Here is a 112,726-nt window from a genome sequence, read left to right as displayed (position 1 = left end):
TCGTCGAGTGCGCCGAGGAGCTGGAGGCCCCGCCGGACACGGTCGCCCGGTACGCCGCGGTCGCGCGCACGGATATCGCCTCCACGCGGGCGAACGACCGCTTCCGCGACGCGTTCCGCGACCTGCTCACCGACGCCGACATCGAGGGGTCGCTCGCGAGCGACGCCCGCGAGGACGGCCTCCGCGAGGCGACCGAGGACATCGAGACCGACGTGTCGTTATAAGTAGCTCACGGTGGCTCGGCGGCGAACACCGCCGAATTTCCCGCCGCTCTTTTATAAATAGTTACTGACGGGTCCGCGACGAACACCGCCAAAGCCCCAGCCGCGACGGCTCGGTGCGCTCGCTGCGGTCCTCGTCACTCGCTTCGCTCGCTCCTGCGGTCCTTGCGTCGCGCGCCTTCGCCCTCGCGGCTGCCCCTTTGAGTCCCGCCCCACCGCACAGCGGCCGCACCCCACGCCTCCCCAGCCTCGTCGGCCGGCCTCCGCTTCGCTCCGGCCGCCCGACTCCCTCGCGCGTGCGACTCGCGGCCGCAGGCCGCTCGTCGGCACGCAGTGAGGCGCGACGCGCCTCTTACAGCCGGCGGCAGAGCCGCCGGCGACGCCACCGCAGTTCTATTTATAAATGAAGCCGCGGCCAACCCCTCGCGTGACCCTCGTCCCGTTCAGCGACCTGGCCCGCGCGGCGTACTGCCCCCGGCAGCTCTACTACGTCCGGCGCGACGACGAGCGAAGCGTCCCACCGAAGGCGCGCGAGCGGATCGACCTCGCCTTCCGGTACGACGAGCTGGTCGACGCGCCGGACCGAGCGTTGCGGCAGCTGCCCCTCCACCGGTCGCCGGCCGCCTACCGCCGAAACCTCGACCGGCTCCGCGAGCGCGACGAGTACGGCGCCTTCGTCGACCCCGCGAGCGAGCGCGGGTTCCTCTCGGGCAAGGACTGTCACGGGACCGTTCACAAGGTACTGGAACCGGACGGGGGGACCGAGGATCCGGCCGGTACCGAGCCGTCTCCCCCGCCCGTGCCGACGCTCGTCTCGTCGGGCGAGCCGCCGGAGGACGGCGTGTGGGAGCCGCAGGCGGTCCGCGCGGTCGGAATCGCGAAGGCGCTGGCGTGGGAGCGCGAGCGGGAGATCGAGCGCGCGCTCGTCGAGTACCCGGCGGTCGGAGTCGTCCGAGAGGTCCGGCTCACGCTCCGGAAGAAGGCGGCGTATCGCAAGGCGCTCCGCGCGGCGCGCTCGATCGACGGCCCGCCGTCGCGCGTCGACGACGGGCGGTGTGACGCCTGTGACTACGCCGCCGAGTGCGGCACCCGGCGGCGGTCGCTCCGGTCGCTGCTGGGGTGAGGCGGAAATTCCCGTCTTCGGGCCGTCGAAGGCGCGTCGAGGGATCGTCGCCGGATCGGCGGTCTCGGCGACGATCAGTTGGCCATACCTGACGCGACCCGACTGTTTATCCGTGTGTGCGTCGTTCGCACGGGTACGAATGACGCGAGACGAACGCGTTCGTTCGGAGGATAGAGGAAGTCGCCTCACGGCGGCTGGCCGCGAAATTCTCCGGCGATAAGGACGACGGGGCACGACCGCCCCGCGGCGGCACCGACCCCGAGACCACCGACGAGCCGACGGACCCCCTTTTGACCCGAACCACACTCACAGACCTCGACGAGGTACAGCTGTTAGACACCACGCTGCGCGACGGCGAACAGATGCCCGGCGTCTCCCTGACGCCCGGCGAGAAGGTCGACGTCGCCCGCGAACTCGACGCCGCCGGCGTCCACCTGATCGAGGCCGGCTCGGCGTGTACCTCCGAGGGCGAGCGCGAGGCGATCCGCCGCGTCGCCGGCGAGGGACTGGACGCGACCGTGACGAGCTTCGCCCGCGGGGTTAAGCGGGACGTGGACCACGCGCTCGACTGCGGCGTCGACGGCGTGAACCTCGTCGTCCCCGCCTCCGACAAGCACGTCGAGACGAAGGTGGGGTCGACCCGCGACGAGGTCGTCGAGACGACGGTCGAACTCGTCGAGTACGCGAAAGACCACGGGCTGTGGGTGGAGGTGCTCGGCGAGGACGGCTCGCGCGCCGACCTCGACTACCTCGACCGCCTGCTCGGCGCCGGCCTCGACGCCGGCGCGGACCGGATCTGCTACTGCGACACCGTCGGCGCGGCCGACCCCGAGCGCACCGCCGCCGTCGTCTCGCGGCTCGCCGCCCTCGGCCCGACGAGCCTCCACACCCACGACGACCTCGGGTTCGGGCTGGCGAACGTCCACGCGGGACTGAAGGCGGGCGCCGACACCGTCCACGGCACCGTCCTCGGCGTCGGCGAGCGCGCGGGCAACGTCGCGCTCGAAGAGGTCGCAATCGCGCTCGGCGAGTCGTACGGCGTCGACACCGTGGAGCTGGATCGGCTCTACCGGCTCTGTCGGACCGTCTCGGAGGCGACCGGCGTCGCGCTCCCCCCGAACAAGGCGGTCTGCGGCGCCAACGCCTTCGCCCACGAGTCGGGGATCCACACCGACGGCACGCTGAAGGACGGGACGATGTACGAGCCGTACCCGCCCGAGACCGTCGGCCGCGAGCGCCGGCTCGTCCTCGGCAAGCACGCGGGACGCGCCGGCGTGAAGGCCGCGCTCGCGGAACACGACGTGGCGGTCGACGACGACGAGCTGCGCGAGGTCGTCGCCCGCGTCAAGGAGCTGGGCGAGCGCGGCAAGCGCGTCACCGACGCCGACCTGCTCGCGGTCGCGGACGACGTGCGGGGCCGCGAGCGCGAGCGCCACGTCGAGCTCGTCGACCTCTCGGCGACCTCCGGGGGCAACCTCCCGACCGCCTCCGTCCGACTGCGCGTCGGCGACGAGGAGCGCGTCGCCGCCGGCACCGGCGCCGGCCCGGTCGACGCGGGACTGGAGGCGGTCCGCGCGGCGCTCGCCGGCGACGAGGGCGGACGCGGGGGCGGCGACGGCGAGCGCGGGAGCGGGAGCGCGGAGCGCGAGGCCGGGAGCGACGGCGTCGCCTTCGACCTCGACTCCTACCACGTCGACGCGATCACGGGCGGCACGGACGCGGTCGTCACCGTCGAGGTGGACCTCTCGCGGGGCGACCGCTCCGTGAGCGTCTCGGCGTCGGACGCGGACATCACCCGCGCGAGCGTCGTCGGGATGGTCGACGGGCTCGACCGCCTGCTCGCGGCGGAGGCGGACGCCGCGGACGCCGAACCCGGCGCCGTGGCCGACGACTGAGCGCCCGCGTCTGACGAGGTTTTTAACTGACGGCGCTCGATCCCCGGGTGTGAGCGTCGTCGTCGCGATCAAGCCGTCGGCGCGGAAGCGGAACGCGAAGGTGGGGCGGCTCGTCTTCGAGGACGGGACCCGGCACGCCTTCGAGAGCCGCGCGGCCGCCGAGCGGTGGGCGGACGACCTCTCGGCCGGTGACGGCCACGTCTGGGTCGCGAGCGCGCACCCGCGCGACGGCGACGACGCGGACTGTTACCTCGTCTCGCGCGCGACGAACGCGAAGCTGGAGGCCGCCTACGACAAGCGCCGGCGGCGGCTCAGGGGCGACGCCGGCGCCGAACAAGAGTCGCTCGGCGGCGAGCCGTAGCGGACCGGGAGCGGCGCGACCGAAATCGGGAGCCACGGTCGTCGGCAGCGGCTCCCCCTACGAGGAGTCCTCGTCGGGCACTGGATCGGGCGCCGAGTCCGACCCCGCGTTCGACTCGGCGCCCGGACCGGACCCGCGCGCGTCCATCATGTCGGCGGCGCGGGTCGCCCACCCGGAGTAGTGGAACCCGGCTGCGACGACGAGCGCCATCCAGACGTAGGCGGCGGACACCCCGACGTACGCGCCCGCGGGACCGAGTCCCGCGGTGCGACCGAGCAGCCAAGAGAGCCCCAAGAACAGTCCGAACATCCCCGAGACGCGCGCGACGAGCGGAACCCGGGTCTCGCTCGCGCCCTGGAGCGATCCGGACAGCGCGGAGAAGCAGGCGAGCGCGGCCCCGGCGACCCCGTACACCCGCGCGAAGTCGACGGCGTAGCCGATCGTGGCCGCGTCGTCGGTGAATATCGGAACGAGCCGGGACGCTCCGACGACCAGTCCCGCCCCGATCGCGCCGACCGTCAGCACGCCGAGGCCCGCGACCGCCCACCCGTTGAACCGCGCGGCCTCCGGGTCGCCCTCGCCGAGCGCCTGGCCGACCAACACCGACGCCGCGACGTTGTAGCCCCGCGAGAGCGGCCCGGTCACCTGCTGGTAGACGCGGCGGCCGATCTGGAAGCCGGCGTTGACGGCCTCCCCGAAGCCCAACAGGAGGGCGTTGAACGGGAACTCCGCGATCTCGGAGCCGAACCCTTCCAACACGCGGGGCGCGCTCACGACGAGGAGCTGCTTCGCGACGGTGAGGTCGCGCGGCCACGCGAACTCCGCGTCGGTCCACGACCCCCAGATCGCGGCACAGAGCAGCCCGGCCGTGAGCACGTTGGCGCCCGCGGTCGCGAGGCCGACGCCGAGGACCTCCAGTCGCGGGAGGCCGAACAGGCCCAGCCCGAGGACGACCGAGCCGACGATGTTGACGGAGTTGGCGGCGATGTTGACGTACATCGGCGTCCGGGTGTCGCCGGTCCCCTGGAGCGCGCGGGCGCCGACCAAGGCGACGTGGCGGGCCGGGGCGGTCGCGAACACGATCGCGAGGTACGTCGATCCGAGGTCGACGACCGCGGGCGAGGTCCGCTCGCCGACGAGCCGGCCGAACACGCCGATCGCGAACTCGCCGTAGAGAAAGCCGAAGAGGACGAACGGGACCCCGGCGAGCGCGCCGAGCAGGATCGCCTGCGTCACCGCCTCGTCGCGGTTCTCCGCGGCGTCCGCGCCGGTGTCCTGCGAGGAGAGCGCGATGGCGCCGCCGCCGAGGCCGAGCCCGATCCGCAGCGGAAACCGGGCGTAGAGGTCCGCGAGGCCGATGGCGACGACCGCGGCCGGCGAGAACAGCGCGGTGACGAGGATGTCCGTCGTCCGCATCGCGGTGCGGAACGTCTGCTCGGCCATGACTGGCCACGCGAGCGAGAACACGCGCTTCCAGACGCGCCGCAGCCGCGGGAAGTCCATGCGTCACACCCGACGGTCGCCCGCGGTTTCTACGTATCGAAGCCGGCCGAGTCGGCCGGTGCGTGCGGGAGCGTCACCGCGAACCGCGCGCCGCCGAGATCCGACTCGCCGGCCTCGAGGGAGCCGCCGTACGCGTCGGCGAGCGTCGCGACCAGTCCCAGGCCGCTGACCCCTCCGTCCCGCGATCCGGCGCCGTCCCGCGATCCGGCGCCGTCCCGCGATCCGGCACGCCCCTCGTCGCGCCCGTCGTCGTCGGGGAACGATCCGTTTCGAATCTCGGGCGGGAGTCCCGGGCCGTCGTCCTCGACGACCAGCGCGACCTCGTCGTCGCCCACCTCCTCGGTCGTGTCACCCTCGCCGACGCGGACCGCGACGCGGACGGTGACGTCCGGGCCGGCGTGTTCGATCGCGTTCTCGACGAGGTTGTGGACGATCGACCGCACGCCGTCGTTGGCCGCGACGGACGCCGACTCCGGGAGATCGGTCTCGACGGTCACCGAGTCGCCGTCGTCGACGCTCGACAGCACGTTCCGGGTCGTCGCCGCCAGGTCGACGCGGCTGGAGCCCGCGTCGCCGAGGATCGCGTCCGCGACCGCGCTCGTCGCCTCGATGCGTTCGAGTCCCTCGCCGGCCTTCGCGGCCACGGTCGCCGCGTGGTCGGACCCGTCCGTCTCATCGACGAGCAGGTCGGCGTAGCCGCGAATCGTCGAGAGGTCGTTGCGGAGGTCGTGGCGCAGGAGGTGGTTCACGAACGAGACGGCCCGGACCGCGTCCCGCGCGCGGCGGGCGTCGGCGGCCTGGCGGACCGCGTAGTACCCCGCGACCGCGCCGCCGAGGCTCCCGGCGCCGGCGGCGACGAGCATCGGGAACGCCGGTTCGACCAGCGGGCGCCCCTCGAAGACGCGGACCGCGAGCGTCGCGGCGAACGCGGCGAGCGCGAGGACGGCCCCGGAGGCGGTCCACCGCGCCACGCGCCACTCCTCGGCGGGAGAGAGTCCACGACGAGCGATTCGGCGGCCGGCGGCGAGGACGGCGACCGCGATGCCGCCGTCGAGCGCGAACGCCAGCAGCGGCCCCCCCACGTTCCCGACGGCCTCGACCTCGGTGCCGTGGTGGACCGCCGCGGCGACGAGGAGGCCGGCCCCGATCAGGGAGACGACGTGGTGGCCGCGAAGCGTCGGCATTACGAAACCAACCGACGATGCGAGTAAAGTCGTTGCGGTCGATCGAGAGACCGACTACCGCCCGGACGTGAATCGACTGCGCGAGGTGAAGCGACGAGAACGAGGACGCGAGGAGCGCGAAGAGTGGGAGGAGTGAGACGGGGCCACGGGAGGGAGAACCGTCCGAACGTTGAAATCCGCGAGCGACCCACGGGGGCCCATGGATGTCTTCGTGTACGGCACGCTGACCGAGCCGGACGCCGTCACCGAGGTGGTCGACTCGTTCGTCTTCGTCGGCTCTGCGACGCTCGACGGCCTCCGGCTCGTGGAGGGGCGGTACCCGACGCTCGCGCCGGGCGGCGAGACCGCGGGGCGGCTCCTCCGAACGGAAGAGATCGACGCGCTCGACGCCTACGAGGACGTCGACGGCGGGCTGTACGTCCGCGAGGCCGTCCCGCTCGACGCGCCGGGCGAGCACCCGGAGACCGCCGCGGTGTACGTCGGCGACCCCGACAGACTCGACGCGGACGCGACGTGGCCGGGGTCCGGACCGTTCGCCGCTCGGGTGCGATCGGTCCTCGACGAGCGCGACGTGCGGGTGCGGCTGACCCCCCGAGATCCCGTCTGACGGGCGGATGACGGGCGCGCAGTCGTGCGGTTTCACTTTCGCTCTGGTAGCCCCACCTTTTTGTATTCGCGTCGCTTGGTTTCACTCGCACGTCACACGCGTGCATTCCCCCCTTCACCAACGCCGAGCCGCTCGCTCGTCGATCGGACGGGCGCGGCGAACGCGACGCGGCGGACGCGGGCCGGCGACCGTGGTCGACCGGTCCGTCGGCCCCGACCGGAACCGATTAGCGGCCGGCGCGGCGACGGCGTGGCATGCTCACTCTCTCCGACATCCGCGAGGCGCGCGAGCGGGTCTCGGGCGTCGCCCGGCACACGCCCCTGGAGCGGTCGCGCTCCTTCTCCGAGATGAGCGGCGCCGACCTCCACCTCAAACTGGAGAACTTCCAGCGGACCGGCGCGTTCAAGATCCGCGGTGCGATGAATCGGATCCGGACGCTCTCGGAGGCGGAGCGCGAGGCCGGCGTCGTCACCGCGAGCGCCGGCAACCACGCGCAGGGCGTGGCGCTGGCGGCCAGTCGCGCCGGGGTCGACGCCACCGTCGTGATGCCGAAGTTCGCGCCGGTCTCGAAGGTGAAGGCCACCCGCGGGTACGGCGCGAGCGTCCGCCTGGAGGGCGTCGACTACGACGAGGCGCAGGCGTACGCGCACCGGCTGGAGCGCGAGGAGGACCGCACCTACGTCCACGCGTTCGACGACCCCGTCGTGATGGCCGGGCAGGGGACGCTCGGCTTAGAGATCGTCGACGACTGCCCCGAGCTCGACACTGTCGTCGTCCCGATCGGCGGCGGCGGGCTGATCTCGGGGGTCGCGGTCGCGATCAAGGAACAGCTGCCCGACGTGCGCGTCGTCGGCGTTCAGGCGGCGGGCGCCGCCTCGGCCGCGAAGTCGCTGGAAGCGGGCGAGGTCACGGAGATCGACAGCGTCGACACGATCGCCGACGGGATCGCGACGCGGTCGGTCGGCGATCGGACCCTAGAGGTCATGACGGAGTACGTCGACGAGGTCGTCACCGTCGACGACCGCGAGATCGCCCTGGCCCTCACGCTGCTCTTGGAGCGCGCGAAGACGCTCGTCGAGGGCGCCGGCGCGGTCGCGCTCGCCGCCGTCCTCTCGGAGGCGTTCGAGTACGACGACGGCGAGACGGTCGTCGCCGCGCTCTGCGGCGGCAACATCGACCTCAACCGCCTCGGCACCGTGATACGCCGGGGACTGGTCCAGATGGGCCGCTACCTCAAGATCACGATCGACCTGAAGGACCGCCCCGGCGAACTGGAGCGCGTCTCCAGCATCGTCGCGCGCACCGGCGCGAACGTGTACGCGGTCCACCACGACCGCACCTCCCGCGATGTGGCCGTCAACGCCGCCGAACTCGAACTCGAACTGGAGACCGACGACGCCGAACACGCCGCCGACATCGTCGACGCGCTCGAAGCCGAGGGGTACGACGTCGAGGTGCTGTCGTGAAACGGGTAGCGACCATTTATAAATAGAACCGCGGTGGCGCGCGCCTGCGAGCGGCCGCCCCCGGCGGCCGCGAGGAGCACGCGCGAGGGAGTCGGCCGCCCGGAGCAACGCGGAGGGCGGCCGACGAGGCTGGGGAGGCGTGAGGCTGCGGTGCCGTGCGGGGTGGGACTCAAAGGGGCAGCCGGGAGGCGGGCGCAGGCGATGCAAGCACCGCAGGAGCGAGTGAAACGAGCGACGAGGAGCGTGGTTCGAGAGAGCGAAGCTCTCTCGTCATCACGAAAGGCGCTCCGCGCCTTTCGAACGACAGCGAGCGTGCGCCCGCCTCCCGGCTGGGGCTTTGGAGACGCTCACCGTCGATCTACGGTCAGCGATTTATAACGGAGCGGCTGGGGCTTTGGAGACGCTCACCGTCGATCTACGGTCAGCGATTTATAAACGAGCGGCCGGGGCTTTGAACTCGTTCACCGCCGGTGGAACATCAATTTCCGGATGCGTTCGCGGAGCCGTTCGTTTGTGCCGGGGCCGAAACGCTTCCGCTCACGCTCGTCGAGCCGCCGAGGAGGGAGTGGTCCGAGTCGCCGCTGAACGTCGTGACCGTCTCGCCGTCCTGTTTCACGATCAGGGTCCAGGGGTCGTCGCCCGCGGGGATCCGCATCGTCCCGTTGTAGCGGACGACGCCCGAACACGGCCGGGAGGCGTTCCCGGCCTCCTCGATCGGAACGTCGAGGACGTAGGCGGACTCGTTCAGTCGCTCGAAGGTCGGCCCGCCGACGGCGTACGAGGGGCCCGGCAGCGAGACGTTTCGAGCGTACGTTATCTCCGTGTTTCTTGGGCCGGCGGCCACCGAGGTCGAACCGTTGGCCGCGAACTCGTCGGGACAGCGGACCCCGTCGGTGTCGAAGTGGAGCAGCGCCGGCGGATCGCTCGGTCCGCCGAAGAGGCCGCCGGGCCCTCCCGACACGGGACCGGCGAGGGCGACGGCGCTACCGGTCACGAACAACGCGAGCGCAACGGCGACGACGGCCAGACCACGTCTGCTCATCACGTTTCGGACGACGGGAGGGTCACGGATAGTACCGCGTATAACGCAAAGAGGGGTTTGCGTCACCGAGCGTATCAGGGGTGCGGACGGGAGCCGTCGGGGCGGTGACCCGGACGCACCCGAAACGACGAACCGCCTCTCAGTCGTCCGCGGCCGCGGCGTCGATCTCGGCCTCGTACAGCTCGCCGGCGCGCTCGCGCTCGGAGAGGTACTCGTCGGCGTCGAGCGCGGCCTTCACGCCCATCCCGCTCGCGGTGGCCGCCTGCTGGTAGTGGAAGTCGACCACGTCGCCCGCGCCGAACAGGCCCGCGACGCCGGTCCGGGTCTGCCCGCCGCCGCGGCCGCCCTCGGTGATCAGGTACCCGTCCTCGTCGGTCTCGATGCCGGTCCCCTCCAGGAAGTCGGTGTTCGGCGTGTGGCCGATGGCGTAGAAGACGGCGCCCACGTCGAACGCGTACTCGTCGACCTCGTCGGCGGTCGCGGGGTCGTCGAGCTTCTCCTTCGGGTGGCCGTCGGGGTGTTCGACGAGGGTCACGCGGTCGATGCCGTCCTCGGGGGTGCCGTGGATCTCGGTGAGCTCGGTGTTGAGGAGCAGCTCGATCTCCCCGTCGTCGACGGCGTCCATCGTGCGCTCGATCCACACGTCCTCGGCGCGGAACTCCTCGCGGCGGTGGGCGACGTAGACGGTGTCCGCGAACTTCGTCAGGAAGTTCGCCTCCTCCATCGCGGCGTCGCCGCCGCCGACGACGAGCATGTCCTCGTCGCGGAAGAACGCGCCGTCGCAGGTCGCACAGGTCGAGAGGCCGTACCCCATCAGCTCGTCCTCGCCGGGGACGCCCAGCGTGCGGGCGCTGGCGCCCGAGGCGGCGATGACGGCGTCGGCGGTGTAGACGTCGCCGTCGGAGAGCGCGACGCGGAAGTGGCCCGCGGGCTCCTTCGCCACGTCCTCGATGACGCCGTTGCGGGCCTCGGCGCCGAACTTCTCGGCCTGTTCCTTCATGTCGTTGATCAGGCCCGGACCGGAGATCCCCTCGGGGAAGCCGGGATAGTTCTCCACGTCGGTCGTCAGGGTGAGCTGGCCGCCGGGCTCGTCCCCTTCGATGAGCAGGGGGTCGTTGTTCGACCGCGCGGCGTAGATAGCCGCCGAGAGACCAGAAATACCGGTGCCGGCGATGATCAGTCGACGGTGTTCGACGATGTCGTCGGTCATGTGAGTGAGTTCGCCGGCGCGCCGTATGTACGTTGCGACCGGTGGCGTCGCGCTCGCACGAGCGACCGCGCTCCCGCACGAGCGACCGCGCTCGCGACCACGACGACCACAGGACGAATCCGCTACCGCACCGCGACGAACACGCTCCGCTCGTCTCCGGGGCCGTACCCCTCCGCGACGTCGACGTCGTCGAACCCCGCCGCGGCGAGCGCGTCGGCGATCCGCTCGTCCGCGAACGGCGTCATCCGGCGGCGGTCGACGAACGGGTCGCCGTCGGGCGTGAACGTCACCGCCCGCCAGTCGAGCCGGCCGTCGTCGGTCGCGACGTGGTGCGCGACGCGAACGTACCGGATTTCGCCCTCGGCGTCGCGGCCGACGTCGAGCCCCGGCCGGTTCCCCTCGGCCGGCAGCGGGGAGTTGTCGAAGACGAGGACGCCGCCCGGCCGGAGGCGGTCGCGGAGCGCGGCGAGGGCGGGGTCGAGGTCGCCCGGCGCCAGGTGGTTCACGACGCCGCGGACCGCGACGGCGGCGTCGAACGGCGCCGCGTCGTCCATATCGAGGTCCGGGAGGCCGGTTCGCCGAAACTCGACGGAAGCGTCCCCACACTTCTCGCGCGCGACGTCGAGCATCCCCTCGTGGACGTCGACCGCGGTCACGTCGATTCCGCGGGCCGCGAACCGGCGGGTGTGCTCGCCGGTCCCGCAGCCGACCTCCAGCAGCCGCTCGGGGTCGGTTCCGCGGGCGTCGAGGGCGTCGCGGACGAAGTCGCCGTCGCGGTCGTAGTTCCACTCCGACTGGATCGCGTCGTACAGCCGCGGGCGCTCGTCGTAGAGGCCGTCAGACGCGGTATCGGGACCCGTGTCGGGCATGGTGTCGGGATCGGCGGCCGGCGACGAGTGTCTTACGCCGCCGTGCGACAGATTCGCACGCCCCGGACTCAGTCCGTCGGGAACTCCGGCGGGAACCCGGTCGGCTGGGCGGGCGCGTCGTCGAGCGCCTCGAAGAACCGCCCGGCGACGAACGCCTCGACGACGTCCGACAGCGACTCCGACTCGGGGACCTCAGAGAGGATGCCGAGCGGGACCTGCGCGCCGGCCATCACGGCGTGGCCGCCGGCCGATCCCACCGGGTCGAGCGCGTCGCGGAGCAGTTCGCCGGCGTCGAGGTCGGCGCCGCGGGCGCGGGCGGAGCCGTAGATCACCCCGTCCATGTAGCCGTAGACGAACGTCGCCGTCACGCCCTCCAGGTCGAGCAGCCGGTCGGCCGCCTGCGCGAGCGCGTCGCGGTCGACGATCTCGCCGACGCAGGAGGCGGCCACCGACCCGCGGACGTCGCGGTTCTCGATGGCGGCCGCGAGGACGCGCAGCGTCTCGGGGCTCACGCTCGGGCTCTCGACGCGTTCGAGCGTCGACTCGTCGGCGTGCGCGAGCAGCGCGGCCGCCGCCTCGAAGTCGTCGGTCGCGGTCGCGCGCGTGAAGTCCTTCGTGTCGATCCGGATCCCGTACAGGAGCGCCGTCGCGAGGTCCCGTTCGGGCTCGATCCCGTACCGCGAGAGGTACTCCGCGATCAGCGTGCTCGTCGCGCCGATCCCGGGGCGGATGTCGACGAACGACCCCGCGACGGGCCCCCGCGGCGGGTGGTGGTCGACGACGACCTCAATCGGGTGGCCCTCGGGGAGGCTGTCGTTGATGCCGGCACGGGAGTGGTCGACCAAGGCGATCCCGTCGTACGCGTCGAGGTCGACCCCGTCGAACGACCGGAGGTCGATGTCGAGGAGGTTCACCATCGCGCGGTTCTCCTGGTGAGCGATCTCGCCGCCGTAGCAGGCGTCCGCGTCGACGCCGATCGATTCCGCGACCCGCGCCAGTCCGATCGCGCTGGCGATGGCGTCCGGGTCGGGATTGTCGTGCGCGACGACCAGCAGCGGCCCCGAGAGCCGTCGGAGCGCCGCGAGCAGCCGGGCCGGCCTCTCGTCCTCGCCGTCGTCGGTGCGGGCGAACTCCGCGTCGGTATCGGCCCCGCGGCCGCGGTCGAGCCCGACCGCCTCGAAGACGCGGCCGGCGACCGCCGCGACCGGGTCGACCACGCGGTCGGCGACCGCCGCGACCGCCGCCCGCTGCTCGTCCGTCGGTGCCGTTCCGAGGTGCGCGACGATCATCGCGTCCGGGTACCGTTCCCGGGCCGCGCGCGCGGCGGCGACGTTGCGGTCGGGGTCGTCGCTCGCGATCAGCACGACCGCCGCCGCGTCCGGGTACGTCCCGGGATCGGTCGGGTCGGCCTCGACGGTGGCGACGTTGCGGTCGCGCAGCGTCGACGCCCAGCCGGTGTCGTCGGTGATCGCCACCAGGTCGTCCCTCCCGCCGCGCTCCTCGCGGGTGCGCTCGACGAGCGCGTTCCCGACCGCGCTACAGCCGAGCAGCAGGCGCCGGGTCATACGGACGCGACGGGGTCGCGAGGCAAAACGCTGCCGTCGACCGCGCGGTCGCTCCGGGCCGCGGCCGTCACGCTCCGTCCTCCGACCCCTCCGCGGGGTCGCCCCCGTCGCGGAGCGCCCCGTTCACCGCGGCGGCGACGTCGACCGCGGCGCGGTTCTCGGCGACGTCGTGGACCCGAACGATGTCGGCGCCGCGGTCGGCGGCGAGCGCGGTGCCCGCGACCGTCGCGTGCTCGCGGTCGTCGGCGTCGCGCCCGACCGCGCCGTACAGCGACTTGTGCGAGTGGCCGACGAGGACCGGACAGCCGAGCGCCGCGAACTCCCCGCAGCGCGCGAGCAGTTCGAAGTCCTCCGCCGGCGACTTCCCGAAGCCGAGCCCGGGGTCGACGATGACGCGGTCGCGGTCGATGCCGGCCGTGTCCGCCAGCGCGAGGCGCTCGCGAAGCGCGTCGACCGCCTCGGCGACCACGTCGTCGTACTCGGGGTCGGCGTCCGGGTCGACCGGCGCGTCGAGGCTGTGCATCACGATCACCGGGCAGTCCGCCTCGGCGACGACCGACCGCATCTCGGGGTCCTCTAACCCAGTCACGTCGTTGATGATGTCCGCGCCCGCGTCGAGCGCCGCCTCGGCGACCGCGGGCTTGCGCGTGTCGACCGACACCAGCACCTCGCCCGACCCCACCGCCGGCACCGACTGGATCGCCTCGATCGTCGGCACGACGCGCTCGATCTCCGCCTCGACCGGGACCGGCTCCGCGCCCGGCCGGGTCGACTCCCCGCCGACGTCGACGACGTCGACCCCCGCGTCCACCATCCGCTCGACGCCGGCCACCGCGTCGTCGAGGTCGGCGTGGCGCCCGCCGTCGTGGAAGGAGTCCGGCGTGACGTTGAGCACGCCCATCACGGCGGTGCGGTCGGTCCACGGGAAGTCTCGGCCGCTGTCGTCGCTCGTGTCGTCGCCGTCCCCGCTCTCGCCGTCGCCCCCGGACTCCGGACCGCTCGCCGGGGCTTCGGTCCCGACCGCCGCGGCGAGGTCGGCCGCCACGCCGCCGAGCCCGCCGCCGTCGGCCGCGTCGAGGCGATCGACGAGCGCGCGGAGCTCCGCGACCGTCCCGGCGACGGTGACCGGGACCCGCTCGCCGCCGGCGCCGCGGTCCTCGCCCGCGCCGAGGCCGCCGAGGGCCGCGTCGCCGCCGACCGCTCGGACCTCGCTCGCGACGCGCTCGGCGCGGTCGCCGCGCAGCCGGAGCGTGAGGACGCGGTGGTCGACGCCGTCCCGGTGGGCCGCGACGCCCTCGAGCGGGACGCCCGCCGTGTCGAGCGCGTGTTCGGCGTCCTCGGCGTCCCGAACGGCCCGCTCCCGGACCGTGCGCATCTGAGCCGCCCGGGCCTCCGCGACCGCGAACAGCGAGCCGACGAGCAGCACGCAGTCGCCCTCGTCCGCGCGGTCGACCGCCGTCGCGAGCGCGTCGGTCACGTCGTCGCCCGCAGTCACGCTGTCGACGCCCGCCGACCGGAGCGCGGCCGCGAGGACCGCGGGGTCCTCGGCGCGGTCGATGGCGGGCCGGCAGGTGACCGCCGTCGCCGCGTCGGGCAGCGCCGCGGCGGTCTCGGCGTGGTCCTTGTCGTGCATCGCGGCGTACACGAGGTGGAGGTCGTCGTAGTCGTACTCGTCGAGGGTCGCCGCGAGCGTGCGGGCGGCGGCGGGGTTGTGCGCGCCGTCGAGGACGGTCAGCGGCGCCGTGTCGACCACCTCGAACCGCCCGGGCCACGTCGCTCTCGCGAGGCCGTCGCGCACGGCGCGGTCCGCGAGGTCGGTCCCCAGCGCCGCCGCGGTCCGGTCCGCGAGCGCGACGGCGACCGCCGCGTTCGCCGCCTGGTGGCGGCCGACGAGCGGGAGCCGGTACGTCCCCTCGCGCTCGCCGGCGAGCGAGACCTCGGCGTCGGTGGCGCTGACCCGACCCTCGTAGGTCGCCGCGAGCGCGGGCGGGTCCTCGGTCTCGTCGGCGTCGTCCGCCGAGTCCCGCTCGTCCGCGTCGCCGTCGCTCCGACCCGCGGCGTCGCCGTCGCCGGTCACCCGCGTCACCGGCGCGCCGGCCTCGCCCGCCACCTCGCGGACGACGTCGAGCGCCTCGCCCTCGCAGGCGGTGACGAAGGGCGCGTCGGGGCGGGCGATCCGAGCCTTCGTGCGGGCGATCTCCGCGATCGTGTCGCCGAGGACCGCGGTGTGTTCCAAGGAGACGTTCGTCACGGCGGTCGCGACGGGGTCGACCGCGCTCGTCGCGTCGTACTCGCCGCCGAGGCCGACCTCCAGCACGGCGACGTCGACCTCGCGGCGCGCGAACTCCCGGACCGCCATCGCCGTCACGACCTCGAAGAAGGTGAGCGGCTCGCCGGCGGCCGCGCGGTCGATCAGCCACGGGCGCACCTCGGCGACGAACTCCGCGATCGCGGCCTCGGTCATCTCCCGGCCGTCGACGCGGACGCGCTCCGACAGCGACGAGAGGTGCGGCGAGGTGTACAGCCCCACCGACAGCCCCGCCTCGCGGAGGACCGACTCGGTCATCCGCGCCGCGCTGCCCTTCCCGTTCGATCCGGCGATCTGGACGAACGGGACCGCCTCCTGCGGGTCCCCGAGGTGCGCGAGCAGCGCCTCCACCCGCTCGGTGCCGGGCTTGACCGAGAAGCGGCGGAGGTCGAAGAGGAACGCCGCCGCCTCGTGGTAGTACATACGCCGTAGGTCGGGAGCGGGTCGCTTAGGGGTAACGGACCCGACCGGGTCCCGGCGACCGCGTCGACCGAAAAGCAACCCTTACGCGCGCCGCGGCCGCATCCGATCGCATGGACGAGACAGCGACCGCCGACGCGGGCGACGCCCCTGCCGAAGGGGCGACTCCGGGCGGCCCCGACGGCGGCGACCCGGTCGTCGTCGGCGAGGGGGTCCGGAAGTCGTACGGCGACGTCGACGCGCTCGACGGGGTCGACCTCGACGTGGCGGCCGGCGAGGTGTTCGGGCTCATCGGCCCCAACGGCGCCGGGAAGACGACGCTGGTCCGCGCGCTCACGGGGACCACCGAGGCCGAGGGCGGCCTCCGCGTCTTCGGCGAGCCGCCCCGCGAGGTCGACCCGAGCCGGATCGGGCTGCTCCCGCAGTCGTTCGACCCGCCCGCGCGGCTCACGGCCCGCGAGCTGGTCGACTACTACGGCGGCCTCTACGACGCGGCGCGCGACACCGAGGCGGTCCTCGACGACGTGGGGATGGCCGACGACGCCGACGCCTGGTACGAGACGCTCTCGGGCGGCCAGCGGCGCCGCACCTGCGTCGCGACCGCGGTCGTCAACGACCCCGACCTCCTCTTCCTCGACGAGCCGACGACCGGGATCGACCCCGCCGGCCGGCGGGCGATCCACCGGCTTATCGAGCGGCTCGCGGCCGACGGCACGACCGTCTTCCTCACGAGCCACGCGATGGACGAGGTCGAGCGGCTCGCCGACCGCGTCGCCATGCTCCGCGACGGGCGGGTCGTCGCGAGCGGGGCGCCCGATCGGCTGGTCACCGAACACGGCGGCGCGCCGCGGCTCGACGCGGCGACCGCGGCGCCGACGACGGAGGGAGTCGTCGAGGCGGTCGCGGCCGGCGTCCGAGACCGTCTCGGGACCGACCCGACCGTCGAGGCGACCGACGACGGCCTCCGGGTTTGGGGCGTGCGACCCGAGGCCATCGGCGACGCGGTCGACGCGCTCGACGACGCCGGCGTCGCGTTCGACTCGCTCTCGTGGTCGGAGCCGTCGCTCGAGGACGTGTACCTGCGGCTCACCGGCGAGGAGTACGCGCGCCGTGGGGACGGCGGACCGCCGGACGAAGCGGCCGGCGAGGGGCGTCGCGCAGCCGACGACGCGACGCCGGGCGGGGGTCGCGCAGCCGACGACGCGACGCCGGACGGGGGCGACCGATGACCCGCCTCGGCCGGATCCGGACGGAGGCGGTCGCGGCGGCGCGCTCGTTCACCCGCCGCCGGACGGCGGTGTTCTTCACCTTCTTCTTCCCGGTCATCCTCGTGGTCATCTTCGGCGCGCTGGTGCGGACCCAGCCGACCGGCGGCGGCCTCTTCGCGGAGCCCGCGGGCTACTACATCCCGGGGTATCTCGCGGTCGTGGTCCTGTTCACGCCGCTGTCGCGGGTCGGCTCCGAGATCGCCCGCCACCGCGACGGCGGGCGGTTCGAGAAGCTGGCGACGACGCCGCTCTCCCGCGCCGAGTGGCTGCTCGCGCACACGCTCGTCAACGTCGGGATCATCGGCGCCGCGAGCCTGCTCATCCTCGGCTTAGTGCTGGCGGTGACGGACGCGACCCTGATCCTCTCGCCCGCGCTCGCCGCCCTGCCCCTGTTCGTCGCGGTCGCGGTCGCGCTGTTCTGCGGGCTCGGGGCGGTCCTCGGTTCGCTCGCGGACTCGCAGGACGGCGTGATCGCCGCGAGCAACACGGTCGCGCTCCCCCTGCTGTTCCTCTCCGAGACGTTCGTCACCCCGTCGCTCCTGCCGGAGTGGTTCCTGCCCGCGGTCGCCGCCTCGCCGCTGACGTACTTCGCGCGCGGAACTCGGGCGATCACCTTCGAGGGGGGCGCGTGGACCGGCGACCTGCTCGTTTTGACCGCGCTCGCGGCCGGTTTCCTCGCGGTCGGCGCGTACGCGGTCCCGCGGACGGAGTGAGCGGACGACGGGCGGCGTCGCCCCGGAGCGGACGGCGACCGCCGCCCCGGAACCGTCCATTTATGTTCGCAGCCCGCGTCCGGAGGAAACGAGAGGGACCCCGTTGACCACCGTTCACTTCACCTGTCCGGACTGCGAGCAGACCATCGAGGTCAACGACGCGATGCGGGAGACGATACTCGACACCGGCTGCCCGGTGTGCACCGCGGCCGCGACGGCCGAGGACTTCGCCGCGACCTGCGAGTAGCCGTCGCCGCGACCGCCGCCGGCCCACGGGGGCGTTGCGGCGCGTTCGCACACCGCATCCGGTTGCTGTGGCTTTTTGCGTCGACCGCGACAACGGTCGAGCGATGACACCCGAACTCGAGGAGATCGATCTGGGGACCGTGCCGCTCGGCCGGACCGGCCTGCGAACGAGCGAACTCCAGTTCGGCACGTGGCGGTTCGGCCGCGTGACCGAGGCGGGGAACGTGGAGATCGACGAGGACCGCGCCCACGAGCTGCTCGACGCCTACGAGACCGCCGGCGGACGCTACATCGACACCGCCGACGTGTACGGCGGCGGGGACTGCGAGCGCTGGATCGGCGACTGGCTCGCCGAGCGCGACCGCGAACGCTACACGGTCGCCTCGAAGGTGTACTGGCAGATCCGCGACGGCGACCCGAACAGCCGGGGCACGAACCGCAAGAACGTCCGCCACCGCGTCGACGCCCTGCTCGACCGGCTCGACACCGACTACATCGACGTCCTCTACATCCACCGGTGGGACGACGAGACGCCCGCCCGCGAGCTGATGAAGACCCTGAACGGGCTCGTCGAGTCCGGCAAGGTCCACTACCTCGGCGCCTCCACGCTCCGCCCGAACGCCTGGAAGGTCGCCCGCGCCAACGAGATCGCCCGGGGCGAGGGGTGGGAGCCGTTCACGGTGCTCCAGCCGCGCTACAACCTCGTCGACCGCGAGGTCGAGGGGGATTACCTCGAGTTCGCGCGCCAGCGGAACCTCGCCGTCTCCCCGTGGAGCCCGCTCGGGCAGGGCTTTTTAACCGGCAAGTACGACCGCGACGCCGACCTCCCCGACGACTCGAAGGCCGCCGAGTCGACCCGGTTCCAGGAGGCGTACCTCACCGAGGAGAACTTCGACGTCCACGACGAGCTCGACGCCGTCGCCGACGAGGTCGGCGCCTCGGCCGCGCAGACCGCGCTCGCGTGGCTCGCGCACCGCGACGGCGTCACCGCGCCGATCGTCGGCGCCCGCACCGTCGACCAGCTGCGCGAGAACCTCGCGGCCGCGACGATCGATCTGTCCGACGAGCAGGTCGACCGCCTGACCGCGGCGAAGCCGGGACCGTACGACGAGTTGTAGGATCGGCTGCCCGAACCGTCGCCGGGGAGGCCGCCCTACCGGTCGGCGCAGTAGTCGACGAAGTTCCGCAGGATCGCCAGCCCCGTCTCGCCGCTCTTCTCGGGGTGGAACTGCGTGCCGAACACGTTGCCGGCCTCGTTGGCGACGACGGCCGGGAAGTCGACCCCGTAGTCCGCGGTGGCGACGACCGCGTCCGGGTCGGCGGGCTCGGCGTAGTAGGAGTGGACGAAGTAGGCGTGCTCCCCGTCGACCCCGTCGACGATCGGGTGGTCGCGCTCGACCTCGAGCTCGTTCCAGCCCATGTGCGGCACCTTCCGGTCCACGTCGAACCGGACGTTGGTGCCGGGGACCAGATCGAGGCCCGTCACCTCGCCTTCGCCCTCGTGGTCCGCCTCCTCGCTCGTCGTGAGGAGCATCTGCATGCCGAGACAGATCCCGAAGAGGGGGCGGCCGGCGTCGGCGTGGTCGGTCAGCGCCTCGCGCAGCGGCCCGGCGTTCTCCATCCCCTCGCGGAACGCGCCGACCCCGGGGAGGACGACGCCGTCGGCGGCCGCGAACGCCTCGGGGTCGTCGGTGATCTCGACGGACGCGCCCGCCCGCTCCAGTCCGCGAGTCGCGGACCGGAGGTTTCCGAGACCGTAGTCCACGAGGGCGACGGACACCTCCCGATCCGGTGGTGATTCGTCCATGTCTCCGGTATATCACCTGCGTGGAAGTCAGTTTCCATCCGGAATCCGGTACATAGCGGTACATACCAGTCCGTATATTTAAACAGCAACACTTTTGAGACGCCAGTAGAATCCCCAAATGTACTCCTCATGGCCAGACGACGCAAATTCCTCAAGGTCGCGGGTGCGGCAAGTATCGTGGGACTCGCGGGATGTAGCGGCGGCGGCAACACGAGCGGCGACGGGTCCGGCGGCGACAACATGAGCGGCGACGGCGACGGGTCCGGCGGCGACAGCATGAGCGGCGACGGCGACGGCGACGCGGCAATGACCTTCGGCGGGGACGGAACGGTTAACTTCGGTATCTCGCCGTCCGTTCCGCAGGAGGACCTCGAGGTACAGTACGCTCCGCTCCTCGACCACGTCGGGAGCTACCTCCAGCAGAACCACAACGTTCCCGAAGGCCTCAACGTCGAGGGGAACATCGGGAGCAACTACAGCGCGGTCATCCAGTCGCTCGGTCAGGGGACGACCGACCTCGCGGAGACCGGCCCGTTCGCGGCCGCCCTCGGCGTGAAGACCGGCAACGCGGAGATCATCCTCCAGCGGTACGGCTACGGCGGCTGGACGTACAAGAGCATCATCGCGACGCCGAACGACAGCGACATCACCGAGCTGTCGGATCTCTCCGGCAAGACCGTCGCCTTCTCCGACCGGCTGTCGACCAGCGGCGCGCTGTACCCGCTGTACAGCATGTCGAACCAGGGCGGCCTCGACGTCGGGAACCTCCCCGAGGGCAACGGCTCACAGGCGGAGTTCGACGCCCGCTTCGCCGGCGGCCACGTCGGCTCGTACACCCTGCTCGAACAGGGGCAGGTCGACGCGGCGGCGATGGGCGGGTTCGTCCGGGACACCTCCACCGGCCCGACGCCGGAGGAGTGGCAGCAGGTCGCGACGACACTCCACGAGGACGAGGGCCTGCCGCGCGCCCCGATCGTGGTCTCGCCCGAGCTGAGCGACGACGTGAAGTCCGCGCTCCAGGCGTCGTTCCTCGAGGCCCCGGACAGCATCTACTACGGTGCGGACGGCGAGGGCGGCACCGGAGACGACCTCTGGTTCAGCCGCGTCCGCGAGGCGGCCCAGGAGGACTACCAGTCCGTCATCGACGTCGCCGACGAGCTCGGCGTCGGAGCGGACATCTTCGGACAGTAGGACCCCGCCCCCCAACTTCGGATCGTTTTTCACACGATCGGTCTGTTTTCCGACAAAGCAACACCTCATGCCAACGATCGAATTCGAAAACGTCAGCAAAATATACGACGAGGACACCGTCGCCCTCGACGACGTGTCGTTCACCATCGATGAGGGGGAGTTCGTCATCCTCCTCGGTCCCTCCGGCGCCGGCAAGTCGACGATGCTCCGGGTACTGAACGGACTCACGCAGCCCACCGAGGGGTCCGTCCGCATCGGCGGCAAGGAGCTTCAGGGGAACCGCAGCGAGGTCGGAATGGTGTTCCAGGAACACTACCTCATCGAGAGCAAGACCGCGTTCGGCAACGCGCTGTCGGGAGCGCTCTCCCGGAACGGGCTCGTCCGGAGCGCCCTCGGGCTACACGCCGACGCGGACAAGATGACCGCTCTCGAAGCCCTCCAGACGGTCGGCCTCCTCGACGAGGCCGGTCAGCGCGCCGAGTCGATGAGCGGGGGCCAGAAACAGCGCGTCGGGATCGCGCGGGCGCTGGTTCAGAACCCGGAGATCGTCCTCGCCGACGAGCCGGTCGCCAGCCTCGACCCGAAGGCCGCCCGCGACGTGATGCGCTACCTCAAGAAGGCCGCGACCGAGCAGGACCTGACCACGATCACCAGCCTCCACCAGGTGAACATCGCGCGCGAGTTCGGGGATCGGTTCCTCGGTATCCGCGACGGCGAGGTGATATTCGACGGCGACGCCGACGACCTCACGATGGACGAGATGGACCGGATCTACTACGGCGAAACCAAGAGCGGCGAGACGATCCCGACGGGGGCGGCGAGCGGCGAAGTCGGCGAAACCGACGCCGAGGCTGACGCCGCCACCGACGGGGGGGGTCGGGCGTGAGTTCGCCGTCCGACTCGGCGATCGACGACCAGTTCCGCGCGCTCGAACGGCTCCGGCGACTCAAGTACGTGCTGTGGGGCGTGCTGCTCGCGGCGGTCCTCGGCGTCACCTACTGGGGGCTCGGCTTCATTGGCTTCCAGCCCAGCGTCGTCGCCGGGCGGCTCCCGGGGATGTACGAGTTCATCTCGACCGGCTTCTTCCCGCCTGACTTCCAGAACTTCACGATCTACACCAAAGACCAGAACATCACCGGACTGCGAGCGATCCCCGCGAGCTTCGGCGACGGGGGGGCGCACATCGTCGAGAGCTTCAGATCGTCGCGGCAGTCGCTGGTGAAGGCGAGCCTCGTGACGCTGCTGTTAGGGTTCATGGGCACCGTGTTCGCCTTCCCGTTCGCGCTGGTCCTCGGCGTCCTCGGGAGCGAGCGCGTCACGCCGTTCCCGTTCAACTTCATCTTCCGGGGCACGCTCAGCGGCATCCGCGCCATCCCCGCCATCGTCTGGATCTTCCTGTACATCCCCATCGGCCCGCCGGGACAGGTCACGGCGGTGCTCGCGATCGCGACCGACAGCATCGGGAACCTCGGGCGCCTGTTCACCGACGACCTCGAAGAGATCGAGGAGGGACCGATCGAGGCGATCCGGTCGACGGGCGCGTCGGGCACCCAGACCGTGAGCTTCGGCATGCTGAGCCAGGTCTCGCGGTCGTTCATCGCGTGGACCCTGTACATCCTCGAGATCAACACCCGGATCGCCATCTCGCTCGGGGTCGTGGGCGCCGGCGGCCTCGGGCTGATGATCCGGAACAGTCAGGACCTGTTCGAGTTCCAGCAGACCGCCGCCGGGCTGGTGATGGTGTTCATCGTCGTCCTCGGCATCGAGCTCGTCTCCTCGCGCATTCGCGCCCGGCTCCGGCCCGGCGAGCACGAGGGGAAGGGACTCATCGAGGCGATCCGCGACCTGTTCAATCCGAACAAGTGGCTCGGCCGCGGCGACCCGAAGAACTAGAACTCGCCGAGCCGCGACTGGCCGTCCCCGCCGTCCCCGCTCCGTTCACCGACGCCGCTCAGTTCGGCCGCCCGAGCGATCGTCTCGAAGAAGCCGTCGCGCTGGCTCCGGTCGTACAGCGTCGCCGCCGGGTGGACGGAGAGCAGCACGCGCCGCGATTCGCCCGCGAGCCGCGCGTCGGCCACGTCGCCGGACTCCGCGGTGATCGCCACCGACCGGTCGAGGAGGTGTTCGCTCGGCACCTTGCCGAGCGTCACGATCAGTTCCGGGTCGAGGCGGTCGATTTCGCTCTCGAGGTGGCCGCGGCAGTTCGCCAGCTCCTCGCCGGTCGGATCGCGGTTGTCCGGCGGCCGGCACCGCACGCAGTTCGTGATCCGCACGTCCGCGCGGGCGAGCCCCGCGTCTCGCAGCGCCTCGTCGAGCACGTCGCCCGAGCGACCGACGAACGGCTCTCCCCGCTCGTCCTCGGTGGCGCCCGGTCCCTCACCGACGAACAGCAGGTCCGCGTCCGTCGGGCCGACCCCGTCGACGATCCGGCTCCGCGACTCGACCAGCGCCGGGCACCGCTCGCAGGCCGGCACGCGCAGCTCCTCGTCGAGCGCGGCGCCGTCGCCGCCGTGTTCGCTCATACGGGGGTTCCGGACGCGGTCGTCTAAGTAGCGTCGGTCGCCGCCGCCTCGCGGTGCGCGCTCGCGGCCAACGCCGCGAGCCGGAGCGGCTCACACCGCCGCTCGCCGTCGCGGGTGAGGCCCCTGATCGCCGCGGCGGCCTCCTCGGGATCGATACCGACCGCCCGGACGAAGCGGGGGTCGCTGGACTCCGGAGCATCGACCGCGACCCGGGACGGTAGCGACCGGTAGACGTCGAGGCGGGCGGCGAGCGCGTCGCCGTCGAACGCGTCGCGCAGGGCCGGTTCGAGCCCGGGGCTCGCCTCGTAGCTCACGGCGTAGACGGGGCGGTCGATCGTCTCGCGGAGCCGGTCGAGGTCGACGAGGTTGAACCAGGCCGGCGCGACGCCCGCGCAGGCGACGTGGCGCACGTCCTCGCGGTCGAGCGCGCGCCAGCAGTCGATGGCCGCGTCGGTCGCGTCCGTCCCGCCGACGGTACACCGCGCGAACGCGAAGCCGTCCGGCGTCCCGTCGGCGCGGACGACGACGCCGGCCGCGTAGCTCGCGTCGCGGGCGTCAGAGAAGGCGAGGCCGAGCGTGCGGCTCGGCGGCGTCACTCACGCGTCCTCGGATTTGATCTCCTGGAGTCGGTCGAGAAGCTCGTCGTTCGAGGCGCCGGGCTCGTAGTCGACTGACCCCTCGTGGGTCTCTTGGGCAGCCTGGACGCCGTCGTCGTCGAAGTCCGCGTCCAGGTCCTGATTCTCCTGTTCGGACTCGTCGTAGCTGCCGAATCCCATGTGTGTGTAGAATTAACAGAGGGCGATAGATAAATCCACGGCCGCCGGCGGAGAGAGCCCCGTCGGTGCGCCCGCGGCTGTACCCTTTTGTCGCTCCGCGAGCGAGGACGGGTATGGAGCCGATCACCGTCACCGCGGACGCGGAGGAGTTCACCTGTAACGCGTACCTCGTCGTCGGAGACGCGACGACGCTCGTCGACGCGGGAACGATGCCCGGCGTGGACGACGTGATCGCCGACGCGCTCGACGACGCCGGCGTCGACGACCTCGACCGCGTCGTACTGACCCACCAGCACCACGACCACGTGGGCGAACTCGACGCCGTGGTCGACCGCTTCGACCCCCGAGTGTTCGCGTACGCCGACCACCCGCGTCGCGACACCGCGCTCGAGCCTGGCGACGAGGTGCTCGTCGGCGACGAGCCGTGCGAGGTCGTCTACACGCCCGGTCACGCCGACGACCACGTCTCGCTCGTCGGCGAGGAGCGACTCTACTCCGGCGACGTGGTCGTCTACAACGACGGCGCCTTCGACGACGGGTCGTTCGGCCGCACCGACATGGCCGGCCAGTCGCGCGAGCGCCTGATCGAGAGCCTCCGCGAGATCCTCGACCGGCTGCCCGACACCGCCGAGGCGATGTACCCCGGCCACGGCGATGTCTACCGCGCCGCCGACGGGCCGGACACCGTCCGCGAGGTGATCGAGCGCGCGACGGAGCGCGCCGAGCGCCGCGAGCCGAAGTACCCCGAGGAGTGAACGCGGTCCGTATTTAAGAGTGAACGCGATCCGTATTTAAAAACGAGCGGCGAGGAGGCCGACCGCCACCCCTCGGCGCGCCCCCGAGCGGCCGCCGGCGGCGGCCGCGAGGTCCCCGTGAGCGGAGCGAACGGGGGCTCGGAAATCTTTGATTTCCGGTGGAGGCGGCGGTCCGGCGCGGCCCCGCCCGCGCCGGGCCGTCCGCCGAGGCTGGGGAGGCGTGAGGCGCACGCGCGGCTGGCCGTCGAGGCGGAGAGATCCGAGAGAAGGGACGAAGACGGACCGGAACCGAGCCGAAGACGGACCGGAACCGAGCCGAAGACGGGCCTACTACGCGGCGCGGCGCTCGGTCGCCTTCGGGCGGAGGTTGGTGTAGCCGCACTTGCGGCAGCGCTCGGCCTCGGAGGCGTTGCGGGCGTTACAGCGCATACAGATCTGTCGGTCGAGCATGCGGCGTTCGGCGGCGTCGAACTTGGCCATACGGCTACTGGGCGGGCGGTGCTGTAAAAGGTTGCGAGACGGCGCGGCGGGCTGTCACCGTCGCGAACGCGTCGGATCGACGGGACGGAGCCGCTGGAGCGCCGAGGAGTGAAAGGGGCTCGGGCCGCGAGTCAGGCGCCCGCTTCGCTGAGGGCGGCCTCGATGTCCTCGCGCTGGGTGACGCCGACGAAGCGGTCGACGACGCCGTCGTCGTTCTCGACGATGAGCGTCGGGAGCGAGCGGACCTGGTACTGGTTCGCGACGTCCTGCTCCTCGTCGACGTCGACCTTCTGGAGCTCGAACGCGTCGCCGAGGTCGTCCTGAATCTCCTCTAAGATGGGGTCTTGGGTCTTACACGGGCCGCACCACTCGGCGTGGAAGTCCAGCAGTCGAACGGTCATGGTCGGCGCAAATTATCGCCGGCCCGCGCATAAGGGTTTCCCACTCGTGTGTGCGCCGGGCCCGTGCGACTCGTCGAGGGCGACGAGACGGCGGAACCGATGAGACGGCGGGCGGAAAGCGGATGAAGGGCCCGCTGCGGCCCGAGCGACGAACGAAACGTTTAGAATGCGGCGCCGTCCAGAGGGGGATATGAGTGGTTCCAACTCCGGCGGACTGATGTCCAGCGCGGGACTGGTCCGCTACTTCGAGAACGAGGACCGGAACGCCATCACGATCAACCCCAAGACGGTCCTCGCGTTCTGCGTCCTCTTCGGCCTGTTCGTCCAGATCCTCTCGCTGACGGTCGCGTAGGCCCGCGCCGCATCAGTTCTCCCCGCCGCGTTGCCGACGGACCGACCGACGACGTAGCGCGCCCTTTTTCCACGCGCCCCTCCCACGTATCCGTATGAAAGCAGGCGTCATCGCCGTTCAAGGCGACGTGGCCGAACACGCCGCCGCCGTCCGCAACGCCGCGGCCGCCCACGACGAGTCCGCGGCGGTCGTCGAGGTGCGCGACGCGGGGGTCGTGCCCGACTGCGACGTCCTCCTGATACCGGGCGGGGAGTCGACGACGATCTCGCGGCTGATCCACCGCGAAGGGATCGCGGCCGAGATCGAGGCCCACGTCGCGGCCGGCAAACCGGTCCTCGCGACCTGCGCCGGGCTCATCGTCTGCTCGAACGACGCGAAGGACGAACGGGTCGAGGCGTTAGGGCTCGTGGACGTCTCCGTCGACCGCAACGCGTTCGGCCGACAGAAGGACTCCTTCGAGGCGGAGATCCCGGTCGCCGGGCTCGACGACCCCTTCCACGCCGTGTTCATCCGCGCGCCGCTCATCGACGACATCGGCGGGGGCGTCGAGACGCTCGCGACGGTCGGCGGCCGCGCGGTCGCGGTGCGCGACGGCCCGGTCGTGGCCACCGCGTTCCACCCGGAGCTCACCGACGATCCGCGGATCCACGACCTCGCGTTCTTCCCCGAGCGGGAGGTGGTCGCGTGAGCGGTCCGGCCGGGGACGACGGTGGTGGCGGGACGACCGACGGTCCGGCCGCCGAGGCCGGCGGGGATTCGGCGGTACCGTCCGAGGACGTCCTCGACGAGCTGTTCGCCACCATCGAGTCGCGGCGGGAGGAGCTCCCGGAGGGGTCGTACACCGCCTCCCTCTTCACCCACGAGAAAGGGGAGAACGCCGTCCTAGAGAAGATCGGCGAGGAGACGACGGAGGCGATCCTCGCGGCGAAAGACGACGACCGCGAGGAGCTTACCGCCGAGAGCGCTGACCTGGTCTACCACTTGCTCGTGTTGTTCGCGATGAAGGACCTCGCCGTCGACGACCTGCGCTCGGAGCTGCGGGACCGGTTCTGAGACGGACGAAACCGTCGCGGCACGGCGGGAGCTATCGCTCCCGTTCGAGCTCGCGGTCGATGTCGTCGCGCTCCTCCGTCTCTAACTCCTCGCCGATCCGGCGCTCGAACTCCGCCTCGCTGATCTGCCCCTCGACGTACTGCTGTCGGAGGCGGTCTTGGCGGCTACTCCCGCCGTCGACCTCGGTCGACGAGGTGGATCCCGACCCGATCGAGTCGAGCGATCCGGCGTCGTCGTCGCTCAGCAGCCACGAACCCGCCTCGTACGCGGCGTAACCGAGCCCCGCCAGCACGGCGAGCGTGACGATCCCGGAGAGGACCGCCCAGGCGAGACTCAGGAGGGCCGAGACCACGCTCACGACGACGCTGACCCCGATCAACGCCGCGATCGCGATCGCCGCGTAGTAGAGGGCCTGCTTCCCGTCCATATCCCGGATTCGGGCGGCCGGCCGCAAATACCTTCTCCCGCGGACGCGGGGGCTCGCCGGCCGGAGCGGACGCCCGCGGACTTTTGTTCGCGGGGCCGAACACCCCACGAGAACGACGCCGTGAGCGACACCGACTCGTCCGGATCCGGCGAGGGGGCCCGCCCGACCCGCAGAGCGGTGCTTCGGCGGACCGAATCGCTCGCGGTCGGCGGAGCGGCGGCGGTCGGATCGACCGCCCTCGCCGGCTGCGTCGGGCGCGGGAACGGGGAGGCGACCGAGGGCGCCGGCGACGGCGACGCCGCCGACCCGCCCCTCGTCGCCCACCGGGGCTTCGCGGCCGAGAACCCGGAGAACACGGTCGCGGCGGTCGAGGCGGCGACGGCGGTCGTCGACCGGATCGAACTCGACGTTCGCCGCTGCGGGACGGGGGAACTCGTCGCCTTCCACGACGCGACGCTCGGGCGGGTGACGGACGCCACCGGGCGCGTGGCCCGGACCCCGCGCGAGCGGCTCGCCGACCTCTCCGTGGCGGGCTCGGGCGAGCCGGTGCCGACGCTCGCGGCGGCGCTGGACGCCGTGCCGGCGGACGCGTGGGTCATGCTCGACCTGAAAGAGCGGGGGGTCGCGGGGGACGCGCTCGCGCTCGGCGCGGACGGGGACTACGACCTCGCCGTCACCGCCGACGACCCGGCGGTGATCGAGGCGGTGCGGACGGCCGATCCGACGGTATCGACCGTCTACGGCGTGCGCGAGTCGGTCCCCGCGCGGCCCCTCAGACCGCTGATTCCGGGGAGTCGCGAAGGGGTCCGTCTGCCGAGGTGGGCGTACCCGCCGCAGGACGTCGCGGCGATGGTCGAGACCGCGACCGAGTTGGGGTGTGCGGCGGTGTCGCCGCGGTACGAGCTGTGCCTCCGGACCGACATCCTCTCGCGTGCGGCGGACGCCGGACTCCGGGTGCTGCCGTGGACCGTCGCCTCGGCCCGAGAGTACGAGGCGGTCGCGGGTGCGGGCACCGGTGTCGACGCCGTCGTCTCGGACGTCTCTCGCGGAGTTCGCGAGCCCTGACGGTCGAGCGGAACGCGACTCAGGGGGCGACAGAAGGGTTATTCGTTCGGCTCTCGTGAATCGAGGAGATGACTCGGGGACCCGACGAGGTCGACGACGCGAGCGAGACCGATTCGGTCGAATCGACCGACAGGGCGCCCGCGGATCGCGTCGACCGCCGGACGGTTCTCGGCGCGCTCGCGGGCGCCGGGAGCGCCGCGGTCGCCGGCTGCTCCGGCCCGGAGCCGGACGACGCGTCGACGGCCGACTTGGAGCCGGAACGGCTCGACGAACTCGCGGCTCGGTTCGCGCCGACGCTGTACTTCGACGCCGCCGAGCCGTGGTTCCCGACCGACCCCCGACCGTACGCGAGCGAGGCGGACGGCGAGACGGTCGTCGACGGCTTCGACGCGTTCGACGGCTACCACGAGCGGTACGAGGCGTCGGGCGAGCCGCCGAATCCGACCGTCTTCTACAACGGAATGCGGTACGAGGACTCCCCGCTCGCGGTCGTCCAGTTCTGGTTCTACTCCGCGTTCGACCAGTTCACGACGAACTTCCACTGGCACGACTGGGAGGTGCTCCACGTGTTCGTCGACCTCGAGGCGGGCGACCCGCAGCTGTACGTCGCCAGCTCCCACTCCCGGAGCGTTCCGAACAACGAGTTCCTCGACCCGGATCCCGACGTGGTCCCCCGGATCCTCTCCGAGCTCGGCTCGCACTCCAGCACGCTCTCGGTCAACGAGAACCCCGATCAGTTCCAGCGGGTCGGCGACGGGGGGTTGCTCGCGGACATCACGAACACGACGATCGACACCGTCGAGGACCTCCTCGGGATCCCGATCGCGTACGGGCTCCCCCGCGACGAGCAGATGCGGCTCCCGTTCGTCGTTCCCGAGTACGAGGGCGAACCGCTCTACGAACACCCCGACCTCCCGTCGGTCACCGAGGAGTCGCTGGTCGACGGCGCGCTGACGATCCGGTCGCTCGACGCGCTGCGCTCGCCGCCGACGGACCTCCCGCTCCGGGAGACGGGGATCGCCTTCCGGTACCGCGAGCGACCGGCCGACGAGGGGACCGCCGACGGCGACGACGCCGCGCTCGCGGACGAGGTCGCCGACTCCGTCGTCGAGTACGACCTCGTCGAGACCGCCGAACTGGAGGGGATCGACGCGTTCACCGGCCCGCAGCTCAGCTTCGAGTTCGCCGTCCCCCAGATAGTCGAGGACGCCGTCGCGAGCCACATCACGACCACCGGCGTGCCGTGGGAACAGCCCCGTTACGAGAACCCCGCGCTCGACGTCACCGCCGGCAACCACCGCGCGGAGCTCGCGGCGCGGTACGACGCCGTCGCCGACGACCCGTCGTTCGGGGACGACGCGGCCGGGGCGCTCGACGCGGTCGTCGCCCGCGTCACGCAGACGACGCAGAGCGACGAGGCGCCGGCGGACGAGGGGCTGACGACGATCGAGACGAGCGTCGAGTCGTTCGTCCTGATCGAGAGCGACCCCGAGGCGGTTCCGACGTTCGCCCGCGGGGTCGCGGTCGCGAACGGGATCCCCGAAGGGGAGCACCGCCTGACGGTCAACGGCGCCGGACGGGCACCTCACAGCGAGACGCTGACCGTCTCGGCGGACGAGCCGGTGACGACCGCCGGCGCCGACGGGGAGATCCCGCTCGTCGCCCGCGAGGACGCGCGGAAGGTGGAGTTCTCGGACGCCGAAAGCGACGTGAACCTGGCTCGGTCAGCGATCGAAGACGACTTCGCGGGGCGGATCTACGACTCCGCGATCGACGGGAGCGACGCGGTGTACGTCGACGCCGGCGGCGCGTACACGACGGAGGTACGCGACGCCGACGGCGAGGTCGGCGCGTACCGGGTCAACCCCGCGACGGACGAGGCCGAGACCGAGGAGCCGATCCGGATCGAGCGCCCGGAGACCGGGGTGGCCCCGCTCGCCGGCTACGTCGCGGACGTGGCCGAGGAGACGCGCGCGGCGGTCGCCGCCGCGGCGGCCGACCGCGATAGCGACGACGGCGGCGGTTCCGGCGGCAGTGGCGGTTCCGGCGGCGGTCCGTCGAACGCGGTCAACGGGCTCGAACGCGCCCTCGCCGCCGCGGTCGACGCCGCGGAACGGGCGGCGGAGCGCGCCCGCGAGGGCGACGCCGAAGGGGTCGAGCGGCAACTGGCGAACGTGCTCGACCGGATCGCTCGGATCGAAGAGCGGCTCGCGGCCGCGAGAGCGGGGCTACCGCCGGGGCTCGCGAACGCGACCGGAAGACGGATCGAGCAGGCGATCAGGCGCGTCGAGCAGGCGCAAAACGCCGAGAAGCTGTAGGGCGCCGCGTCGGACGCCTCGACGAGCGCGTCACCGGACGTCACCGCCCACCACTGGATGGAAAGCTATACGACGCCGAACCGACCACGAGTATATAAGCAGATGTCTCAGGAGGGATACGACCACGCGAGGGTCGAGGAACGCTGGCAGGAGGCGTGGGACGACGCCTCGGTGTACCACGTGCCGGACGACGCCGAGGACCCGACGTACGTCCTCGGGATGTACCCGTACCCGTCGGGGAAGCTCCACATGGGCCACGTCCGCAACTACACGATCACGGACGCGTACGCCCGCTACCGCCGGATGCGCGGCGACGACGTGCTCCATCCGATGGGGTGGGACGCGTTCGGGCTCCCGGCCGAGAACGCCGCCAAGGAGCGGGACACCAACCCCCGCGACTGGACGTTCGACTGCATCGACACGATGAAGGGACAGATGAAGTCGATGGGGTTCGGCTACGACTGGGACCGCGAGGTCACCACCTGTACCCCCGAGTACTACCGGTGGAACCAGTGGCTGTTCCGCCGCTTCCACGAGGCCGGCCTCGTGGAGCGCCGCGACGCCGACGTGAACTGGTGTCCCTCCTGCGAGACCGTCCTCGCCGACGAGCAGGTCGAGGGCGACGACGAGCTGTGCTGGCGCTGTGACACCCCCGTCGAGACTCGCGAGCTGGACCAGTGGTTCCTGAAGATCACCGAGTACGCCGACGAGCTGCTGGAGGCCATCGACGAGCTGGAAGGGTGGCCCGACTCCGTCCGCCAGATGCAGCGCAACTGGATCGGTCGCCAGTACGGGAGCGAGGTCGACTTCGAAATCGAAGGACACGGGACCGTCACCGCGTTCACGACCCGGATCGACACGATCCACGGCGCGACGTTCTTCGCCATCGCGCCCGACCACCCGATCGCCCGGGAGCTGGCGGAAACGGACGACGCGGTCCACGAGTTCGTCCACCACGAGGCCGACCCGGACGGCGACGAGCCGAACGGCGTCGAGACCGGCCTCACCGCGACGAACCCCGTTACGGGCGAGGAGATCCCCGTCTACGTCGCGGACTTCGTCCTCTCGGACGTGGGGACGGGCGCGCTGATGGCGGTCCCCGCCCACGACGAGCGCGACCACGCGTTCGCGACGAAGAAGGGCGTCGAGATCCGGCCCGTGATCGCGCCGGAGCCGGACGACCCGGACGGCGAGACGGTCCCGGACGCCCCCGACGTCGAGGCGGAAGCGTTCACCGACGACGGGGTCGTGATCGACTCCGGCGAGTACACCGGCCTCGACAGCGAGACCGCCCGGGAACGGATTACGGAAGACACCGAGGGCGCGAGCGAGGCGACGCAGTACCGCCTGCGCGACTGGGGGATCTCCCGCCAGCGCTACTGGGGAACGCCGATCCCGATCGTGAACTGCGACGACTGCGGAGCGGTCCCGGTGCCCGACGAGGACTTGCCCGTCGAACTGCCGGAGTTCATCAACACGACCGGCAACCCGCTGGACGCCGCCGACGAGTGGCAGGCGACGACGTGTCCGGAGTGCGGCGCGCCCGCGACCCGGGAGACGGACACGATGGACACGTTCGTCGACTCCTCGTGGTACTTCCTGCGGTACGTCTCGCCGGACCTGGACGAGGCACCCTTCGACCTCGACCGCGCGAACGACTGGATGCCGGTCGACCAGTACGTCGGCGGCATCGAACACGCCGTGATGCACCTGCTGTACTCGCGCTTTTTCACCAAGGTGCTGGCCGACGAGGAGGGCCTCGACCACCGCGAGCCGTTCACGAACCTGCTGGCGCAGGGGATGGTCCAGCTGGAGGGCGAGAAGATGTCGAAGTCGAAGGGGAACGTCGTCTCGCCGCAGCGGATCGTCGACGAGTACGGCGCCGACACCGCGCGGCTGTTCATGATGGAGGCCGCCCAGCCCGAGCGCGACTTCGACTGGTCCGAAGAGGGGGTCAGGTCCACCCACCGGTTCCTGACCCGCCTCAACGACCTCGTCGAGGCGTACGCGGCGGGCGACGTGACGCTCGCCGGCGGCGGCACCGGCGCCGACCCCGTCGACCGCGGTGAGATCGACGACTACGTCGCCGACGAGACCGACGCCGCGGTCGCCATCGCCGGCGCGGAGTACGACGACCTGACGTTCAACGTCGCGCTCCGCGAGGCGCAGGACCTCGTGGGGACGCTCCGGAGCTACCGCGAGTACGCCGACCCGCACCCCGCCGTCTTCGAGCGCGGGCTCGACGTCGCGGTCCGACTGCTCGCGCCGGTCGCCCCCCACCTCGCCGAGGAGCTGTGGGAGACGCTCGGTCGGGAGGGGTTCGTCGCCGAGGCCGAGTGGCCGACCGCGAGCGTCGACCGCGACACCGTCGAGCGCCGGCGCCGGCTGGTGACCAACACCCGCGAGGACGTGCGCGACATAATCGACGTCGCCGGGATCGAGGACCCGGAGCGGATCGACGTGGTCGTCGCGCCCGACTGGAAGTACGACGCCCTGGCGATCGCGATCGACAGCGACGCCGACAACCTGATCTCGGAGCTGATGGCCGAGAGCCACATCCGCGATCAGGGGGACGCCGCCGCCTCGTACGGGCAGGACCTCCAGGCGAACCGCGAGGCGTTACGGGAGACGCTCGGCGGCGACGCCGAGTACGACGCCCTGCGCGCCGCCGCGTGGCTGATCGAGCGGGAGTTCGACGCGCCGGTCCGCGTCGAGCGCGCCGCCGACGCCGACGAGAGCGTGCTCAGCAAGGCGGAGCCGGGCCGCCCCGCCATCGACATCGTCGAGTAGCGGCCGACTCCTGCGATGAGCTCGGCGGGCTCTGCCGCCCCCGGAAACGCTTAGTCGCCGGCGCGGTCCCTTCCCGTATGGACGACCCGTACGCGCCCGCCCGCGAAGCTCTCGCCGGCGACGGGCTCGGTGACGGTTCCACGGCCGAGAGCGAGGCGGCCGACCCCGCGGTCCTCGCCGCGCGGCTCGACGACGCCGACCCGCTCTCTTCGTTCGCGGACCGATATCACGTTCCGGACGACGCCCTCTACATGGACGGCAACTCGCTCGGGCCCGCGAGCGACGCCGCGCTCGCGAGCCTCGACCGCGTGGTCGACGAGTGGCGCGACCTGCTCATCTCGGGGTGGACCGACGCCGACCCGCCGTGGTTCGATGTCGGCGAACGGCTCGGCGACGCGCTCGCGCCGCTGGTCGGCGCCGGCCCCGAGGAAGTGGTCGTCGGCAACTCGATCACGGTGAACATCCACACGCTCGTCGGCACCTTCCTCGACGAACTGCTGGCCGGGAACGGCCCCGAACACGAGGGATTCAGGGCGGCCGATGGAGACTGGAACACAGCCACGGACCCCGCCGTCCTCGTCAACGAGCTTGACTTCCCCTCCGACCACTACGCGATCCGGGCGCAGCTCCGCCACCGGGGGATCGACCCCGACGGGAAGCTTCGGGTCGTGCCGAGCCGCGACGGGCGGACGATCGACTCTCGCGACGTCGAGGCCGCGCTGGAAGAGCACGACGACGTTGGAATCGTCTTCATGCCGACCGCGCTGTACCGCTCCGGCCAGCTGTTCGACGTCGAGCGGATCGCGGCGGCCGCCCACGAAGCGGGGGCGTACGCCGGCTTCGATGCGGCGCACTCCGCGGGGGCCGTGCCCCACGAGTTCGACGACGCGGGCGTCGATTTCGCTGTCTGGTGCACGTACAAGTACCTCAACGCCGGCCCCGGGTCGATCGGCGCGCTGTTCGTCGCGGAGCGTCACCACGGGCTCACGCCCGCGCTGGCGGGGTGGTGGGGCCACGAGAAGGAGACCCAGTTCGAGATGAACATGACGTACACCCCGGCCGACTCCGCGGGCGCGTGGCAGATCGGAACCCCGCCGCTGCTCTCGGCCGCGCCGCTGGAGGGATCCGTGGAGCTCCTGCGCGAGGCCGGTATCGAGCGCCTGCGGGAGAAGTCGCTCGCGCTGACCGACTTCCTGATCGCCCTCGTCGACGACCGCCTCCCCGAGGTGTCGGTCGGGACGCCCCGCGACCACGAGGCCCGCGGCGGCCACGTCGCACTCGAACACTCCGACGCCGAGCGTCTGAGCGCGGCGCTCAAGGACCGCGGCGTCGTCGTCGACTTCCGCCCGCCGAACGTGGTGCGCGTCTGTCCCGCCGCGCCGTACACCTCGTTCGCCGACGTGCTCGAAGTCGTCGACGAGATCGAAGCGATTCTCGACAGCGGCGCGCACGAGAAGTACGCGACGAGCGAGGACAGCGTGACCTAGCGGGCGCGGAACGTGGGAGTCCGCGGCCGGGGTCGACTGACGAGAGGGTTCCGCCGTTGACATCCGCAGTATTATCAGTCGAGGTGGCGTAGATAGTATAAGAGAGCCAATGGGAGGAGAGTCACACACAGCCGACGGAGCTGGTCGGTCCGGGACGGACGGTGACCGGGTGACCAACGCCTACGAGGCGATGTTCCGAGCGGCGGACGACGCGATGTTTCTCCTTGACGTGGTGCGAAGGGACGGCGAATACGAGTTCACGTTCAAGCAGAACAACACCGCGTACCAGCAACAGACCGGGCTGACCGAGGACGCGATATTCGGGCAGACGCCGCGGGAGCTCCTCGGGGACGAACAAGGGATCGCGGTCGAAGCGAACTACCGCCGGTGCGTCGAGGAGGGGACGACGATCGAGTACGAAGAGCGGCTCGATTTCCCGGCCGGGACAACGGACTGGCAGACGAAGCTGACGCCGGTCACGGAGGACGGAACGGTGACGCAGATCATCGGCGTCGCTCGCGACATCACGGAGCAGAAGGAACGCGAGCGGGAACACCGGCGGACGTACCGTCGGTTCCAGACGGTGTTAGAGACGATGTCCGCGGCGGTGTTCCTGAAAGACACCGACGGGCGGTACCTCCTAATGAACCAGGCGTGCCGCGACGTGTTCGACATCGACGAGGACCCCGTCGGAATGACCGACGAGGACCTCTTTCCGGAGGCCGTCGCGGCGCAGGCCCGAGCGGACGACCGCAGAGTGATCGAAGGCGGTGAGCAGATCGAGATCGAGGAGACGGTCCCGACGCCCGCCGGGGAGAGCGTTCGACTGACGCGGAAGTCTCCCGTATACGATGAGGAGGGATCGATCCGGGGAGTGTGTGGGGTTTCGACCGACATCACCGAACAGAGAGAGCGGGAGCGAACCCTCCAGCAGATCAAAGACCGACTCAAACTCGCGGTCGAGGGCGCGCAGATCGGCGTCTGGGACTGGGACATGACCACCGACGAGGTCGAGTTCAACGATCAGTGGGCGGAGATGCTGGGTCACTCGTCCGACGAGATCGAGCCGCACCTCGTCGCGTGGGAACGCCGTGTCCATCCCGACGACCTCGCAGCGGTCGAAGACGCCCTGTCTGAACACATGGCGGGCGAGACGGAGTACTACGACACGGAACACCGGATGCGAACCGCGGCGGACGAGTGGAAGTGGATCCGCGACGTCGGAAGGGTCGTCGAGCGCGACGACGACGGGGAGCCAGTTCGGGCCGTCGGAATCCACCTCGACATCGACGACCAGAAGCGGCGAGAGGCGGAGCTGGAGCGCACGCAAGCCCTCATCGAGCGCACCCAAGAGAGCGCGTCGATCGGTTGGTGGGAGGTCGACCTGGTCAACGAGTCGCTCACGTGGAGCGACGAGGTGTACCGGATCCACGAGGTGCCGGCCGACGAGACGGTGGAACTAGAAGACGGAATAGAGTTCTATCACCCGGACGACCGGGACGCGATCGAACGGGCGTTCGAGCGGCTGACGGAGGAGGGCGAGTCGTACGACCTCGAACTGCGGATCGTCACGGCGACCGGACGAACCCGGTGGGTCAGGGCGGTCGGCGATCCGCAGTTCGACGACGCGGGGGAGGTCGTCGGCGCGCTCGGACTGTTTCAAGACATCACCGAGCGGAAGCGGTACGAGATGGCCCTTGAGTCGACGCGCGAGGAGCTACGGACAGTCATCGACCTCGTGCCGGACCTGGTGTTCGTGAAGAACCGCGATGGCGAGTATCTCCTGGCGAACGAGGCGACGGCCGCGGCGTACGGACTGACGCCGGACGAGGTCGAGGGGAAGTCCGAAGGCGAGATCATCCCGGACGCCGACGACTCCGCGGCGTTCCGGCAGGACGACTTGGAGGTGATCGAGTCCGGGGAACCGAAGAACGTCGGCGAGGAGACGTTGACGACGGCGGACGGCGAAACGCGCATCCTCCAGACGGTGAAGATCCCCTACAGGGTGCCGGAAACGGGTGAAGACGCCGTTCTGGGATACGCCCGCGACGTCACCGACCTCAAGCGGTACGAGCAGACGCTCGAAGAGCAGCGAGACACCCTCATGCTGCTCAACCAAGTCGTGCGCCACGACATCCGGAATCAGCTGATGGTCGTCACGTCGTACACCGAACTGCTCGAGGACTCGCTACCGGACGACCAGAGCCGGACGTACGCGCGGACGGTCATCGGGGCGGCGAAGCAGGCGGCCGACATCACGGAGACTGCCAGGGACGTCACCGACGTGTTGCTACAGGTCGGAACCGACCAAGAGCCGGTCGATCTCCGCACCGAACTCAACCAGCAGATCGAACGGATCCGATCCGAGAAAGACCGCGCGACGGTCACGGTGAACGGATCGATCCCGGACGTGACGGTGTTGGCTGACGGCCTGCTGGAGGCGGTGTTCCGGAACCTGCTGACGAACGCGGTCGTCCACAACGACAAGCAGGTGGCCGAGATCACGGTTTCGACCGGTTTGTCGGAGGACGCGGTGTGCGTCTCGGTCGCCGACAACGGGCCCGGAATCCCGGACGATCACAAAGAGCAGATCTTTCAGGAGGGCGAGAAGGGACTGGAGAGCGGCGGAACCGGGATCGGCCTGTACCTCGTCAAGACGCTCGTCAACAGGTACGACGGCGACGTGTGGATCGAGGACAACGAGCCGACGGGGAGCGTGTTCGTCGTCAAGCTGCCGCTCGCCGAGTGATCGGCGAGCGACCCCTCCGGCGACGGCAGCGCTCGGCCGCGCGGTCAACCGTCTGAATCTCGTGGAGCGACGGGCTTAATCGCCCGAGCGCCCAACAATAGACGATCACAGCATGGCGGAACCCTCGGGGATGGACGCGTTCGCGCACCTCGGGAGCGAGGTCCGCGAGGCGCTCTCGGACCGGGGGTTCACCACGCCCACCGAGCCCCAGCGCGAGGCGATCCCGCCCCTCGCCGAGGGGAAGAACGCCCTCGTCCTGGCCCCGACCGGCACCGGGAAGACGGAGACCGCGATGTTACCCGTCTTCGACGCGCTCGTCGACGCCCGGAACTCGCCGGGCGACCCGCCCCGCGAGGGGATCTCCGCGCTGTACATCACCCCCCTCCGCGCGCTCAACCGCGACATGATGGACCGGCTGGAGTGGTGGGGCGAAACGCTCGGCGTCGAGGTCGCGGTGCGCCACGGCGACACCACGCAGTACGAGCGGTCGAAGCAGGCCGACGACCCGCCCGACGTGCTCATCACGACGCCGGAAAGCCTCCAGGCGATCCTCACCGGCTCGAAGATGCGCGTCGCCCTCGAAGGCGTGGCGCACGTCGTAATCGACGAGGTCCACGAGCTGGCCGCGGCGAAGCGCGGCGCCCAGCTCACGGTCGGCATGGAGCGGCTCCGCCGCGTGGCGGGCCCGTTCCAGCGCGTCGGCCTCTCCGCGACGGTCGGCGACCCCGAGGAGGTCGGGAAGTTCCTCGTCGGAACGGGGAAACGCGACCCCGACCGCGAGGGCGACCGCGCGTTCGAGACGGTCGAGGTCGCGGCCGGGACGCGGACGGACGTGCGCGTCCGCGACCCCGAGATCACCGACCGCGACGCGACGCTCGCGGGCGAGCTCGCGGTCGACGAGACGACCGCGAGCCACGTGCGAACGATCCGGGAGATCGTCGCGGACAACGAGTCGACGCTGATCTTCGTCAACACGCGACAGACCGCGGAGGCGCTCGGCTCGCGGTTCAAAACGCTCGCGGAGAAGGAGCGAGATAAGGGCACGGAGGACCCTACCGAGATCGAGCTCCACCACGGCTCGCTCTCGAAGGAGGTCCGGATCGACGTGGAGGACCGGTTCAAGTCGGGCGAGCTCGACGGGCTCGTCTGCACCTCCTCGATGGAGCTCGGGATCGACGTGGGCCGCGTCGACCACGTGGTCCAGTACGGGAGCCCGCGCGAGGTCGCCCGCCTGCTCCAGCGCGTCGGGCGCGCGGGCCACCGCCGCGACCTCGTCTCCGAGGGGACCGTCGTGACGCAGGGGGGCGACGACACGCTCGAAGCGATGGCCATCGCGCGGCGGGCGGGCGAGGAGCTCGTCGAGCCGGCGAACATCCACCACGGCAGCCTCGACACGGTCGCGAACCAGATCGTCGGGCTGGTGATGGACGAGGGCGACGTTCACGCGCGCGAGGCGTACGAGACCGTTACGAACGCCTACCCGTTCAGGGACCTCTCGGAGCCGGAGTTCCAGGAGGTCGTCCGCGAGCTCGACGGGAACCGCCTGCTGTGGCTCGACGAGGAGACGGACACCCTCGAGAAGTCCGGCGGCACCTGGCAGTACTTCTACGCGAACCTCTCGATGATCCCCGACGAGGCCACCTACGAGGTGTACGACATGTCCTCGCGGCGGGGCATCGGCACCCTCGACGAGCAGTTCGTCGTCAACTTCGCCGGGCCGGGCGAGACGTTCGTCCAGCGCGGCGAGATGTGGAAGATTACGGAGGTCGACGAGGAGGAGGAGCGCGTGAACGTGACCCCGATCCCCGACCCGACCGGCGAGGTGCCCTCGTGGGTCGGCCGGGAGATCCCCGTCCCGAAGCCGGTCGCCGAGGAGGTCGGCCGAGTACGCGGCGAGGCCGCGGCCGCGCTCGACACCGGTTCCACCCCGGAGGCGGTCGCGGCCGACCTCGCGGAGCGATATCCGACCGACGAGGAGACGGTCGCCGCCGCGCTGAAGTCCGTCGTCGACCACGTCGAGGCCGGTCACCCGATCCCCACGGACGAGCGGATCGTGATCGAGGGCAGCGCGCGCACCGTCGCGGTCAACGCCGCGTTCGGCCACGAGGTCAACGAGACGCTCGCGCGCCTGCTCGCGGCCTTGGTCGGCCAGCGCGCCGGCTCGTCGGTGGGAATGGACGTCGACCCCTACCGGATCGAGTTCGAGGTGCCTCACGACGCCGGCGTCGGGGACTTCCGGGAGGTGTTGGAGACCACCGACCCCGAGCGGTTGGAGGCGTACCTCGAACTCGCCGTCAGGAACTCGGACGCGCTGAAGTTCACGCTCGCGCAGGTCGCCGCGAAGTTCGGCGCGGTCAAGCGGTACAAGGAGGGGCGAGGGAAGTTCGGCGGCGACCGCCTGCTCGCGGCGCTCGAGGACACCCCAGTCTACGACGAGGCGCTCCGCGAGGTGTTCCACGCCGACCTCGCGGTGCCGGAGACGGCCGACCTGCTCGCGGGGATTCAGGATGACTCGCTCGACCTCGCGATCGCCCGCGAGCGCACCCCGCTCGGCACCGCGGGCCGCTCCGCCGGCACGGAGTTCCTCGTGCCCGACAACGCCGACGCCGACGTGATCCAGACCGTCAAAGAGCGCATCCGGGACGACCGGGTGATACTCTTCTGTCTCCACTGCGCGGACTGGAAGCAGACGACGAAGGTCCGGCGCGTCCGCGACCAACCCGAGTGCCCGGAGTGCGGCTCCACCCGGATCGCGGCGCTCAACCCGTGGGACGACGAGACGGTCGCCGCGGTGCGCGCGGCCGAGAAGGACGACGAGCAGGAGCACCGCACCAAGCGGGCCCACCGCGCCGCGAGCCTCGTCCAGACGCACGGGAAGCGGGCGGTGATCGCCTTAGCCGCCCGCGGCGTCGGCCCCCACAACGCCGCCCGGATCATCAACAAGCTCCGCGAGGACGAAGACGAGTTCTACCGCGACGTGCTCCGTCAGGAGCGCGAGTACGCGCGCACGCAGTCGTTCTGGGACTAGCTCGGCTCCTCGTCGCTGTCCGGCGGCGGTCCGCCGGACTCCCGTGTTTAAGTATCGGACGACCGATCGGGGAACATGGACCTCTCCGCCGCCGTCACGGCCGCGACAGCGACCCTCCGCCGACGCCCCGCAGACGTCCTCCCCTTTTACCTCCTCGGCACCGCGGTGCCGGTGATCGCCCGGCTCGGAACGTTCGCCGCGCTCGCCGGGATCTACCTCCACCTCGAACTGACCGGTCGGCTCGCGGCGGCTCGCGACGCGCTAGGCGGGATCGAACCGCCGCCGGAGACCCAGGATCCGGCGGCGCTCCGGGCGTGGGCGGAGGGATTGACCCCCGCGTTCGAACCGCTGTTGACGCCCACCGTCGCGGTCCTGTTCGCCGCCGGCGTGCTCGTCACGGTCGTCCTCGCCGTGGTCGCGTACACCGTCATCTCGGCCGGTCAGCTCTCGGCCGTCGCCGCGAGCCTCCGCGACGAGCGCGGACTCGTCGGGGGGATCGCCGGCGCACGATCACGCTGGCTGACGTTCCTCGGGCTGTACGTCGCCGAGCTGCTCCTCTGGATCGGCGTGATCGCGCTCGGGTCGCTCGCGGTCGGCGCGGCGTTCCTCGCGAACCCGTTCCTCGGGGCCGCGGTCGCGGTCGCCGCCCTCCTCGTCGGCTTCGTCGCCCTCGCGCTCGTCCGGATCCTCTTCGCGTTCGCGCCGGTGGCCGTCGTCGTCGACGACGCCGGCGTGGTCGGGGGCGTCGAGGGGGCGGGCGGCTTCGTGCGCTCGAACCCCGTCGACGCCGCGGCCTACCTCGTGGTCGCGATCGGCGCGCTGATCGCCGTCGCGTCGGTCGCTTCCGGCGTCGCGTTCCTCGGCGGCGGCGCCGTGGTCGCGCTCGCCAGCGCGGTCGTCGTCGCGCCCGCGCTCGACCTCTTGAAGACCGCCCTGTACGGGGACTACCGCGGGACGGTCGACCCCGTCTCGGCGCCCGAGGCGGGCGTCAGAGCCCAGCTCGGCGGGGGGCTCCGGCGCGGGTGGCGCGAACTGACCGGGTTCGTGCGGTCGACGCCGGGCCACCACGCGCTCGCGATCGCGGTAGCGGTCGGATTCGGCGCGGTCGGCTGGACGGCCGCGGCCCCCTTCGCCGGGGCGGTCCCGACCTCGATCGAGGCGAGACTGGTCGGTCACGTTCCGCCCGTCGCGGCGCTGACGTTCTTCGGGAACAACTGGGGGGTCGCGATCGCGACCGCCTTCTCCGGTGTCGGACTCGCCGTCCCCGCGCTCTCGTCGCTCGCGTTCAACGGTCTCGCGCTCGGCGCCACCGCCGCCCTCGAGGAGAACCTCCTCGCGCTCGTCGCGTTCGTTGTCCCCCACGGGATCTTCGAGATCCCCGCGATCGTCGTCTCCGGCGCGCTCGGGATCCGCCTCGGCGCCGTCTCGTGGCGGGCGTTCCGCGGCCGCGCGAGCCGAGAGCGGTTCGCCGACGCCTTGGCGACAGCCTTCTGGGTGACCGTCGGGATCGGAATCGTACTCGGCGTCGCCGCCGTCATCGAGGGGTTCGTCAGCCCGTACTACTGGCGGCCGTTCCTGTGAGCGACGCCGACCGCCGACCCGCCCTCCACGGCGCCGGAGCGGGGCGCTGACGCCGCCCGCACGCTTATTACCGCGCGGTCGAAGCGACGGTATGCAGCCGCTCGTCGCCGTCATCCTCGTCGGCGTCCCGCTCGCGTGGCTCGTCGGCTTCGCCGCCTACGCGTACGTCGACGCGCCCAAGTACGGCATGAACCCGCGCAAGTGGGCCCTCATCGCGTTCGTCGTCCCGCTGTTCGGCTTCCTCGCGTACGTCTTCGAGCGCGACGAACTCGACTACGACCCCGAGGAGGACCCGTACGCCGGCGGCGACGACGGCCGCACCGGCGGCTTCGCCGTCCACGAGTCGCGCCAAGGCGAGAAACGCCTCGGCCCGGCCGGGACGGAAGCAGACGACGGCGACGACGAAGACGACGAGTGGAACGACCCGGACGGCGTCGACCTCTGACGGCGCGACCAGGACAGATCCCGGTCAGCACCGAGACAGCGGCGACCGATGTGATATTTAAATATCCGAGAGCGGGTGGCGTCGATGTTTATAAACAACAGTGCGGTCGGCGCGTGCCTCCGAGCGTCCAACGGGCGCGAGGAGCACGCGCGAGGGAGTCGGGCGGCCGGAGCGAAGCGGAGGCCGGCCGACGAGGCTGGGGAGGCGTGAGGTGCGGTTGCTGTGCGGGGCGGGACTCAAAGGGGCAGTCGCGAGGACGAAGCACGGCGACGGAAGTAGCGTGGCGCTACGCGCCACGGAAAGCCGGCGGCTCCGCCGCCGGCGACACCGCAGCGAGTGAGCGGAGCGAACGAGCGAGGAGCGCAACGAGTGTGCGCCGTCCTCGCGGCCGGGGCTTTGGAGCTGTTCGCCGCCGATCCGCTGTCGCTTATTTATAAACGACCACCGTCAACGGCGACTTTATCGAAAACCGATCCGCTCTAAATCGCGTCGCGGAGCGCCGCCCGCCGACGGTCGAGGTCGAACGCGGCCTCGGGCGCGTCGAGCCGGTCGAAGAAGGCGAACGCGTCGGCACCCGCCCCCTCAGCGTGGCCGATCAGCGCCTCGATCGACGCCCGATTCAGCGCGAACGACTCCAGCTTCCCGCAGCAGAGCGCCAGCGCGACGCCCGCCTCGCCGGACGGGAACGCGGGGTCGACCGCTGAGAAGTCGGGATCCGCGGGCACTCCGTCCGCGATCTCCGCCTCGGCCGCCGCGCCTTCGACGCCCGCCTCCGCGGCCGCGACGACCCGCAGACACCGAGTACAGATCGCGGCCGCGTCGGCCGGGGCGTGCTCACGGAGCGTCGGCGGCACGGCGAACGCGATCGCGTCGGCGTCGCAGTGTGGACAGGACACGCTCGTCGCTACAAGCGGGTCCGAGTAAAAGTCGACGGCGGAGAGAGAAGCGGCGACCGACGCGGGAGCGGTGATGGCGGTTCGGGAGCCGACGCGCGACGGGCTATCGGTCGGGGAGCCGTCAGTCGGCGGGCTCGGGCTCTTCGGTCTCCGCGGCCGCGACCGCGGCGTCCTCTTCGGCCTCTTCCTTCTCCTCCTCCTCTTTTTTCGCTTTGATCTTCTTCATGCGGAAGATCTCCTCGCGCTCCTGCTCTTCGAGCTTCTGCTCGATGTACTCCTGGTTCTCGTACAGGGTCGGGAGCAGCGTGAACTCCAGGGCGTTCACGCGGCGCTTCGTGGTCTCGATCTCCGTGAGCATCTTCTTCATCGCCGTCTCGACCTCGGCGGCGAGGATGATCGACTCGAGCAGCTGCTCGTAGGCGTCGGCGGCCTCGTCGATCCGCGCCGAGGAGCCGAGCAGCCCGTAGCCGCGCTCGTCGAGGCTCTTTTGTACCTTCGAGGACTCGATCTGCGGGACCACGACGCCCATGATGTTCTTCGACTGGGTCGTGATCTCGGGGTGTTCTTTCAGCGCCGCGGCCGCGCCGCGGACGGCGACGTCGCCCTCCATCGCCCGGGCCATGTCGATCTTGCGCTGGGCCGTCTCGTAGTTCTCGGAGACCTCGGACCGGACGTCCTGCGCCTGGTCGAGAATGTCCATGAACTCCATGATGAGCCCGTCGCGCTTCTGTTCGAGCGTGTCGTGACCGCGCTCGGAGAGCTCGATGCGGTCCTCGATCGCCATCAGGTTCTTGCGCGTCGGTTTGACATCCTTGGCCATCTTGGGGAGAGGTTCCGCTCCGAGGCGGTTAATTCTTTTCAGACGCGGCGGGTCGGCGGGCCGGCGTGCGCGTCGTCAGCGGCGACGCCGCCGCTCAGGGGTAACGTACGACTGCGCGGGGAAAAGTGAGCCGAGACGTTAGTCGGCCGCTTCGACGACTTCGCGCTCGGCGTCGTCCTCGCGGTAGTGCTCCTCGATGAACTCCTCGTCGATCCGGTTGAGGGCGTCCTTCGGCAGCATCGAGAGGAGGTCCCAGCCGATCTCCAGCGTCTCCTCGATGTCGCGGTTCGTCTCGAAGCCCTGGTCGATGAACTCCGACTCGAACGCGTCCGCGAAGTCGAGGTACTGGTTGTCGAGCTCGGAGAGCGCCTCCCGACCGACAATGTTCACGAGGTCGCGGAGGTCCTCGCCCTCCGCGTACGCCGCGAACATCTGGTCTTTCACGTCCGCGTGGTCGGCGCGGGTGAGCCCCTCGCCGATCCCGTCGTCCATCAGCCGCGACAAGCTGGGGAGGACGTTGATCGGCGGCTGGAGGCCCTGGCTGTTGAGGTCGGGGTCGACGTAGATCTGCCCCTCCGTGATGTACCCGGTCAGGTCCGGGATCGGGTGGGTGTCGTCGTCGCCCGGCATCGTGAGGATCGGGATCTGGGTGACGGAGCCGTCGCGGCCCTTGATCCGGCCGGCGCGCTCGTACAGCTGCGCCAGGTCGGTGTACATGTACCCGGGGTAGCCGCGTCGGCCCGGCACCTCCTCGCGGGCCGCGCCGATCTCGCGGAGCGCCTCGCAGTAGTTGGTCATGTCCGTCAGGATGACGAGGACGTGGTAGTCCTTCTCGAAGGCGAGGTACTCGGCCGTCGTCAGGACCATCCGCGGCGTGACCGTCCGCTCGACGGCGGGGTCGTCCGCGAGGTTCATGAAGACGACGGAGCGCTCCAGGGCACCGGTTCGCTCGAAGTCCTGCATGAACTCGTTGGCCTCCTCCTGGGTGATCCCCATCGCGCCGAAGATGACGGCGAACTCGGAGCCGTCCTCGTCGTCGCCCTCCTCCTCTTCGGGCACGCTGGCCTGTCGCGCGATCTGCATCGCCAGTTCGCTGTGCGGCTGGCCCGAACTGGAGAAGATCGGAAGCTTCTGGCCCCGGACGAGCGTGTTCATCCCGTCGATAGCGGAGACGCCCGTCTCGATGAACTCCTCGGGGTACTCCCGGGAGTACGGGTTGATCGCCGCGCCGACGATGTCCTGGCGCTCCTCGGGCACGATCTCCGGACCGTCGTCGATCGGGCGGCCGGAACCGTCGAGCACCCGCCCGAGGAGGTCCTCGGTGACGGGCATCTTCATCGTCTCGCCCAGGAAGCGGACGGACGCGTCTCTGTCGATGCCTGAGGTGCCCTCGAAGACCTGGATGGCGACCACGTCCTCCGAGGATTCGAGCACCTGTCCGCGCAGCGTCTCGCCCTGTGCCGTCTCGATCTCGACGATCTCGTCGTAGCCGATCGCCTCGTCGACCTCGGCGTACACGAGGGGACCGCTGATCTCGGTGATGGTTTGATACTCTTTCATGGTCAGTAGAGGCTCCGGAGCTCCTCGCTGATCTCGGCTTTGAGATCCTCGACGTACTCCTCGTAGTCCTCTTGCACGCCGATGCGGTTAATCCGCGGGGCCGACTCGATGTCGATGATCTCCTCGACCGGGACGCCGGCGTCGAGCGCGTCGAACGCCTCGTCGTTGAACGTCTGGATCGTCGTCAGCATGAGGTACGTCTTCTCCGGGGGACAGTACGTGTCGACCGGGTGGAACGCGTTCTGCTGGAGGTACGCCTCGCGCAGGTAGCGCGCGACCTCCAGGGTGAGCTGCTGGTCGTCGGGCAGGGCGTCCTTCCCGACGAGCTGGACGATCTCCTGCAGCTCCGTCTCCTCGTCGAGCACGTCGACCGCCCACTGGCGCCGCTCGGCCCAGTCGTCGGCGACCTCCTCTTCGAACCAGGGGTCCAGCTGATCCTTGTACAGCGAGTAGGACTCGTTCCAGTTGATCGACGGGAAGTGGCGGCGCTCCGCTAAGTCCGCGTCGAGCGCCCAGAACGTCTTCACGATCCGCAGCGTGTTCTGGGTGACCGGCTCGGAGAAGTCGCCGCCGGGCGGCGACACCGCGCCGATCGCCGAGACGGAGCCCTCCGTCCCGTTGATGTTCTCGAAGTAGCCGGCGCGCTCGTAGAACTGCGCGAGCCGGGCGGCGAGGTACGCGGGGTACCCCTCCTCGCCGGGCATCTCCTCCAGCCGGGAGGAGATCTCGCGCATCGCCTCCGCCCACCGCGAGGTGGAGTCGGCCATCAGCGCCACGTCGTACCCCATGTCGCGGTAGTACTCGGCGATCGTGATCCCGGTGTAGATACAGGACTCGCGCGCCGCGACGGGCATGTTCGAGGTGTTCGCGATGAGCGAGGTGCGGGCCATCAGCGGGTTGCCGTTGGCCGGGTCCTCCAGCTCGGGGAAGTCCTCGATGACCTCCGTCATCTCGTTGCCGCGCTCGCCGCAGCCGACGTAGACGATGATGTCCGCGTCGGCGTACTTCGCGAGCTGGTGCTGAGTGACCGTCTTCCCGGAGCCGAACGGGCCGGGAATCGCGGCCGTCCCGCCCTTCGCGATGGGGAACAGCCCGTCGAGGATGCGCTGCCCGGACACCAGCGGCGTCCGGGGCGTCTTCTTGTCCTCCGCGGGGCGGGCCTCGCGCACCGGCCACTCCTGGTGCATCGAGACCGCCTCGCCGTTGTCGAGCTCGACGACCGTCTCAGTCACGTCGAAGCTGCCGGCCTCGGCGGCGACGACCTCGCCGCCCTCGTAGTCCGGCGGCACCATGACCTTGTGGTCGATGGTGACCGTCTCCTCGACGACGCCGACGATGTCGCCGGGCTCGACGACGTCGCCTTCCTCGACCGCGGGCTCGAACTCCCACTCCTCCTCGAGGTCGATGCCGGGCGCGTCGACCCCGCGGTCGAGGTAGGGGCTCCCCATCTTGCCCTCCAGCACGTCCAGGGGGCGCTGAACGCCGTCGTAGATGGCGTCCAGCATCCCCGGGCCGAGGTCGACCGACAGCGGCTCGCCCGTGTTCTCGACGGGTTCGCCGGGGCCGACGCCGGAGGTCTCCTCGTACACCTGAACGGTCGTGAGGTCGCCCTCGATCTCGATCACTTCCCCCATGAGCCCTTCGTCGCCGACGTAGACGACGTCGTTCATGCGGGCGTTGAGATCGCGGGCGGTCACGACCGGACCGCTCACGCTCTGAATGACACCGCTGTCTGTCGCGGCGTCGGTTGTGTCTGCTTTGCTCATATTAGTCGTCTTCCTCCATCAGGTCGATGCCGATGGCGCGTTTGATCTGGTCGCGCAGCCCGCCGCTGCCGGCGCCGGAGCCGCCGAGCGTCACGAGGACCGGCTCGATGCTCCCCTCGACCGCCTCGCGGGTCCCCCGCGAGAGGTGGTCGAGGTCGTCGTCGTGCATCACGATGATGCCGACGCCCTCGTCGTCGAGCGTCCGCTCGACGGCGTCGTCGAGCTTCTCGTCCTTCTCGTCGTCCGGCACGTTCTCGAACGCCCGGACGCCGGCGAGGCGGAATCCGGTCGTGAACTCCGGGCTGCCGACGACCGCTATCTCCTGGCTCATGTTATCACCAGCTCCGATTCGATCTCGTCCGGCGAGAGGCCGGCCTCCTTTCCGCGGGCGATCGCTCGGATGTTCTCCGTCTCGCGCTCCTTCGCGAGGATGTAGGAGATCACCGGGGTGACCGACACCGGGTGGATCGTGCCGAGCCGGTCGCCGTACGCCAACAGCGCGCCGTCGATCGCGTGTTCGAACGCGATGAGGCTGTCCGCCGCCTCGAGCTCGCGCAGCGCGGGCCCGAGCTCCTCGCCGTACTGGCTGTCGCCGATGTACTCGACCAGCTCGTCGAGGTTCTGCGCCAGCCGCGCGAGCGACGAGCGAGTGAACAGGTCGCCCCCCTCGATGAAGTACGCCGCGGGGTCGATATCGGCGCCCGAGCGGGCGAGCCGGAGCGCGTTCGTCGCGTTCCGGAAGTCGACCTCTGCCCTGAGGAACGCCTCGTACTGCCGGGTCGGCTCGTCGCCGCCGAGCCCGGAGAGGAGCCGCTCGTAGAACGCGCGGTCGACCGCGTTCTCCAGCGGCACCAGCACGCCCGTCTCCTCGAACTCGGCGTACGCCTCCCGCAGCGGCTCCCCGTAGATCGTGTCTTCGAGGACCTCGATCACGCCGTCGATCGAGTCCGCCTCCAGCAGCCGCCGGATCCGGCGGTCGTCGAACTCGCCGGCGCGGATCAGGTCGGCCTCGACGGCCGACTGGTCCGCGTCGGTGTAGACGCCGCGGATGACCGTCTTCACGTTCCATGCGTCGAATTTCCGGAGGTACCGGGCGATCAGGTCGTACAGCGTCCCCTCGCTCCAGTCGAGGATGTCGTCGAACTGCTCGGCGAGGTTCCGGTTCAGCGCGTACTCGATCAGGTCGACGCCGCCGTGGCGACTCCCCAAGGCGTTGATCTCCTCGCCGTAGCTCGACTCCTCCATGAACCGGGCGATCTCCGCCGGCCCCATCCGGGTGAGCTTGCGGTACTCCTCGTCCCCGTAGAGGCTGCCGCGGCGGGCACGAACCCGCGCGACGACGTACTCGGGGTTCGAGCTGCCGGCGGCGCTCATTGGTCGAACAGCCGCTCCGAGATGTTCTTCAACTCGTCGTCCCAGACGGACTCCAGGACCGAGTCGAACGTGTTGTTCACGCGAACGCGGGAGGTGTCGCTCTCGGCGACGACGCCGCCGAGACAGTCGACTTCGCCGTCGACCTCGGCGTTGCGGTCCGCGACGAGCTCTTCGAGCAGCTCGACGTCCTCGGCGCGGGTGTAGACGGCGACGTCCTCGTCGTCGTCGAACTCCGCGAGGCTCGCGTCGAGCAGGGCCTCGGTGAGCTCGCGGCGGTCGTCGCCCTCGAGGCCGGCGATCGCCGCCTCGACCTCGTCGCGAACGTCCTCCAAGACGTCGCGGCGAGCGCCGAGCCGCTCCTGTTTGGCCTCGAGCTTCGCCGAGGAGAGCGTCTGTTCGCGCTCCTGGTCGATCTGACGCTCGACCTCGGCGAGCCGCTCCTCGCGGATGCGCTCCGCGTCGGCCTCCGCCTCGGCGACGATCTCGTCGGCCTCCGCCTCGGCCTGTTCGCGGATCTCCTCCGCACGCGCGCGGGCCTCATCTTCGACGTCCTCAACGACGGTTTCCAAACTCATTGGTTGAAAAACGCTGGAGAGTTACCCGACGATGAAGACGACGACGAGCGCGAGGATGACGATCGTCTCGGGAAGGACCGTCAGGATGAGCCCGTTCACGAAGAGGTCGTCGTCCTCCGCCATCGCGCCGACGGCGGCCGACCCGATACCGCGCTCCGCGTAGCCGGCGCCCAGCGCTGCCAGGCCGACGGCGAGCGCCGCCGCGGCACTGGGGTTAGTCAGCGTTCCACCGGTCGACAGTACGAGGTTCCCGAGTTCGTTGGTAGCTTCAAACATTGGTAGTAGTTGCTGTTGCTCGTCTCCGAACGGTTGCTATTTGCCCCTAGAGGAGTCATAAAGCTTCCCAAAACGACCGAACGGATTCGGGGAAAACGAGGCGGAAAGCGGGGGCTACTGCGGTCGAAAACCCGACGGCGGTGCCGGGTCCGAGCGCGGGGGAACGCGACGGGACCGAACGGTGGCCGGCGGTCGGTCCGGCCGTCAGTCCTCGCGGGTGTACTTCCGGTCGCGGCCGAACGGCAGGTACGCCCGCCCGCCGCCCTCGTAGAAGTTCCCGAAGAACTCCACGTACTCGAGGCGGACGGCCTGGATACCGGCGGACGTGACGCCGAGCAGCAGGACGACGAGGTGGCCGACGACCGCGACGAGAATCCCGGCCACGAGGGCGACGACCCCGACGAGGCCGATGGAGGCGGGATCGAACGCGGTGGTGATCCCCGCGAAGACCAGCTCCTCGCTCGGCGTCTCCTGAACGTGAGCGAGGTGCTCCGCGGAGAAGATGAAGTGGAAGCTCCCCTGGCCGCCGTCGTCGATGTACGCGCCGAACGCGAGCAGGTTGACCGCGAGCGCCATCCCGCCCTTCGCGAGCAGGACGGCCATGAGCCGGGCGTACGAGATGACGTTGACGACGGGCGAGAGGAACTCGGCCAGCTCCGGCGGTTCACCGATTCCCAGCAGGACGATCCCGAGGGCGGCCGCCGCGGCGCCGGCGATGCCGACGACGACCGGGAACCCGCTGAACGAGACCGCGCCGAAGGTGAGGACCGAGACCGCGTCGAACAGGAAGTCGGGCTTCGGACCGGGAACGTGCTGGCTGAAAATCCAGATCCACGCGCCGTTGAGGATCAGCAGCCACGATCCCCCCTCGTAGATCGCGTGTTTGAGGTCGTGCTGCTGGTGGGTGCGCACGAACGAGAGGACGTGTCCGATATTGAGGTGAACGATGCCGAACACGACGCTCACGACCAGGAACGAGAGGCCCCAGTCGAGGTCGGCGGGCGAGAGGCCCTTCCCCTCGACCGGCCAGTGGATCCCGAGCAGCTGGTAGGCGTGGTAGCCGAACAGGTCGATGCCGTAGTAGATCCCGAACAGTATCGTGAATCCGCCGGCCCACATCGCGACGGCGCCGAGTTCGCGGAACGAGCCGTCGTACTTGGTGTACATGAAGTAGCCGACCGCGGCGTACAGCGCGCCGTACCCGACGTCACCGATCATGAACCCGAACATCGCCGGGAACGTCAGGAAGACCAGAAGCGTCGGGTCGAACTCCGAGTACCTCGGCCGCCCGAACGCCTGAACGAGCAGTTCGAACGGTCCCGCGGCGCCGCCGTTGTCCTGAACGACCGGCGGGTCGTCGGAACCGTGCGCCGCGTGGCCGCCGTCGGTGGCCGCCTCGCGCTCCGCGGTCGCGTCCTCGGCGTCTGCGGCGGGAGAGTCGGACGCCTCCGCCCCGCCGGTCTCGTCGTCGACCGGCTCGGCGTGGTGGTCGCCGTCGGCGGTGAAGGAGGCGCGTTCGAGCTCCTCGACCTCGACGTGATCGCCCACCGCGTCGACGACGGCCGCCTCGAAGTCGGGGTACGTCTCGGTCGGCACCCACCCCTCGGCGACGAAGGCGTTCTCCGTCGTCGCGAAGGAGAGCGGCGCCTCCTTCTTTTCGGCCTCGATGGTGAGCCGCTCTTCGGCGCGCAACAGGAAGCCGGCGGCCTCCTCTTTCACCGAGTCGAGCTCGCTTTCGACGGCGTCGAGCTCGTCGCGGAGGTCGGCCTGCTCGGCCTCCAGCTCCGCGACGTACTCCTCGGGGCTCGCGTCCGCGTCCGGCACGTCGAGCAGCGCGATGTCGACGCCGACGAGCGCGTCCTGAACGACGCCCTCGGCGTCCGGGTCGGTCGGTCGCGCGACGATGGCGACCACGTCGCCGCCGGCGAAGACGTCGAAGGCGCCTATCGTTTCGGCGTCTTCGAGCGCCGCCTCGACGGCGCTGACCTTCGCCTCGCCGACGACGACCTCGACCGAGTCGTAGCCGCGCAGGTACTCCAGGTCGATCCCGAGCTCGGCGAACGGCTCCATCCGGTCGATCTCCTCCTGCCGGTCGCGGATCGCGGCCTGGAGCTCGTCGCGCTCGTCGTTGAGCTCGTTGACTCGCTCGCGGACGCGGTCGAGCTCGGCCTCGAGTTCGTCGTCGTCGAGCGACCGAGCGACGTCGGCGTCGTCGGCCTCGACGTCGAGGATGCTCTCGAGCGACCGGACCGTCACGAGCCGCTCGTTGACGGTCTCGGCGCCCTCGAGCGAGGTCCCGGGCTCGAACCCCTCGTACCGGTCGTCGTAGTCGGTGACGTGCAGGGAGTGGTGGGCGTACGCCGCCTCGATGACGTCGTCGATGACGCGCTTCGATCCCGTCACCGACACCCGGCTCATCCGCTCAGGCCTGAGCATCCACCGCCTCCTCGGCCTGTTGGTTCACCGCTTCCTCGAACCGTTCGACGGCGTAGTCGACGGCCGAGTCCACGCGCTCGCGGGCCTCGCGTTCGAGCTCGTCGCGGTCGTTACGCCCCGATTCGAGGATCTCCTCGCGCCGCTCTTCGATCTCCTCGCGGGCCGCTTCGAGCCGCTCTTGGGCCTCGGCCTCCGCCTCCTCCTCGGCCTCGGCGCGGATCTCGTCCGCGCGCTCTCGAGCCTCGGCGAGGCGCTCGTCGGCGTCCGACTCCGCCGTCGCGATGATCTCGTCCGCCTCCCGTTCGGCCTGCTTGATCGAGTTGAGCACCTCTGGTCTCGCCATGCTACTAATCGCCTGAAACTCCACAAGCGACGTATAAGGTGTTTGCGAAAGCCCGCGGGGTTTCGCGGAGATACCGGGGCGATTCCGGACGGATCTCGTCCGGAACGCGTCCGACCCGGCGGTCGGATCCGGTCGCCGCCGCCTACATTTAAGTAGCAGTCGCCGGACCCTCACCGTATGGCAACGGTGTATGCGGTCGCGTCGGCGAAAGGTGGCGTCGGGAAGACCACCACGACCGCGGCGCTGGCGACGGTTCTGGCGGAGTCGGGCGCCGACGTCGTCGCGATAGACGCCGACCTCGGCATGGCGAACCTCGCGGGCGTCGTCGGGGTGACCCCCGGCGAGACCACCCTCCACGACGTCCTCGCCGGCGAGGCAGACCCGGAGGACGCGGTCCGCGAGGGGGCGTCCGGCCTCCGGGTCGTCCCGGGGGCGGCCGACCTCGACGCGTACGCGGCCGCGGACCCGTCCGGGCTCCGCCGGGTCGTCGAGGCGTTCGGTGACGCCGACTTCGTGTTCGTCGACGCGGGCGCCGGCCTCTCCCACGACTCGACGATGCCGCTCGCGGTCGCCGACGAGACGCTGCTCGTCTCGACGCCGGAGCGGAGCGCCCTCGGCGACACCGAGAAGACCCGACAGCTGACCGAGCGCCTCGGCGGGACCGTCGCGGGCGCCGCGATCACGCGCGTGACCGACGACGCCGACGAGGTCGTCACGGCGCTGCTCGACGCCCCGATCCTCGGCCGGATCCCCGACGACGAGGCCGTGCCCCGGGCCGCGGCGGCGAACCGACCCCTGCTGGCCGTCGCGCCCGACGCGCCGGCGACGCGGGCGTATCGCGACCTCGCCCGGGCCCTGACGGGAACCGATATCGACGGCACCGGGCTCGACGAACCCGCGGCCGACGCCGCGGGCGGTGCCGGAGACGGGGGCGACGGAGACGACGACGGCGAGGCCGAACCGGAAGCGACCGACGACGAGGCGGGGGAGAGCGAACGAGCGGACGCGGACGAGCTGGAGGCCGACGACGAACGCACCACCGACGAAAGCGACGGCGAGGCCGCCTCCGAGGACGGCGAGGCCGCCTCCGAGGACGGCGAGATAATCGTCGCGGACCCCGACGCGACCGGGGTGACGGAGCCGGGCGACGGCGAGGACATCATCGTCGCGAGCGAGAGCGAACCGACCGACGATGACACGGACGAGGACGCGGACGGAGGTCCCGCCGCCGACGGCGACGAGACGGCGAGCGAATCGGCCGCGGCGACCGCCGGTGAGGGCGACGGGGACGCAGCCGAGAGCGACGCAGCGGAGGGCGACGAGGACGCAGCCGAGAGCGACGCAGCGGAGGGCGACGAGGACGCAGCCGAGAGCGACGCGGAGGAGAGCGACGCGGAACCGGCCCCGATTCCCGATGCGGACGAGACCGCGCGGACGGCGACCGGCGAGACCGGGTCCGGCGACGACGTCGAGGACGAGTTGGCCGGCAGCATCCCGTTCCGCGACGACGACACCGGGACGATGAACACCGTGCTGTCCGACGAGGACCGGGAAGACGAGGGGAACGACGGATCCGAGTCGTCCCCGGACGCCGACGACGCGGACCGAACCGATCCCGAGCCCTCCGAAGCGGCCGACCCCCGGAGCGACGAGGAGGAACAGGAGAAGAGCGGGGGATTCTTCAGCCGGCTCTTCGGTCGGTAGGGAGCGGCGAGGCCGTGACTCGTCGAGCGGGTAGCCGGCGCAGCGGGAATCGGTCGGACCGCGGCGACGCCGTCAGGCCTCCGAGGGAACGCGGGCGCGGTCGCGGATCAGCTCGCGGATCTCCTCGGGGTCGGTGACGGACGCGAGCTCCTCGCAGGAGACCAGAGCGGTGCCGTCGACGGACTCGCGCTTCTCGTCCTCCTCGGTGAAGTACACCGACCGGGTCTGTGCCACCTCGCCGATGGAGGACATGATCCGGGCGCGCTTCTCGGCCGCGGCGGTGAACGCCGAGTGGCCGGTGAGCACGCGCGTCGCGGGGCTGTCCTCGTCCTCTGAGACGGCCTTGAACGGCGCGCGGGCGGTCGGGTGGACGGTGAAGCCGGCGCTCGTGAGCACGCCCAGGACGTGTTCGTCGTCGGGGTCGGCCGCGGGCGCCGAGGGCGTCGGCTCCGCGTCCCGGACATCGTCCGCGCCCTCGAGCACGTCGACCGGGCTGGAGAACGGCTGGTCGAACAGGTCCTCCAGCTGGATCGCCACCTCGATGGAGGCGTTCATCCCGTCCTCGTACTTCGAGACGGTGCGCCTGGAGACGCCCAGCTCGTTCGCGAGGCGGCCGAGCGACCAGCCGCGCTCCTCGCGCTCGTCGGCCAGCAGGTCGCCGTCGAGGCTGACGTACAGCCCGCCGGGCGCCGCGTAGATGAGCGGGGGCATCCCCTCGACGAACAGGTCGTAGGCGGTGTCGGGGTTGATCACCGGCACGCCGTGCCTGAAGTAGACGACGCCCGGCTTCAGCTCCTCGTCGCGGGTTCGGATCCCGATCACCATCGGCGTTCCCCTGAGGTACTCGCCGAGCCGGCGCATCTCCGCGCCGGTCTCCGCGTCGAGCGCGTCGACGTTGCCGAGGATCTTCAAGAGGAGGAGGTCCTCGTCGCGGCGGGCCGCCACGTCGAAGCTCTTGGGCCGGACCGCACACCGGTCGCTAACGAGGAAGCCCGCGTCCTCCAGCATCGCGGTGACGTTCTCGATGAGCGCAGTCCGGGACATAGCCGAAACAAGCGGCTCGCCGTATATATGCGTTGTGTCGTCTCCCTCCCGACGAAACTGCCGCCCGCCTGCGATTTTCCGCGTTCGGCACGGGAAACGGTTAAATACTCGACCGGGGCCGAGAGCGGGTCGACCGACCGGAGAGCGACCGGGCCGCCCTCGAAAGGGGCTTGACGCGCCGCCACGAACCGCGTCGCATGCCGATCGTCGCCGTCGACGACACCGACTCCCGCGAGCGCGGGATGTGCACGACGTACGTCGCGACGCGGATCGCGGAGCGGCTCGCGGACGCGGGCGGCCGAGTCCGTCGGCGGCTACTCGTTCGCCTGAATCCGGCCGTGAAACACAAGACGCGCGGGAACGCCGCGGTCGCGATCCACGTCTCCGGGGTCGACGCGGAGCGGGCCGCGACCGTCGCCGTCGAGACGGTCGAGGAGCTCGCTGCGGCCGCTGACCCCCGGACCTCCCCCGGCATCGTCGTCGCCGACCGCGACGTCGACGGCGACCCCTTCGACCCGACCGGGGAGCCGATCCCGGAGGCGGTCGCCGGATTCGCGCACCGCGCGCTCCGCGAGCGGCTCTCCGTCGCCGAGGCGGTCGACCTCGCCGACGAACACGGGTTCCGACACGCCGCGGTCGGCTCGGCAGGCGGGGCCGGCATGGCGGACGGGGGCCGCGAGACAGACGAGGCGGACGAGGCCGGCGGGGCGGACGGGGTCGCGGGACGGGGGCGGATCGGCGCGCTCGCGGCGGTCGGCGCGCCGGCGGCGTTCGACGACTGGACGTTCGAGCGGATCGCCTACCGCGAGCTCGACCGCTGCGGGACGCCCCGCGAGGTCGACGTCGAGAGCGTCTTCGCCGCCGCCGAGGAGGGGTACCCGACGGTCTGGGACACCGTCGACCGCGAGACCGGCGCCGCCGTCTGCGTCCCCAACGCCCCCGGGCCGATCCTCTACGGTATCCGGGGCGACGATGCGACCGCGTGTCGCGAGGTCGCGGCCGATATCGACGGCGAAACGGTCGACCGCGCCGCGACGTTCCTGACGAACCAGGGCACCGATGCCCACCTCGCGCCCGGGCGAATCGGGGGCCTCCGCGACGGCGCCGGCTACCGCGTCGCGGGCGTGGTGGCGAGCGCGCCAGAGACGAAACAAGGGGGGCACGTCCACGTCGACGTCGCGGCCGCGACGGGCGAAGGCGGTCCGGCCGCGGACCGCGACACCCTCCGCGCCGTCGCGTTCGCGCCCACGGGGCGGTTCCGCGACCGGGTGCGCGCGCTCCGGCCGGGCGACCGCGTCACCCTCTGCGGCGAACACGAGGTGCGAGAACACGAGGTGCGAGAACACGAGGTGCGAGAACACGAGGTGCGAGAACACGAGGTGCGAGACGACGCGGACGGGCCCGAGAGCACGCTTAAGCTGGAGAAGTTCGCCGTCCGCGACCTCGTCCGAACGGCGCCAGCGGTGCCGACGTGTCCCGACTGCGGGCGGTCGATGTCCTCGGCGGGGAGCGGGCAGGGGTACCGGTGTCGCGACTGCGGCACGAGCGCGCCGGGGAAGGTCGCGGAACCGATCGAGCGCGACCTCGAGGTCGGCTGGTACGAGGTGCCGCCGAGCGCGCGCCGCCACGTCGCGAAGCCCCTCGTCCGCGGCGGGTTCGACGCGCCGACGCACCCGGAGCGGTGACGCGGACCCGCCCGGAGCGATAACGCCCGCCCGGAGCGATGAAGTGGTCGCCGCCCGAGCGGCCGGACGTGACCGGAATCGTCTTCCACGCGACGGAGCGGCGCGACGCGGTCGTCGAGTTCTACCGCGAGCGGCTGAACGCGACCGTGCGGCTCGAACAGCCCGACTGCACGATCTTAGAGTTCGACGGGTTCCTGTTCGGGTTTTGCGAGCGTGAGGAGGCCGACGACTGCGGGATACTCACCTTCGTCTACCCGGACCGAGAGGGGGTCGACGCCGCCGCCGGTCGGCTGGGCGACGCGGTCGTGACGGAGCCGCGGGAGAACGAGACGTACGACATATACCAGTGTTTCGCCGAGGATCCGGAAGGGCGGACCGTCGAGTGTCAGGTCTTCCTTAACGACGCGGTCGACATCGAGTAGCCGCGCGTGCTACTCGTCGAGGGCGCGGGCCTCGCGCCACTCGGTCGCCCGCGCCTCGGCCGCGTCTCGGTCGTCGAACCGCACGCGCTCGTAGGCCGACTCGTCGGCCGCCTGCTCCATCACGTCGAGGCGGACGACGAAGCCGCCCGCCGCGCGCTCGCGGAGCCTGACGGTCGCGTACCCGTCCGACCGCTCCCACTCGGTGACCGTGCCGTCGTCGCGCTCCAGCGACCAGCTCATACCCGGGCGGACGCGCCCCGCGGCTAAAGCGGTGCGGTTCCGAGGCCGCGGCGCGGCGCCGAGTTCGGCGAGGCGGGTCGCGGCCGAGTCAGTCGCCCGCCGGCGACCGCTCGGCGCTCGACGACCGCTCTAGGGCCGGCGTGGCGGCGTACCCGCACACCGGGCAGACGACGTAGCCGAGCGAGTCGTACGGCACCGAGGTCGAGGGGGCGCGCACGTCGCAGTCGGGGCAGTCGAACGTCGCGGCGTTCTCGGTCGACATACTGTCTCGGAGCGACCGATCCGCCCTAGTTATGCGCCGCTTGCGGCCACGTCAACGCCATCCTACTTATATATCGAGACCGAATTCCGGCGCGTGACCGACGACGCACACGCGGGAGGGCCGGCGAAGGGGGCGGCGGAGGAGAGGGAGCCGAGTCGACCGTCCGAGCGGCGACGCGAGCGGGCCGCGCAACGGCTGGACGAGGTCGACGCGGCGGGCCTGGTCGCGTTCCCGAGCCGCAACCTCCAGTACCTCACCGGCTTCGCGGAGGAGCCCGGCGAGCGGCACTTCTTCCTCGTCGTGCCGGCCGCGAGCGCGGCCGACCCCGAGCCGGCGCTGCTGGTGCCCGCGCTGTACGAGACGCAGGTCCGGGAGGCGACGGGCGTCGCGGAGGTGCGGACGTGGAGCGACGGCGACGACCCGGTCGCGGCGACGCGCGACCTGCTCGCGGACCGGGGGCTCGACGCCGGGCGGCTGCTCGTCGACGACACGATGTGGGCGCGGTTCACGCAGGACCTCCGCGCGGCGGCGCCCGACGCGACGTGGGGGCTCGCGAGCGAGGCGCTCGCCGGCCTCCGGGTCCGGAAGGACGAGGCCGAACTGGCGGCGCTGCGCGAGGCGGCCGCGGTCGCGGACGCGGTCGTCGGCGACCTCCGCGCGCTGGGCGCCGACGCCGTCGGCATGACCGAGGCCGCCCTGGCCGACCGGATCGCGGAGCGACTGACCGAGCGCGGCGGGCGCGGCGTCAGCTTCGAGACGGTCGTCGCGGCCGGCGAGAACGGCGCGAAGCCCCACCACGGGCACGGCGACCGCGAGATCCGGGCTGGCGAGCCGGTCGTCCTCGACTTCGGGACGCGCGTCGACGGCTACCCCTCCGACCAGACGCGGACGCTCGTCTTCGGCGGCGAGCCGAGCGAGGCGTACGCGGAGGTCCACGAGGTCGTGCGCGAGGCGCAGGCGGCCGGCGTGGAGGCGGTCGAGCCCGGGGTCCCCGCGTCGGCCGTCGACCGCGCCGCGCGCGACGTGATCGAGGCGGCGGGGCACGGGGACGCGTTCGTCCACCGGACCGGCCACGGCGTGGGGCTGGACGTCCACGAGGAGCCCTACCTCGTCGCCGGGAACGACCGCCCGCTGGAACCGGGAATGGTGTGTTCCGTCGAGCCCGGAATCTACCTCGACGGGCGCTTCGGCTGTCGGATCGAGGACCTCGTGGTCGTCACCGAGGACGGCTGCGAGCGGCTGAACCGGACCGACCGCGGATGGGAGTGACGGGGAGATAGGCGAAGCGGTTCGCGACGGAGTCGAGTCGGCGGAAAGCGCGGAGACCGGCGTGTCGGCGTTCGACACGCGAGTGCGGGAGTCGTGTGCCTGCGCCCCCAACCGGAGATTACGCCCGGATAATATAACAGTATTACCGGATTATTTCGGGTGTGTTCTCGGTGTCGGACCGAGCCGGCGGCGGCCTCGCGGCTGCGCCCCCGCGGACCCCCGAACGGCATCGAAACCATTAGTGTCGCCCGAGCGGAACCGCGGGGCATGAGCGACACCGATTCGGACGAGGCGGACGAGGAGGCCGAAGCGGAACCGGCCGTCGAGCTCGGGGACGGGCCGGACGTGGCCGGCGAGCCCGTCGCCCGCGTCGCGTCGCGGCTCACCTGGCCCGCGACGCGCAGCGACGTCCGCGAACAGGAGGGCGACGCCGAACTCCGGACGCCCGACGGCGCGCGCACGCTCGACGACGTGCTCGCGGAGAGCGAGGTCCCCCTCTTCGAGAGCCGGAGCGAGTTCGTTCAGGCGGTCGAGGACGTCGTCGGCCGCGGCCCGGTCGCGACCGAGTAGGCGTCGAGCGCGACGGCACTACCGATATCCAGCAGCCGAGACGACGAGAGACGGTTACGATGGCGGTCGGCGCGCGCCTGCGAGCGGTCGCCCTCCGGCGACCGCGAGCCAGCGCGTGCGAGGGAGTCGGGCGACCGTCGCTCCGCTCCGGTCGCCCGACGAGGCTGGGGAGGCGTGAGGTGCGGGGCCGTGCGGGGCGGAACTCAGAGGAGCTTTGACGGCGTTCACCGCCGATCCGTTGACCACCGTTTGTAACCGAGTGACCGGACCGCTGCCGGTGTTGGCCATCGACACGCCGACGACTGCGTATGGATAAACGACCCCGCCACCGAACTCCTACCCGCCCGCCCCGCTGCCGTCCGCTCCGCCACGATCCAGCCACGAGGTCGCGATCGACTCGAACGGCGCGGAGTAGCCCATCAGCGTCGTCCCCAGGACCGCCATCACGAGGACGTAGCCGACCGCGAACGCGTTGATCGTCCCCGCGAGCGCCGGATCGAACGAGCCCGCCTCCGCGCCGGTGACCGCGACCGTCGCGATGATCAGCGAGAACTCGCCGCGCGTGGTCATGCCGAGGCCGACCCGCGTCGACCGCCGGACGTCGAGGTCGAACGCCCGCCCCGCGAGGTAGCCGGTGACGACCTTCGTCGGCGTGGTCACGACCACGGCGAGCGCGACGAACACCGCGACGTCCGCGAACAGCGCGGGGTCCGTGACGAGCCCGATCCAGAAGAAGAACACCGCGGCGAAGAGGTCGCGGACCGGCTCCAGGATCGTCTCGATCGCGTGGGCCCGGTCCGTCGCGGAGAACGCCATTCCCACGAAGAAGGCCGCGACCGCCTCGCTGACGCCGAGCGCGAGCGCCGCGCCGGCGACGAACACGACCGCCGCCACGGCGCGCAGCGCCACGAACTCCCGGTTGTCCGTCGCGACGAGCCGGTCGAAGAGCGGGGCGCCGAACCGGACGACGCCGAGCAGGCCGACGATGAATCCGACCGCGATGCCCACGTCGGTCGCGGCCGCGGCGACGTCGCCGCCGCCGAGCACCAAGGCGGACGCGACCGCGAGGTAGACGGCGATGAACAGGTCCTCGTACACCAGGGTCCCGAGCAGCGGCTCCGCCTCGTCGTTGGCGATCCAGCCGAGGTCGATGAGGGACTTCGTGATCACCGCCGACGAGGAGATGTAGACGATCCCGGCGACCAGGAACGCCGGGAGGAACGCGTCGAAGACGAGCCAGCCGAGGACGAGTCCGACCCCGAAGTTGGCCAGGTCGATCGTTCCCGCGGTCCCGATCGGGCGCCACCGACCGAGCAGTCGGTCGAGGTTGAACTCCAGGCCGAGGAAGAAGAGGAGGAAGACGATCCCGAGCTCCGCGCCGAGCGCGATGAACTCCGTCTCGGGGACGTAGACGGTGCCGACGGCGGGAAGGGCGACCCGTCCGAGGACGAACTCCCCGACCAGCATCCCGACGAGGATGTACGCGGGGATCACGGACTGCCCGAGGCGGTTCGCGAGCCAGCCGGCGACCGCGACCGCGGCGAACATGACGCCGACGTCGAGCAGCGCCACTACCAGTCACCTCCGGGAGGGCGGACCGTAACGCCGAAACCGGCGGCGCCGTGCCGGCCTGTCATTCGGTGAGTATCGCTTCGAACGCCGCGCAGTTCTCGCGGGTGCCGACTCCGATGAGGGTGTCGCCCTCGCGGAGGGTGGTCTCGGCGCCCGGGCTGTCGAGCACCTCGTCGCCGCGCTGGATGGCGACGACGGCGAGCCCGGTCCGGTTGCCGATGTCGGCGCTCTCGAGCGTCTCGCCGACGAGCGGCGACCCGGGCGGGAGTTCGTACCACTCCAACAGGACGCCGCCCGGCAGCGTCGTCTCCTGCGTCTCCGGCTCGACCGGCTGGAAGTACGCCCCCTCGATGATCGAGCCGATGGTCCGGGCGAGGTCGTCGGAGAACTCGAACGCCCTCTCGGAGTCGGCGTCCGGGTCGGTCCGCCGGAACACCTCTCGCTTGCCGGTGTTGTGGATGACGACGATCATCTCCTCGCCGCCGCCCAGTTCGATCTCGAACTTCTTGCCGACCCCCGGGAGGTCGGACTCGGTGACCGTCATACCGAGACCAGAGAGCCCACGGTAATATGTCTACACCTCTCGCCGGCGGACCCGCGTCAGCGGTCGGCGGGTCCCGTCAGCCGAGCGTCGGCCGCGCACCAAACGCTAAGTGGGGCGAGAGAAAGGGGATCGGTATGTGGCGCTCCCGGGGGGGCCGAGACCGGCAAACGGTGGTCTGTATCGCGTGCGGCGACTCGGTGGCACGGGAAGACGCCCGCGAGTACGACAAGGAGGGCGACCGCTGGAGCCGGCGCGACAAGGAGTTCGAGTACCTCTGTACCGACTGCGACGACGAGATATCGCACCAGCCCCGCGACGGGCTCGAATCGCTGATTCGCTCCATCGAGGCGGACGGACTCACCACCGAGGAGTTCCTCGACCGCTACGCGGACGCGGTCGCGGGCGACGCGGACGACCGGACCGACGAGGCCGACACCCGAGGGCGGTCGGATCGGAAACGCTCCGACCGCGACCGCTCCGACCGCGACCGCTCCGACCGCGACCGATAATGCTACCCGTCGGGGACCGGTACCCCGGCTCGTACGCATGAACGCCCTCCACGCGGTAGCCGCGGCTTCCGGCCCCGTTTCGACCGCTATCGACGCCGCCGACCCCGTTCCGACGGCCATCGGCGTCGGCGCACTGGCCCTCGGACTCGTGTTCCTCGCGCGCGGTGCGAGCGGTACCGTCGACGCGGTCGGCGTCCTCCGAGCGACGACGACGGGTCCGGCCGGGCTCGACGGCGACGAGCGAGCGGTGCGGATCACGGGACGAGCCGCCGCGATCGACGACGAGACGCTTCCCGCACCGTTCGGCGGCGATCCCGCCCTCTGCGTCGACTACGACGTCTCGGAGTTCCGCAGCCAGGGAGAGGGGCAGTCGTGGGTCACGATCGACGGGGGTGAGGCCGGCGTCCCGTTCCGCGTCGACGACGGCGGGACCGGGATCCGAGTCGACCCCGCGGCGGCGGCGTTCTCGCTCGACGTCGACGAGAAGATCAAGGTCGACGCCGACGAGGAGCCGCCGGAGCGCGTCCGAGGGTTCGTCGACGCGGTCGACGAGGTCGACGCCACGGAGACGGGGTACGAGGTGGGACCGGTCACGATCGGCGACGACCCCCGACGCCGGTACCTCCAGCGGACGCTCCGGCCGGGCGACGAGGTGACCGTCGTCGGTGACGCCGAGGCGTTCCCGGACGCGCCCGTCGGGGAGGTGAAATCGCGGATCGCGGACGGGTCGCCGTTCGTCGTCGCGGACGCGACCCCGCGGCGGACCGCGCTCCGACTGGTCGGCGCGTCGGCGGTTCCGATCGGCGGCGGCGCGGTCATGCTCGTCGTCGCGGCGGTGGCGCTGTCGCCGGTGGTCGCGGCGCTCGTCTGAGGTTCGATACGGGGTTCGTCCCGCCCGACAGGCCTTTCTAACGGACCCGCGTTGGTGGAGGTATGTCAGACGACGAGCCGAAGCCCGGGTCCGCCGAGGACCAGGGCCCCGTGACGATCACGCCGGCGCTCGCGGACCGACTCGCCGAGAAGCGCGAGGAGCTGTTCGAGGAGTTCGAGATCCGCGACGAGTTCCCGAGCGAGGTGCTCCGCGAAGCGGAGGCCCGGACCGAGGGCGTCTACGAGGAGATCGAGGCCGAGATCGACGAGCGCGAGGACCTCCGCGACCTCACCACCTGGACCACCGACCCGGTCGACGCGCAGGACTTCGACGACGCCATCTCCATCGAGCGCGAGGAGGGCGCCTACCGGCTGTGGGTCCACATCGCCGACGTGACCCACTACGTCACCCCGGACACCGCGATGTGGGAGGAGGCCGTCGAGCGCGCCAACACCGTCTACCTGCCCGACTACACGATCCACATGCTCCCGCCGGTGCTGGCCGAGACCGTCTGCTCGCTCGTCCCGAACGAGGACCGCCTCGCACACACCGTCGAGATGGAGATCGACGAGGAGACGCTCTCCTTCGAGGACATCGACATCTACAAATCCGTGATCAACTCCGACGAACGGCTCACCTACTCCGAGTGCGAAGAGCGGCTCGAAGACCCCGATCTGCCGCTTGGCGAGGAGAATCAGTTGGCCTTCGAGCTCGCCGACCGCATGCACGAGCAGCGCAAGGCGGACGGCTCGCTCGTCTTGAACCCGCGCCGCGACCGCGCGCACACCATCATCGAGGAGTCGATGCTGAAGGCGAACAAGGCGGTGACGCACACCCTGATGTGGGACCGCGGCGTCGAGGCGATGTACCGCGTCCACCCGCAGCCCACCCCCGACCAGTGGAACGAGGCGCTCAAGGAGATCCAGGAGCTCGACGGCGTCTCGATCCCCGGCGACGCGTGGGGCGACGACCCGCGGAAGGCGGTCAACGCCGCCTTAGAGGAGTCGCCAGAGCGCCAGCTCAACAAGATCCAGCGCGCCGTGTTGAAGGTGATGCCGCGCGCGAAGTACATGAACGACCCGTTCGGCGGCCACCACGCGCTCAACTTCGACATCTACGGGCACTTCACCTCGCCCATCCGCCGGCTGTCGGACACGATCAACCACTGGATCGTCCACGAGAACGACGTGCCCGAGACCCTCGTCGAACTCTGCGACCGCGCCAGCGACAAGCAGAAGGACGGCGAGACAGCCGAGCGGCTCTACAAGCAGTTCCTCGAAGAGCAGGGGCTCGACCCGCACGCGGTCAACAACCGCGGCGTCGAGGTCGTCGAGGACTCCGAGGCGGCGAAGCACACGGCGTAGTCTCTCGCGGCCGGGGTCGGGTAGCAGGCCGACCGTGCCGGCCCGCGAGACGCGACGCGCCGAGACATATACACCCGCTCGGCCGCAACGACCGGTATGACCGGCCACGAACACACCGACGCGGACCGACACGGGAAGGGCGCGCTCGAACCCACCGGCGACCCCGAGCGCGACGCGGAGCGCGCGGCGACGCTCGGCGGCTTCACCGGCGCGGTCCTCGGCGCCCGGGGGGGCCCGGTCGGCGCCGGGATCGGCGCGTTCCTCGGCGGGTCGACCGGCTACGCGGTCGGCTACGCCGTCAGCGAACTGAAGTCGGCGGCCGACGAGAGACGTGATTCGGGAGCCACCGACGGGTCAGACGGGTCCGAGCCGGACGGCGCCGAGTCCGACGAGGGGCCCGTGAGGATCGACGTCGAGTCCGAGGAGGACGCCGACGCAGACGACGAGACCGCAGACGACGAGACCGCAGACGACGAGACCGTAGACGACGACGAGACCGCAGACGACGACGAGACCGCAGACGACGACGAGACCGCAGACGACGACGAGACCGCAGACGACGAGTCGTGACCGATCCCGGGGTCGTCGGAGATACCGCCGCCGGATCCGAGCGCCCGCGAACGCCGGGCCGCCGTCGGGTCGAGCGGGGGGCGACGCGGCCGGCGGTCCGCTCAGTCCCGTCGCGTCGCGAACCGCGTGACAGCGGTCGCGGACAGCGAGCCGAGCGCCGCGATACCTGCCAAGACGACGAACAGCTCTCGGGGTCCGGCGCGGGTCAGGACCGTCCCGGCCAGCGTGGAACCGAGCGCGCCGATCCCGAAGATCCCGACGTACGTGTAGCCGAAGGAGAGGCCGCGCGCCTCGCTCGGGGAGTAGGCGGCGACCGTCGCCTGTGAGAGCGGTTGGACCGTGAACAGCGCGACGCCGAGCGCAAGCGACACCGCGACGAACGTCGCGACCGCGTCGGTCGCCGGAATGAAGAGCAGCGCGAGCAGCGACAGAGCGGCCATCACCGCAATGAGGCCCCGCTCCGGCGCCGCGCGGTCGGCGATCCGACCGCCGAGGTACTGTCCGAACACGCCGACCGAGAGGACCGCGACGTACAGGTAGCGGCCCACGTCGAACTGGTCGGCGTACGGACTGTCGGGGTCGACGAGTCGGAGGTCGACGAGGCCGCCGAGCGCGTCGCCGAGGAGGTCAGGGAGGAACGTGAGGAACGTCCGGTAGTAGAGCCCGCTGAACGTGACGAACGCGAACACGATCAGGAAGCCGCCGGCGAGCAGGGCGCGCGTGTCCGTCGCGATCGACGACAGCGAGACCTCGCCTTTCGTGCCGCCGGACGACGCTCCGCCGTCGGAACTCCCCGCTTCGGCCGAATTCTCCGCGTCGGTCACATTCCCCGCTTCGGCCGAACTCCCCGTTTCGTCGACGGTGACGCCGTACGCGGCGACGACGACCGCGGGCAGCGCGAGCGCCGCCGTCACCAGCCGCCAGTCGAACGCCAGGAGCAGCAGCGCGGTCGCCAGCGGGCCGAGCGCGATCCCGAGGTTCCCGCCGATCCCGTGGTAGCCGAGCGCGGTCCCGCGCCGGTCGATCGACTTCGAGATCAGCGACAGCCCCGCGGGGTGGTAGACGCTGGCGGTGAGCCCCCAGCACGCGACGGCGACGGCGAGGACCGGGAGCGTCGGCGCGACGCTCACGAGGAGGAACGACCCCGCCATCCCCGTGAGACAGGCGAGGATGAGCGGCTTCGACCCGAACCGGTCGACCAGGATGCCGCCCGGGAGCGCGCCGACCCCGAACAGCCCGTAGCCGAGGGTGACGACGACGCCGAGGGCGGCGGCGGTCGTGGAGAACTCCCCGATCCACACCGTCAGCAGAATCGGGATCGACAGCTCGTAGGTGTGGACGAGCCCGTGCGATCCCGCGGTGAACTCGACGATCCGTCGCTCGGCGGCGTCCATGTGAGCCGACGGTTCGGCGGGTCCGCTGATAACCTCCGGGGTAGCCGCCGCGGTTGCCGAGAGTCCGGGGACGATTGCGGGCCGGCGGGGCCACTGCGGGGGAGCCTACAGCGACGACGTGTACAGCAGCAGGCCGACGGCGACGATCGAGACCAGCAGGATCCACCCGACCATGATGGCCCCCATCTGACGGTGCGTGAGGTTCGTGCCCTCGAGTATCTCGGAGACGCCCATACGTCGCCAAACTTACTCGGGGTATATAAGCGGACTGGGTCCGGGAGGTAGCAACGGCAAGCCGGCCGATCGGCCGCTGGTCGTCACGCTGAAGCGCGGTCAGTGAGAAGCGTCGATATTCGATGGACTACCTGGTCTCCGATCTCCACCTCGACCACGGCAACGTCATCGGCTACTGCGATCGACCGTTCGGCTCGGTCGAGGAGATGAACGAGACGCTGGTCGAGCGGTGGAATCGCGTCGTCGATCCGACTGACGAGGTGTTGTACGGTGGGGACCTGACGATCCGGGATTCAGCGGGAGCCCTGTTGGACCGGCTCGACGAACTCGACGGGGAGCTCGTCTTCCTCATCGGGAACCACGACGGGACGATACTGGAGCGGTTAGACGGGGTTCAGTTCGTCGAGGAGTGCCGCTTCGAGCATCGCGGAGTCCCGTTCCACGCCGTCCATGACCCGGCAGACGGGCCGTCGAACCCGAAGGGGTGGACACTCCACGGCCACCACCACAACAATTGGCCGGATCGGTTCCCCTTCATCGACCACGACGCCCGCCGTGTGAACTTTTCCGTCGAACTGCTGGACTACCGTCCGCTGGCGTTCGATAGGCTGGTCGACTACCTGGCCCTCGGTGAGCGGTTCCCGGATCGAACCGCCGCAGAGAACGCGCTGTCGACGCAGAACTCCGCGGGAAGCGGAGTGGACTCGCGGGGGTCCCGCGAGCGAACGGAGTGAGCGAGTGGGACCACGCGAGGGAACGACTGAACGACCGAAGGGAGTGAAGAAGTGGACTCGCGGGGATTTGAACCCCGGGCCTCTTCCTTGCGAAGGAAGCGATCTGCCACTGATCTACGAGCCCTCATCACGAATCAATCCCCGTTCGTATTTGTACCTTACCTTTCGCTGACCGGTGCGGGAGACGCTCACATCCGGGAACCGAACCGGTTCGGGGAGTCACCGGAGACGCCGCGAAGCCGACCGGCACCGACGGGGTTACATATCCAGCGCGGGAACTATCGGCTCCAGCGGTCTCCGGTCGGTTCCGCCGACTGATTAACGTTCCTGAGATGCGTTCCACATTCGTTACCCTTTTGCCCGCTGACGACCGAGCGTATCGTATGTCAGACGCGACGGCGACCGACGCGGCGGCCGACGTGGACCCGGCCGCGCTCGCGGCCCTCAAACACGTCGGGCTGGTCGGCGGCCTCTCCGAGACGAAGGTGTCGTGCGCGGCGCTCGGCGACCGGCTCGACGCCTCCACGCAGACCGCCTCTCGACGCCTCCAGACGCTCGAATCCGCGGGCTACGTCGAGCGCGACGTGGTCAGCGACGGGCAGTGGGTCCGGGTGACCGACGCGGGCGAGGCCGCGCTCCGCGCGGAGTACGCCGACTACCGGCGCCTGTTCGAGTCGGACGTCGAGCTCTCGCTCCGCGGGTCGGTCACCGGCGGGATGGGCGAGGGGCGCCACTACATCACGCTGCCGGGGTACGCCGAGCAGTTCCGCGAGCGGCTGGGCTACGACCCGTTCCCGGGCACGCTCAACGTGAACCTCACCGAGGAGAGCGTCCGCCGGCGCGGCGAGATGGCCGGCATCGACGCCGTCCCCATCGACGCGTGGGAGGGCGAGGACCGCACCTACGGCGCCGCCACCTGCTACGGGGTCACCCTCGTCGCGGGCGACGAGCGCTACGAGGAGGTCCACGCCATCGTCCCCGACCGCACGCACCACGACGACGACCAGCTCGAACTGATCGCGCCGGACCGCCTGCGCGACGCGCTCGACCTCGCGGACGGCGACGCGGTGGAGGTCCGCGTCGAGCCGACGAGCCGCGCCGACGAGACGGGATCGACCGCGGTCGAGACGGAGGCCGCCTGATGCGCGCCGACGTCGACGCCGACCCCGAGACGAGCGGGGGCGCGGCCGAGACCGCCGAATCGACCGAGACCGCCGATCCCGCTGAAACCGCCGAGGCCGCCCCGGACGCGACCGACCCCGTCGAGCGGGCGCTCGACGCCTTCCGCGCCGGCGACCCCGTCTGCGTCCACGACTTCGCGGACCGCGAGGGCGAGACGGACATCGTCTACCCGGCCGGCGCGGTCGACGAGGCCGCGGTCGCGCACATGCGCAACGACGCGGGCGGGCTGATCTGCGTGGCCGTCAGCGACGCGGTCGGCGACGCGTTCGACCTGCCGTTCCTCGCGGACGCGCTCGACCACCCGGCGGTCGACGACGACCCCGACTACGACGACCGGTCCTCGTTCTCGCTGCCCGTGAACCACCGCGAGACGTTCACCGGGATCACGGACGCGGACCGCGCGAAGACCATCGTGGAGGTGGCGAACGCGGCCGGCCGCGTCCGCGACGACCCAACCGGCTACGGGCCCGAGGACTTCGCGGCGGAGTTCCGCGCGCCCGGTCACGTCCACGTCCTGCGCGGCGACCGCGACGGGCTCGCGGGGCGGACCGGTCACACCGAACTCGGCCTCGCGATGGCCGAGGCCGTGGGCGCCGCGCCCGCCGCCGTGGTCTGCGAGATGCTCGACGACGAGACCGGCGACGCGCTCGCGCCCGCGGACGCCGCCGCCTACGCGGCCCGCCGCGACATCCCCTACGTCGAGGGCGCGGCCCTCGTCGAGGCGCTGAAGTAATCGACTTTTGATGCGGTCGGCGCGCGCCTGCGAGCGGTCGCCCCCGGCGACCGCGAGCCAGCGCGTGCGAGGGAGTCGGCCGGTCGGAGCGAAGCGGAGACCGGCCGACGAGGCTGGGGAGGCGTGAGGTGCTGTGCGGGGTGGGACTCGAAGGGGCAGTCGCGAGGGCGCCGTAGGCGACGTAAGCACCGCAGCGAAGGAGCGGAGTGACTGAGCGAGGAGCACAGCGAGCGTACGGCGCCCTCGCGACTGGGGCTTCGGGGCAGTTCCTGAGAGCGGTGTGGGTCACGTATTGCCGAGCGGCTGGGGTTTCAGAGCGGTTCACACTCGATCCGTCGATGGGTTTCGACCCTGCGCTCTCGTGGTAGCACTCGACCGCTTGTCACAGTTTTAAGCCCGCCGGCCGCAACTCCCGACCATGGGATTCGACGAGATGGACGTCGACACGATCTGGAAGAACGGGGAGTTCCTCGACTGGGAGGACGCGACGACCCACGTGCTGACCCACGCGCTCCACTACGGGAGCGGCGTGTTCGAGGGCGTCCGCTGTTACGAAACCGAGCGGGGGCCGGCGGTGTTCCGCTGGGACGAGCACCTCGACCGGCTGTTCGACTCCGCGAAGATGTACGACATGGACATCGAACACTCCCGCGAGGAGATCACCGAGGCCACCCTCGAACTCCTCGACCGGCAGGACCTCGACTCCGCGTACATCCGGCCGATCGCCTACTACGGCTACGACTCGCTCGGCGTCTCCCCGAAGGACTGTCCGACCGACCTCGTCCTCGCCGCGTGGCCGTGGGGCGCGTACCTCGGCGAGGAGGCCCTCGAAGACGGCGTCGACGTGATGGTCTCCTCGTGGCGGAAACACGCCTCCTCGCAGGTGCCGACGAACGTGAAGACGACCGGCCTCTACGTCAACTCCATGCTTGCGGGCGAGGAGGCGCGCCGGAACGGCTACGTCGAGGCCGTCGTCCTGAACAAGGAGGGGAACGTCGCGGAGGGCCCCGGCGAGAACATCTTCATGGTCAACGACGGCGAGATATACACCACCGGGCCGGCGCAGTCCATCCTCGAAGGGATCACCCGCGACACCGTGATCGCCCTCGCCGAGGAGCGCGGCTACGAGGTCCACGACGAGGCCGTCATCTCGCGCGGGCAGCTGTACACCGCCGACGAGCTGTTCTTCACCGGCTCCGCGGCCGAGGTCACCCCGATCCGCTCGGTCGACGACACCGAGATCGGCGCCGGCACTCGCGGGCCGGTCACCGAGGAGCTCCAGAGCGCCTTCTTCGACCTGGTCGAGCGCCGGACGGACGACCACGACGAGTGGTTCACCTACCTTTGAAACGACCCGCTACTCGCCCGAACCGCTACTCACCCGACCCGCTTTCCTCGGCAGTCGACCCCGCCGAATCGCCGGCCGTCCCGTCGGTCCGGACGTGTCCGAACCCGCCCGGAGTCCGGCCGCCGTCCCCCTCGTCGGGGTTCTCCTCGTGGACGGGGACCTGGTGTGCCGACTCCGCGAAGCCGGCGGAGAGGACCCGCGTCATCCCCTCCTCGACGGTCTCGCCGGTCTCCTCGATCCGCTCCGGCTCGACCTCGATGACGAAGCCGGTGGTGATGTTCGGGGCGGTCGGCATGAACAGGACGATCTTGCCGTCGCGAGTCTTCTTCCCGGTTCGGAACGCGGTCATGCGGATGCCGGGCCACGTCTCGATGTACACCGGGCTCTGTAGCTCGTCGGTGCCGGAGATCGCCGTCTCGATCGCGAGCTTCGAGGCGTTGTACACCACCCGGAGCGCCGGGATCCGGTTTATCGCGTCGTCCACCGCCGACTCCGCCAGACGACCGAGCGTGGTCCGCATGAAGTACCCGACCGCGAGGACGACGGTCGCGAACACCGCGAACGCGATTATCACCCGGGAAACGGGCTCTAACGGCGCCGGGATGATCTCGGGCTGGAGCCCCTCGATCAGCGGGATCGACGCGATGTACTGGTAGATCCACCGGAGGACTAAGAGGAGGACGAGGAGCGGCGCCAGCACGATGAGCCCGCTGGCGAAGTCGCGTTTCCACGTGGACATCTATCGGATCGGTATGCGTCGGCAATCCTTAAGAGGGCTTTCACGCGCCGGCGGCGAGCCGAGGTCGACGCCGGACGCCGGACGCGGGGTCGCCGGCTACTGCCCCAGCACCGCCCGGGCCGCGAACGTCAGGTTCTCCTTGCGCTCGCGGACGCGCCGGTAGAAGTACGAGAGCCACTTGTCGCCGTACGGCGCGTACTGATACACGTCGATCCCCTGCGCGGCGAGGTCGCGCTGGGCGTCCTCGCGGACCCCCATCAGCATCTGGACCTCGTAGTCGGCCCCGTGCTCGCGCGCCAGCCGGTCCGCCAGCGAGATCATCTCGGGGTCGTGGCTGCCGACCGCGATCCCGCGGTCTCGGCGCTCGAAGAGGAGCCGGAGGTCGTCGCGGTACGCCTCGTCGACGCGCGCCTTGTCGGTGTACGCGATCGACGACGGCTCGTCGTACGCGCCCTTCACGAGCCGGATCTTGCCGGGGACGTCGACGAGGCGGTCGAGGTCGTCCGCGGTGCGCCTGAGGTTCGACTGGATACACTGGCCGACGCTCCACGGGTAGTCGGCGGCGATGGACTCGAAGGCGTCGAGGGTGTCGTCGGTCGTGTCCGCGTCCTCCATGTCACACCAGACGAACGCGTCGAGCTCGTCGGCGCGCGCGACGATCTCGCGGTAGTGCTCCGCGAAGAGGTCCGGCGAGACGTCCATCCCGATCTGGGAGGGCTTCACCGAAACGCAGGCGTCGAGGCCGCTGTCGGCGATGTCGTCGAGCAGCTGTAGGTAGGCGTCCGTGTCCGCCCTCGCGTCGCCGGGGTCGTCGTAGTGTTCACCGAGGAGGTTCAGGATGACCGCGACGCCGTCCTCGTTCGCGGCGCGGGCGTGGTCGAGGGCGGACGGGACGCTCTCGCCGGCGACGAACCGCCGAGCGATGGGGGGGATCATGTCGTGACTTCCGGACGGCGCGAACTTTACCTTTGCCGACCCGGCGACGGATCCGGGGTTTATAACATCCCGGGCGTCGCCCGTGAGGACATGATCGGTGCGCTCGTCGCGACGGCGTTCTGGGCGATGCTCCCGGCGTACGTCCCGAACAACGCCGCGGTGTTGGCCGGCGGCGGTCGCCCCATCGACGGCGGGCGCGAGTGGCGCGGCGCGCGGCTGCTCGGCGACGGAAAGACGTGGCGCGGCACCGCCGTCGGGACGCTCGTCGGCGTCTGCCTCGCGCTCGGACTCAACGCCCTCTCACCCCCCGCGAGCGCCGCGTTCGGCGTCGAATTCCCGACGTTCGCCCTCCCGGCCGCGTTCGCGCTCGCGTTCGGGGCGATGTGCGGCGACATCGGCGCCTCGTTCCTCAAGCGGCGCTCGGGCCGGGAGCGCGGCGCCGCGTTCCCGGGGCTCGACCAGCTCGACTTCGTCGTCGGCGCGCTCGCGCTCGCCTTCCTCGTCGACACCGACTGGGCGCTCGCGGTGTTCACGCCGCGCGTCCTCGCGGTCGTCCTCGTGATGACCCCCGTCCTCCACGTCGTCACGAACGCCGCGGCGTACGCGCTCGGGCTGAAGAACGAGCCGTGGTGAGCGGAGGCGGACGTTCGCTCCCGGCGAGTGACTCGCAGAGAAGTTGCGTATCAAACTAATTTTTCCTGATGACTGATCGTTCGGTCGCGTAATTCGCAGCTGCGAGAACGAGAGAAAGACATATATGCTGGTGTGGCATACCATGGCACGCATGTCCAGTAGTGCACCCAGCTCGGACGACGACGTGTTCGACGAGTTCCTCTCCGATCACGGCCACGAGACGGAGATCGTAGGCTGGGAGCGATCCTATAACAAGCTCCAGTGTCCCGAGTGCGGTGCGCTCCACGAGGAAGGGTCCGCGCGGTGTTCCGTCTGCGACTGGCGGCCGAACTGAGGGCGGCGGCGACGCCACGGTCCGCGAATTTTCTTTCCGTCATACTCCCCGGTAGTATTATGTGGAATTACCCGATAGTGACTACCATGCCGACCTGTCAGAACTGCGGCTCGTTCGTCACGACTGATTACGTTCGGGTGTTTACCCCGAACGAGGTCGATCGACCCCGCGTCTGTCCGGCCTGCGAGGACCTCGTCCGCGACGGGGCGGACGTTCGCGAAGCGCGCGCAACGCGGAGCAGCTGAGGAGACGCCCGAGCCGTTACCGAGCGATGAAACGCCGACCCGTCGCGGCCGGACCGGAACCCGTGTCGACGACCACGGAGCCACGGCGTTTAAGGAGAACCGGAATCTGGAGGTAACAATGACCGATACCACGGTGACGCGGCTGTTCGGGGGGCCCGGGAGCGGGAAGACGACCGCGCTCTTGGACCGCGTCGAGGGGATCCTCGAAGCGGAGGACGCGGAGGTCCGCGACGTGCTCGTCGTCTCGTACACGCGCGCGGCCGCAGCGGAGATCCGCGAGCGGCTCGCCGAGCGGCTCGACGTCTCCCCCCGCAGCCTCCAGGGGAACGTGAGCACGATGCACGCGAAGGCGTACGAACTGCTCGACCTCTCTCGGGGCGACGTCGTCGGCGAGGACGACAAGGAGTCGTTCTGCGAGGAGTACGGCATCGAGTTCGAGGACCAGCACGGCGGCGCCGGCCGCCGGACCGCCCGCTCGACGACGATCGGCAACAAGATCATCGCCACCTCCCAGTGGCTCCAGCGGACCGAGCGCGACGTGGCCGACTGGTACGAGGTCCCCTTCCAGTGGGACGTCGAGGAGGTCAGGCTCCCGCCCGAGGAGGACCCGAACGCCCAGGAAGGGAACAAGTACACGCCCACGTGGCCCTCGGACGACGAGCGCATCGACATCCCGGAGACGATCCGGGCGTGGCGCGCGTACAAGGGCGACAACGACCTCGTCGGCTTCGCGGACATGCTCGAACGGGTCGCGCAGCGCTCGCTCGTCCCCAGCGTCGACTACCTGATCATCGACGAGTTCCAGGACATCACGACGCTCCAGTACAACGTCTTCGAGGAGTGGCGCCCGCACATGGAGAAGGTGCTCATCGCCGGCGACGACGACCAGGTCGTCTACGCGTGGCAGGGCGCCGACCCCGACCTCCTCCTGGACACCGAGGTCGACGAGGACGTAGTCCTCCCGAACTCCTACCGGCTCCCCTCCGAGATCCTCAACGTCGTCAACGCCGAGATCCGCCACATCGACAAGCGCCAGGAGAAGGACCTCCACCCGCGCAAGGAGGGCGGCACCGTCGAGGCGATCGAGTCGCCCTCGATGCTCGAACTCGTCCGGAACGTCCGGTACACGGTCGAAGACGACGAGGGCGACATCATGTGTCTGTTCCGCGCCCGCTACCAGATGTTCGACTTCATCGACGAGTTCATCGGCCACGGGATCCCCTTCTCCATGCTCACCGACGGACGGATGTGGACCGATCGCGTCCAGGACTACGTCAGCGCCATCGAGAAGGCCGAGGCCGACGAGCCCGTGACCGGGCTGGAGGCGCGGCGGTTGGCCGACATGCTCCAGGAGTCGGCGTTCGGGACCCACGACCGCGAGGAGTTCTACGACTTCCTCGACGACCGCGAGGAGGCGGCCGACGCCGACGACGTCGCCGACATCGATATCGCGGCCGACACGCTCGACGAGTACATCCCCTTCATGCCGGACACCGCGAGCGCCGACGACATGGTCCGGAAGGTGACGAGCTTCCAGCGCAAGTCGATGGGCGCGTACTTCGAGGGCGACTACCAGGGGACCGATCCCACCCGCGTCCGGGTCGGCACCATCCACTCCGCGAAGGGCCGCGAGGCCGATCACGTGTTCGTCGCGACCGACCTCACCGAGAAGGTGGTCGAGCAGATGGCCGCCTCCATCGACGACCCGACCGACATCGACGGCGTCGAGGAGTTCACGAAGGCGACGAGCCCCGTCCCCGTCCTCACCGACAACGAGCGCCGCGTCTTCTACGTCGGGATGTCTCGGGCTCGCGAGCGCCTCGTGATCATGGAGAGCCTCATCGGCGGCGCGCCGACGCTCCCGATCAGCGTCCTGCTGTTCAACGAGCTCCGCGAGGAGCCGGCCCAGGATCTCGTCGAGGAGGTCCAGGCCGAGCTGGCGGTGCCCGAACCGGAGCCGTGAGCGGGGAGGACGCGGCGCCGGGAGGCGCCGAGGGAGCGGCCGCCCCCCTCCGGACCGACCTCCGCCCCGTCGTCGAGGCGGTCCGCGAGGCCGACGCGGCCGCGTTCGTCGCGGTCGGGGACCGCTTCGACGACGACCTGCGTTACCTCACGCGCTTTTCCGGGCCCGACCGGCCGTACGCGCTGGTCGTCGTTCCGAGCGGCGGAGCGACGGACGGAGACGACGAGCCGACGGCGAACTCGCCGGCTGGGCGCGCGGTCCTCTGTGCCCCCGCGCTGTTCCGCGAGCAGGCGGAGCGGGAGTTCGTCGCGGTCGCCCGCGAGTCGACCGCGGATCCGACCGACGATGCCGACGCGGACGACCGCGCGTTTCACGACGGGGTCATCCGCGAGGTCCGGACCGAAGGCGTCGGCGACCACGCCGGCGAGCGCGCCGCCGCGGTCGTGGACGACCTCGTCGACGGCGCGAGCGCCGCGGCCGAGGACGACGGTCCGACCGTCCTCGCTCCCGCGTCGATCCCCCACGACGCCGCGGTGTACCTGGAGCGCGCGGGTAACGACCTCTCGTCGACGGACGCGGTCGCGGCCGCTCGGGCGCGCAAGACGCCCGCGGAGGTCGACCGGCTCCGGAGAGTTCAGCGCGCGGCGGTCGCCGGGATGGCCCGCGCCGAGGCGGTCCTCGCCGAGAGCGAGGCCGTCGAAAGCGAGGCCGTCGAGGGGGCCGACGGGAGCGGCGGAGACGGCCGGTCCGACGACGACCGCCGACCCCCGCTCCGCTGGGAAGGCGAGCCGCTGACGACCGAGCGGCTCCGCCGCGAGGCGAACCGCGTCCTCGCTGCTCGCGGGGTGCGCGACGCGGGCAACACGGTGATCGGCGCCGGCCCGTCGGCGGCCGACCTCCACTACGTCGGCAGCGACCCGATCCGTCCCGGCGAGACGGTGTTGATCGATATCTCGCCGCGCGGCCCGGACGGGTACCACGGCGACGTGACGCGGACGTTCGTCGTCGACGGCGACGGCGGGTGGGAGCGCCGGGCGTACGTCGCGGTCGAGGCCGCCCGCGAGGCCGCGCTCGACGAGGTCGAACCCGGCGTCCCGGCCAAGGCGGTCCACGGCGAGGCGGCCGCGGAGCTCACCGCGTACGGGTTTGAGCCGAACGCGGGCGAGGGCGAGGCCGGCTTCACGCACGGGACCGGCCACGGCGTCGGCGTGAGCCTCCACGAGGGACCGTCGCTGTCGGGCGCGGGCGAACTCCGACCGGGCCACGTGGTGACGGTCGAGCCCGGCGTCTACGACCCCGAAATCGGGGGCGTCAGGCTGGAGGACCTGGTCCTCGTCACCGACGAGGGGTACGAGCTGCTGGCCGAGTACCCGTTCGGTATCGTGCCGGACGCGGACCCGACCTGAGCGGCGGCGGCCTACCGCCCCGTCGCGTCGTCGCCGTCGACCGCTGCGGCGTCCGGCGACTCGGACTCGTCTGCGCCGCTTTCGCGGCCGGCGTCCGCGCTGTCGGTATCGCCGCGCAGCTGGCGGGGCAACAGTCCCGAAAAGAGCCTGCGGGCGATCCGAGCCGGGTCGAGGAAGTACTGCGGGAGGACGACCATCGCGGCGGCGACGACAAACAGGCCGACGCCGAGCGCGACCTCGCCGGCGAACAGCCGGATGACGGCGTAGTTCGCCAGCGGGAGCGCGAAGACGAGCGATCCCGCCAGCCCGATCATGTCCAGCAGTCCGAGTCGCATTGCGCCCCCGTTGATTCCCGGGAGGCAAAAGGAACGCGGCGACGGCTCGGCCCGGCTCGGCCCGGCTCCGCCGCGCGACGGCGACGGCGCCGCCCGGCGGAGCCGGCCGCCGCCGCGACCGCGCGGACCCAGAACCGATAACCGTCGCCCGCCCCCAGATCCGGTATGTTCACCGGCATCGTCGAGGGCACCGGCACGGTCCGCGAGCGGACCGAGACTGACGACGGGCTGCGGCTGCGGATCGGCGTCGACGGGTTCGACGACCTCGGTCACGGCCAGTCGATCAGCGTGAGCGGCGTCTGCCTGACCGTCGAGGAGTACGGCGTCGACGGCGGCGCGGCCGGAGCGGGCCACGGCGGTGACGCCGACGGCGGCGAGTGGTTCGATGTGTTCCTCGCGAGCGAGACGGTCGCGAAGACGTACCTCGGCGACGTGCGCGAGGGCGACGCTGTCAACGTCGAGCGCGCGATGCCCGCCGACGGGCGGTTCGACGGCCACGTCGTCCAGGGCCACGTCGACACCGTCGCGGAGGTGAGGGGGATCGAGCGCGTCGGCGAGGACTGGCGGTTCACCTTCGCGATTCCGTCGGGACAGGACCGCTACCTCGTCGACAAGGGCTCCGTGACGCTCGACGGCATCTCGCTGACGGTCGCCGAGAAGCGCGGCGACGAGTTCGACGTGGCGGTCATCCCGACGACCTACGAGCTGACGACGCTCTCGGAGAAGTCGGTCGGCGACCCGGTCCACCTAGAGGTGGACGTGATCGCGAAGTACGTCGAGAACATGCTTGAGGGGGACGCCTGAGAAGCGTTACGGGAAGACGGTGGTTCGGAACCGCCGGCCGCTCGACGGTGTGACTCCGAAGCCGAGACTGCGGTGACTGCCACCAAAGCCCCAGCCGCGAGGGCTCGGTGCGCTCGCTGTGGTCCTCGGCGCTCACTCCGTTCGCGCCTGCGGTCCTTGCGTCGCGCGCCTTCACCCTCGCGGCTGCCCCTTTGAGTCCCACCCCGCACGGCACCGCACAGCACCTCACACCTCCCCAGCCTCGTCGGTGGTCCTCCGCTTCGCTCCGGACCACCGACTCCCTCGCGCGTGCTCCTCGCGCCCGATAGGCGCTCGGAGGCACGCGCCGACCGTATCGCTGACCCGCTCAGTCCAGCAGATCGACTGTCTTCGCCCTGGAGAGCATCCGCGAGCGAAGTAAGCGATCCCCGCAGCGGACGAATCAGCGGGAGAGCCAGGAAACTGAAGGACGTTTAGGCGTCGTGCGCGTCCTTCGCGCCCTTCACCGTCTCGCGGACGGCGTCGACGCCCTCGTCGTGGAGCAGGTCGCCGACGACGATCACGTCGCTGTGGGCGGCCATCTCGTTTGCCGACTCGTAGTCGTGGATCCCGCCGCCGTAGAAGAGCGTGGCGTCGTCGAGGGCGTCGTGGGCGGCCGCGACCTTTTCTGTGTCGCCGAAAGTCCCGGAGTACTCGACGTAGACGATCTCCTGGCCGAACATGCGCTCGGCCACCTTCGCGTACGCCCCCACGTCGTCGGCCGCGAGGTCGCAGTTCGCGTCGGTCAGCTCCGCGACCGCGGCGTCCGGGTTGAGGACGATGTACGCCTCGGTGTGGGTCCGGCTCCAGTCGAGGTCGTCGATGCGGACCCACTCCTTGTGCGCGCCCGTGATCCAGAAGGGACCGCCCGCGTTGAACACGGTCGGGATCAGGTAGCCGTCGAGCGCCGGCGAGTCGATCACGACGCCCGGGTTCGACGGCTCCTGGTACAGCGGCACGTCGTACTCCGCGGCGGCGTCGACGACGCGCGTCATCTTCTCCGCGGTGACGTCGAGGGTCCCGCCGATCTCGATCGCGTCCGTCCCGGTCCGGCAGACGTCCTCGAAGGTCTCGCCCGGCTGTAGGTCCTTGTCGGGGTCGACCTTCAGCACGTGGTCCCAGTCGTCCCACGGGTTGGTCATCGGGCGAGACTCCACCGGGCGAGACCAAAAAGGTGCGGAACCTGTCCCGTCGGCCGGACGCGTCGCCCGACTCGCCGCCGGGCTTCGGGCGTCGCGGCCGCCTCACAGCAGGTCGTCGATCTCGTCGTTCTCGAACGCGGCCGCCGGGTCGGACTTCTCCTCGGGCTCGTCGCGGACCGCCTGCCTGGCGCGCTCCAAGAACGCCTCCACCCGCTGGGAACGCTCGACGCCCGCGAGGAGGACCAAGGCGGCGATCCGGTCGGAGTCGAGCGGGAAGTCGCCGCCGCGGACCTGCATCGAGCCCGTCTCCTCTTGGAGCCACTTGCGGGCCTTCTCCGCGCCCTTCCGCGAGATCCGGTCCGGGTCGCCGGCGACCGCGACGAGGGCCGCGTCGGCGTCGGTGGCGTTCGGCAGGGAGAGCCCGGTCATCACCGCGCTGCGGACCGCGCTCGTCACCGTGGTGACGTTCTCCTCCGCGTCCTCGGCCGCGGGCGCCGAGGCGAAGCCGACGGCGGCCATCCCGCCCGCGCGGAGCGTGTTGATCACCTCGCTCGTGTCGACGACGGACTCACCGACGCCCTCGACCGCCTCGCCGGCCGCCAAGATGAGCCCGATCCGCTTCGCCATCGAGGCGTTGATCGCCTCGTAGCCGCCCTCCATGGACTCCCCCGAGGAGCGCCACGCGTCGTTGTCGAGCAGGATCGTCGCGTCCGCCTCGCGGACGAGCGTCTTGAGCGACCGCCCGGCGTTCACCTGATACATCGTCCCCTCGTCGCGGCCGGGGAGGATACCGATCGCGTAGACGGGCACGTCGTACACCCGGTTCAGCTCGCGGACGAGGACCGGCGCGCCGCCGGAGCCCGTCCCGCCGCCCAGGCCCGCGACGACGAACACCGCCTCGGCCGCCGCGGTGACCTTCGGGGCGAGCGCGTCGAGCACCTCGACGGCGTCCTCGTCCATCACTTCCGCGCCGAGTTCGTTGTCGCCGCCGACGCCGTGGCCGTTGACGCGCGACTGCCCGACGAGGACCGTTTCGAGCGGGAGGGGGTCGAGGTCGGCCGCGGCGGTGTTGACGGCGAGCGCGTCGAGGACCGCGCCGTAGCCGGCGTCGGCGTCGAACTCCGCGAGGGCGGTCGTGAGCTTGCCGCCCGCCTGTCCGACGCCGAGGAGGACTGCCTTCATAGCGAGACATTCCCGTTCCCCGGTGAATACTGTTTCCCCGAGGTTTAAGAGTGGAGACGCGGCCAGCCGGTCGCATGAGCGACAACGGACAGAGCGCCGGTCCGGGAGCGGAAACGGACGCGGCGCCGCCGAGGCCGGGGACGGAGGCGACGACCGGAGCGAACGGGTCGACCGACCGGATCGAGTCCCGCCTCCGCGCCGTCGAGCGCGCGGTGACCGGGAGCGACGCGCGGCCGGCCGACGCCGTCGCGGACGCGGAGGCGACGGCCGAGCGCGATCGGCTCGAATCGCGGCTCGACGACCTCGAGGAGCGCGTCGCGGAGTTGGAGGCGGCGACCCAGGCGATCCGCGGCTACGCGGGGTCGGTCAGGGCGGTCAACCGCGAGGTCGAGCGGCGGGCCGACCTCGCGCTGGCACGGGCGACGGAAGCCGGCCGGGAGGTCGACGGAGCCCGCGAGCGGAGCGGGGAGCGCGGGGACGCCGCCGCCGACCGATCCGATCGCCGGTCTCGACGGCGCGACGCGACGCCGACCGACGACACCGGCGACGCCGTGCCCTCGGAGAGCGCCCTCGACGCCGCGCTTCCCGACGACCGTTCCGCGTCGGGACCGCGTGACGGGGGCGGCGACGGGTCCCTCGGTCGAGACGCCGACGGCGACGGAAGCGGCGACGGCGACGCGTGGGCGGCCGACGCGCTCGACCGGCTCCGGGAGTCGCTGTGACCGAGCCGTGATCCGCGTGGTGCTCACCGTCCTCGTGGCGGTCGCGCTGCTCGCGGCGTCGATGCCAGCGATCGAGACGGCTCGGACGACGACGACGACCGACCGGATCGGTGCCGAGGCGGACCGGTTGGAGCGGGCGATCGGGGGCGTCGTCTCCGGATCGACGCCCGTGGGCGACCCCGCGATGGCGGCGCAGACGACCGTCCTCGTCCGCGTTCCGACCGGATTCGCCGCGGCGGACGTCGACCGCGTCGCGCTCGTGGAATCGCCCGACCGACCGGGGAGCGCCGCGCTCGCGTACCGGGTCGGCGACCGGCCCGAGCGCGAGTTTCGGATCGGAACGGGACCCGCGCGGACGGCGGTCGAACTCGTCGGCGGACCGATCGAACTCCGCCCGGGCGGGGCGAGCCGCATTCGGGTCCAGTACGTCGACGACGGGGGACCGACGATCCGGATCAGTCGGGTCGGGTGAATCGGAGCGACCGAGGGCCGCTCCGGTTCGGCGAGCCGATCGTTTATATACGATACCGCGGGCACGCCCGCCATGAATTTGGATCTCAGCGCGGGCGTCGCCGACGGAGTCGGCGGGACGCCGCTCCGGGCGCTCCCGTGGATCGACGATGACCCCGGCGAATGTCGGTGCGATCCGACGTTCCGCGAGCCCGTGGGAACGGGCGTCGAGGACCGGGTGGTGCTCGACGTCGACGCCGACGACTGTCCCGGGCGGGGCGACCTCGCAGCGAGCCGAGACTGCCTCGCGACCGTTATCGCGGCGCTCACCGACCGCGGCGCCGACGTGATCAGGACTCGGCACCGCGGACGGGAGCGGTCCTACGCCGACGGCGCGGCCGATTTCCTGGTCGCCGCGGGCCGGTTCGCCGAGCGGGTCGAGTTCCACGAAGAGCGGCTCGCCGACCGAGTCGTCCGCGAGCCGCTCGGCGCGGCGAGGGAGGCGAGCGGACGCGCGGGCTCCGCGAAGCGGATCGCGCGTGAAACCGGGCTGCTGTCGGCCGTCGAAGAACTGAGCGGAGGCGGGATCGAGGCCGACGGCGACCGCGACCTGGAGGGGATCTTGCGGGCGCACGTCGGGCCGACGGCCGCGACCGCGCGCGTCGCTGCCGCGCCGCCTCCGGGCGCGACGCTGGTCGACCGCTGGACGGTGCCGACCGGCGCGACGGTCCGGCTCTACGCGGGCGACGACTCGCTCCGAACGTACCACCTCACGCCGCCGACGACCGACCTGAACGCCGACGCCGCGGCGACGCTCGCCGCCGCGCGGAAGCGGCTGCTCGACGATCCCGGCGGCGGCGACAGGGCGCCCGGACGGGCGGTCCGAGCGGCCGCTGACGGCGGCGATCCGGTCGCGGACCTGACCGAGATACTGCGGCGACACACCCACGGCTACGGGGTGTTCGAACACGTGTTCGCCGACGAGAGGGTGAGCGACGCGACGGTGACGGCGCCGGTCGCGGAGAACCCCCTGCGCGTGGTCCTCGACGGCGAGCGGTGCCGGACGAACGTGCGACTCCCTCCGGAGGGGGCCGCCACGCTCGCGTCGCGGCTTCGACGGTCGAGCGGCCGGGCGTTCTCGCGGGCGACGCCGACGCTCGACGCGACGATCGAGTCGGAGACCGGTCGCGTTCGGGTCGCCGCGACCACGGCGCCCGCCAGCGACGGGCTCTCGTTCACCTTCCGACGCGGCGACCCGGAGGCGTGGACGCTCGCCCGGCTGGTGTCCGCGGACACGCTCACGCCCGCGGCCGCCGGGCTGTTGTCGGTCGCGGTCGAACGGGGCGTGACGGGGCTGATAGCCGGCGGGCGAGCGGCCGGGAAGACGACGGCGCTCGGGTCGCTGTTGTGGGAACTGCCCGCCGGGACCAGAACGGTCGCCATCGAAGACACGCCGGAACTCCCGGTGGACGCCCTCGCGGACGCCGGGCGGGACACCCAGCGGCTCCGCGTCGGGGACGGGGCCGAACTCGCGCCGGCGGACGCCGTCCGGACGGCGCTCCGCATGGGCGGCGGCGCGATCACCGTCGGCGAGGTGCGCGGCGAGGAGGCACAGGCGCTGTACGAGGCGATGCGCGTCGGCGCCGCCGGCGAGACGGTGCTGGGGACGATCCACGGCGAGGACCCGGCGGCGGTCGAAGAGCGCGTCGTCACCGATCTCGGAGTCGCGCGCTCGTCGTTCGCCGCGACCGACCTGATCGCGGTTCTCGATTACCACCGCGTCGAGTCGATCGTCGAGGTAGACGACCACGACGGCGGCGTGAGCTTCGACCCGCTGTTCGAGCGGACCGATCGAGGGCTCGTGGGGACGGGGCGAATCGACCGCGGCGAGAGTCGGTTAATCGAGGGGCTCGGCGCCCCAAACGAGTCGTACGCGGCGGTTCGAGACGTCGTCGACAGCCGGAGTGACCGGATTCGCGAGGCGGTTCGAGCGGGACGGACCGCGCCGAGGCGGTACGCCGGAGGCGACGGGGTCGGCGGTGGAACCGACGAGACCGACGACCGATCAGGCGGTTCACACGGCGGGGAAACGCCGAAACGCGGGGGTGACGAGCGATGAGCGAGACGCGATCGGCAGACGCGGACGGGTCGGCTACGGCGGGCGGGTCGGCTACGGCGGACGAATCGACCGCCTCGGAGGAACTGCGGCGTGCGGTCGCGTTCCTCGGATGGGAGAGCACCGCGGAGCGCGTCGTCGCCGCCGGGTACCGGATCGGCGTCGCCGTCGGCGCCGCGGTCACCGTCGTCACGGCCCTCGTCGCCGGTGCGGTTGCGGCCGTGCCGGCGGGGTTGGCCGCGGCAGTCGGCGGCGTACACGCGATCCACCGGGCGCCGGTGTGGCTCGCGTCGCTTCGGCGGACGCGGGCGCTCGGCGCGGCGCCGGGGCTCGTCGGTCGACTCGTGTTACGGATGCGACTCGACCCCTCGACCGAGCGCGCCGTGCGGTTCGCCGCCCGGACCGGGGACGGACCGCTGGCGGCGGCGCTTTCCCGACACGAGCGCGGGAGCGCCGACGGGCCGACGAGCGGGATTCAGGCGTTCGCCCGGGAGTGGCGCCCCTGGTTCCCCGCGATCGATCGCGCCGCGGCGCTCGTCCGAACGGCGGCGACCGCGCCGCCGGAGCGTCGCGGGCGGTGTCTGGACCGCGCGCTCGACGCGACGCTCTCCGGAACGACGGACCGACTCGCGTCGTTCGTCGGGGCGGTTCGGGGACCGGTCTCCGCGCTGTACGCGTTCGGAGTGCTACTGCCGCTGGCGCTCATCGCGCTGCTCCCCGCGGGCGCCGCCGCCGGCGTCGCGATCGGTCCCGGGCTCGTCGCCGGGCTGTATCTCGTCGTGCTTCCCGGAGGGCTGGTCGCCGCCTCGGCGTGGTTGCTCTCGCGTCGACCGGTCGCGTTTCCGCCGCCGCGCATCAGCGGAGATCATCCCGACGTACCGGATCGAAGTGGCCGCGCGCTCCTCGTCGGCTGCGTCCTCGGGGCGGCGGCGGCCGTCGTGGCCGCGCGAGCCGTCGCGCCGTGGGCGTGGCCGGTCGCGGGAGTCGGCGTCGGTATCGGAACGGCGCTGTTCGTCCTCGTGAGACCCCGGCGGGCCGTGCTGTCGGACGTCCGCGAGGTCGAGCGAGGGCTCCCGGACGCGATGACCGTGATCGGCGGGGACGTGGCCGAGGGCGTCGCGGTCGAGACCGCGGTCGCGAACGCCGGCGATCGGCTCGACGGCGCGACCGGCGAGGTGTTCGAGCGCGCCGGGCGGCGCAGCGACACGCTCCGAGTGGGCGTCCGCGAGGCGTTTCTCGGACGGGGCGGGCCGGCGGCCGACGTTCCGTCGCCCAGGCTCCGCGGCGCGATCGCGCTCCTCGCCGTCGCCGCGCGGGAGGGCCGCCCGGCGGGCGACGTCCTGTTGGAGCTCGCGGATCAGCTGGAGGCCCTGCGCGACCTCGAACGCGACGCGCGACGCCAGCTCGCGACGGTAACGGGAACGCTCTCGAACACCGCGGCCGTGTTCGCGCCGCTCGTGGGCGGAGCGACCGTCGCGCTCGCGACGGGGATCGAGACGGTCGACGTCGGCGGGCTCGGGGCCGGGGCGGCCGCAGGGGCGGACGCGCTCGGCGGAGGCGCGGGGGCGAAAAGCGGGACGGCGGCGGCGGGGGGAAACGGTGCGACCGGTGCTTCGGGAGCCCTGTCGGTACCGGTGCTCGGGCGGATCGTGGGGGCGTACGTGCTGCTGCTCGCCGCGCTCCTCACCGGGTTGGCGACCGGGCTGGAACGCGGATTCGACCGGACGCTGGTGGCCTACCGGATCGGCATCGCGCTGCCGACGGCCACCGCGACGTTCCTCGTCGCGTTCGCCGGCGCCGGGCTCCTGTTGTGAGGGGCCGACGGCGGCGAGTGCGACGACGGGCGGAACCGGCTCCCCGGCGCCGATCATTTATATACGAAGCCGCGGCCAGCCGCCCCATGTTCGAGACGAACCTCGACGCGACGTACGCGTGGCTCGGCTTAGCCGTGGTGAGCGTCGCGACGGCCGGCGTGGCCGCGGCGTTTCCGGCCTCGCCGCCGCCAGACGCCGACGGCGTCGCGCACACGATCGACTCGGTCGCTGACGGGGAGTACCCCGCGACCGCCGAACACGGAATCGCGGCGGAGCGGATCCGACTCACGACCGGATCGGTCTCGCTCACGGGCGGGACGGGGACCGCACGGGCGGCGTTCGACGCACCGCGGATTACGCCGGTGATACGACCGGAGGCCCGGGGGGAATCGAACGCGACGACTGACGCGCGGCTTCGACGCGTCCTCGACGGCGTTCCCCCCGACGCAGCGTTCGACGATCCGGCGTCGTTCGCGGCGGCGGCCGAGCGCGCGCGATCGATCGAAGCTCCCTGGACGGCCGCTCCGGAGCGGATCACGGTCCGACGGGTACACTACGGAGACGTCCGCGTCACGCTCGTCGGGTGATCGCGCGGATGTCACGAGATCCCGCGAGACCGAACGCGACTGCGACGAGCGAGGGACCGATCGCGTCGCTCTCGGCGTCCGACCGCGCCGCCGTCGAACCGATCGCCGCGCTCGTCGCGGTGACGGTCGTCGGCCTCGCGCTCGGCCTGTACGCCGGCGCGCTCGACGACGCCGCACCCGACCGATCCGGACGGGCCGCGGAGGCGGCCCTCGACCGCGCCGAACGAGCGGTCACCGTCGGCGGCGTCGTCGATCCGAGGCGGCTGCGGAGAGTCGAAGCGCCGGGAACCGCGACGGCGATCGAGCTGGAGGCGAACGGCGAGCGGTGGCTGGCCGCGTCGGGTCCGGACGCCCCGGGACCGCCCGGAGCGCGGTCGCCGGACGCCGTCGCGGTCGCCGAGCGGCGGGTGACGGTTCGGGTGGCGCCCGGCCGGAACGTTCGCGGAACCCTTCGGGCGGTGGTGTGGCGGTGACCAGCACCGTCCTCGACGTGAGCGTGCTGCTGCTCTGCGTCTCCGCGAGCGTCGTCGCGCTCGGCGCGAGCGACGCCGGCGGCCCGGACGGTCCGACGGCGACGGACGCCGCGGATCGGCTCGTCACCGAGACCGCGACCGTGACGTACCGCGACGGTACCGCGCCGAACGGAACGCGACGGGTCCACGCGACCCGCGCGGAGCTGCTCGCGCTGCTCGCCGAGCGGGACGCGGACGGGGCGTTCGAACGGCGAGCCACCGAATCCATCCGTGCCGGACTCGGTCCGCGAACGCGGGTCGACGCGACGGTGGAAGTCGACGGGGAGACGGACGGCACCGGTGCCGTCGACGCCGCGGTGAACGGCGGAAATCGAGAGACTGCGGCCGCTCCGACGGCGCGGAGTCCGGACGAGCGGTCCCCGCCCAGAGGGCGCGACGGGGCCCGCCTCGGGTGGATCGAGAAGCCGGCACATCCGTTCTCGATCGCCGTCGGGAGGGAGCCGACGCGGACGGTCGGCGGGGGCGACGAGAGCGGTACCGCGACCGCGACTCGGGATCCGATCGCCGTCGGTCCCGAGCCGCCGCGGAACGCGGACGTCGCCGCCGTGGTCATCAGGCAGCCGATCCCCGGCGGGATCAGCGACGGGGACGGAGGGGATCGATCGCCGGAGGGCGTCGTCCGAATCGTCGTTCGGAGGTGGTAAGCGTGGGGAACCTGCGCCGCGATCGGTCGAACGAAGGGCGGAGCGCGCGGTCGTTCGTCGTCGACGAGCGGGCTCGAGTCCCCTTCGCGCTCGTCGGCGTACTGCTGCTCGTGACGAGTTCGGCGTACGCCGCGGGACTCGCCGGGCAGGGGCTCGTCGGGGAGGACCGGCGGGTCGAACGCGCCGTCGAGCGCGTCGACGCCGACGCGACCGCCGCGCTCCGGAGCGCGGCCAGCGAGGCCGCCTACGACGCGGCCGCGGAACCCGTGACGAACGCGCCGAACGGATCGGGACCGGTGTCGCGCGCTGTCCGCGAGGGATCCGCCTTCGAGGACGCGTTCCGGATCCGGCTCGCGATCGCCGGGGCGGAGGCGTTGGGGGCGGTCGAGAGCGACACCGGGAGCGTCAATGCGGACGCGTCGCTGCCGGCGGTCGAGTCGGCCCGCGACCTCGTCGCCGCGCGCGAGCGAGTCCGCGTCGAATCGGCCGCGAACGGGACGGCGACGCGGGTCACCTTCGAGGGCGTCGAGACGACCGCGACCCGGGGCGGCCGAACCGTCGTGAACCGGACGCGATCGCGGACCGTCACCGTCGCCGTGCCGACGCTGGCCGCCCACGAGCGGACCGAGCGGTTCGAGACGCGCCTCAACCGGGGGCCCGTCGAGGGAGCCGGCCTCGGTCGGCAGATCACCGCCAGTCTCTACGCGATGGCGTGGGCCCGCGGCTACGCCCAGTACGCCGGTGCGCCCGTCGAGAACGTCGTCGCGAACCGTCACGTGGAGCTTTCGACCAACGCCGGGATCGTGCGGGTCCAGCGGGACGTGTTCGGCGCCAGCGACCCCGACGCGCGCGGCGGCGTCGCCCGTGCGACCGCTCGGACGGGCGTGAGCGATCTGCTGTCGCCGATGGGGCCCCACAAGACCGCGTGGACCGACGCCGTCCTCGGAGCGCCGACGCCGACGAGAGGGAGCGGCGCGGAAGGGACGGGGGCGGGCGAAGGCGCGTCGTCGACCGGAGACGCGACGGCGAGCGAAGACGCGGCGTTCAGTCCCTCCGCGGATCCGACGGGCGAGACGGCGTCGGTCGAGGTCGGCCACGCGGCCGACCGCGCGGCGACCCGAGTTCACGACGACCTCGAGGAGATCGTTCGGGGGAGCCACCGCGTCGAGGCGACCGTGGAAGCGGAGACGACGCGGATCGCCGACGGCGGCCCGGTGACGCCGGATCGCCCGCGGTCGTCGCGTACCGAACCGTGGCGTCGAGTGGACACGTCGCGGCGGGAGGAAATCCGGGTCGTCGACGGAACCGACCTCCGGACGGGAACCGACGGCGAGACGGTTTCGCCCGGCGAGACGGTGTCGTTCGGCGGCGCGCTCCGGGAGGTCGTCGTGGAGCGCGCTGCGACCGCGACGTGGGAACGGCGGGTCGTCGAGCGGGGGCCGAACGGGACGGTCCGAAACGTCAGCGTCGACCGCACCGTGACGCGCGACGAGGCGTCGGATCGATACCGCGTCCGGGTTTCGGTGACTGGAACGTACGCGCCGCGCGACGGCGCGCCCGACAGACCGACGGCGACGTTCGGTGCCGGTGGTAACGACGTCGACGGACCGGATCTCGCCGACACGCCGGCGGCCGCGAGGGCGGAACTGAACCTCGAGACGGACGCCGACGTCGATCAGTTGGCGCGGGTCGCCGTCGACGGCGGCGGCGAGACGCGGTCGACGGTCGTATACGGCGCCCGATCGGAGGCGGATCTGGACCGGGTCGCGAGCGACGTCTCGGCGCTGTCGGACCGCGTCCGCAGCCTCGAGACGGAGGCGTCGATGGCCGACGCGGCGGCCGGCGAGTCGACCCCGTACAGGGACCTCGCCGCGACCGTCCGCAACCGCCGCGACGCCCTCCGGGACGCGCCCGGGCGGTACGACGGCGCGGTCGACCGCGGACGGGTCGCCGCCCGCGTCGCGTACCTCGACGCCGTTATCGAGGAACTGGAATCGGCCGCAGAAAGGCGGAAAGCGGCGACGAACGGCGTCCTCGATCGGGTGAAGGAGGCCTTCGGCGGGCCGCCCGTCGGCGAAGTGATCGCCAGCCGCGAGGCCGCCCGCGACCCGGGGACCTACGCCGTCGGTGACGGGGGCCCGGGCGGCGCCGTCACGTTCGCCCCGGAAGGATCGCCGGGATACCTGCCGCGGACCGCGGTCGACGGCGAGCGCATCGAGGGCGTCGACGGCACGACGACGCGACCGCTCGCGACCAGGAACGTGAACTACGCCACGCTCCCGTACAGCGACGTCGCCGGCGGGATCGCGGACCGGATCCTCGGCACCGACGACACCGTGCGGATCGGGGTCGCCGGGCGGTCGCTCCTCGCGGCGGAGGAGGCGCTCGCGGCGACAGGCGACGAGGATCTGCGCGCCGACCGGCGCGCGCTCGCCGGACGGGTCGACGCCTCGCTGCGACGCATCGACGAAGCGCTGGCGGAACGGCTCGCGGACCGGACCGATCTCTCTCGCGAGCAGCGGCGGGCGGTGTTGGAGAACGTCGGGGCCGAATACGACTCGCTCGGAGACAGAGCCGTCGCGGTCGGCGAGGGGGAATACCCGGACCGAGTCGCCCGCGAGGCGGCGCGAATCGGGACGCTGTCGAGGGCCGAGCGGATCGGGCTCGCGGCGCATCTCCGCGTCGAGACGCGGACGGCGGCCGGGAGAGACGCGGTCCGCGTTCCGGCCCGCTTCGTCGACGCGACGACGGCCGCGTCCCGCGCGATCCGACGGCACGAGCTCAAGTCTGCGATCGAGAGGCGGGGCAAGAAAGCGGTCGCGTCGATTCCGGACAAACGGGTTCCGAAGCCCGTTCGGAGCGTCGGCGCCGGCCTTCCGGTCGCTCCCGTTCCCGGGTACTGGGTGGCGACCGTCAACGCGTGGAACGTCCGGGTGCGCGGGGAGTACCCGCGGTTTACGCTCCGTGCGGACGTCGGGACGCCCGGGCGCCCGTTCGAGTACGTCCGAACCGCCGGCGAAGTCCGCATCGACGTGAGCGGCGAGTCGATCGCGCTGGGTGCCACGGAACCGATCTCGTTCGAGACGAGAACGGTGATCGTCGTCGCCGTCCCGGCGGGGCCGCCGGGGGTCGGCGACGTCGACGGGACGCGCGAGGAGACCTCAGCCGGCTGGCCGTGTCCGGGACCGCTGACCGCGTCGCCGGAGGCGGCGGACGAGTGTACGGAGGGGTGAGAGCCGGAGAAACCGGGGAGTGGAGAGACGCGAACCGGAGTGGACGCGTCCGACCGCAGGCGTTTTGAGACGCGGCGACGGAGTGAGCGTATGTTCCACGAGGTCGTCGACGACGGCGGACACGGACCCGACGTCGACGCCGACGAGACGACGGCGGCGGACCTGCTCGACGCCTTCGGGGCGGTGATGACGGAGGCGGCGTCGGAGATCGACACCGACCGGCTCGCCGGCGAGGTCGGGCTGACCGAGGCGGACGCGACCGCCGTCCGCGACGGCGACATCGGAGACGTCACGCTCACCGACGCCGCGGCCGTCCTCGCGGCGGCGGATCCGGACCGCGACGCGGACGCGATAGTGGCTGAGGTCCGCGACCACCTGCTGATGGGGATGGCGACCGCGGTGCTCGACGTGGACGCGATCGCCGCGAAGATCGACGCGGATCTCACCGGCCAGGAGGTCCAGCAGGCGCTGGAGGGGCGAACCGCGATGACGCTCGGGCAGCTCGCGGAGATACTCGCAGTCGTCGAGCGCCGGAAGCGATGAGGGTCGTCGTCGTCGGCTGCGGCTACGTCGGCATAGCGCTGGCGGAACAGCTCGACGCCCGCGGCCACGCGGTGACCGGCGTCCGTCGGTCCGACTCGGGGCTCGACGCGGTCGCGGCCGTCGGGCCCGAGGTGGAGGCCGTCCGCGCGGACGCGACTGACCCGGCGTCGCTGGATGCCCTACCGGACGCGGACGCCGTCGTCTTCGCGGCCAGTTCGGGCGGTCGCGGCGCCGACGCGGCGCGGGAGGTGTACGTCGACGGACTGGCGAACGTCGTCGACGAGTACGGCTCGCGGTCGTCCCGGCCGGACCGGTTGGTGTACACCTCCTCGACCGGCGTGTACGGCGACCACGACGGAGGGTGGGTCGACGAGGAGACGCCGGTCGAGCCGACCACGGAGAAGACTCGCGTCCTCGCCGAGGCCGAACGGATCGCGACGGAACGCGCGACCGACGCGGGGATCGACGGGACGGTCGTCCGGTTCACGGGGCTGTACGGCCCCGATAGGTATCGGCTGGACCGGTACGTGGAGGGACCGGTGACGGCCGGCTACCTGAACATGGTCCACCGCGACGACGCCGCGGGATCGATCCGACACCTGTTGGAGGCGGACCGCGCTCGCGACCGCGTCGTCCTCGTCGTCGACGACGAACCGGTCGAGAAACACGCGTTCGCGGACTGGCTCGCGGACGCCTGCGGCGTCCCGCGTCCGGAGAAGCTGTCGAAGGACGAACGGATCGCGGCGGGGGATCTCTCGGCGGCCGCGGAGCGTCGAATCCGGACGAGTAAGCGGTGTTCGAACGAACTGCTCCGCGAACTCGGCTACGAGTTCGTCCACCCGACGTTCCGCTCGGGATACCGCGACGCCGTGCGCGCGTACCGGGCGCGGACCGCGTAGCGCGTCTCGGCCGGACGGCAGGCGATCCGGTTCGCAGTCGCCTGATAACGGGCGTTTTCGTCGGTCTCAGTCCATCGGAACGGTAACGAACCTTCATGTGTCGGGAGCGACTGGCCACAACGCATGCGAGCGATGAGCGCGGCCGGCGACCGATTCTCGCAGGCGGAAGCCATGGTTCGGCAGAACCCGGAAGTCGCCGTCGGCGTGGCGCTCGTCGTCCTGATCACCGTCGCGGTCGTCGTCGTGGTCCTCCGCGCTCGGCGGACGCCGGGAGTCAAATTCCGCCGACTACTGGCCGACGAAGAGGAGATAACGGTGCTGATGCACCCGAACCCGGACCCCGACGCGATGTCGGCCGCGGTCGGCGTGGCCTCCCTCGCAGACCAGGTCGACGTCGATGCGACCGTCCAGTACCCCGGACAGATCCGCCATCAGGAGAACCGCGCGTTCCGGACCGTTCTCGACCTCGAACTGGAGCCGATAAAACACGTGAGCGACCTCGCGGCCGAATCGGTCGTCTTGGTCGATCACAACGAGCCGCGGGGGTTCGCCGGCGCCGACGGCGTGTTGCCGATGGCCGTCGTCGACCACCACCCGGGCGACGGCGCCGGGGAGGCGTTCACCGACGTGCGGACCGACTACGGGGCGAGCGCCTCGGTCGTCGCGGAGTACTTCCGGGACAACGACGCGGTCCCCGTCCCGCCGGACAAACACGCGAGCGAAACGGGGAGCAGTCTGACGCTGTCGACCGACACCGCGACGGGCCTGTTGTACGGGATCTTGGCCGACACGAAACACCTCACCGTCGGCGCCAGCGAACCCGACTTCGCGGCGGCCGCCTACCTCTACCCCGGCGTCGACCAGGACCGCCTCGACCGCATCGCGAACCCCGCGGTCGACGCGGAGGTGTTGGAGGTGAAAGCGCGGGCCATCGCGGGACGGCGCATCGAGGGGTCGTTCGGAGTCGCAGACGTCGGCGGCGTGAACAACGTCGACGCGATCCCGCAGGCCGCCGACGAACTGATCCAACTGGAGGGAGTCAGCGCGGTCGTGGTGATCGGCGAGCGCGAGGGGACCGTCCACCTCTCGGGGCGGTCGCGCGACGACCGGGTCCACATGGGTAACGCGATAGCGGCGGTGTTAGACGACATTGACAACGCCAACGGCGGTGGCCACTCGCGGATGGGCGGCGGAACGATCGAGCCGGAGATCGACCCCACCGGGGAGACGGAGTCGGAGACCGTTGACCGCGACGCGCTCGCCGACGGCCTGTTCCGGGCGATGGCCGGCGACGTCTGACCGAGCCGCCGGAGTCACGCGACTCCCGCGACAGCCGAGCGTGCGGATTTAAGTCTCGGGCCGCGATGCGTTCGGCATGAACGTCGCTGACGCGGTCAACGACGGATGGCGGGCGCTCGTCGGCGTGGGAGTCGGCTACGCGCTCGCGGTGGGGCTGGTGTTTCTGCTGTTTTTCGTCGTGCCGTATCTGGCGGTCGCGGCGCTGTGAGGGAAAGCGTCGCGGTCCCGGAACGGGTGAACGAGAGGGAGCGACCGAATCGGACAGCCGCGCGGCGGGATCAGGCGAACGCCAGCGAGTCGTCGGCGCTCGTCTCGTCGTCCTGACTGAGCTTCTCGTGGGCCTCGAGGAAGTCGTCGAGCGTGACCTCCGTGCGGTCGTCGCGGATGGCGAACATTCCGGCCTCGGTACAGATCGCCTTGATGTCGGCTCCGGAGGCCTCGGGGGTCATCTCGGCCAGTTCCGCGAAGTCGACGCCGTCGGCGAGATTCATGTTGCGGGTGTGGATCTGGAAGATGATCTCGCGGCCCTCGGTCTCCGGTTTCGGCACTTCGATGAGGCGGTCGAAGCGACCGGGACGGAGGATGGCGGGGTCGAGCATGTCGAAGCGGTTGGTCGCGGCGATGATGCGCACGTCGCCGCGCTCGTCGAAGCCGTCCATCTCGGAGAGCAGCTGCATCATCGTCCGCTGGACCTCGGCGTCGCCCGAGGTCTTCGAGTCCGTGCGCTTCGAGGCGATGGCGTCGATCTCGTCGATGAAGAGGACGGCGGGCTGGTTCTCGCGGGCGACCTCGAACAGGTCCCGGACCAGCTTCGCGCCCTCGCCGATGAACTTGTGCACCAGCTCGGAGCCGGCCATCTTGATGAACGTCGCGTCCGTCTCGTTCGCGACGGCCTTCGCGAGCATCGTCTTCCCGGTACCCGGCGGGCCGTACAGCAGGACGCCGCTCGGGGGCGTGATCCCCACGTCCTCGAACATGTCGGGGTGTTCGAGGGGCATCTCGACGGTCTCGCGGACCTCCTGCATCTGGTCTTCGAGCCCGCCGATGTCGGCGTAGGTGACGTCCGGGGAGTGTTCGACCTGCATGACGCGGGCGCGAACGTCCGTCTCTTTTTCGAGCTTTTTGACCACCGACAGCGAGTTGTTGACCGCGACGCGGTCGTCGGGGTCGAGCTTCTCCCGCATCTCGTCGGTGATCTCGGTGAGCGCCTCCTGGTTGTTCCCGTGCTGTTTGATCACGGCGCCGTCGGGCGTGATCTCCTGTACCGTCGCCACGAACAGCGGGGACTGCTTCAGCTTCTTGTTCTCGTGGGTGAGCCGCTCTAACTTCTGTTGGTACTTGTTGTTCTCGGCGTTGGCGTCGAGGAGTTTGTCGCGCATCTCCTCGTTTTGGGACTCCAACACGTCGAGTCGCTCCTGTAAGGAGTCGATCTTCTCTTGTTTCGACGCCGCGCCCTCGTCGTAGGGCATATCGACGTCGTCGACCGTATCGCTCATTGTGTTTATTAAAGCGTCTCGCGGATAAGAGGCTTCGGGTGGGGGCACGACACCGCCCGTTTCGTCGGCGTCGACGGCGGAGGGCGGCGGACCGCACCGCAGTCGATCCGCGGTGTCGCCGCCGTGAGATACGTAGTAGTAATTAGAATGGATAGTAAATATTATCATACAGCATCCCGACGATCGGGACACGCATGAGCACGACCGATGCCGTCACCGCCGACGACGGGACCGCGGACCGCTGGGCGGCCGTTCGCGACCTCCCCCCGAGCGCGAAGCTGGTCGCGAAGGTACTGGACTACAACGACACGCTCACGCAGAGCGAACTGGCCGAGGAGACGCTGCTCCCGCCGCGGACCGTCCGCTACGCGCTGTCGCGTCTCGAGGAGGAGGACGTCGTCGACTCTCGGTTCTCCTTCACAGACGCGCGGAAGCGGCTGTACTCGCTCGGTATCTGAGCGCGGCTCGTCCGATCGTCTCGGGCGGCCGACCGTCCCCGCGGGGAGGACCGCCCGCGACGGTTTATCACCGATGCCGCGCCAGTCAGCCCGTGGTCTCGACTACCGCCGTCAAGCGCGCGCTGGCCGCGCTCGCGACTCGCACCGACACCGCGAGGCGCCCGTACGTCGCCGTGATCGACGAGGCGGACGCCGCGCGAACCGACCTGCGTCGGGCGGCCGGATTCGTCGACGCCGTCGGCCTCGACCGGCTGGCGGACGCGGTCGACGCGGCGGACCGCGCGGACGACGAGGCCGCCGCCGAGCGCGGGCGCGACGCGCTCGCCGCGTATCGGGAGTTTCGCCGCGCCGCGGCGGGTGGCGGAGAGGAACGCGGCGACCGCGTCGACCGCGACGACGACCGCGACCACTTCCGCTCCGGCCCCGGAATCCCTAAGCCGGACACCGGCCAAGACCCGACCAGATGACACGGGTGATCCACACCGGCGACACCCACATCGGGTACTCGCAGTACCACTCGCCGGTCAGGCGCCAGGACTTCCTCGACGCGTTCGAGGCCGTGGTCGACGACGCGGTCGACGACGGCGTCGACGCCGTCGTCCACGCGGGCGACCTCTTCCACGACCGCCGGCCCGAACTGCGGGACCTGATGGGGACCATCTCCGTCCTCCGCCGGCTCGACGACGCCGGAATCCCCTTCCTCGCGGTCGTCGGCAACCACGAGTCGACCCGAGGCGGACAGTGGCTCGATCTCTTCGAGCGACTCGGGCTCGCGACCCGGCTCGGCGACGAGCCGGTCGTCGTGGGCGAGGCCGCCTTCTACGGGCTCGACCACGTCCCCGTCTCGCGGCGCGACGACCTCGACTACGCGTTCGCCGACCACGACGCAGAGTACGCGGCGCTCGTCGCGCACGGGCTCTTCGAGCCGTTCGGCTACGCCGACTGGGACACCGAGACCGTCCTGACCGAGAGCGACGTCAACTTCGACGCCATGCTCCTCGGCGACAACCACACGCCCGACACCGCCGAGGTCGCCGACACGTGGGTCACGTACCCGGGCTCGACCGAGCGCGCGAGCGCGAGCGAGCGCGAGGGCCGCGGCTACAACCTCGTCGTCTTCGACGCCGACGCGGCCGGGGGCGACGACCGCGTCGAGATCCGGCGCCGCGCGCTCGACACGCGCCCGTTCGTCTTCGTCTCGGTCGAACTGCGCGAGGGGGAAGGCGAGTCCCGAGTCCGCGAGCGCGTTCGCGAGTACGACCTCGCGGAGGCGGTCGTCCACGTCGAAATCACCGGCGAGGGCGACCCGGTGACGCCGGCGGCCGTCGAGGAGTTCGCCACCGACGAGGGCGCGCTCATCGCGCGCGTCACGGACCGGCGCGAGACCGACGCCGACGGCGAGGTGGACGTGAGCTTCGCCGACCCGGAGGACGCGGTCCGCGACCGGCTCGACGAGATGGCGCTCTCGACGGCCGCGCGCGACGTGGAGCGCGCGGTCCGCGAGGACACGGTCCCCGACGCCAACGTCCGCGAGACGGTGAAACGCAGGGTCGAGGAGCGGCTCGACGAGGAGGCGGACCTCGACGCGTTCGAGCCGGTCGATTCGGGTCCCGGCGACTCCGAGGAGAACGACGGCGGCGACGACCAGTCGAACGCCGACGAGTCGGACGCTGAGTCCGACCCCGCGGAGGCGACGGACTCCGATCCGGCGTCGACCGACGGCCAGGTCTCCATGGAGGACTACCTGTGAAGTTCGACCGCGTCCGCCTCGCGAACTTCAAGCCGTACGGCGACGCCGACCTCCGGCTCACGGAGGGGGTCACGGTGATCCACGGGCTCAACGGCAGCGGGAAGTCGTCGCTCTTAGAAGCGTGCTTCTTCGCGCTGTACGGGTCGAAGGCGCTCGACGGCACCCTCGAAGACGTCATCACGAACGGCGAGGAGGAGACGGAGGTCGAGCTGTGGTTCACCCACGACGGCGTCTCCTACCGGGTCGAGCGGCGACTCAAGTCGTACGACGGCCGGATCGACCACCGGTGTACGCTCGAAGCGACCGACGGGAGCGACGTGACACGCGACGGGGCCCGAGCGGTCCGCGAGTTCGTCACCGAGCTGCTGCGGATGGACGCCGAGGCGTTCGTCAACTGCGCGTACGTCCGGCAGGGCGAGGTGAACAAGCTGATCAACGCCACCCCGCGGGAGCGACAGGACACGATCGACGACCTGCTCCAGTTGGGAAAACTGGAGGAGTACCGCGAGCGCGCCGGCGACGCCCGGCTCGGCGTCGAGGACGTGCTGGAGAACCGGCGCGGCCGGCTCGACCAGCTCGACGAGCAGATCGCCGCGAAGGAGGACCGGGACCTCCACGGGCGGCTCAACGAACTGGAGAGCGAGCTCGGTGAGGTCACCGACGAGATCGGCCGGTACGAGACCCAGCGCGAGCAGGCGAAGGAGACGCGCGACGCGGCCGCCGAGACGCTCGAGACCCACGCCGAGAAGCGCGAGAAACTGGAGTCGGTCGAGAGCGAGGTCGAGGAGATCGAGGCCGCGATCCGGGAGGCCGAGCGGGAGCGCGACGACCACCGCGACGCGATCCGCGAGGCCCGCGAGCGGATCGAGGAGATCGAGGCCGCGATCGACGACCGGCTCGACGACGCCGGCCTCGACGCGGCGAGCGAGGCGGCGATCGCCGAGCGCCGCGCGGAGCTCGACGACCGGGAGGCGGCGGTCCGCGACGAGCTCGACGACGAGCGGGTGACGGCCGAGGGGCTCCGAAATCAGGCGACGAACCTCGCCGGGAAGGCGGACGACCGCGCCGAGCGCGCCGCCGAGGTCGAGGCCGAGGCCGACGACCTCGCCGACGAGGCCGAGGCGGCGGCCGAGGCGGCCGACGAGCGCGAGTCCTCGATCGAGGAGCTCCGCGAGGAAGCCGAAGAGATCCGCGAGCGGTTCGCGGCGGCCGACGCCGACGTCGACCGCGACGGGGTCGCCGACGAGTTAGATCGGCTCCGGGAGCGGCGCGGCGAGGTGCGCGAGCGGATCGCGGAGCTGTCGGCCGAGCTGAAGAACGCCCGCGGGCGCGTCGAGGAGGCCGAGGAGCTGCTCGCGGCCGGGAAGTGTCCCGAGTGCGGCCAGCCGGTCGAGGACTCGCCGCACGCCAGCGGGATCGAGGCGGACCGCGAGCGCGTCGAAGCGCTCGAAGCGGAGCTGGAGGACGCCCGCGAGCGCGAGGGCGACCTCGACGACCGGATCGCGGAGCTGGACGGGCTCGCGAGCGCCGCGGACCGGCTCGACGAGATCGACGACCGGGTCGAGACCCTCGAGGAGCGGGTCGAGGAGAAGCGCGACGAGGCGGAACGGAAACGAGAGGCGGCCGAGGCAAAGCGCGAGCGCGCCGCCGAGCTCCGCGAAGAGGCGGAAGAGACCCGCGAGGTCGCGGAGCAGAAGCGCGAGGAGGCAGCGGCGGCCGCGGCCCGCGTCGAGGAGCTCGAGGCGTCGCTGTCGGAGATCGGCGACGCCCGCGAGGCGGTGACGGCGGTCGAGGAGCGCCTGTCGGCGGTCGCGGACGCGGAAGACGAGATCGAGCGCCGCCGCGAGAAGCGGGAGAACCTCGAGGAGGTGAACGACGAGCGGCGCGACCGGCTCGCCGACAAGCGCGAGCGCCGCGACGAGCTGGCCGACGCCGTCGACGAGGCGGCCGTCGAGACGGCGAGGGAGCGGAAGGAAGAGGCCGAGCAGTACCTCGAGCAGGTCGCCGAGGAGCTCGACCGCCTCGACGAGCGGCGGGAGGAGATCCAGAACGCGATCGGCGGGGTGAAAGGCGACATCCGGGAGTTAGAGGAGCTCCGCGAGGAACGTGAGGCGCTCGGCGACCGGGTGGCAGCGCTGGAGGGGCTCCACGAGGAGACGAGCGAGCTGGAGTCGATGTACGGCGACCTGCGCGCGGAGCTTCGCCAGCGCAACGTGGCCGAGTTGGAGCGCACGCTCAACGAGACGTTCGAGCTCGTCTACGGCAACGACGCCTACTCGCACATCGAGCTCGACGGCGAGTACGTCCTCACCGTCTACCAGAAGGACGGCGAGCCGCTCGACCCCGAGCAGCTCTCCGGCGGCGAGCGCGCCCTGTTCAACCTCTCGCTGCGCTGTGCGATCTACCGGCTGCTCTCCGAGGGGATCGAAGGCGCGGCGCCGACCCCGCCGCTCATCCTCGACGAGCCGACCGTCTTCCTCGATTCCGGGCACGTCTCGCGGCTCGTCCGGCTCGTCGAGGAGATGCGCGGGTTCGGCGTGGCTCAGATCGTCATCGTGAGCCACGACGACGAGCTGGTCGGCGCGGCCGACGAGCTGGTCACCGTCGAGAAGGACCCGCGCTCGAACCGCTCGACCGTCCGCCGGGAGGACGCGGCGGAGCTCGACATCGCGTCGCTCGCAGACGACTGACTGCGGTATCGCCTGAGGGGGCGTCCCCCGGGCGCGTCGATCGACGGCTTCCGGTCGCCCCGCCCGGCGGCGAGCGGCACTCACGCCCCCGTCTGCTCGAACAGATGGACGAACGTACCGAGGGCACCGGCGACGCTAAGCCCGGCGTATACGAGTAGGTACCGCCACGAATCCGCCGCGGAGTATCGGAAAGCTGCAACTGCGGCGACCCCGGCGAGCGCGAGGAGCCCGTACATGACCGGCGGACCGGCCAGTCCGAGACGGTGAGCCAGGAGTCGTTCCGAGGCGAGCGGGGCGAGGAGACCGCAACAGACCGCGAGGAGGGCGGCGGCGAGGCGCCTGTCCCGTCGGAGCGCCATAGACGAGCGTTTTCGGACGACCGGCAAGTGCTTTCTGTCGGCGTCGAACGCCGACGCCGGCGGGGTCGGTCGTCGTCGGCCGCGCGGTCACCCGTCTCCGTTCGCCTCGCCGCGCAACAGCGCCATCGCCTCGGCCGCGACCGGGGTCGCCTCGTAGCCGCGCCGCCCCGCGACCTCGGCCTCCGCGACCAGTCCGGCCGCGCGGAACTCGGAGAGCGCGCCGTGGAGGTCCGACTCGCACATGTCGGCGGCGTCGAGGAGGTCGATCGCGGGGATCGGTCCCTCGTCGACGACCACGGCGAGCAGACCGAGCGACCGGTCGTCGCGGACCGCGCCGAGCGTCCGGCGGACCGGTTCCGGCACGCCGGAGGCGGCGGTCGCGAGCGGCGACTCGCCGTCGACGACGCTGAGCTCCTCGTTGTCGACGTACCGCTCCGCGCCGGTAGCCGGGTCCCGCACGCGGCTGGACTCGGCGGAGCGCTTCACGAGGAGGTACGTCTCGCCGTCGCCGTCGTGGACCGTCTGCATGGTCGGAAGGGGGCGCTCGTCGGACATTACGTTTCCGGGGGCGCCGCCTCGGGGGCGGCGTCCGGGTCCGCGTCGCTCTCCGGAGCCGTGTCGTTCCGAAGATTCGCGTCTGGCTCCGGATCCGCGTCGCGCTTCTCGTCTCGCGACCGCTTCCACGACCGGTACGTCTGGTAAGTCCGGACGCCGGCGAACAGGCCGACGACGAAGAGGGCCGGCCCGACCCGCGACCAGCCCTCGAAGTACCACACCATCGGCCCGAGCGCGACGAGGAGGACGGCGGCGTTGGCGTAGATGACGGCGACGACGAACGCCCGGAGGGTGCGCTGGTCCACGTCGCTCGCGCCCTCGAAGTCCCCCCCGTCGTCGAACGTCTTCACCGAGGGCGCCTTCGGGACGTCGGGCGTCATCTCCCGCTCGGCGTCGGAACTCTCGCCGACGGAGATTTCGCCCTCGTCGTCCTCGTCGAGGCTGAACACGCCCCGGCGTACGCCGCGCCGGGGCAAAGGGGTTCCGGGGCCGAACGAGGCGGCGAGCCGCGCCGGCCGACCGCGGCGCTGGGGCCGGGAGCCCCGTCAGAGCGCGTCGGCGAGCCGTACCGTTCGGCTCGCTTCGACCCACGCGAGCGGGTTCGTGGCGTCGAACAGCACCACGTTCCCGTCGTCTTGGTACACCTCCACCTCGGCGTCGACCGCGTCGGAATCGGCCGGGCGAGCCGCCTGGGATTCGGAACGTGGGTCCGAAGACATGAACCGTGGTAAGTCATCACACATTAAATGCCTTTCCGTGGCGGGATAGCTCGCCGCACCCGAAAGCCGAGTTTTTTAGCTGGGTGACGCCGAAGCACGGGTATGACTCAGTCGGGGCTGTCGGACTTCTCGTCGAGCGGGGACGCGGGCGACGGGGCCGACGGCGGCACGGAAACCGAGCGAGAGGACCTCGCCGCCCAGGAGGCGGCCGTCGTCGCCGGAAGCGGACGGGGACGCGTCAGCGACGTGGTCGACGTCGACGAGGCGAAGTTCCCGGAGTCGACCGGGACCGTCGAGCTGATGATCACCCAGATCGACTACGCCGTCGAGGGGTACGGCAGCGACGAGTACCCGGTCGTCCACGTGTTCGGCCGGCGACCGGCCGAGAACGTCGACGGCGACGCCGAACACGTCGACGGCGACGCCGACCGCGACGTCGTCGAACACCTCCGCGTGCTGGGCGTCGAGCCGTACTTCTACGTCCCCACGGCCGACCTCGACCGCGACCCCGTCGAGGAGTACGACGTGGTGATCGGGACGCGCGAGGAGAACCCGGACGGCGAGCCGTACGAGAGCATCCGCGGCGAGCCGCTCACCCGGATCGTCACGCGCACGCCCCGCGACGTGGGGAACATCCGCGACGACTTCGAGACCAGCTTCGAGGCGGACATCCTCTTCCCGAACCGCTTTCTGATCGACAACGGCCTCAACGGCGGGATCCGCGTCGAGGAGCGGCGCCTCGACGACGGCGAGGGGACGATCCAGGTCCACGAGGGGCACCTCGAACCCGCGGATGTCGACGCCGAGATGCGCGTGAACACCTTCGACATCGAGGTGGACGACCGGCGCGGCTTCCCCGAGGACGGCGAGGAGCCGATCATCTGTCTCACCAGCCACGACTCCTACGACGACGAGTACGTCGTCTGGCTGTACGACGCGCCCGAGGCCGAGATCCCGCCGCCCGAGGACCTCCCCGACTACGAGGGGATCGTCGGCGACGGCGAGGAACTCGACTTCCGGGTCCGCACCTTCGAGGAGGAGGCCGCCATGCTCGACGCGTTCGTCGAGTACATCGACGAGACGGACCCCGACCTCCTGACGGGGTGGAACTTCGAGGACTTCGACGCGCCGTACGTGCTCGACCGGCTGGAGGTGCTCGACGAGGAGAGCGAATACGACCTCGACGTCGACCGGCTCTCCCGGATCGGCGAGGTGTGGCGCTCGGGCTGGGGCGGCCCGGACGTGAAGGGCCGGGTCGTCTTCGACCTGCTGTACGCCTACAAGCGCACGATGTTCACGGAGCTGGAGTCGTACCGGCTCGACGCGGTCGGCGAGCGCGAGCTCGGCGTCGGCAAGGAGCGCTACACCGGCGACATCGGTGACCTCTGGGAGCAGGACCCCGAGCGCCTCCTAGAGTACAGCATCCGCGACGTGGAGCTGTGCGTCGAGATCGACCGGAAGCAGGACGTGATCGCCTTCTGGGACGAGGTGCGCACCTTCGTCGGCTGTAAGATCGAGGACGCTCCGACGCCCGGCGACACCGTCGACATGTACGTCCTCCACAAGGCGTTCGGGAAGTTCGCGCTCCCCACGAAGGGCCAACAGGAGTCGGAGGAGTTCGAGGGCGGCGCCGTCTTCGACCCCATCACCGGCGTGAAGGAGATGGTGACGGTCCAGGACCTGAAGAGCCTCTACCCGATGTGTATGGTGACGATCAACGCCGGGCCGGAGACGAAGGTCGACCCCGCGGAGCACGACGGCGAGACGTACGTCGCGCCCAACGGGACCCACTTCCGAAAGGAGCCGGACGGCATCATGCGCGAGATGGTCGACGAGCTCCTCTCCGAGCGCGAGGAGAAGAAGGCGCTCCGGAACGACCACGAGCCCGGCACCGAGCCGTACGAGCAGTACGACCGCCAGCAGGGAGCTGTCAAGGTTATTATGAACTCTCTGTACGGCGTTACGGGGTGGGATCGGTTCCGCTTATACGACAAAGAGGGCGCAGCAGCCGTCACGGCGACCGGTCGAGAGGTCATCGACTTTACCGAGGAGGCCGCAGAAGAGCTTAATTATCAGGTTGCTTATGGTGATACCGATTCGGTTATGTTATCTCTTTCTGACATGTCAAAGGAGGAGGCGATCGAGACCTCCTTCGAGATAGCAGACCACATCAACGAGCGGTACGACGACTTTGCGCGCGACGAGCTCAACGCCGACGAGCACCGCTTCCAGATCGAGTTCGAGAAGCTCTACCGGCGGTTCTTCCAGGCGGGCAAGAAGAAGCGGTACGCGGGCCACATCATCTGGAAGGAGGGGAAAGACGTCGACGACATCGACATCACCGGCTTCGAGTACAAGCGCTCGGACATCGCCGGCATCACGAAGGAGGTCCAGCAGAACGTCATCGAGACGATCGTGACGGGCGACGACATCGACGAGGACCTAGAGGAGGTGAAGGAGTACCTCGTGGACGTCATCGCGCGCGTGCTCGACGGCGACATGGACCTCGACGAGATCGGGATCCCCGGCGGGATCGGGAAGAAGCTCGACGCCTACGAGACGCCGACCGCACAGGTGCGCGGGGCGAAGTACGCGAACCTCATGCTGGGGACCAACTTCGGCAGCGGGTCGAAGCCGAAGCGGCTCTACATCGAGAAGGTCCACCCCGACTTCTGGGCGCGGATGGAAGACGAGGAGGGGCTCGACCCGCAGCGGGACCGCCTGTACGGGGAGTTCAAGCGCGACCCGGACGTGATCTGCTTCGAGTACGCCGACCAGGTGCCCGACGAGTTCGAGGTCGACTGGGAGAAGATGCTGGACAAGACCCTCAAAGGGCCGATAGAGCGGGTCATCGAGGCGCTCGGGATGTCGTGGGAGGAGGTCAAGACCGGGCAGGAGCAGACCGGGCTCGGCTCGTTCATGTGACCGACGGCGAGGCGAAAGGCGCCGCGTCGAAAGCAGTTTTCGATCGAAAGAAAATTTCTTGGTCGATCTGCGATTTTTGACGGGGAAATGCGTAACCATTAACCCCCTCAACACCCACTATCGAGGTACGAGGCACGAGAATACACATGGCTACTCTCGAAATCAACGATCTTCACGCACGAGTGGCGGAAGAGGGCGGCGAACGAATCCTTCTGGGGGTCGATCTGACCGTCGAGTCCGGGGATATCCACGCGCTGATGGGCCCCAACGGCTCGGGGAAGTCGACGCTCGCGAAGGTTATCGCCGGCCATCCCGCCTACGAGGTCACCGACGGCGAGATCCTGCTCCACCTCAGCGAGGAGGACGTCGCCGACGTCGACGCCGATCTGGACGACGAGGACTATCACTGGGAGCTGCTCGAGCTGGAGCCGAACGAGCGCGCCGCGCTCGGCATCTTCCTCGGCTTCCAGTACCCCGCGGAGATCGAAGGCGTCACCATGACGAACTTCCTCCGGCAGGCGCTCAACGCGAAGGCGGACGAGCGCGAGGAGCTGTTCGAGGACGAGGAGGAGGCTGAAGAGGAGGCCGAGGCCGACGACGAGGACGACGAGGGGTACGAGACCTCTCCGATGGAGGGGCCCGCGGACGACGGCGAGATCGGCGTCGCCGAGTTCCAGGAGATCCTCTCGGAGAAGATGGAGCTGCTCGACATGGACGAGAAGTTCATGCAGCGCTACCTCAACGCCGGCTTCTCCGGCGGCGAGAAGAAGCAGAACGAGGTCCTCCAGGCCGCGATGTTGGAGCCCAGCGTCGCCGTGCTCGACGAGATCGACTCCGGGCTCGACATCGACCGCCTGAAGGACGTTTCGAAGGGGATCAACGCGCTCCGCGACGAGCAGGGCACGGGCATCCTCCAGATCACTCACTACCAGCGCATCCTCGACTACGTCGAGCCCGACCACGTCCACGTCATGCTCGACGGCGAGGTCGTCAAGAGCGGCGGTGCGGAGCTCGCCGAGAAGCTGGAGGACGAGGGGTACGACTGGGTCCGCGAGGACGCCTTCGAGGCGGCGTAACCGAATGCGGGCACGCGACACACGTAAACACGGAAAGCGGTAACAAAACACTATGAGTTCACAACAGGACGACCTCAAGGAGACAGACACCGAGGCTCGCTTCGAGTTCAAGAAGGAGGAGAAGTCCGCCTTCCAGAGCGAGAAGGGCCTCACCGAGGAGACGGTCCGCGTCATCTCGGAGGACAAGGACGAACCGGAGTGGATGCTGGAGCGGCGACTGCGCGCGCTCGAGCAGTTCCAGGAGATGCCGATGCCGACCGACTGGCCCGGCCAGCCGGACCTCTCGGAGGTCGACATCAACGAGATCGTTCCGTACATCCGACCGGACATCGACAAGCGCGGCGGCGCCGACAGCTGGGAGGACCTCCCGGAAGAGATCCAGGACACGTTCGACAAGCTGGGCATCCCGGAGGCCGAGAAGAACGCGCTCTCGGGCGTCGGCGCGCAGTACGAGTCCGAGATCGTCTACCAGAACATGCAGGAGCGCTGGGAGGAGAAGGGCGTCATCTTCTGTGACATGGACAAGGCCGTCCGGGAGCACGAGGAGATCGTCCGCGAGCACTTCATGACGAAGTGCGTCCCCCCGAGCGACAACAAGTTCGCGGCGCTTCACGGCGCCATCTGGTCCGGCGGCTCGTTCGTCTACGTCCCGGAGAACACCACCGTGGAGATGCCGATTCAGGCGTACTTCCGGATGAACTCCGAGGGGATGGGCCAGTTCGAGCACACGCTCATCATCGCCGAGGAGGGCTCCGAGGTCCACTACATCGAGGGCTGTTCCGCCCCGAAGTACTCGGCCTTTAATCTCCACTCCGGCGGCGTGGAAGTGTTCGTCGGCGAGGACGCCCACGTTCAGTACTCGACCGTACAGAACTGGTCGAAGAACACGTACAACCTGAACACCAAGCGCGCCATCGCAGAGAAGGGCGGACGCATGGAGTGGATCTCGGGGTCGATGGGGTCGAAGGCGACGATGCTGTACCCGTCGACGATCCTGAAGGGCCGCGGCGCCTCCGACAACCACATCACCATCGCCTTCGCGGGCGAGGGTCAGGACATCGACACCGGCGCCAAGGTGTACCACAACGCGCCGGACACCAAGTCCACCGTCGAGTCGAAGTCGATCGCGAAGGACGGCGGCCGCACCAACTACCGCGGCCTCGTCCACATCGCGGACGGCGCGGAGAACTCCTCGACGGCCGTCGAGTGCGACGCGCTGATGTTCGACAACGAGTCGACGTCGGACACGATGCCGTACATGGAGATCAACGAGTCGAAGGTCGACGTCGCCCACGAGGCGACCGTCGGGAAGATCGGCGACGAGGACATCTTCTACCTCCAGTCGCGCGGTCTCGACGACGACGACGCGAAACAGATGATCGTCTCGGGGTTCATCGAGCCGATCACGGAGGAGCTGCCGATCGAGTACGCCGTCGAGCTGAACCGGCTCGTCGAGCTGGAGATGGAAGGTTCGCTCGGATAACATGAGCACGAAGCAAATCGAGAGCCTCTCGGAGGACACGGTACGACGCATCGCCGACGAACGCGACGAGCCCGAGTGGCTCTTGGAGACCCGCCTGGACGCGCTGGCGGCCTTGGAGACCGCGGAACTCCCCGACGTCATCCAGACGCCGGGCCGCCGCTGGACCGACCTGGAGGCGCTCGACTTCGAGGCGCTCGTCGACCCGCTGAACCAGGCGGACGAGACCGAGCGGACCGCGGGCGACGACGAGGCCGTCGTCCTCCCGTTCACCGAGGCGCTCGCCGAGTACGGCGACGTCATCGAGGCGAACTTCGGCTCCGTCCTCGATCCCGAACACAACTACCTCACGGCGCTTTCGGTCGCGCTCTTTACCACGGGGACGTTCGTCTACGTCCCCGAGGGCGTCGACGTCGAGGACGTGACGGTGCGCGCGGAGATGAACTCCCGCTCGCTGTTCAGCCAGACGCTCGTCGTCGCCGAGGAGTCGTCGTCGGTGACGATCCTCGAGTCGATCGAGACCGGTGACGGCGAGGCCGCCGCCTCGGCGGGAGGCGACGACCGCTACTTCTCGAACCTCGTCGAGGTCGTCGCGGGCGAGAACGCGAACGTCCAGTTCGGCTCGCTACAGAACCTCGACGACGACTCGTACACCTACTCGCTGAAGCGCGGCGTGACCGACACGTACGCGACCGTCGACTGGATCGAGAGCAACTTCGGCTCGAAGCTCACCCGCTCCGACATCGAGACCGAACTCGACGGCGACGGCTCCGAGAGCCAGATCGTCGGGACGTTCTTCGGCACCGACGACCAGCACTTCGACATCAACGCCCGCGTGTGGCACCAGGCGGAGCAGACGACCGCCGACCTGGTGACGCGCGGCGTACTCGACGACGTCGCCCGCTCCGTCTACGAGGGGGTCCAGGACGTGGGCGAGGACGCGTGGAACACCTCCAGCTACCAGCGCGAGAACACGCTGATGCTGTCGGACGACGCCGAGGCGGACGCGTCCCCGAAGCTGATCATCCACAACCACGACACCGAGGCCTCCCACTCCGCGACGGTCGGACAGGTCGACGCCGAAGACCTGTTCTACCTCGAGAGCCGCTCGATCGACTCGCGGACGGCTCGGAACATGCTCGTCGAGGGCTTCTTCGTGCCCGTCTTAGAGGAGATCGCGGTCGACGAGTTCCGCGACGACGTCGAGGAACTCGTCTTGAAGCGCCTTCAGTAACGGTCGGCGCCCGCCCGTTCGTCCGCCCGCCGAACGGATTTTTCCCGTCTCGTCCGCGGAGCGACCGGCCCGCGAGGGGAACGGTTTAAGACCGACGACGCCCGAGTCGGAGGTATGCGAACCCGCGTATCGCGCCGTCTCGGGTGGTCGCGGTGAGCGTGAGCCAGCGGGTCGCCTCCGACGACCAACTCGCGCGGCTGCTCCAGATCGGAATCGTGTTAGAGGAGGTCGTCGAAGCGCGAACGCACCGTCACTACCGGCAGCTGGACGCCGAACTCGACGAAGAGATCGAGACGTTGCTCGCGGACGCGGCCGAGGAGTCGGCCGACCACCGCGAACGGCTGGAGGCGCTCATCGAGGGGCTCGGCGTCGACAGCGTCCCGTTCGGCGAGATCGAGTCGCTGGTCGACGCCCGGTACGGCCGGACGCGGCCGGAGGACTTCGACGGCGTGTTGTACGACCAGCTGTGTAACGAGGAGACCGCCTACAAGTTCTACGACGACCTCATCGAGGCGATCGAGGACTCGGAGGCGGCGTTCTCGATCGACCGCGGGGAGCTGCTCGCGACCCTGACGACGATCCGCGACGAGGAGGCCGAGGGCGTACGGAAAGTCACGGAGGTCATGGAGCGCCGATGAACCGGAGAGACGAGACGCCGACGAGCGCCGACGGAGGAGAGCCGTGAACACCGCAGATCAGTACCTCAAGACGATATACGTCGTACAGGAGACCGAAGACGGCCCCGCCTCGACCGGGTCGATCGCCGACGCGCTCGGCGTCAGCCCGGCCAGCGCCAACGAGATGATCGGCAAGCTCGAGGAGCGCGGGCTCGCCGAACACGAGAAGTACAAGGGCGTCCGGTTGACGGACGACGGCATCGTGCGGGCGAGAGACGCCCTCCAGACGTACTGTATCATCGAGCGCTTCCTCGCGAACGTCCTCGCGGTCGAGGACTTCCAGGCCGAGGCGCGCGAGCTGGAGGCCGTCATCGACGACACGGTCGCGGAGCGGCTCGACACGATCATCGACCGACAGCCGGAGTGTCCGGACTGCTTCGACCCGGAGACCGACGCCTGCGCGTGTCTGGAGGTCGCGCCGACGCCGGTCGAACCGGAGCAGCAGTAAGGAAAAGCGCCGCGGGAGGCCTTCAGAGAGCCGTTTTAGCTGAATGTAGGCGGTAAGCCGCCTTCCTTAAGGAGCAACGCAGGCGGCGAGTAGGCAGGGGTAGTTCACACGCCGGTCGAGTACCGCAGGATGCCGGCGATGCCGCCGAACGCGTCGAGCAGCTGTTCGCCCTTCTCGAAGTCCGTGGAGATGAACTTCGTGTCCGTCCCGCGCTGTCCCGCGATGGCCATCAGGTGTTCGATGACGTCTTCCCGCTCCTCGACCGCGGCCGCCTCGCCGCACTCGCTGCACTCGTGGTCGGGCGTCGAGTGGCGGGCGTCGAGCACCTCGTACTCCTCGTGGCCGTTCGGGCACTCGTAGACGACGACGTCGGAGCGGAGGTCCTCGGAGATGAGCAGCCGGTCGACGGAGCCCATGATCAGGTTCCGGCGGGTCTGTTCGAAGCCGTAGGTGGCCTCCTCGCCGGTGTTGAGCTTCTCGAAGAACTCCTCCATGTTGCGTTTGTCCTCGACGATCTCCTGGTCTGCGAGCACCTCGCTGGCGTTGTCGACGAGGTCTTTCAGCCCGGACTCGTCGGTGTAGGCCACGTCGAACTTGCCGAGGACCTTGTCCTGGAGCTCGTGGTGGAGGTAGTCGCCGTCGAGGAACTCGTCTTTCGTCGGGGAGGGACCGCCGACCAAGATCCCGTCGAGCTCGTGGCGCTTATCGACGAACAGGTCGTCCGCCATCCCCGCGACCTCCTGGTAGAAGTTGTCGATGGCTTCGAGCCGCAGGCGGGCGAACCGCTGTGCGGACTGGCCGCCCTTCCGCTGTTTGCCGGGGACGAGCGAGGAGGCGGACTTGACGGCCTCGACGCGTTTCCCCTTCAGCCAGCCGACGTTCGCCTCGCGGCGGTCCAAGACGATGAGCCCGAACAGCCCGGAGTCTTCGAGCATGTGTTCGAGCGGCTCGGTGAGGAACTCCGAGTCGCAGTGGTAGCGGAACGACTCGACGGGCTGCGGGGGCGACTCCAGCGTCCGGGTGACCATGTCGGTCTGGCCGCCGCCCGCGTCGATGGCGCCCGAGAATATCACGATGCCGTTGTCGGGCGGGAAGGTGTCGTAGTAGCGCAGTCGGTCCTTGATCGACGTGAGCGCGTCTTGGACGGCGGTCCGGGTCTGCTTCGACTTGATGTTCGACGCCTCGCTGTGCTCCTGCGTGACGTGGGCCACCACGTCGGATATCTGCCGGTCCTCGGGGATGTAGATAGTGACGAGCTGGGTGCCGGAGCCCTCGTACTCCTTGAGTTCCTCGATCACCTTGCGGAACTCGTACTTCCGGCGGTCCTCGTTCGCCTCCTGTGCGTCGCTACTCATTACCTACAGTTCGCTCCCGTGCGGGTAAGTAAGCTTTGACCTGCGGGCTCTCTCCGATGAGACGCCCCGCCTCGGCCGCGAGCGGCCGCGTCGAGGCGGGAGCCGTTTCAGTCGTACTGCTCTTCGAGGTAGTCGACGATGTCGTCGCTCTCGTACATCGTGACGCCGCGATCGGTGTCGACGAGGTAGGGGATCTGGTCTTCGCCGCCCGCGGTGAGCTCGTCGTGGGTCACCTCGTTGGTCACGTCGCCGCCGACGTCGCCCGGGAGCCGCGGGTTGTGCGCGACGTAGGAGACGCCGAGCTCGGAGAGCGTCTCGCGGACCTTCGCGCAGTGCGGACAGCCTTCCGACTGGGAGAGTTCGAGCATCGGCCGAGCGTACGACGGCCAGGACGAAACCGTTTGCGGGCGGGGCGGTGAGCGGCGCCGGATCGAGACCGTCGAACCCGGCGGTTACATCGCCTCCGGGGCCTCGACGCCGAGCACGTCGAGCGCGTTCGCCATCGTGTGTTTCGCGGCCGCGACGACCGCGAGGCGGGCGTCGCGCAGCTCGGCGGTCTCGGCGGTCAGGACCGGGCACTCGCGGTAGAAGGCGTTGTACGCGTCCGCGAACTCGCGGGTGAAGGTGGCGACCGTGTGCGGCTCCAAGTCGTCCGCCGCGGCCTCGATAACGGCCGGGAACCGCGCGACTTCGCGCAGGAGCTCGCGGGCCGCCTCGGTCTCTAAGACGCCCGCGTCCACGTCGAGCGCGTCGGGGTCGACCTCGCCGTCGGCGTCGGCCGTCACGCCCGGCACGTCGATTCCGGCGGTCGCGGCCTCGCCGAGGATGCCGGCGCAGCGCGCGTGGACGTACTGGACGAACGGCGCCGACTGCGCCTCGAAGTCGAGCGCGTCCTCCCACTCGAAGGTGATCGCCTTCGCGGGCTGCTTCGAGACGATGTCGTACCGCACGGCGCCGATGCCGACCTGGTGGGCGATGCGCTCGACGTCCTCGTCGGTGAGGTCGTCGTCGCGGATGCGGTCGTCCATCCGGGACTCGACCGCGTCGCGGGCGCGGTCGATGGCCTCGTCGAGCAGGTCGTCGAGCATCACGCCCGTCCCCTGCCGGGTCGACATCTTCCCGTCGGGGAGGTTGACGTACGAGTAGATGACGTGGCCGAGCCGGTCGGTGTCGTTGCCGAGCAGTTCGAGGGTCGCGCCGAGCTGGTCGGCCTGTAGCTTGTGGTCCTCGCCGAGGACCGTGACCGCGCGGTCGTAGTTCTCGAACTTCCACTCGTGGTGAGCCAGGTCGCGGGTGGTGTAGAGGCTCGTGTCGTCCGAGCGCAGGAACACGAGGTTCTTGTCGATCCCCCACTCGTCGAGCTCCAGTTGCCAGGCGTCCTCCTCGTAGACCGCGTGGTCGG

Annotated in this window: 110 protein-coding genes and 1 tRNA gene (2 of these 111 running past the window's edge); 66 read left to right on the top strand and 45 right to left on the bottom strand. The window is 70.7% G+C overall.

What is annotated here, in order from left to right; all coding sequences use genetic code 11:
• The 4 genes from BM286_RS06305 to BM286_RS06290 form a co-directional block, all read left to right on the top strand.
• Positions 1-224: the 3' portion of a hypothetical protein gene (locus tag BM286_RS06305; protein ID WP_092920735.1), read on the top strand. 460 nt of this gene lie to the left of the window's left edge; the window shows 224 of its 684 coding nt (coding positions 461-684); its start codon lies off the left edge, out of view; its stop codon occupies positions 222-224.
• Positions 225-648: 424 nt separating this feature from the next.
• Positions 649-1,344, top strand: coding sequence for a CRISPR-associated protein Cas4 (locus BM286_RS06300; protein WP_092920734.1), 696 nt, complete (start codon positions 649-651; stop codon positions 1,342-1,344).
• 290 nt (positions 1,345-1,634) lie between these two features.
• Positions 1,635-3,239: an alpha-isopropylmalate synthase regulatory domain-containing protein gene (locus tag BM286_RS06295; RefSeq protein ID WP_092920733.1), complete on the top strand. Its 1,605-nt coding sequence runs from the start codon at positions 1,635-1,637 to the stop codon at positions 3,237-3,239.
• 49 nt (positions 3,240-3,288) lie between these two features.
• Positions 3,289-3,600 (top strand): hypothetical protein, encoded by a 312-nt coding sequence (locus BM286_RS06290; RefSeq protein WP_092920732.1) that lies wholly within the window; start codon positions 3,289-3,291, stop codon positions 3,598-3,600.
• A 57-nt stretch (positions 3,601-3,657) separates the two neighbouring features.
• On the opposite strand, the gene BM286_RS06285 is transcribed toward BM286_RS06290, so the two are convergent.
• Both BM286_RS06285 and BM286_RS06280 read right to left on the bottom strand, forming a co-directional pair.
• On the bottom strand, positions 3,658-5,103 hold the full coding sequence (locus BM286_RS06285) for an MATE family efflux transporter (protein ID WP_092920731.1): 1,446 nt from the start codon (positions 5,101-5,103) through the stop codon (positions 3,658-3,660).
• Between the two features lie 29 nt (positions 5,104-5,132).
• On the bottom strand, positions 5,133-6,287 hold the full coding sequence (locus BM286_RS06280; protein WP_092920730.1) for an ATP-binding protein: 1,155 nt from the start codon (positions 6,285-6,287) through the stop codon (positions 5,133-5,135).
• A 199-nt stretch (positions 6,288-6,486) separates the two neighbouring features.
• Between BM286_RS06280 and BM286_RS06275 the strand changes: the two genes are divergently transcribed.
• Together BM286_RS06275 and ilvA are read left to right on the top strand one after the other, a co-directional pair.
• A complete protein-coding gene (locus tag BM286_RS06275) occupies positions 6,487-6,894 on the top strand; it encodes a gamma-glutamylcyclotransferase family protein (protein WP_092920729.1) in 408 nt (135 codons plus the stop codon).
• Positions 6,895-7,148: 254 nt separating this feature from the next.
• Positions 7,149-8,360, top strand: coding sequence for a threonine ammonia-lyase (gene ilvA, locus BM286_RS06270; RefSeq protein ID WP_092920728.1), 1,212 nt, complete (start codon positions 7,149-7,151; stop codon positions 8,358-8,360).
• A 478-nt stretch (positions 8,361-8,838) separates the two neighbouring features.
• On the opposite strand, the gene BM286_RS06265 is transcribed toward ilvA, so the two are convergent.
• From BM286_RS06265 to folP, 5 genes are all read right to left on the bottom strand, one after another.
• On the bottom strand, positions 8,839-9,402 hold the full coding sequence (locus tag BM286_RS06265) for a hypothetical protein (protein WP_092920727.1): 564 nt from the start codon (positions 9,400-9,402) through the stop codon (positions 8,839-8,841).
• Positions 9,403-9,541: 139 nt separating this feature from the next.
• Positions 9,542-10,612: an NAD(P)/FAD-dependent oxidoreductase gene (locus BM286_RS06260; RefSeq protein ID WP_092920726.1), complete on the bottom strand. Its 1,071-nt coding sequence runs from the start codon at positions 10,610-10,612 to the stop codon at positions 9,542-9,544.
• A gap of 122 nt (positions 10,613-10,734) precedes the next feature.
• Complete coding sequence (locus BM286_RS06255; RefSeq protein ID WP_092920725.1) at positions 10,735-11,481, bottom strand: class I SAM-dependent methyltransferase; 747 nt, start codon at positions 11,479-11,481, stop codon at positions 10,735-10,737.
• Between the two features lie 68 nt (positions 11,482-11,549).
• On the bottom strand, positions 11,550-13,046 hold the full coding sequence (locus BM286_RS06250; RefSeq protein WP_092920724.1) for a DHH family phosphoesterase: 1,497 nt from the start codon (positions 13,044-13,046) through the stop codon (positions 11,550-11,552).
• A gap of 67 nt (positions 13,047-13,113) precedes the next feature.
• The gene (folP, locus tag BM286_RS06245; RefSeq protein WP_092920723.1) at positions 13,114-15,777 is read right to left on the bottom strand and encodes a dihydropteroate synthase; all 2,664 of its coding nucleotides are present in this window, start codon (positions 15,775-15,777) and stop codon (positions 13,114-13,116) included.
• A gap of 110 nt (positions 15,778-15,887) precedes the next feature.
• Here folP and BM286_RS06240 point away from each other — a divergent pair, with 110 nt between their 5' ends.
• The 4 genes from BM286_RS06240 to BM286_RS06230 all read left to right on the top strand — a co-directional run bounded on the left by BM286_RS06240 (position 15,888) and on the right by BM286_RS06230 (position 19,119).
• The gene (locus BM286_RS06240) at positions 15,888-17,003 is read left to right on the top strand and encodes an ABC transporter ATP-binding protein (protein WP_092920722.1); all 1,116 of its coding nucleotides are present in this window, start codon (positions 15,888-15,890) and stop codon (positions 17,001-17,003) included.
• Positions 17,000-17,755 (top strand): ABC transporter permease, encoded by a 756-nt coding sequence (locus BM286_RS06235; RefSeq protein ID WP_092920721.1) that lies wholly within the window; start codon positions 17,000-17,002, stop codon positions 17,753-17,755. Before BM286_RS06240 ends, BM286_RS06235 begins: the two co-directional genes overlap by 4 nt.
• 103 nt (positions 17,756-17,858) lie before the next feature.
• Positions 17,859-18,002: a DUF7560 family zinc ribbon protein gene (locus BM286_RS15145; protein ID WP_137694018.1), complete on the top strand. Its 144-nt coding sequence runs from the start codon at positions 17,859-17,861 to the stop codon at positions 18,000-18,002.
• 103 nt (positions 18,003-18,105) lie between these two features.
• Positions 18,106-19,119 carry an aldo/keto reductase gene (locus tag BM286_RS06230; RefSeq protein WP_092920720.1) on the top strand — a complete coding sequence of 338 codons (1,014 nt, stop codon included), beginning with the start codon at positions 18,106-18,108 and terminating at the stop codon, positions 19,117-19,119.
• 35 nt (positions 19,120-19,154) lie between these two features.
• On the opposite strand, the gene hisH is transcribed toward BM286_RS06230, so the two are convergent.
• Positions 19,155-19,808, bottom strand: coding sequence for an imidazole glycerol phosphate synthase subunit HisH (hisH, locus tag BM286_RS06225; RefSeq protein WP_092920719.1), 654 nt, complete (start codon positions 19,806-19,808; stop codon positions 19,155-19,157).
• A gap of 129 nt (positions 19,809-19,937) precedes the next feature.
• On the opposite strand from hisH, the gene phnD reads away from it, so the two are divergent.
• The 3 genes from phnD (at position 19,938) to BM286_RS06210 (ending at position 22,892) form a co-directional block, all read left to right on the top strand.
• A complete protein-coding gene (phnD, locus tag BM286_RS06220; RefSeq protein ID WP_092920718.1) occupies positions 19,938-20,999 on the top strand; it encodes a phosphate/phosphite/phosphonate ABC transporter substrate-binding protein in 1,062 nt (353 codons plus the stop codon).
• A gap of 67 nt (positions 21,000-21,066) precedes the next feature.
• Positions 21,067-21,885, top strand: coding sequence for a phosphonate ABC transporter ATP-binding protein (gene phnC, locus BM286_RS06215; RefSeq protein ID WP_092920717.1), 819 nt, complete (start codon positions 21,067-21,069; stop codon positions 21,883-21,885).
• Positions 21,882-22,892, top strand: coding sequence for a PhnE/PtxC family ABC transporter permease (locus BM286_RS06210; protein ID WP_092920716.1), 1,011 nt, complete (start codon positions 21,882-21,884; stop codon positions 22,890-22,892). Before phnC ends, BM286_RS06210 begins: the two co-directional genes overlap by 4 nt.
• Here the strand turns inward: BM286_RS06210 and BM286_RS06205 are convergent.
• Genes BM286_RS06205 through BM286_RS06195 form a run of 3 tightly spaced genes read right to left on the bottom strand, consistent with a single transcriptional unit; the run spans position 22,889 to position 24,297 of the window.
• A complete protein-coding gene (locus tag BM286_RS06205; RefSeq protein ID WP_092920715.1) occupies positions 22,889-23,521 on the bottom strand; it encodes a uracil-DNA glycosylase in 633 nt (210 codons plus the stop codon). The two genes, BM286_RS06210 and BM286_RS06205, sit on opposite strands and share 4 nt — an antisense overlap.
• A gap of 23 nt (positions 23,522-23,544) precedes the next feature.
• Entirely contained in the window at positions 23,545-24,117 is a 573-nt protein-coding gene (locus BM286_RS06200; RefSeq protein WP_092920714.1) for an endonuclease dU, read from the bottom strand.
• Positions 24,118-24,297, bottom strand: a complete 180-nt coding sequence (locus BM286_RS06195; protein ID WP_092920713.1) for a DUF5786 family protein — start codon at positions 24,295-24,297, stop codon at positions 24,118-24,120.
• A 113-nt stretch (positions 24,298-24,410) separates the two neighbouring features.
• On the opposite strand from BM286_RS06195, the gene BM286_RS06190 reads away from it, so the two are divergent.
• Positions 24,411-25,052: an MBL fold metallo-hydrolase gene (locus BM286_RS06190; protein WP_092920712.1), complete on the top strand. Its 642-nt coding sequence runs from the start codon at positions 24,411-24,413 to the stop codon at positions 25,050-25,052.
• A 330-nt stretch (positions 25,053-25,382) separates the two neighbouring features.
• On the opposite strand, the gene BM286_RS06185 is transcribed toward BM286_RS06190, so the two are convergent.
• Both BM286_RS06185 and BM286_RS06180 read right to left on the bottom strand, forming a co-directional pair.
• Positions 25,383-25,532 carry a 50S ribosomal protein L40e gene (locus tag BM286_RS06185; RefSeq protein WP_048078454.1) on the bottom strand — a complete coding sequence of 50 codons (150 nt, stop codon included), beginning with the start codon at positions 25,530-25,532 and terminating at the stop codon, positions 25,383-25,385.
• 131 nt (positions 25,533-25,663) lie between these two features.
• A complete protein-coding gene (locus tag BM286_RS06180) occupies positions 25,664-25,933 on the bottom strand; it encodes a thioredoxin family protein (protein ID WP_092920711.1) in 270 nt (89 codons plus the stop codon).
• A 190-nt stretch (positions 25,934-26,123) separates the two neighbouring features.
• Here BM286_RS06180 and BM286_RS06175 point away from each other — a divergent pair, with 190 nt between their 5' ends.
• The 3 genes from BM286_RS06175 to hisE all read left to right on the top strand — a co-directional run bounded on the left by BM286_RS06175 (position 26,124) and on the right by hisE (position 27,338).
• Positions 26,124-26,285 (top strand): preprotein translocase subunit Sec61beta, encoded by a 162-nt coding sequence (locus BM286_RS06175; protein ID WP_092920710.1) that lies wholly within the window; start codon positions 26,124-26,126, stop codon positions 26,283-26,285.
• Between the two features lie 94 nt (positions 26,286-26,379).
• Complete coding sequence (pdxT, locus tag BM286_RS06170; protein ID WP_092920709.1) at positions 26,380-26,973, top strand: pyridoxal 5'-phosphate synthase glutaminase subunit PdxT; 594 nt, start codon at positions 26,380-26,382, stop codon at positions 26,971-26,973.
• Positions 26,970-27,338 carry a phosphoribosyl-ATP diphosphatase gene (gene hisE / locus BM286_RS06165; protein ID WP_394327273.1) on the top strand — a complete coding sequence of 123 codons (369 nt, stop codon included), beginning with the start codon at positions 26,970-26,972 and terminating at the stop codon, positions 27,336-27,338. The genes pdxT and hisE overlap by 4 nt, the downstream gene beginning before the upstream one ends.
• Before the next feature lie 31 nt (positions 27,339-27,369).
• On the opposite strand, the gene BM286_RS06160 is transcribed toward hisE, so the two are convergent.
• Positions 27,370-27,765 (bottom strand): hypothetical protein, encoded by a 396-nt coding sequence (locus BM286_RS06160; RefSeq protein WP_092920708.1) that lies wholly within the window; start codon positions 27,763-27,765, stop codon positions 27,370-27,372.
• A gap of 120 nt (positions 27,766-27,885) precedes the next feature.
• Between BM286_RS06160 and BM286_RS06155 the strand changes: the two genes are divergently transcribed.
• The 8 genes from BM286_RS06155 to BM286_RS06120 all read left to right on the top strand — a co-directional run bounded on the left by BM286_RS06155 (position 27,886) and on the right by BM286_RS06120 (position 43,228).
• Positions 27,886-28,830 carry a glycerophosphodiester phosphodiesterase gene (locus BM286_RS06155; RefSeq protein WP_092920707.1) on the top strand — a complete coding sequence of 315 codons (945 nt, stop codon included), beginning with the start codon at positions 27,886-27,888 and terminating at the stop codon, positions 28,828-28,830.
• 68 nt (positions 28,831-28,898) lie between these two features.
• Positions 28,899-31,148 carry a hypothetical protein gene (locus BM286_RS06150; protein WP_092920706.1) on the top strand — a complete coding sequence of 750 codons (2,250 nt, stop codon included), beginning with the start codon at positions 28,899-28,901 and terminating at the stop codon, positions 31,146-31,148.
• Positions 31,149-31,250: 102 nt separating this feature from the next.
• On the top strand, positions 31,251-33,938 hold the full coding sequence (gene leuS, locus BM286_RS06145) for a leucine--tRNA ligase (protein WP_092920705.1): 2,688 nt from the start codon (positions 31,251-31,253) through the stop codon (positions 33,936-33,938).
• A 77-nt stretch (positions 33,939-34,015) separates the two neighbouring features.
• A complete protein-coding gene (gene kynU / locus BM286_RS06140; RefSeq protein ID WP_092920704.1) occupies positions 34,016-35,425 on the top strand; it encodes a kynureninase in 1,410 nt (469 codons plus the stop codon).
• Between the two features lie 109 nt (positions 35,426-35,534).
• On the top strand, positions 35,535-38,174 hold the full coding sequence (locus BM286_RS06135) for a PAS domain-containing protein (protein ID WP_092920703.1): 2,640 nt from the start codon (positions 35,535-35,537) through the stop codon (positions 38,172-38,174).
• A gap of 112 nt (positions 38,175-38,286) precedes the next feature.
• Positions 38,287-41,202, top strand: coding sequence for a DEAD/DEAH box helicase (locus tag BM286_RS06130; protein WP_174548994.1), 2,916 nt, complete (start codon positions 38,287-38,289; stop codon positions 41,200-41,202).
• Positions 41,203-41,277: 75 nt separating this feature from the next.
• Positions 41,278-42,783 (top strand): stage II sporulation protein M, encoded by a 1,506-nt coding sequence (locus BM286_RS06125; RefSeq protein ID WP_092920702.1) that lies wholly within the window; start codon positions 41,278-41,280, stop codon positions 42,781-42,783.
• Between the two features lie 91 nt (positions 42,784-42,874).
• Positions 42,875-43,228, top strand: a complete 354-nt coding sequence (locus BM286_RS06120; protein WP_092920701.1) for a hypothetical protein — start codon at positions 42,875-42,877, stop codon at positions 43,226-43,228.
• Positions 43,229-43,707: 479 nt separating this feature from the next.
• Here the strand turns inward: BM286_RS06120 and BM286_RS06115 are convergent, their stop codons facing one another.
• From BM286_RS06115 to ahaH, 10 genes are all read right to left on the bottom strand, one after another.
• The gene (locus BM286_RS06115; protein ID WP_092920700.1) at positions 43,708-44,124 is read right to left on the bottom strand and encodes a DUF6276 family protein; all 417 of its coding nucleotides are present in this window, start codon (positions 44,122-44,124) and stop codon (positions 43,708-43,710) included.
• 121 nt (positions 44,125-44,245) lie between these two features.
• Positions 44,246-44,944 (bottom strand): V-type ATP synthase subunit D, encoded by a 699-nt coding sequence (locus tag BM286_RS06110; protein WP_092920699.1) that lies wholly within the window; start codon positions 44,942-44,944, stop codon positions 44,246-44,248.
• 138 nt (positions 44,945-45,082) lie between these two features.
• The gene (locus BM286_RS06105; RefSeq protein ID WP_092920698.1) at positions 45,083-46,504 is read right to left on the bottom strand and encodes a V-type ATP synthase subunit B; all 1,422 of its coding nucleotides are present in this window, start codon (positions 46,502-46,504) and stop codon (positions 45,083-45,085) included.
• 2 nt (positions 46,505-46,506) lie between these two features.
• Complete coding sequence (locus tag BM286_RS06100; protein WP_092920697.1) at positions 46,507-48,270, bottom strand: ATP synthase subunit A; 1,764 nt, start codon at positions 48,268-48,270, stop codon at positions 46,507-46,509.
• 1 nt (position 48,271) lies between these two features.
• The gene (locus BM286_RS06095) at positions 48,272-48,601 is read right to left on the bottom strand and encodes a V-type ATP synthase subunit F (RefSeq protein WP_006629423.1); all 330 of its coding nucleotides are present in this window, start codon (positions 48,599-48,601) and stop codon (positions 48,272-48,274) included.
• Positions 48,598-49,644, bottom strand: a complete 1,047-nt coding sequence (locus BM286_RS06090) for a V-type ATP synthase subunit C (protein WP_092920696.1) — start codon at positions 49,642-49,644, stop codon at positions 48,598-48,600. The genes BM286_RS06095 and BM286_RS06090 overlap by 4 nt, the downstream gene beginning before the upstream one ends.
• A complete protein-coding gene (locus tag BM286_RS06085) occupies positions 49,641-50,219 on the bottom strand; it encodes a V-type ATP synthase subunit E (RefSeq protein ID WP_092920695.1) in 579 nt (192 codons plus the stop codon). Before BM286_RS06085 ends, BM286_RS06090 begins: the two co-directional genes overlap by 4 nt.
• 21 nt (positions 50,220-50,240) lie before the next feature.
• Positions 50,241-50,495 (bottom strand): hypothetical protein, encoded by a 255-nt coding sequence (locus BM286_RS06080; protein ID WP_092920694.1) that lies wholly within the window; start codon positions 50,493-50,495, stop codon positions 50,241-50,243.
• 204 nt (positions 50,496-50,699) lie between these two features.
• The gene (locus BM286_RS06075; protein ID WP_092920693.1) at positions 50,700-52,913 is read right to left on the bottom strand and encodes a V-type ATP synthase subunit I; all 2,214 of its coding nucleotides are present in this window, start codon (positions 52,911-52,913) and stop codon (positions 50,700-50,702) included.
• Positions 52,914-52,917: 4 nt separating this feature from the next.
• Positions 52,918-53,274 (bottom strand): ATP synthase archaeal subunit H, encoded by a 357-nt coding sequence (gene ahaH, locus BM286_RS06070; RefSeq protein ID WP_092920692.1) that lies wholly within the window; start codon positions 53,272-53,274, stop codon positions 52,918-52,920.
• Positions 53,275-53,451: 177 nt separating this feature from the next.
• Between ahaH and minD the strand changes: the two genes are divergently transcribed.
• The gene (minD, locus tag BM286_RS06065; protein WP_092920691.1) at positions 53,452-54,978 is read left to right on the top strand and encodes a cell division ATPase MinD; all 1,527 of its coding nucleotides are present in this window, start codon (positions 53,452-53,454) and stop codon (positions 54,976-54,978) included.
• 72 nt (positions 54,979-55,050) lie between these two features.
• Here minD and BM286_RS06060 read toward each other — a convergent pair whose 3' ends face one another.
• Entirely contained in the window at positions 55,051-56,022 is a 972-nt protein-coding gene (locus BM286_RS06060) for a transcriptional regulator (protein WP_092920690.1), read from the bottom strand.
• Positions 56,023-56,219: 197 nt separating this feature from the next.
• Here BM286_RS06060 and BM286_RS06055 point away from each other — a divergent pair, with 197 nt between their 5' ends.
• Positions 56,220-57,707, top strand: coding sequence for a tRNA(Ile)(2)-agmatinylcytidine synthase (locus BM286_RS06055; RefSeq protein WP_092920689.1), 1,488 nt, complete (start codon positions 56,220-56,222; stop codon positions 57,705-57,707).
• Between the two features lie 68 nt (positions 57,708-57,775).
• A complete protein-coding gene (locus BM286_RS06050; protein ID WP_092921314.1) occupies positions 57,776-58,129 on the top strand; it encodes a glyoxalase in 354 nt (117 codons plus the stop codon).
• Positions 58,130-58,138: 9 nt separating this feature from the next.
• On the opposite strand, the gene BM286_RS06045 is transcribed toward BM286_RS06050, so the two are convergent.
• Complete coding sequence (locus tag BM286_RS06045) at positions 58,139-58,369, bottom strand: DUF7543 family protein (RefSeq protein WP_092920688.1); 231 nt, start codon at positions 58,367-58,369, stop codon at positions 58,139-58,141.
• A gap of 88 nt (positions 58,370-58,457) precedes the next feature.
• The gene (locus tag BM286_RS15515; RefSeq protein WP_167603336.1) at positions 58,458-58,631 is read right to left on the bottom strand and encodes a hypothetical protein; all 174 of its coding nucleotides are present in this window, start codon (positions 58,629-58,631) and stop codon (positions 58,458-58,460) included.
• 93 nt (positions 58,632-58,724) lie between these two features.
• Here BM286_RS15515 and BM286_RS06040 point away from each other — a divergent pair, with 93 nt between their 5' ends.
• Both BM286_RS06040 and BM286_RS06035 read left to right on the top strand, forming a co-directional pair.
• Positions 58,725-59,900, top strand: coding sequence for an aminopeptidase P family protein (locus BM286_RS06040; RefSeq protein ID WP_092920687.1), 1,176 nt, complete (start codon positions 58,725-58,727; stop codon positions 59,898-59,900).
• Between the two features lie 267 nt (positions 59,901-60,167).
• The gene (locus BM286_RS06035; protein ID WP_092920686.1) at positions 60,168-60,470 is read left to right on the top strand and encodes a DUF5789 family protein; all 303 of its coding nucleotides are present in this window, start codon (positions 60,168-60,170) and stop codon (positions 60,468-60,470) included.
• A 336-nt stretch (positions 60,471-60,806) separates the two neighbouring features.
• Here BM286_RS06035 and BM286_RS06030 read toward each other — a convergent pair whose 3' ends face one another.
• On the bottom strand, positions 60,807-62,042 hold the full coding sequence (locus tag BM286_RS06030) for a cation:proton antiporter (protein WP_092920685.1): 1,236 nt from the start codon (positions 62,040-62,042) through the stop codon (positions 60,807-60,809).
• 61 nt (positions 62,043-62,103) lie between these two features.
• Entirely contained in the window at positions 62,104-62,586 is a 483-nt protein-coding gene (locus BM286_RS06025) for a cation:proton antiporter regulatory subunit (protein WP_092920684.1), read from the bottom strand.
• A gap of 134 nt (positions 62,587-62,720) precedes the next feature.
• Between BM286_RS06025 and BM286_RS06020 the strand changes: the two genes are divergently transcribed.
• From BM286_RS06020 to BM286_RS06005, 4 genes are all read left to right on the top strand, one after another.
• Complete coding sequence (locus BM286_RS06020) at positions 62,721-63,095, top strand: DUF7562 family protein (RefSeq protein WP_092920683.1); 375 nt, start codon at positions 62,721-62,723, stop codon at positions 63,093-63,095.
• 37 nt (positions 63,096-63,132) lie between these two features.
• Complete coding sequence (locus BM286_RS06015; protein ID WP_092920682.1) at positions 63,133-63,966, top strand: hypothetical protein; 834 nt, start codon at positions 63,133-63,135, stop codon at positions 63,964-63,966.
• 62 nt (positions 63,967-64,028) lie between these two features.
• Positions 64,029-65,330, top strand: a complete 1,302-nt coding sequence (locus BM286_RS06010; protein ID WP_092920681.1) for a ribonuclease catalytic domain-containing protein — start codon at positions 64,029-64,031, stop codon at positions 65,328-65,330.
• A 96-nt stretch (positions 65,331-65,426) separates the two neighbouring features.
• Positions 65,427-65,900 carry a hypothetical protein gene (locus BM286_RS06005; RefSeq protein ID WP_092920680.1) on the top strand — a complete coding sequence of 158 codons (474 nt, stop codon included), beginning with the start codon at positions 65,427-65,429 and terminating at the stop codon, positions 65,898-65,900.
• Between the two features lie 101 nt (positions 65,901-66,001).
• Here BM286_RS06005 and BM286_RS06000 read toward each other — a convergent pair whose 3' ends face one another.
• Together BM286_RS06000 and BM286_RS15910 are read right to left on the bottom strand one after the other, a co-directional pair.
• On the bottom strand, positions 66,002-67,294 hold the full coding sequence (locus BM286_RS06000; protein ID WP_092920679.1) for an MFS transporter: 1,293 nt from the start codon (positions 67,292-67,294) through the stop codon (positions 66,002-66,004).
• Positions 67,295-67,399: 105 nt separating this feature from the next.
• On the bottom strand, positions 67,400-67,528 hold the full coding sequence (locus tag BM286_RS15910) for a hypothetical protein (protein ID WP_255510257.1): 129 nt from the start codon (positions 67,526-67,528) through the stop codon (positions 67,400-67,402).
• 122 nt (positions 67,529-67,650) lie between these two features.
• Between BM286_RS15910 and BM286_RS05995 the strand changes: the two genes are divergently transcribed.
• A complete protein-coding gene (locus BM286_RS05995) occupies positions 67,651-68,262 on the top strand; it encodes a metallophosphoesterase (protein WP_092920678.1) in 612 nt (203 codons plus the stop codon).
• A 52-nt stretch (positions 68,263-68,314) separates the two neighbouring features.
• Here BM286_RS05995 and BM286_RS05990 read toward each other — a convergent pair.
• Positions 68,315-68,386 (bottom strand) — tRNA-Ala (locus tag BM286_RS05990).
• A gap of 259 nt (positions 68,387-68,645) precedes the next feature.
• On the opposite strand from BM286_RS05990, the gene BM286_RS05985 reads away from it, so the two are divergent.
• From BM286_RS05985 to BM286_RS05975, 3 genes are all read left to right on the top strand, one after another.
• Positions 68,646-69,404 (top strand): DUF120 domain-containing protein, encoded by a 759-nt coding sequence (locus BM286_RS05985; protein ID WP_092920677.1) that lies wholly within the window; start codon positions 68,646-68,648, stop codon positions 69,402-69,404.
• Positions 69,404-70,177, top strand: coding sequence for a 3,4-dihydroxy-2-butanone-4-phosphate synthase (gene ribB / locus BM286_RS05980; protein ID WP_092920676.1), 774 nt, complete (start codon positions 69,404-69,406; stop codon positions 70,175-70,177). The genes BM286_RS05985 and ribB overlap by 1 nt, the downstream gene beginning before the upstream one ends.
• Before the next feature lie 418 nt (positions 70,178-70,595).
• The gene (locus BM286_RS05975) at positions 70,596-71,525 is read left to right on the top strand and encodes a branched-chain amino acid transaminase (protein ID WP_092920675.1); all 930 of its coding nucleotides are present in this window, start codon (positions 70,596-70,598) and stop codon (positions 71,523-71,525) included.
• A 25-nt stretch (positions 71,526-71,550) separates the two neighbouring features.
• On the opposite strand, the gene BM286_RS05970 is transcribed toward BM286_RS05975, so the two are convergent.
• Together BM286_RS05970 and BM286_RS05965 are read right to left on the bottom strand one after the other, a co-directional pair.
• Positions 71,551-72,264, bottom strand: coding sequence for a DUF502 domain-containing protein (locus tag BM286_RS05970; RefSeq protein ID WP_092920674.1), 714 nt, complete (start codon positions 72,262-72,264; stop codon positions 71,551-71,553).
• Between the two features lie 96 nt (positions 72,265-72,360).
• The gene (locus BM286_RS05965) at positions 72,361-73,200 is read right to left on the bottom strand and encodes a proline dehydrogenase family protein (protein ID WP_092920673.1); all 840 of its coding nucleotides are present in this window, start codon (positions 73,198-73,200) and stop codon (positions 72,361-72,363) included.
• Between the two features lie 90 nt (positions 73,201-73,290).
• Between BM286_RS05965 and BM286_RS05960 the strand changes: the two genes are divergently transcribed.
• The 5 genes from BM286_RS05960 (at position 73,291) to BM286_RS05945 (ending at position 77,781) form a co-directional block, all read left to right on the top strand.
• On the top strand, positions 73,291-73,833 hold the full coding sequence (locus BM286_RS05960) for a CDP-2,3-bis-(O-geranylgeranyl)-sn-glycerol synthase (RefSeq protein WP_092920672.1): 543 nt from the start codon (positions 73,291-73,293) through the stop codon (positions 73,831-73,833).
• A gap of 151 nt (positions 73,834-73,984) precedes the next feature.
• Positions 73,985-74,167 carry an HVO_0416 family zinc finger protein gene (locus tag BM286_RS05955; protein ID WP_092920671.1) on the top strand — a complete coding sequence of 61 codons (183 nt, stop codon included), beginning with the start codon at positions 73,985-73,987 and terminating at the stop codon, positions 74,165-74,167.
• A gap of 86 nt (positions 74,168-74,253) precedes the next feature.
• Positions 74,254-74,412 (top strand): DUF7563 family protein, encoded by a 159-nt coding sequence (locus BM286_RS15510; RefSeq protein ID WP_167551915.1) that lies wholly within the window; start codon positions 74,254-74,256, stop codon positions 74,410-74,412.
• 118 nt (positions 74,413-74,530) lie between these two features.
• Positions 74,531-76,375 (top strand): UvrD-helicase domain-containing protein, encoded by a 1,845-nt coding sequence (locus tag BM286_RS05950; protein ID WP_092920670.1) that lies wholly within the window; start codon positions 74,531-74,533, stop codon positions 76,373-76,375.
• Positions 76,372-77,781, top strand: a complete 1,410-nt coding sequence (locus BM286_RS05945) for a M24 family metallopeptidase (RefSeq protein ID WP_092920669.1) — start codon at positions 76,372-76,374, stop codon at positions 77,779-77,781. The genes BM286_RS05950 and BM286_RS05945 overlap by 4 nt, the downstream gene beginning before the upstream one ends.
• A gap of 11 nt (positions 77,782-77,792) precedes the next feature.
• Here the strand turns inward: BM286_RS05945 and BM286_RS05940 are convergent, their stop codons facing one another.
• The gene (locus tag BM286_RS05940; RefSeq protein WP_092920668.1) at positions 77,793-78,116 is read right to left on the bottom strand and encodes a DUF7533 family protein; all 324 of its coding nucleotides are present in this window, start codon (positions 78,114-78,116) and stop codon (positions 77,793-77,795) included.
• A gap of 165 nt (positions 78,117-78,281) precedes the next feature.
• Between BM286_RS05940 and BM286_RS05935 the strand changes: the two genes are divergently transcribed.
• Positions 78,282-78,920: a riboflavin synthase gene (locus BM286_RS05935; RefSeq protein ID WP_092920667.1), complete on the top strand. Its 639-nt coding sequence runs from the start codon at positions 78,282-78,284 to the stop codon at positions 78,918-78,920.
• Between the two features lie 452 nt (positions 78,921-79,372).
• Here BM286_RS05935 and BM286_RS05930 read toward each other — a convergent pair whose 3' ends face one another.
• Positions 79,373-80,080, bottom strand: a complete 708-nt coding sequence (locus BM286_RS05930; RefSeq protein WP_092920666.1) for a phosphoglycerol geranylgeranyltransferase — start codon at positions 80,078-80,080, stop codon at positions 79,373-79,375.
• Positions 80,081-80,182: 102 nt separating this feature from the next.
• Positions 80,183-81,262: an FtsZ/tubulin family protein gene (locus BM286_RS05925; protein WP_092920665.1), complete on the bottom strand. Its 1,080-nt coding sequence runs from the start codon at positions 81,260-81,262 to the stop codon at positions 80,183-80,185.
• A gap of 74 nt (positions 81,263-81,336) precedes the next feature.
• Here BM286_RS05925 and BM286_RS05920 point away from each other — a divergent pair, with 74 nt between their 5' ends.
• The 12 genes from BM286_RS05920 to BM286_RS15905 all read left to right on the top strand — a co-directional run bounded on the left by BM286_RS05920 (position 81,337) and on the right by BM286_RS15905 (position 94,310).
• Complete coding sequence (locus BM286_RS05920) at positions 81,337-81,984, top strand: DUF7310 family coiled-coil domain-containing protein (RefSeq protein WP_092920664.1); 648 nt, start codon at positions 81,337-81,339, stop codon at positions 81,982-81,984.
• A gap of 7 nt (positions 81,985-81,991) precedes the next feature.
• Positions 81,992-82,456, top strand: coding sequence for a DUF7311 family protein (locus BM286_RS05915; protein ID WP_092920663.1), 465 nt, complete (start codon positions 81,992-81,994; stop codon positions 82,454-82,456).
• Positions 82,457-82,528: 72 nt separating this feature from the next.
• Positions 82,529-84,553 carry an ATPase, T2SS/T4P/T4SS family gene (locus BM286_RS05910; protein ID WP_092920662.1) on the top strand — a complete coding sequence of 675 codons (2,025 nt, stop codon included), beginning with the start codon at positions 82,529-82,531 and terminating at the stop codon, positions 84,551-84,553.
• Positions 84,550-86,364, top strand: coding sequence for a type II secretion system protein (locus BM286_RS05905; RefSeq protein ID WP_092920661.1), 1,815 nt, complete (start codon positions 84,550-84,552; stop codon positions 86,362-86,364). The genes BM286_RS05910 and BM286_RS05905 overlap by 4 nt, the downstream gene beginning before the upstream one ends.
• A gap of 86 nt (positions 86,365-86,450) precedes the next feature.
• On the top strand, positions 86,451-86,951 hold the full coding sequence (locus BM286_RS05900) for a DUF7283 family protein (protein WP_092920660.1): 501 nt from the start codon (positions 86,451-86,453) through the stop codon (positions 86,949-86,951).
• 8 nt (positions 86,952-86,959) lie between these two features.
• Complete coding sequence (locus BM286_RS05895) at positions 86,960-87,424, top strand: DUF7285 family protein (RefSeq protein WP_092921313.1); 465 nt, start codon at positions 86,960-86,962, stop codon at positions 87,422-87,424.
• Positions 87,421-88,128, top strand: coding sequence for a DUF7284 family protein (locus tag BM286_RS05890; protein ID WP_245779329.1), 708 nt, complete (start codon positions 87,421-87,423; stop codon positions 88,126-88,128). Before BM286_RS05895 ends, BM286_RS05890 begins: the two co-directional genes overlap by 4 nt.
• The gene (locus tag BM286_RS05885) at positions 88,122-91,361 is read left to right on the top strand and encodes a DUF7286 family protein (RefSeq protein WP_092920658.1); all 3,240 of its coding nucleotides are present in this window, start codon (positions 88,122-88,124) and stop codon (positions 91,359-91,361) included. The genes BM286_RS05890 and BM286_RS05885 overlap by 7 nt, the downstream gene beginning before the upstream one ends.
• 90 nt (positions 91,362-91,451) lie before the next feature.
• Complete coding sequence (locus tag BM286_RS05880; protein ID WP_092920657.1) at positions 91,452-91,904, top strand: DUF5791 family protein; 453 nt, start codon at positions 91,452-91,454, stop codon at positions 91,902-91,904.
• Complete coding sequence (locus BM286_RS05875) at positions 91,901-92,803, top strand: NAD-dependent epimerase/dehydratase family protein (protein ID WP_092920656.1); 903 nt, start codon at positions 91,901-91,903, stop codon at positions 92,801-92,803. Before BM286_RS05880 ends, BM286_RS05875 begins: the two co-directional genes overlap by 4 nt.
• A 123-nt stretch (positions 92,804-92,926) precedes the next feature.
• Entirely contained in the window at positions 92,927-94,102 is a 1,176-nt protein-coding gene (locus BM286_RS05870; RefSeq protein WP_092920655.1) for a DHH family phosphoesterase, read from the top strand.
• 76 nt (positions 94,103-94,178) lie between these two features.
• Positions 94,179-94,310 (top strand): hypothetical protein, encoded by a 132-nt coding sequence (locus BM286_RS15905; protein WP_281245268.1) that lies wholly within the window; start codon positions 94,179-94,181, stop codon positions 94,308-94,310.
• Between the two features lie 70 nt (positions 94,311-94,380).
• Here the strand turns inward: BM286_RS15905 and pan1 are convergent, their stop codons facing one another.
• The gene (gene pan1, locus BM286_RS05865; RefSeq protein ID WP_092920654.1) at positions 94,381-95,598 is read right to left on the bottom strand and encodes a proteasome-activating nucleotidase Pan1; all 1,218 of its coding nucleotides are present in this window, start codon (positions 95,596-95,598) and stop codon (positions 94,381-94,383) included.
• Positions 95,599-95,792: 194 nt separating this feature from the next.
• Here pan1 and BM286_RS05860 point away from each other — a divergent pair, with 194 nt between their 5' ends.
• From BM286_RS05860 to rad50, 4 genes are all read left to right on the top strand, one after another.
• Positions 95,793-96,056, top strand: coding sequence for a MarR family transcriptional regulator (locus BM286_RS05860; protein WP_049931722.1), 264 nt, complete (start codon positions 95,793-95,795; stop codon positions 96,054-96,056).
• Between the two features lie 92 nt (positions 96,057-96,148).
• A complete protein-coding gene (locus tag BM286_RS05855; RefSeq protein WP_092920653.1) occupies positions 96,149-96,523 on the top strand; it encodes a hypothetical protein in 375 nt (124 codons plus the stop codon).
• On the top strand, positions 96,520-97,806 hold the full coding sequence (gene mre11, locus BM286_RS05850) for a DNA double-strand break repair protein Mre11 (protein ID WP_092920652.1): 1,287 nt from the start codon (positions 96,520-96,522) through the stop codon (positions 97,804-97,806). Before BM286_RS05855 ends, mre11 begins: the two co-directional genes overlap by 4 nt.
• Positions 97,803-100,496 (top strand): DNA double-strand break repair ATPase Rad50, encoded by a 2,694-nt coding sequence (gene rad50 / locus BM286_RS05845; protein ID WP_092920651.1) that lies wholly within the window; start codon positions 97,803-97,805, stop codon positions 100,494-100,496. Before mre11 ends, rad50 begins: the two co-directional genes overlap by 4 nt.
• Positions 100,497-100,576: 80 nt before the next feature.
• Here the strand turns inward: rad50 and BM286_RS05840 are convergent, their stop codons facing one another.
• The 4 genes from BM286_RS05840 to BM286_RS15505 all read right to left on the bottom strand — a co-directional run bounded on the left by BM286_RS05840 (position 100,577) and on the right by BM286_RS15505 (position 102,129).
• Complete coding sequence (locus BM286_RS05840) at positions 100,577-100,855, bottom strand: hypothetical protein (RefSeq protein ID WP_092920650.1); 279 nt, start codon at positions 100,853-100,855, stop codon at positions 100,577-100,579.
• 87 nt (positions 100,856-100,942) lie between these two features.
• Positions 100,943-101,383 (bottom strand): DUF7346 family protein, encoded by a 441-nt coding sequence (locus tag BM286_RS05835; protein ID WP_092920649.1) that lies wholly within the window; start codon positions 101,381-101,383, stop codon positions 100,943-100,945.
• Positions 101,384-101,409: 26 nt separating this feature from the next.
• Complete coding sequence (locus BM286_RS05830; protein WP_092920648.1) at positions 101,410-101,859, bottom strand: DUF7322 domain-containing protein; 450 nt, start codon at positions 101,857-101,859, stop codon at positions 101,410-101,412.
• 96 nt (positions 101,860-101,955) lie between these two features.
• On the bottom strand, positions 101,956-102,129 hold the full coding sequence (locus BM286_RS15505; RefSeq protein WP_167603334.1) for a DUF7331 family protein: 174 nt from the start codon (positions 102,127-102,129) through the stop codon (positions 101,956-101,958).
• A 102-nt stretch (positions 102,130-102,231) separates the two neighbouring features.
• Here BM286_RS15505 and BM286_RS05825 point away from each other — a divergent pair, with 102 nt between their 5' ends.
• The 6 genes from BM286_RS05825 (at position 102,232) to BM286_RS05800 (ending at position 109,969) form a co-directional block, all read left to right on the top strand.
• Positions 102,232-105,054, top strand: coding sequence for a DNA-directed DNA polymerase (locus tag BM286_RS05825; RefSeq protein ID WP_092920647.1), 2,823 nt, complete (start codon positions 102,232-102,234; stop codon positions 105,052-105,054).
• A gap of 146 nt (positions 105,055-105,200) precedes the next feature.
• Positions 105,201-106,130: an ABC transporter ATP-binding protein gene (locus BM286_RS05820; RefSeq protein ID WP_092920646.1), complete on the top strand. Its 930-nt coding sequence runs from the start codon at positions 105,201-105,203 to the stop codon at positions 106,128-106,130.
• Positions 106,131-106,182: 52 nt separating this feature from the next.
• Complete coding sequence (gene sufB / locus BM286_RS05815; protein ID WP_092920645.1) at positions 106,183-107,613, top strand: Fe-S cluster assembly protein SufB; 1,431 nt, start codon at positions 106,183-106,185, stop codon at positions 107,611-107,613.
• 1 nt (position 107,614) lies between these two features.
• Positions 107,615-108,844, top strand: coding sequence for a Fe-S cluster assembly protein SufD (gene sufD / locus BM286_RS05810; protein ID WP_092920644.1), 1,230 nt, complete (start codon positions 107,615-107,617; stop codon positions 108,842-108,844).
• A gap of 152 nt (positions 108,845-108,996) precedes the next feature.
• Complete coding sequence (locus tag BM286_RS05805) at positions 108,997-109,482, top strand: rubrerythrin (RefSeq protein WP_092921311.1); 486 nt, start codon at positions 108,997-108,999, stop codon at positions 109,480-109,482.
• A gap of 43 nt (positions 109,483-109,525) precedes the next feature.
• Positions 109,526-109,969, top strand: coding sequence for a metal-dependent transcriptional regulator (locus tag BM286_RS05800; protein WP_092920643.1), 444 nt, complete (start codon positions 109,526-109,528; stop codon positions 109,967-109,969).
• Positions 109,970-110,073: 104 nt separating this feature from the next.
• Here the strand turns inward: BM286_RS05800 and prf1 are convergent, their stop codons facing one another.
• The 3 genes from prf1 to argS form a co-directional block, all read right to left on the bottom strand.
• Positions 110,074-111,324, bottom strand: a complete 1,251-nt coding sequence (gene prf1, locus BM286_RS05795; protein ID WP_092920642.1) for a peptide chain release factor aRF-1 — start codon at positions 111,322-111,324, stop codon at positions 110,074-110,076.
• Positions 111,325-111,431: 107 nt separating this feature from the next.
• Positions 111,432-111,692 (bottom strand): glutathione S-transferase N-terminal domain-containing protein, encoded by a 261-nt coding sequence (locus BM286_RS05790; RefSeq protein ID WP_092920641.1) that lies wholly within the window; start codon positions 111,690-111,692, stop codon positions 111,432-111,434.
• An 84-nt stretch (positions 111,693-111,776) separates the two neighbouring features.
• A protein-coding gene (argS, locus tag BM286_RS05785; RefSeq protein ID WP_092920640.1) for an arginine--tRNA ligase crosses the window boundary here: on the bottom strand, positions 111,777-112,726 show its 3' portion. Its footprint extends 859 nt past the window's final position; only the last 950 of its 1,809 coding nucleotides appear in the window; the start codon falls outside the window, past its right edge; it ends in the stop codon at positions 111,777-111,779.

The organism is Halorubrum sodomense (assembly GCF_900111935.1).
GTDB classification, from domain to species: Archaea; Halobacteriota; Halobacteria; order Halobacteriales; family Haloferacaceae; genus Halorubrum; species Halorubrum sodomense.
The sequence above is the reverse complement of the archived record's forward strand: the minus strand, read 5'-3'. Positions and strand labels throughout refer to the sequence as shown.

What these genes read in the sequence shown, in the direction of transcription:
- BM286_RS06285 (WP_092920731.1), bottom strand. Translation starts at nt 5,103, where the DNA reads ATGGACTTCCCGCGGCTGCGGCGCGTCTGGAAGCGCGTGTTCTCGCTC.
- BM286_RS06280 (WP_092920730.1), bottom strand. Translation starts at nt 6,287, where the DNA reads ATGCCGACGCTTCGCGGCCACCACGTCGTCTCCCTGATCGGGGCCGGC.
- BM286_RS06275 (WP_092920729.1), top strand. Translation starts at nt 6,487, where the DNA reads ATGGATGTCTTCGTGTACGGCACGCTGACCGAGCCGGACGCCGTCACC.
- ilvA (WP_092920728.1), top strand. Translation starts at nt 7,149, where the DNA reads ATGCTCACTCTCTCCGACATCCGCGAGGCGCGCGAGCGGGTCTCGGGC.
- BM286_RS06265 (WP_092920727.1), bottom strand. Translation starts at nt 9,402, where the DNA reads ATGAGCAGACGTGGTCTGGCCGTCGTCGCCGTTGCGCTCGCGTTGTTC.
- BM286_RS06260 (WP_092920726.1), bottom strand. Translation starts at nt 10,612, where the DNA reads ATGACCGACGACATCGTCGAACACCGTCGACTGATCATCGCCGGCACC.
- BM286_RS06255 (WP_092920725.1), bottom strand. Translation starts at nt 11,481, where the DNA reads ATGCCCGACACGGGTCCCGATACCGCGTCTGACGGCCTCTACGACGAG.
- BM286_RS06250 (WP_092920724.1), bottom strand. Translation starts at nt 13,046, where the DNA reads ATGACCCGGCGCCTGCTGCTCGGCTGTAGCGCGGTCGGGAACGCGCTC.
- folP (WP_092920723.1), bottom strand. Translation starts at nt 15,777, where the DNA reads ATGTACTACCACGAGGCGGCGGCGTTCCTCTTCGACCTCCGCCGCTTC.
- BM286_RS06240 (WP_092920722.1), top strand. Translation starts at nt 15,888, where the DNA reads ATGGACGAGACAGCGACCGCCGACGCGGGCGACGCCCCTGCCGAAGGG.
- BM286_RS06235 (WP_092920721.1), top strand. Translation starts at nt 17,000, where the DNA reads ATGACCCGCCTCGGCCGGATCCGGACGGAGGCGGTCGCGGCGGCGCGC.
- BM286_RS06230 (WP_092920720.1), top strand. Translation starts at nt 18,106, where the DNA reads ATGACACCCGAACTCGAGGAGATCGATCTGGGGACCGTGCCGCTCGGC.
- hisH (WP_092920719.1), bottom strand. Translation starts at nt 19,808, where the DNA reads ATGGACGAATCACCACCGGATCGGGAGGTGTCCGTCGCCCTCGTGGAC.
- phnD (WP_092920718.1), top strand. Translation starts at nt 19,938, where the DNA reads ATGGCCAGACGACGCAAATTCCTCAAGGTCGCGGGTGCGGCAAGTATC.
- phnC (WP_092920717.1), top strand. Translation starts at nt 21,067, where the DNA reads ATGCCAACGATCGAATTCGAAAACGTCAGCAAAATATACGACGAGGAC.
- BM286_RS06205 (WP_092920715.1), bottom strand. Translation starts at nt 23,521, where the DNA reads ATGAGCGAACACGGCGGCGACGGCGCCGCGCTCGACGAGGAGCTGCGC.
- BM286_RS06195 (WP_092920713.1), bottom strand. Translation starts at nt 24,297, where the DNA reads ATGGGATTCGGCAGCTACGACGAGTCCGAACAGGAGAATCAGGACCTG.
- BM286_RS06190 (WP_092920712.1), top strand. Translation starts at nt 24,411, where the DNA reads ATGGAGCCGATCACCGTCACCGCGGACGCGGAGGAGTTCACCTGTAAC.
- BM286_RS06185 (WP_048078454.1), bottom strand. Translation starts at nt 25,532, where the DNA reads ATGGCCAAGTTCGACGCCGCCGAACGCCGCATGCTCGACCGACAGATC.
- BM286_RS06180 (WP_092920711.1), bottom strand. Translation starts at nt 25,933, where the DNA reads ATGACCGTTCGACTGCTGGACTTCCACGCCGAGTGGTGCGGCCCGTGT.
- BM286_RS06175 (WP_092920710.1), top strand. Translation starts at nt 26,124, where the DNA reads ATGAGTGGTTCCAACTCCGGCGGACTGATGTCCAGCGCGGGACTGGTC.
- pdxT (WP_092920709.1), top strand. Translation starts at nt 26,380, where the DNA reads ATGAAAGCAGGCGTCATCGCCGTTCAAGGCGACGTGGCCGAACACGCC.
- BM286_RS06160 (WP_092920708.1), bottom strand. Translation starts at nt 27,765, where the DNA reads ATGGACGGGAAGCAGGCCCTCTACTACGCGGCGATCGCGATCGCGGCG.
- BM286_RS06150 (WP_092920706.1), top strand. Translation starts at nt 28,899, where the DNA reads ATGACTCGGGGACCCGACGAGGTCGACGACGCGAGCGAGACCGATTCG.
- leuS (WP_092920705.1), top strand. Translation starts at nt 31,251, where the DNA reads ATGTCTCAGGAGGGATACGACCACGCGAGGGTCGAGGAACGCTGGCAG.
- kynU (WP_092920704.1), top strand. Translation starts at nt 34,016, where the DNA reads ATGGACGACCCGTACGCGCCCGCCCGCGAAGCTCTCGCCGGCGACGGG.
- BM286_RS06135 (WP_092920703.1), top strand. Translation starts at nt 35,535, where the DNA reads ATGGGAGGAGAGTCACACACAGCCGACGGAGCTGGTCGGTCCGGGACG.
- BM286_RS06130 (WP_174548994.1), top strand. Translation starts at nt 38,287, where the DNA reads ATGGCGGAACCCTCGGGGATGGACGCGTTCGCGCACCTCGGGAGCGAG.
- BM286_RS06125 (WP_092920702.1), top strand. Translation starts at nt 41,278, where the DNA reads ATGGACCTCTCCGCCGCCGTCACGGCCGCGACAGCGACCCTCCGCCGA.
- BM286_RS06120 (WP_092920701.1), top strand. Translation starts at nt 42,875, where the DNA reads ATGCAGCCGCTCGTCGCCGTCATCCTCGTCGGCGTCCCGCTCGCGTGG.
- BM286_RS06110 (WP_092920699.1), bottom strand. Translation starts at nt 44,944, where the DNA reads ATGGCCAAGGATGTCAAACCGACGCGCAAGAACCTGATGGCGATCGAG.
- BM286_RS06105 (WP_092920698.1), bottom strand. Translation starts at nt 46,504, where the DNA reads ATGAAAGAGTATCAAACCATCACCGAGATCAGCGGTCCCCTCGTGTAC.
- BM286_RS06100 (WP_092920697.1), bottom strand. Translation starts at nt 48,270, where the DNA reads ATGAGCAAAGCAGACACAACCGACGCCGCGACAGACAGCGGTGTCATT.
- BM286_RS06095 (WP_006629423.1), bottom strand. Translation starts at nt 48,601, where the DNA reads ATGAGCCAGGAGATAGCGGTCGTCGGCAGCCCGGAGTTCACGACCGGA.
- BM286_RS06090 (WP_092920696.1), bottom strand. Translation starts at nt 49,644, where the DNA reads ATGAGCGCCGCCGGCAGCTCGAACCCCGAGTACGTCGTCGCGCGGGTT.
- BM286_RS06085 (WP_092920695.1), bottom strand. Translation starts at nt 50,219, where the DNA reads ATGAGTTTGGAAACCGTCGTTGAGGACGTCGAAGATGAGGCCCGCGCG.
- BM286_RS06080 (WP_092920694.1), bottom strand. Translation starts at nt 50,495, where the DNA reads ATGTTTGAAGCTACCAACGAACTCGGGAACCTCGTACTGTCGACCGGT.
- BM286_RS06075 (WP_092920693.1), bottom strand. Translation starts at nt 52,913, where the DNA reads ATGAGCCGGGTGTCGGTGACGGGATCGAAGCGCGTCATCGACGACGTC.
- ahaH (WP_092920692.1), bottom strand. Translation starts at nt 53,274, where the DNA reads ATGGCGAGACCAGAGGTGCTCAACTCGATCAAGCAGGCCGAACGGGAG.
- minD (WP_092920691.1), top strand. Translation starts at nt 53,452, where the DNA reads ATGGCAACGGTGTATGCGGTCGCGTCGGCGAAAGGTGGCGTCGGGAAG.
- BM286_RS06060 (WP_092920690.1), bottom strand. Translation starts at nt 56,022, where the DNA reads ATGTCCCGGACTGCGCTCATCGAGAACGTCACCGCGATGCTGGAGGAC.
- BM286_RS06055 (WP_092920689.1), top strand. Translation starts at nt 56,220, where the DNA reads ATGCCGATCGTCGCCGTCGACGACACCGACTCCCGCGAGCGCGGGATG.
- BM286_RS06045 (WP_092920688.1), bottom strand. Translation starts at nt 58,369, where the DNA reads ATGAGCTGGTCGCTGGAGCGCGACGACGGCACGGTCACCGAGTGGGAG.
- BM286_RS15515 (WP_167603336.1), bottom strand. Translation starts at nt 58,631, where the DNA reads ATGTCGACCGAGAACGCCGCGACGTTCGACTGCCCCGACTGCGACGTG.
- BM286_RS06035 (WP_092920686.1), top strand. Translation starts at nt 60,168, where the DNA reads ATGAGCGACACCGATTCGGACGAGGCGGACGAGGAGGCCGAAGCGGAA.
- BM286_RS06025 (WP_092920684.1), bottom strand. Translation starts at nt 62,586, where the DNA reads ATGACGGTCACCGAGTCCGACCTCCCGGGGGTCGGCAAGAAGTTCGAG.
- BM286_RS06020 (WP_092920683.1), top strand. Translation starts at nt 62,721, where the DNA reads ATGTGGCGCTCCCGGGGGGGCCGAGACCGGCAAACGGTGGTCTGTATC.
- BM286_RS06015 (WP_092920682.1), top strand. Translation starts at nt 63,133, where the DNA reads ATGAACGCCCTCCACGCGGTAGCCGCGGCTTCCGGCCCCGTTTCGACC.
- BM286_RS06010 (WP_092920681.1), top strand. Translation starts at nt 64,029, where the DNA reads ATGTCAGACGACGAGCCGAAGCCCGGGTCCGCCGAGGACCAGGGCCCC.
- BM286_RS06005 (WP_092920680.1), top strand. Translation starts at nt 65,427, where the DNA reads ATGACCGGCCACGAACACACCGACGCGGACCGACACGGGAAGGGCGCG.
- BM286_RS06000 (WP_092920679.1), bottom strand. Translation starts at nt 67,294, where the DNA reads ATGGACGCCGCCGAGCGACGGATCGTCGAGTTCACCGCGGGATCGCAC.
- BM286_RS15910 (WP_255510257.1), bottom strand. Translation starts at nt 67,528, where the DNA reads ATGGGCGTCTCCGAGATACTCGAGGGCACGAACCTCACGCACCGTCAG.
- BM286_RS05995 (WP_092920678.1), top strand. Translation starts at nt 67,651, where the DNA reads ATGGACTACCTGGTCTCCGATCTCCACCTCGACCACGGCAACGTCATC.
- BM286_RS05985 (WP_092920677.1), top strand. Translation starts at nt 68,646, where the DNA reads ATGTCAGACGCGACGGCGACCGACGCGGCGGCCGACGTGGACCCGGCC.
- ribB (WP_092920676.1), top strand. Translation starts at nt 69,404, where the DNA reads ATGCGCGCCGACGTCGACGCCGACCCCGAGACGAGCGGGGGCGCGGCC.
- BM286_RS05975 (WP_092920675.1), top strand. Translation starts at nt 70,596, where the DNA reads ATGGGATTCGACGAGATGGACGTCGACACGATCTGGAAGAACGGGGAG.
- BM286_RS05970 (WP_092920674.1), bottom strand. Translation starts at nt 72,264, where the DNA reads ATGTCCACGTGGAAACGCGACTTCGCCAGCGGGCTCATCGTGCTGGCG.
- BM286_RS05965 (WP_092920673.1), bottom strand. Translation starts at nt 73,200, where the DNA reads ATGATCCCCCCCATCGCTCGGCGGTTCGTCGCCGGCGAGAGCGTCCCG.
- BM286_RS05960 (WP_092920672.1), top strand. Translation starts at nt 73,291, where the DNA reads ATGATCGGTGCGCTCGTCGCGACGGCGTTCTGGGCGATGCTCCCGGCG.
- BM286_RS05955 (WP_092920671.1), top strand. Translation starts at nt 73,985, where the DNA reads ATGTCCAGTAGTGCACCCAGCTCGGACGACGACGTGTTCGACGAGTTC.
- BM286_RS15510 (WP_167551915.1), top strand. Translation starts at nt 74,254, where the DNA reads ATGCCGACCTGTCAGAACTGCGGCTCGTTCGTCACGACTGATTACGTT.
- BM286_RS05950 (WP_092920670.1), top strand. Translation starts at nt 74,531, where the DNA reads ATGACCGATACCACGGTGACGCGGCTGTTCGGGGGGCCCGGGAGCGGG.
- BM286_RS05940 (WP_092920668.1), bottom strand. Translation starts at nt 78,116, where the DNA reads ATGCGACTCGGACTGCTGGACATGATCGGGCTGGCGGGATCGCTCGTC.
- BM286_RS05935 (WP_092920667.1), top strand. Translation starts at nt 78,282, where the DNA reads ATGTTCACCGGCATCGTCGAGGGCACCGGCACGGTCCGCGAGCGGACC.
- BM286_RS05930 (WP_092920666.1), bottom strand. Translation starts at nt 80,080, where the DNA reads ATGACCAACCCGTGGGACGACTGGGACCACGTGCTGAAGGTCGACCCC.
- BM286_RS05925 (WP_092920665.1), bottom strand. Translation starts at nt 81,262, where the DNA reads ATGAAGGCAGTCCTCCTCGGCGTCGGACAGGCGGGCGGCAAGCTCACG.
- BM286_RS05920 (WP_092920664.1), top strand. Translation starts at nt 81,337, where the DNA reads ATGAGCGACAACGGACAGAGCGCCGGTCCGGGAGCGGAAACGGACGCG.
- BM286_RS05910 (WP_092920662.1), top strand. Translation starts at nt 82,529, where the DNA reads ATGAATTTGGATCTCAGCGCGGGCGTCGCCGACGGAGTCGGCGGGACG.
- BM286_RS05905 (WP_092920661.1), top strand. Translation starts at nt 84,550, where the DNA reads ATGAGCGAGACGCGATCGGCAGACGCGGACGGGTCGGCTACGGCGGGC.
- BM286_RS05900 (WP_092920660.1), top strand. Translation starts at nt 86,451, where the DNA reads ATGTTCGAGACGAACCTCGACGCGACGTACGCGTGGCTCGGCTTAGCC.
- BM286_RS05895 (WP_092921313.1), top strand. Translation starts at nt 86,960, where the DNA reads ATGTCACGAGATCCCGCGAGACCGAACGCGACTGCGACGAGCGAGGGA.
- BM286_RS05880 (WP_092920657.1), top strand. Translation starts at nt 91,452, where the DNA reads ATGTTCCACGAGGTCGTCGACGACGGCGGACACGGACCCGACGTCGAC.
- BM286_RS05875 (WP_092920656.1), top strand. Translation starts at nt 91,901, where the DNA reads ATGAGGGTCGTCGTCGTCGGCTGCGGCTACGTCGGCATAGCGCTGGCG.
- BM286_RS05870 (WP_092920655.1), top strand. Translation starts at nt 92,927, where the DNA reads ATGCGAGCGATGAGCGCGGCCGGCGACCGATTCTCGCAGGCGGAAGCC.
- BM286_RS15905 (WP_281245268.1), top strand. Translation starts at nt 94,179, where the DNA reads ATGAACGTCGCTGACGCGGTCAACGACGGATGGCGGGCGCTCGTCGGC.
- pan1 (WP_092920654.1), bottom strand. Translation starts at nt 95,598, where the DNA reads ATGAGCGATACGGTCGACGACGTCGATATGCCCTACGACGAGGGCGCG.
- BM286_RS05860 (WP_049931722.1), top strand. Translation starts at nt 95,793, where the DNA reads ATGAGCACGACCGATGCCGTCACCGCCGACGACGGGACCGCGGACCGC.
- mre11 (WP_092920652.1), top strand. Translation starts at nt 96,520, where the DNA reads ATGACACGGGTGATCCACACCGGCGACACCCACATCGGGTACTCGCAG.
- BM286_RS05840 (WP_092920650.1), bottom strand. Translation starts at nt 100,855, where the DNA reads ATGGCGCTCCGACGGGACAGGCGCCTCGCCGCCGCCCTCCTCGCGGTC.
- BM286_RS05835 (WP_092920649.1), bottom strand. Translation starts at nt 101,383, where the DNA reads ATGCAGACGGTCCACGACGGCGACGGCGAGACGTACCTCCTCGTGAAG.
- BM286_RS15505 (WP_167603334.1), bottom strand. Translation starts at nt 102,129, where the DNA reads ATGTCTTCGGACCCACGTTCCGAATCCCAGGCGGCTCGCCCGGCCGAT.
- BM286_RS05825 (WP_092920647.1), top strand. Translation starts at nt 102,232, where the DNA reads ATGACTCAGTCGGGGCTGTCGGACTTCTCGTCGAGCGGGGACGCGGGC.
- BM286_RS05820 (WP_092920646.1), top strand. Translation starts at nt 105,201, where the DNA reads ATGGCTACTCTCGAAATCAACGATCTTCACGCACGAGTGGCGGAAGAG.
- sufB (WP_092920645.1), top strand. Translation starts at nt 106,183, where the DNA reads ATGAGTTCACAACAGGACGACCTCAAGGAGACAGACACCGAGGCTCGC.
- sufD (WP_092920644.1), top strand. Translation starts at nt 107,615, where the DNA reads ATGAGCACGAAGCAAATCGAGAGCCTCTCGGAGGACACGGTACGACGC.
- prf1 (WP_092920642.1), bottom strand. Translation starts at nt 111,324, where the DNA reads ATGAGTAGCGACGCACAGGAGGCGAACGAGGACCGCCGGAAGTACGAG.
- BM286_RS05790 (WP_092920641.1), bottom strand. Translation starts at nt 111,692, where the DNA reads ATGCTCGAACTCTCCCAGTCGGAAGGCTGTCCGCACTGCGCGAAGGTC.